Annotated in this window: 76 protein-coding genes and 3 pseudogenes; 53 read left to right on the top strand and 26 right to left on the bottom strand. The window is 70.5% G+C overall.

The window, feature by feature from the left end; all coding sequences use genetic code 11:
• From ABZW18_RS15995 to ABZW18_RS15940, 12 genes are all read left to right on the top strand, one after another.
• A partial coding sequence (locus ABZW18_RS15995; protein WP_356187621.1) for a phosphopantetheine-binding protein occupies nucleotides 1–758 on the top strand: 758 nt, incomplete at its 5' end.
• 380 nt (nucleotides 759–1138) lie between these two features.
• Entirely contained in the window at nucleotides 1139–1894 is a 756-nt protein-coding gene (locus ABZW18_RS15990) for an alpha/beta fold hydrolase (RefSeq protein WP_356187619.1), read from the top strand.
• Nucleotides 1895–2112: 218 nt separating this feature from the next.
• A complete protein-coding gene (locus ABZW18_RS15985; protein ID WP_356187617.1) occupies nucleotides 2113–5016 on the top strand; it encodes an AAA family ATPase in 2904 nt (967 codons plus the stop codon).
• A 23-nt stretch (nucleotides 5017–5039) separates the two neighbouring features.
• A complete protein-coding gene (locus tag ABZW18_RS15980) occupies nucleotides 5040–5642 on the top strand; it encodes a hypothetical protein (protein ID WP_356187615.1) in 603 nt (200 codons plus the stop codon).
• Nucleotides 5632–8469, top strand: coding sequence for an AAA family ATPase (locus ABZW18_RS15975; protein ID WP_356187613.1), 2838 nt, complete (start codon nucleotides 5632–5634; stop codon nucleotides 8467–8469). Before ABZW18_RS15980 ends, ABZW18_RS15975 begins: the two co-directional genes overlap by 11 nt.
• Nucleotides 8470–8895: 426 nt before the next feature.
• Nucleotides 8896–9543, top strand: coding sequence for a LuxR C-terminal-related transcriptional regulator (locus ABZW18_RS15970; RefSeq protein ID WP_356187633.1), 648 nt, complete (start codon nucleotides 8896–8898; stop codon nucleotides 9541–9543).
• A gap of 1013 nt (nucleotides 9544–10556) precedes the next feature.
• Nucleotides 10557–11381, top strand: a complete 825-nt coding sequence (locus ABZW18_RS15965; protein WP_356187611.1) for a HipA family kinase — start codon at nucleotides 10557–10559, stop codon at nucleotides 11379–11381.
• Nucleotides 11378–11773, top strand: coding sequence for a DUF3037 domain-containing protein (locus tag ABZW18_RS15960; protein WP_356187609.1), 396 nt, complete (start codon nucleotides 11378–11380; stop codon nucleotides 11771–11773). The genes ABZW18_RS15965 and ABZW18_RS15960 overlap by 4 nt, the downstream gene beginning before the upstream one ends.
• A gap of 135 nt (nucleotides 11774–11908) precedes the next feature.
• Nucleotides 11909–12670: a 3-oxoacyl-ACP reductase FabG gene (fabG, locus tag ABZW18_RS15955; protein ID WP_356187607.1), complete on the top strand. Its 762-nt coding sequence runs from the start codon at nucleotides 11909–11911 to the stop codon at nucleotides 12668–12670.
• 28 nt (nucleotides 12671–12698) lie between these two features.
• Complete coding sequence (locus ABZW18_RS15950; RefSeq protein WP_356187605.1) at nucleotides 12699–13460, top strand: SDR family oxidoreductase; 762 nt, start codon at nucleotides 12699–12701, stop codon at nucleotides 13458–13460.
• A gap of 159 nt (nucleotides 13461–13619) precedes the next feature.
• Nucleotides 13620–14288 carry a uracil-DNA glycosylase gene (gene ung / locus ABZW18_RS15945; RefSeq protein WP_356187631.1) on the top strand — a complete coding sequence of 223 codons (669 nt, stop codon included), beginning with the start codon at nucleotides 13620–13622 and terminating at the stop codon, nucleotides 14286–14288.
• A 114-nt stretch (nucleotides 14289–14402) separates the two neighbouring features.
• On the top strand, nucleotides 14403–14918 hold the full coding sequence (locus tag ABZW18_RS15940; protein ID WP_356187603.1) for a hypothetical protein: 516 nt from the start codon (nucleotides 14403–14405) through the stop codon (nucleotides 14916–14918).
• On the opposite strand, the gene ABZW18_RS15935 is transcribed toward ABZW18_RS15940, so the two are convergent.
• Nucleotides 14906–15322, bottom strand: coding sequence for a hypothetical protein (locus ABZW18_RS15935; RefSeq protein ID WP_356187601.1), 417 nt, complete (start codon nucleotides 15320–15322; stop codon nucleotides 14906–14908). The genes ABZW18_RS15940 and ABZW18_RS15935 overlap by 13 nt on opposite strands.
• Nucleotides 15323–15528: 206 nt before the next feature.
• On the opposite strand from ABZW18_RS15935, the gene ABZW18_RS15930 reads away from it, so the two are divergent.
• Nucleotides 15529–16434 (top strand): Gfo/Idh/MocA family oxidoreductase, encoded by a 906-nt coding sequence (locus tag ABZW18_RS15930; RefSeq protein ID WP_356187599.1) that lies wholly within the window; start codon nucleotides 15529–15531, stop codon nucleotides 16432–16434.
• On the opposite strand, the gene lnt is transcribed toward ABZW18_RS15930, so the two are convergent.
• Complete coding sequence (gene lnt, locus ABZW18_RS15925) at nucleotides 16358–17944, bottom strand: apolipoprotein N-acyltransferase (RefSeq protein ID WP_356187597.1); 1587 nt, start codon at nucleotides 17942–17944, stop codon at nucleotides 16358–16360. The two genes, ABZW18_RS15930 and lnt, sit on opposite strands and share 77 nt — an antisense overlap.
• A gap of 150 nt (nucleotides 17945–18094) precedes the next feature.
• On the bottom strand, nucleotides 18095–19150 hold the full coding sequence (locus ABZW18_RS15920) for a phosphatidylinositol-specific phospholipase C domain-containing protein (RefSeq protein WP_356187595.1): 1056 nt from the start codon (nucleotides 19148–19150) through the stop codon (nucleotides 18095–18097).
• Nucleotides 19151–19416: 266 nt separating this feature from the next.
• Here ABZW18_RS15920 and ABZW18_RS15915 point away from each other — a divergent pair, with 266 nt between their 5' ends.
• Entirely contained in the window at nucleotides 19417–20454 is a 1038-nt protein-coding gene (locus tag ABZW18_RS15915) for a class I SAM-dependent methyltransferase (RefSeq protein ID WP_356187593.1), read from the top strand.
• Between the two features lie 61 nt (nucleotides 20455–20515).
• Here the strand turns inward: ABZW18_RS15915 and ABZW18_RS15910 are convergent, their stop codons facing one another.
• Together ABZW18_RS15910 and ABZW18_RS15905 are read right to left on the bottom strand one after the other, a co-directional pair.
• The gene (locus ABZW18_RS15910) at nucleotides 20516–21034 is read right to left on the bottom strand and encodes a pyridoxamine 5'-phosphate oxidase family protein (RefSeq protein WP_356187591.1); all 519 of its coding nucleotides are present in this window, start codon (nucleotides 21032–21034) and stop codon (nucleotides 20516–20518) included.
• 83 nt (nucleotides 21035–21117) lie between these two features.
• Nucleotides 21118–21453, bottom strand: coding sequence for a MarR family transcriptional regulator (locus ABZW18_RS15905; RefSeq protein WP_356187589.1), 336 nt, complete (start codon nucleotides 21451–21453; stop codon nucleotides 21118–21120).
• Between the two features lie 169 nt (nucleotides 21454–21622).
• On the opposite strand from ABZW18_RS15905, the gene ABZW18_RS15900 reads away from it, so the two are divergent.
• Both ABZW18_RS15900 and ABZW18_RS15895 read left to right on the top strand, forming a co-directional pair.
• The gene (locus tag ABZW18_RS15900; RefSeq protein WP_356187587.1) at nucleotides 21623–22477 is read left to right on the top strand and encodes an ANTAR domain-containing protein; all 855 of its coding nucleotides are present in this window, start codon (nucleotides 21623–21625) and stop codon (nucleotides 22475–22477) included.
• On the top strand, nucleotides 22474–22866 hold the full coding sequence (locus tag ABZW18_RS15895; RefSeq protein WP_356187585.1) for a hypothetical protein: 393 nt from the start codon (nucleotides 22474–22476) through the stop codon (nucleotides 22864–22866). Before ABZW18_RS15900 ends, ABZW18_RS15895 begins: the two co-directional genes overlap by 4 nt.
• A gap of 30 nt (nucleotides 22867–22896) precedes the next feature.
• On the opposite strand, the gene hypE is transcribed toward ABZW18_RS15895, so the two are convergent.
• The 6 genes from hypE to hypA all read right to left on the bottom strand — a co-directional run bounded on the left by hypE (nucleotide 22897) and on the right by hypA (nucleotide 28986).
• Complete coding sequence (gene hypE, locus ABZW18_RS15890; RefSeq protein WP_356187629.1) at nucleotides 22897–23886, bottom strand: hydrogenase expression/formation protein HypE; 990 nt, start codon at nucleotides 23884–23886, stop codon at nucleotides 22897–22899.
• Nucleotides 23887–23989: 103 nt separating this feature from the next.
• Nucleotides 23990–25114, bottom strand: a complete 1125-nt coding sequence (hypD, locus tag ABZW18_RS15885; RefSeq protein ID WP_356187583.1) for a hydrogenase formation protein HypD — start codon at nucleotides 25112–25114, stop codon at nucleotides 23990–23992.
• On the bottom strand, nucleotides 25111–25437 hold the full coding sequence (locus ABZW18_RS15880; RefSeq protein WP_356187582.1) for a HypC/HybG/HupF family hydrogenase formation chaperone: 327 nt from the start codon (nucleotides 25435–25437) through the stop codon (nucleotides 25111–25113). Before ABZW18_RS15880 ends, hypD begins: the two co-directional genes overlap by 4 nt.
• A 44-nt stretch (nucleotides 25438–25481) precedes the next feature.
• A complete protein-coding gene (hypF, locus tag ABZW18_RS15875; protein ID WP_356187580.1) occupies nucleotides 25482–27854 on the bottom strand; it encodes a carbamoyltransferase HypF in 2373 nt (790 codons plus the stop codon).
• Nucleotides 27851–28591, bottom strand: coding sequence for a hydrogenase nickel incorporation protein HypB (gene hypB / locus ABZW18_RS15870; RefSeq protein ID WP_356187627.1), 741 nt, complete (start codon nucleotides 28589–28591; stop codon nucleotides 27851–27853). Before hypB ends, hypF begins: the two co-directional genes overlap by 4 nt.
• A complete protein-coding gene (gene hypA / locus ABZW18_RS15865; RefSeq protein WP_356187578.1) occupies nucleotides 28591–28986 on the bottom strand; it encodes a hydrogenase maturation nickel metallochaperone HypA in 396 nt (131 codons plus the stop codon). The genes hypB and hypA overlap by 1 nt, the downstream gene beginning before the upstream one ends.
• Nucleotides 28987–29144: 158 nt before the next feature.
• On the opposite strand from hypA, the gene ABZW18_RS15860 reads away from it, so the two are divergent.
• From ABZW18_RS15860 to ABZW18_RS15815, 10 genes are all read left to right on the top strand, one after another.
• Nucleotides 29145–30860 carry a hydrogenase maturation protein gene (locus ABZW18_RS15860; protein WP_356187576.1) on the top strand — a complete coding sequence of 572 codons (1716 nt, stop codon included), beginning with the start codon at nucleotides 29145–29147 and terminating at the stop codon, nucleotides 30858–30860.
• Nucleotides 30861–30976: 116 nt separating this feature from the next.
• Nucleotides 30977–32026 carry a hydrogenase expression protein HypE gene (locus ABZW18_RS15855; RefSeq protein ID WP_356187574.1) on the top strand — a complete coding sequence of 350 codons (1050 nt, stop codon included), beginning with the start codon at nucleotides 30977–30979 and terminating at the stop codon, nucleotides 32024–32026.
• A 22-nt stretch (nucleotides 32027–32048) separates the two neighbouring features.
• Nucleotides 32049–33836: a nickel-dependent hydrogenase large subunit gene (locus ABZW18_RS15850; RefSeq protein ID WP_356187572.1), complete on the top strand. Its 1788-nt coding sequence runs from the start codon at nucleotides 32049–32051 to the stop codon at nucleotides 33834–33836.
• An 11-nt stretch (nucleotides 33837–33847) separates the two neighbouring features.
• On the top strand, nucleotides 33848–34456 hold the full coding sequence (locus tag ABZW18_RS15845; protein WP_356187570.1) for a NifU family protein: 609 nt from the start codon (nucleotides 33848–33850) through the stop codon (nucleotides 34454–34456).
• A 5-nt stretch (nucleotides 34457–34461) separates the two neighbouring features.
• The gene (locus ABZW18_RS15840) at nucleotides 34462–35139 is read left to right on the top strand and encodes a DUF5947 family protein (RefSeq protein WP_356187567.1); all 678 of its coding nucleotides are present in this window, start codon (nucleotides 34462–34464) and stop codon (nucleotides 35137–35139) included.
• A complete protein-coding gene (locus ABZW18_RS15835) occupies nucleotides 35121–35330 on the top strand; it encodes a hypothetical protein (RefSeq protein WP_356187564.1) in 210 nt (69 codons plus the stop codon). The genes ABZW18_RS15840 and ABZW18_RS15835 overlap by 19 nt, the downstream gene beginning before the upstream one ends.
• The gene (locus ABZW18_RS15830; protein ID WP_356187561.1) at nucleotides 35327–36052 is read left to right on the top strand and encodes a DUF6084 family protein; all 726 of its coding nucleotides are present in this window, start codon (nucleotides 35327–35329) and stop codon (nucleotides 36050–36052) included. The genes ABZW18_RS15835 and ABZW18_RS15830 overlap by 4 nt, the downstream gene beginning before the upstream one ends.
• Nucleotides 36040–37083, top strand: a complete 1044-nt coding sequence (locus ABZW18_RS15825) for a hypothetical protein (protein WP_356187559.1) — start codon at nucleotides 36040–36042, stop codon at nucleotides 37081–37083. Before ABZW18_RS15830 ends, ABZW18_RS15825 begins: the two co-directional genes overlap by 13 nt.
• A complete protein-coding gene (locus tag ABZW18_RS15820) occupies nucleotides 37080–37931 on the top strand; it encodes a hydrogenase maturation protease (protein WP_356187557.1) in 852 nt (283 codons plus the stop codon). Before ABZW18_RS15825 ends, ABZW18_RS15820 begins: the two co-directional genes overlap by 4 nt.
• The gene (locus ABZW18_RS15815) at nucleotides 37928–38059 is read left to right on the top strand and encodes a hypothetical protein (protein ID WP_356187555.1); all 132 of its coding nucleotides are present in this window, start codon (nucleotides 37928–37930) and stop codon (nucleotides 38057–38059) included. Before ABZW18_RS15820 ends, ABZW18_RS15815 begins: the two co-directional genes overlap by 4 nt.
• On the opposite strand, the gene ABZW18_RS15810 is transcribed toward ABZW18_RS15815, so the two are convergent.
• The gene (locus ABZW18_RS15810) at nucleotides 38040–38966 is read right to left on the bottom strand and encodes a LysR family transcriptional regulator (protein WP_356187552.1); all 927 of its coding nucleotides are present in this window, start codon (nucleotides 38964–38966) and stop codon (nucleotides 38040–38042) included. The genes ABZW18_RS15815 and ABZW18_RS15810 overlap by 20 nt on opposite strands.
• Nucleotides 38967–39091: 125 nt before the next feature.
• Between ABZW18_RS15810 and ABZW18_RS15805 the strand changes: the two genes are divergently transcribed.
• On the top strand, nucleotides 39092–39949 hold the full coding sequence (locus tag ABZW18_RS15805; RefSeq protein ID WP_356187550.1) for an aldo/keto reductase: 858 nt from the start codon (nucleotides 39092–39094) through the stop codon (nucleotides 39947–39949).
• Between the two features lie 205 nt (nucleotides 39950–40154).
• Here the strand turns inward: ABZW18_RS15805 and ABZW18_RS15800 are convergent, their stop codons facing one another.
• Together ABZW18_RS15800 and ABZW18_RS15795 are read right to left on the bottom strand one after the other, a co-directional pair.
• Nucleotides 40155–41012, bottom strand: coding sequence for a YhjD/YihY/BrkB family envelope integrity protein (locus ABZW18_RS15800; protein WP_356187547.1), 858 nt, complete (start codon nucleotides 41010–41012; stop codon nucleotides 40155–40157).
• 95 nt (nucleotides 41013–41107) lie between these two features.
• Complete coding sequence (locus tag ABZW18_RS15795; RefSeq protein WP_356187545.1) at nucleotides 41108–41950, bottom strand: DMT family transporter; 843 nt, start codon at nucleotides 41948–41950, stop codon at nucleotides 41108–41110.
• Between the two features lie 133 nt (nucleotides 41951–42083).
• Here ABZW18_RS15795 and ABZW18_RS15790 point away from each other — a divergent pair.
• The 10 genes and pseudogenes from ABZW18_RS15790 to ABZW18_RS15745 form a co-directional block, all read left to right on the top strand.
• Nucleotides 42084–42191 (top strand): annotated as a pseudogene (locus ABZW18_RS15790) (transcriptional regulator); the annotation flags it as partial.
• 229 nt (nucleotides 42192–42420) lie between these two features.
• Nucleotides 42421–44247, top strand: coding sequence for a PKD domain-containing protein (locus tag ABZW18_RS15785; protein ID WP_356187542.1), 1827 nt, complete (start codon nucleotides 42421–42423; stop codon nucleotides 44245–44247).
• A gap of 101 nt (nucleotides 44248–44348) precedes the next feature.
• Nucleotides 44349–44565 (top strand): annotated as a pseudogene (locus tag ABZW18_RS15780) (ArsR family transcriptional regulator); the annotation flags it as partial.
• On the top strand, nucleotides 44562–45935 hold the full coding sequence (locus ABZW18_RS15775; RefSeq protein WP_356187541.1) for a 6-phospho-beta-glucosidase: 1374 nt from the start codon (nucleotides 44562–44564) through the stop codon (nucleotides 45933–45935). The pseudogene ABZW18_RS15780 and the gene ABZW18_RS15775, both read left to right, overlap by 4 nt.
• A gap of 183 nt (nucleotides 45936–46118) precedes the next feature.
• On the top strand, nucleotides 46119–46550 hold the full coding sequence (locus tag ABZW18_RS15770) for a YciI family protein (RefSeq protein ID WP_356187540.1): 432 nt from the start codon (nucleotides 46119–46121) through the stop codon (nucleotides 46548–46550).
• A 55-nt stretch (nucleotides 46551–46605) separates the two neighbouring features.
• Nucleotides 46606–47886, top strand: coding sequence for an RNA polymerase sigma factor (locus ABZW18_RS15765; protein ID WP_356187537.1), 1281 nt, complete (start codon nucleotides 46606–46608; stop codon nucleotides 47884–47886).
• A 316-nt stretch (nucleotides 47887–48202) separates the two neighbouring features.
• A complete protein-coding gene (locus ABZW18_RS15760) occupies nucleotides 48203–50635 on the top strand; it encodes a SpoIIE family protein phosphatase (RefSeq protein WP_356187534.1) in 2433 nt (810 codons plus the stop codon).
• Nucleotides 50636–50743: 108 nt separating this feature from the next.
• Nucleotides 50744–51865, top strand: a complete 1122-nt coding sequence (locus ABZW18_RS15755; protein ID WP_356187532.1) for an LLM class flavin-dependent oxidoreductase — start codon at nucleotides 50744–50746, stop codon at nucleotides 51863–51865.
• Between the two features lie 312 nt (nucleotides 51866–52177).
• Complete coding sequence (locus ABZW18_RS15750; RefSeq protein WP_356187529.1) at nucleotides 52178–53518, top strand: MFS transporter; 1341 nt, start codon at nucleotides 52178–52180, stop codon at nucleotides 53516–53518.
• A 31-nt stretch (nucleotides 53519–53549) separates the two neighbouring features.
• A complete protein-coding gene (locus ABZW18_RS15745; RefSeq protein WP_356187526.1) occupies nucleotides 53550–54722 on the top strand; it encodes an anhydro-N-acetylmuramic acid kinase in 1173 nt (390 codons plus the stop codon).
• Between the two features lie 234 nt (nucleotides 54723–54956).
• Here the strand turns inward: ABZW18_RS15745 and ABZW18_RS15740 are convergent, their stop codons facing one another.
• The 3 genes from ABZW18_RS15740 to ABZW18_RS15730 form a co-directional block, all read right to left on the bottom strand.
• The gene (locus tag ABZW18_RS15740) at nucleotides 54957–55643 is read right to left on the bottom strand and encodes a hypothetical protein (protein ID WP_356187522.1); all 687 of its coding nucleotides are present in this window, start codon (nucleotides 55641–55643) and stop codon (nucleotides 54957–54959) included.
• 168 nt (nucleotides 55644–55811) lie between these two features.
• On the bottom strand, nucleotides 55812–56078 hold the full coding sequence (locus tag ABZW18_RS15735) for a hypothetical protein (protein ID WP_356187520.1): 267 nt from the start codon (nucleotides 56076–56078) through the stop codon (nucleotides 55812–55814).
• A gap of 105 nt (nucleotides 56079–56183) precedes the next feature.
• The gene (locus tag ABZW18_RS15730; protein ID WP_356187517.1) at nucleotides 56184–56675 is read right to left on the bottom strand and encodes an Asp23/Gls24 family envelope stress response protein; all 492 of its coding nucleotides are present in this window, start codon (nucleotides 56673–56675) and stop codon (nucleotides 56184–56186) included.
• A 202-nt stretch (nucleotides 56676–56877) separates the two neighbouring features.
• Here ABZW18_RS15730 and ABZW18_RS15725 point away from each other — a divergent pair, with 202 nt between their 5' ends.
• The 3 genes from ABZW18_RS15725 to ABZW18_RS15715 are packed head-to-tail and all read left to right on the top strand — an operon-like array spanning nucleotide 56878 to nucleotide 58639.
• Complete coding sequence (locus ABZW18_RS15725; protein ID WP_356187515.1) at nucleotides 56878–57540, top strand: sigma-70 family RNA polymerase sigma factor; 663 nt, start codon at nucleotides 56878–56880, stop codon at nucleotides 57538–57540.
• Nucleotides 57531–58262 (top strand): hypothetical protein, encoded by a 732-nt coding sequence (locus ABZW18_RS15720; protein ID WP_356187512.1) that lies wholly within the window; start codon nucleotides 57531–57533, stop codon nucleotides 58260–58262. The genes ABZW18_RS15725 and ABZW18_RS15720 overlap by 10 nt, the downstream gene beginning before the upstream one ends.
• Entirely contained in the window at nucleotides 58259–58639 is a 381-nt protein-coding gene (locus ABZW18_RS15715) for a hypothetical protein (protein WP_356187510.1), read from the top strand. Before ABZW18_RS15720 ends, ABZW18_RS15715 begins: the two co-directional genes overlap by 4 nt.
• A 158-nt stretch (nucleotides 58640–58797) precedes the next feature.
• Here the strand turns inward: ABZW18_RS15715 and ABZW18_RS15710 are convergent, their stop codons facing one another.
• The gene (locus tag ABZW18_RS15710) at nucleotides 58798–60822 is read right to left on the bottom strand and encodes a CocE/NonD family hydrolase (protein ID WP_356187508.1); all 2025 of its coding nucleotides are present in this window, start codon (nucleotides 60820–60822) and stop codon (nucleotides 58798–58800) included.
• The gene (locus tag ABZW18_RS15705; RefSeq protein ID WP_356187506.1) at nucleotides 60810–62120 is read right to left on the bottom strand and encodes an ATP-grasp domain-containing protein; all 1311 of its coding nucleotides are present in this window, start codon (nucleotides 62118–62120) and stop codon (nucleotides 60810–60812) included. The genes ABZW18_RS15710 and ABZW18_RS15705 overlap by 13 nt, the downstream gene beginning before the upstream one ends.
• A gap of 395 nt (nucleotides 62121–62515) precedes the next feature.
• Here ABZW18_RS15705 and ABZW18_RS15700 point away from each other — a divergent pair.
• Nucleotides 62516–62911, top strand: a pseudogene (locus tag ABZW18_RS15700) (ATP-binding protein); the annotation flags it as partial.
• Between the two features lie 167 nt (nucleotides 62912–63078).
• On the opposite strand, the gene ABZW18_RS15695 reads toward ABZW18_RS15700, so the two are convergent.
• Nucleotides 63079–63453, bottom strand: a complete 375-nt coding sequence (locus tag ABZW18_RS15695; protein WP_356187504.1) for a hypothetical protein — start codon at nucleotides 63451–63453, stop codon at nucleotides 63079–63081.
• A gap of 327 nt (nucleotides 63454–63780) precedes the next feature.
• On the opposite strand from ABZW18_RS15695, the gene ABZW18_RS15690 reads away from it, so the two are divergent.
• Nucleotides 63781–64659 carry an endonuclease gene (locus ABZW18_RS15690; protein ID WP_356187501.1) on the top strand — a complete coding sequence of 293 codons (879 nt, stop codon included), beginning with the start codon at nucleotides 63781–63783 and terminating at the stop codon, nucleotides 64657–64659.
• 64 nt (nucleotides 64660–64723) lie between these two features.
• Here ABZW18_RS15690 and ABZW18_RS15685 read toward each other — a convergent pair whose 3' ends face one another.
• Nucleotides 64724–64987 carry a ketopantoate reductase C-terminal domain-containing protein gene (locus tag ABZW18_RS15685; RefSeq protein ID WP_356187498.1) on the bottom strand — a complete coding sequence of 88 codons (264 nt, stop codon included), beginning with the start codon at nucleotides 64985–64987 and terminating at the stop codon, nucleotides 64724–64726.
• Nucleotides 64988–65065: 78 nt separating this feature from the next.
• On the bottom strand, nucleotides 65066–65848 hold the full coding sequence (locus ABZW18_RS15680) for a type 1 glutamine amidotransferase domain-containing protein (RefSeq protein ID WP_356187496.1): 783 nt from the start codon (nucleotides 65846–65848) through the stop codon (nucleotides 65066–65068).
• Between the two features lie 113 nt (nucleotides 65849–65961).
• Between ABZW18_RS15680 and ABZW18_RS15675 the strand changes: the two genes are divergently transcribed.
• From ABZW18_RS15675 to ABZW18_RS15660, 4 genes are all read left to right on the top strand, one after another.
• Entirely contained in the window at nucleotides 65962–67002 is a 1041-nt protein-coding gene (locus tag ABZW18_RS15675) for an AraC family transcriptional regulator ligand-binding domain-containing protein (RefSeq protein WP_356187492.1), read from the top strand.
• Between the two features lie 282 nt (nucleotides 67003–67284).
• On the top strand, nucleotides 67285–68259 hold the full coding sequence (locus ABZW18_RS15670) for a YihY/virulence factor BrkB family protein (RefSeq protein ID WP_356187489.1): 975 nt from the start codon (nucleotides 67285–67287) through the stop codon (nucleotides 68257–68259).
• Between the two features lie 248 nt (nucleotides 68260–68507).
• Nucleotides 68508–69293: a PRC and DUF2382 domain-containing protein gene (locus ABZW18_RS15665; RefSeq protein WP_356187487.1), complete on the top strand. Its 786-nt coding sequence runs from the start codon at nucleotides 68508–68510 to the stop codon at nucleotides 69291–69293.
• Between the two features lie 516 nt (nucleotides 69294–69809).
• Entirely contained in the window at nucleotides 69810–70658 is an 849-nt protein-coding gene (locus ABZW18_RS15660) for an SRPBCC family protein (RefSeq protein ID WP_356187485.1), read from the top strand.
• Nucleotides 70659–70757: 99 nt separating this feature from the next.
• Here the strand turns inward: ABZW18_RS15660 and ABZW18_RS15655 are convergent, their stop codons facing one another.
• Nucleotides 70758–71084 (bottom strand): plasmid stabilization protein, encoded by a 327-nt coding sequence (locus ABZW18_RS15655; RefSeq protein ID WP_356187483.1) that lies wholly within the window; start codon nucleotides 71082–71084, stop codon nucleotides 70758–70760.
• 190 nt (nucleotides 71085–71274) lie between these two features.
• The gene (locus ABZW18_RS15650) at nucleotides 71275–71499 is read right to left on the bottom strand and encodes a DUF6480 family protein (protein ID WP_356187480.1); all 225 of its coding nucleotides are present in this window, start codon (nucleotides 71497–71499) and stop codon (nucleotides 71275–71277) included.
• A gap of 273 nt (nucleotides 71500–71772) precedes the next feature.
• Between ABZW18_RS15650 and ABZW18_RS15645 the strand changes: the two genes are divergently transcribed.
• The 3 genes from ABZW18_RS15645 to ABZW18_RS15635 all read left to right on the top strand — a co-directional run bounded on the left by ABZW18_RS15645 (nucleotide 71773) and on the right by ABZW18_RS15635 (nucleotide 74974).
• Nucleotides 71773–72957, top strand: coding sequence for a zinc-dependent alcohol dehydrogenase (locus tag ABZW18_RS15645; RefSeq protein WP_356187477.1), 1185 nt, complete (start codon nucleotides 71773–71775; stop codon nucleotides 72955–72957).
• Nucleotides 72958–73098: 141 nt separating this feature from the next.
• Nucleotides 73099–73728, top strand: coding sequence for a flavin reductase family protein (locus tag ABZW18_RS15640; RefSeq protein WP_356187474.1), 630 nt, complete (start codon nucleotides 73099–73101; stop codon nucleotides 73726–73728).
• Nucleotides 73729–73831: 103 nt separating this feature from the next.
• Nucleotides 73832–74974, top strand: coding sequence for a CapA family protein (locus ABZW18_RS15635; RefSeq protein ID WP_356187471.1), 1143 nt, complete (start codon nucleotides 73832–73834; stop codon nucleotides 74972–74974).
• Between the two features lie 3 nt (nucleotides 74975–74977).
• Here the strand turns inward: ABZW18_RS15635 and ABZW18_RS15630 are convergent, their stop codons facing one another.
• The gene (locus ABZW18_RS15630; protein ID WP_356187469.1) at nucleotides 74978–75853 is read right to left on the bottom strand and encodes an undecaprenyl-diphosphate phosphatase; all 876 of its coding nucleotides are present in this window, start codon (nucleotides 75851–75853) and stop codon (nucleotides 74978–74980) included.
• A 402-nt stretch (nucleotides 75854–76255) separates the two neighbouring features.
• Between ABZW18_RS15630 and ABZW18_RS15625 the strand changes: the two genes are divergently transcribed.
• On the top strand, nucleotides 76256–76915 hold the full coding sequence (locus ABZW18_RS15625) for a helix-turn-helix domain-containing protein (protein ID WP_356187466.1): 660 nt from the start codon (nucleotides 76256–76258) through the stop codon (nucleotides 76913–76915).
• Nucleotides 76916–77208: 293 nt separating this feature from the next.
• The gene (locus tag ABZW18_RS15620; RefSeq protein ID WP_356187463.1) at nucleotides 77209–77937 is read left to right on the top strand and encodes an SRPBCC domain-containing protein; all 729 of its coding nucleotides are present in this window, start codon (nucleotides 77209–77211) and stop codon (nucleotides 77935–77937) included.
• A gap of 148 nt (nucleotides 77938–78085) precedes the next feature.
• On the opposite strand, the gene ABZW18_RS15615 is transcribed toward ABZW18_RS15620, so the two are convergent.
• Nucleotides 78086–78808, bottom strand: coding sequence for a TVP38/TMEM64 family protein (locus ABZW18_RS15615; protein WP_356187625.1), 723 nt, complete (start codon nucleotides 78806–78808; stop codon nucleotides 78086–78088).
• Between the two features lie 133 nt (nucleotides 78809–78941).
• Here ABZW18_RS15615 and ABZW18_RS15610 point away from each other — a divergent pair, with 133 nt between their 5' ends.
• Entirely contained in the window at nucleotides 78942–79649 is a 708-nt protein-coding gene (locus ABZW18_RS15610; protein ID WP_356187623.1) for a DNA alkylation repair protein, read from the top strand.
• 347 nt (nucleotides 79650–79996) lie between these two features.
• Nucleotides 79997–81169 carry an elongation factor Tu gene (tuf, locus tag ABZW18_RS15605; RefSeq protein WP_356187460.1) on the top strand — a complete coding sequence of 391 codons (1173 nt, stop codon included), beginning with the start codon at nucleotides 79997–79999 and terminating at the stop codon, nucleotides 81167–81169.
• The last annotated feature ends 271 nt before the right edge of the window (nucleotides 81170–81440 follow it).

Raw genomic sequence — 81440 nt, 5'->3', positions numbered from 1 at the left:
CCGGGAGCGTGGCCGAGGCGGACATGCAGCGGCTGGCCCGCTCGGGAATGCCGCCGCTCTCCGTCGAGCAGGGAATCGCGCTGTTCGACGCGGCGGCCACCGGCTCGGAGGCGCTGGTGCTGCCCGTACGGCTGGATATGGCGGCCCTCCGGGCCCAGGACGAGATCCCGGCTCTGCTCCGCGGTCTGATCCGTACGCCGTCCAGGCGGACGGCGACGGCCGCTCCGCAGTCGGCCGGGTCGCTCGGACAGCGGCTGACCGGAATGACCGAGGAGGAGCGTAGCGACGTTCTTCTGACGCTGGTCCGCGATCAGGCGGCCGTGGTGCTCGGACATGCGGACGGGACGGCGGTCGGGGCCACGCGGCAGTTCCAGGAGCTGGGCTTCGACTCCCTGACGGCGGTGGACTTCAGGAACCGGCTGAACTCGGCCACCGGGCTGCGCCTGCCGGCGACCCTGCTGTTCGACTACCCGACTCCGGCCGCGGTCGTGGGCCATCTCCACTCCCGGCTGGTGACGGAGGAGATCAGCGGGGCCGGATCGGTGCTCGCCGTACTCGACCAGTTGGAGAAGACGATCACGGAAATGACGGTCGACGCACAGGAGTTCAAGCACGTCGCCGGACGAATCGACGTGCTGAGGACGAAGTGGGCCGCGTTGCGGCAGGAGTCGGCGAACGGCTCCGGCGAGTTCGACCTGGAGGCGGCGTCGGACGACGATGTGTTCGCGCTGCTCGACGACGAACTCGGTCTGTCCTGAACCGCGGAGGCTCCGGGAAGCGGTAGGTCCCGCCCCCCGGAGCCCCCGGCACGGCCGGGGCGTCGTAGGCGGTTCCCGCACTCACCTGTGGGTTCCGTCACCGATGCCCGCACGGAGACTAGGGAATTTCCCACTGTCCGTCCTAGTGAAATGGGGGTCGTCGGCCACCGGGCCGGCCGTGGCGGTCGGCGAGGCGGGCGATGCGAGTCGTCCTCCCGATCTGTTGGGGGAAGTACGCATGGAACGCTCGGTCGCGTCGGCGACGTCATGGCACTCGCGGTGTGCCACGTTCCATCATGTTCCGCTGTCACCGGCCCGGAGGCCCGGACCGCTGCGTGGTCCGGATTGCTTGGGGCCCACCCCTAGGAGGATGCAACACGATGACGATGTCCACCGAGGAGAGCCTTTGGGCGCGGTGCTTTCATCCAGCACCGGCCAGCTCGGAACAACTCTTCTGTTTCCCCCACGCGGGTGGCTCGGCGTCTTTCTACTTCCCGGTCTCCGCTCAGCTGTCGTCGGTGGCCGAGGTGTTCTCGGTGCAGTACCCCGGCCGTCAGGACCGGCGCAAGGAGATCAGCCCCGGCGATCTCGGGGTCTTGGCCGACCAGGTCTACGAGGCGTTGCGCAAGCAACTCCGGGCCCGGCCGACCACCTTCTTCGGGCACAGCATGGGCGCGACGCTCGCGTTCGAGGTCGCGCGGCGGTTCGAGGCCGACGGCGGTGAGCTCTCTCATCTGTTCGCCTCGGGCCGGCGCGCGCCGTCGCGCCACCGGGACGAGCGTGTGCACACGCGTACCGACGACGGCATCGTCGCGGAGCTGAGGCTGCTGTCCGGTACGAATACGGCGCTGCTCGGCGACGAGGAGATCCTGCGGATGATCCTCCCCGCGATCCGCAGTGACTATCAGGCCATCGAGACCTACCGCTGCGATCCAGCGACGACGGTCCGCGTCCCGATCTCCGCGCTGACCGGTGAGAACGACCCGAAGACCACGCTGGACGAGGCGGAGGACTGGCGTCGCCACACCACGGGAGCCTTTGACCAGAAGGTCTTCCCCGGCGGGCACTTCTTCCTGAGTTCACAGGCGCCGGCGGTGATCGCGCTCCTGCGGAAACATCTGTCCGCCGCGGCATAGGCAGCCGACCGCTCTGCGCGACCGGACCCCGGGCCACCAGCACCTGCCCGTGGTCCCCAAGTGCCAAAACGGGCCTCGTGGGCTTCGTGGGGTGCGGGATTTTGTGATCATGTAATCTCGCGCCCGTCGGTCGTGGAACGTTCACTGGTTTTGCGGGATGCGCGGGATATGCCGACGAGTCATTGCATCTGTTGTGTCCCCCGAGATGCGAGGAGACCATGATGCTGGAACAGGCCGACCTCTCCGGTTTATCCAGCGCTCTGGTCGGCCGCGCCGATGAGCTGCGGGTGCTGGCCCGCCATGCCGAGGCCGCGCGCGCCGGACGTGCGGGCCTGGTGATCCTGTCCGGCCCCGCGGGCATCGGGAAGACCAGCCTGCTGCGGGCGTTCCTCAAGAGCGACGCGTGCCGCAACACGGCCGTGCTGTACGGCACGTGCGGCGAAGGCGTCGCGGGCGCGGCATACAGCGGCGTGCGGGAGCTGTTCGGCTCGTTGGGGCTGAGCGGCGAGGAAGCGGGGAACTCTCCTCTCCTGCGGGGACTCGCCCGTCGCGCTCTGCCCGCGCTCACGGCCGGACAGTTCGACCAGGAGACATTGAGCGGTCCCGCCGCCTACCCGGTGCTGCACGGGCTGTACTGGCTCGCGGCCAATCTGATGGTGGACCGCCCGCTCGTTCTCGTACTGGACGATGTGCACTGGTGCGACGAACGCTCGCTGTGCTGGGTGGACTTCCTGCTGCGGCGCGCGGACGATCTGCCGCTGTTGGTGGTGCTCGCCCATCGCAGCGAGGCCGAGCCGGTCGCGCCCTCCGCGCTGGCGGACATCGCCGCGCAGCGCCGGCCCACCGTGATGAGGCTGGCGCCGCTCACCCACGCGGCCGTCGGCGAGATGGCCCGGCAGATCTTCCAGGTGCCCGTCGAGCCCACCTTCACCGAGTGCGCCGCCGCCGTCTCGGGCGGCAACCCTCTCACCCTCAGCCGGCTCCTGGGCGAACTGCGTGCCGAGGGTGTGCAGCCGGACGAGAAGGGCGTACGGAGAGTCGCCGAGGTGGGCGGCCAGGTCATCGCGTCCTCCGTGAGCGCGCTGCTGGACAGTCAGCCGCTCTGGGTACGTGAGGTGGCCAGGGCGATCGCGGTCCTCGGCGACGAGACCCCAGATCTGGTCGGCATGCTCGCCGATGTGCCCCCCGCGCTCGTCGCGGAAGGCGTCGTCGCGCTGCGGCGCGCCGAGGTGCTGGCGGCGGACCGCGCGGACCTGGTGCACGCCGTGGTGCGCTCGGCCGCACTCGAACCCATCGGTGCCGACGCGCTGGCCGGGCTGCGCACCCAAGCCGCCCTGCTGCTGAGTGACGCCGGCCGGCCGGCGGAGGAAGTCGCGGGCCGGCTCATGCTGTTGCCCGCCCTGACGCAGCCATGGATGCCGGCGGTGCTCCGTGACGCGGCCGTCCAGGCCGAGGGCCGTGGCGCTCCCGAGGCCGCCGTGCGCTATCTGCACCGGGCGCTGGAGGCGGAACCGGACAGCGTGCCGGTACGTCTCCAGATGGCGGCATCGCTCGCGGAGATCAATCCCGCGGAGGCCATCCGGCTGCTGGAAGAGGCGCTTCCGCTGGCCGATGACGTACGAGCCAGGGCGGTGGTCGCCGTACGGTACGGAATGGTCTGCCTGGCCGTTCAGCGGTCGCCCGAGGGCGTACGGGTCCTCGAAGGGGTCCTGGCGGAGCTGGAGGCCGAGCTGGGACCTGGCCCGGCCCCGGCCGACCGTGAACTGCGCACGCTCGTCGAGTCGGTCCTGCTGATCATCGGGGCGGACGAGAAGGCGACCATCTCCGCGACTCTGGACCGGGCCGCGCTGCTGGCCCCGCCTCCCGGCGATACGCCCGCCCAGCGCCAGATGCTCGCGATGATGACCGTACTGACCGCGATGGACGGCCGCTCGGCGGAACGGACGGTCGAACAGGCCCGTCGCGCGCTCACTTCGCCAGGGGCCGAGCCGGAGACGTGGCCGTTGCTCACCTCCTCCTTCGCGCTCAGCCTCGCCGACGAGGTCGACGAGGCGCTGGACGCGCTGGATCACATGCTCCAGTACAGCCAGGACAACGCCGCCGTCTGGACCTTCGTGCTCGCCCTGTCCACTCGCGCTCTGGTCCTGCACAGCGCGGGCGCGTTCCCGGACGCGCTGGCCGACGCGCAGACCTCGATCGAGATCATTGGTGAGGAGAGATGGGGTGACGGCGCCGCGCTGCCGCAGATCGCGTTCGCGACCATGCTGGTCGAGCGTGGCGAGGCCGAACGGGCCGAGGAAGTGCTCCGCGGTATCAAACGGGCCGGCCTGGACCGATTCGTCATCGCATACCACTGGAATCTGATGACGCGGGCCCGCGCCCGATGGGCGACCGGCGACCGGGATGCGTCTCTCGGCCTGTATCTCGAGTGCGGCCGGTCCCTGGAGGAGTCCCGGTGCAGCAACCCGGCCTTTCTGCCCTGGTGGTCCGAGGCGGCCTGCCTGCTCGCGGTCATGAACCGCGGCGACGAAGCCCGGGAGATGACCGAGTACGGCAGCGAGTTGGCCCAGCGGTGGGGCACGCCCCGCGCTCTCGGGCTCGCCGCGCTCGCCCGCGGAGTGATCGCCCCCGGCGGCGCGGGCATCGAGACGCTCACCGAATCGGTCGTCACCCTGGCGGGCTCACCCGCCAGAGCGGAACACGCCAAGGCCGAATTCTTCCTCGGCCGCGCCCTGCTGAAGACGGGCGACCAGCGTGGTGCCCGTGAGCATCTGCGCACCGCCACCGACCTCGCGCAGCGCTGCGGGGCGCTCGCGCTCGCCGGGGTCGCGCGCAGGTTGCTGGTCACCGCCGGCGGCAGGATGCGGAGGATGAGCGCCTCACCGCTCGACATACTGACCGGAATGGAACGCAGGGTGGCCTGCCTCGCCGCAGCGGGGGCCAGCAACCGCTCGATCGCGGAGACTCTGTTCGTCACGGTACGCACCATCGAAACACATCTGACCAACGTGTACCGGAAACTGGGCGTGAGTGGGCGTACCGAACTGGGCTCCATTCTGCGCACACCGGACATCCCCGATGGGCAACCCGGCTGGGTATCCGAATCACGTTGGCGACGCTGAAGCGGACGGGCGAGGCGGTGCGTGTGACTGGCCGGAACAACAATCGTCCCCAGGGCCGGGACCGGCTCAGCCTGCTGCCCACCTCCCCGGTCCCCACCGAGCAGTTCGTGCTGCGCGGACCGACCGAGCAGGGCGTCGCCACCGCGGTGGCGACGGTCCGCGGAGCACCGGGCGACCAGCGGTTCACCGCCACGGTCGCGGCGGCAACCGAGGGCGACCCCGCCGTGCTGTGCGATGTGAGCCGACTCCCCGACCAGGGCCGTGAGCCGGTCGCCGCGCGGCTGCCCGAGCTGCGTACCATCACCGCCGTCGGCGACCACGCGACGCGCTCGCTGAACGGTCTGCCCGCCGAGGCAATCGGGCTCCGCGGCATACCCGTCGAGCCGGCTGGCGGCGACGGTACGCGCGCCCACCGAGCGGCTGGAAAGGCCGACGAGGCCGGTGGCCCCCACCCTGCCCCGGGAGTGGACCACGCTCTCGGACGCCGAACAGTGCATGATCTCCGTGAGCAGGCGCACCGTGGAGCTGCGACTGAGCAATACCTACCGAAGCTCCGTATCACCGGGCGTAACGTACCGTGTGTGCTGATGCGGAACATAGGAGAACGGCCGAGCGATGCTTCTTGAGCGGGAGTCGGAACTGGCGCGGTTGGCAGCCGCGTTGAGCGCCGCGGACGAGGGCACCTCCTCGGTGATCCTGCTGTCGGGACCCCTCGGCATCGGAAGATCCGCCCTGCTGCGCGAGCTGCCCGGTGTCGTCTCCGGCCCGGACATACGCGTCTTGCGGGCGAACGCCGCCCCCATGGAGCGGGACTTCGCGTTCGGCGTGGTGCGGCAGCTGCTCGATAGTCTGCTGTCCGGCGCGACGGAGACGGACCGCAATCGGTGGGCGCGGCAGCCCGGCCGCGCCGCCCGGCTGATGTTCGGCACCGACGACCTGCCGGCAGGCCACCCGCCGGCCGGGGACATGTTCGCGGGCGACATGCCCGACGCCGACGGCGCCGGAGGCCCGGCCGGGGTCGCGTCCGAGGCGAGCCTGCACGGCCTGTGGTCGCTGCTGGCCGACATCAGTGAGAACACCCGGCTGCTGATCCTCGTGGACGACCTCCAGTGGGTGGACATCCCCTCCCTGCGCTGGCTCGCCTACCTGGCCGAACGACTGCGGGGACTGCGCGTCGTGCTCGTCTGTACGCTGCGCGACGGGGACCAGGGAGCCGGACACGCCCTGGTGCGCGAGATCGCCGCCGCCTCCACACAGATACTGCGACCCGCCCCGCTGTCGCCCGACGCCACCCGGGCCATGATTCGTGAACGGTGCGGCGCTGCCGGGCACGACGAGTACGTACGTGCCTGTCATGAAGTGACCGGCGGCAACCCGTTGTTCCTGATGTCGGTACTGCTGGGCATGGAGGCACGGGGGTACGCGCCGACCGCCGACTACGCCGACCGGGTGCGTACCCTGCGGCCCGCGCAGCTCCGGGAGCGGCTGGCGAGCTATCTGCGGACCCAGCCACGAGCGGTACGCGACGTGGCCGCGGCGATCGCCGCCTTCGGCGGCCATGGAGACCCCGCGCTCATCACGGAACTCGCCGGACTGGACGAGATCGGGTTCGGCGCCGCGCGGCGCGCGCTCCGCAAGGCGGGGCTGCTGGCCGACGCGCGCGAACCGCGCTTCACCCACCGCGTCGTACAGGACGCCATCGAATCCGCCATGTCCGTGGCCGAACGCAAGCGCTGGTACGCCGCCGCTGCGGACCTGCTGTACGGCAGCGGCCGTCCCGCCGAGCAGGTCGCCGCCCATTTGATGGCCGTCACCGGCTTCGGCCGCCCCTGGTCGGTCATGGTGCTGCGGGCCGCGGCCGACACCGCGTTGCGGCGTGGCGCGCCGGAGATTGCCGCCCGCTATCTGCGCCGCGCGCTGCTCGGCCACCGTGCCCAGGACGAGAGCCGGGCCGGACTGCTGGTCGAACTGGCCACTGCGGAGCGTGGCTTCGACCCCGAGGCGTGCCAACGCCATATCGTCCAGGCGATGCCGCTGCTGACCACGGCCAGGGACCGGGCGGCCGCCGTGTTGCGTATCCCGCCGCCCCTGCTCGGCGCGGTGCACCCCTCCACCGCCGAGCTGCTGCGCGGTGTCTCCGAGGAACTCGGCCCGTCCGCCGGACGGGACGGGCCGGCGCGTGAGATGGCCCTGCGGCTGGAAGCCCGGCTGAGGCACTTCGGGCACGAGAACCCGGGAGAGCTGGCCTCAGCGATGGAACGCCTGCGCGGGCTGGGGGAGGAGCCCCCGCTCGGCTCCGCGGCCGAACGCGAGCTGATGGCCGTGCTCCTCTTCTCCGGGATACTCACCGGTCGGCTCGCCGCGGCCGACGCGGCCCGTACGGCCGGCCGCATCCTGGAACGCGAACCGGCCACCTCGGCGGGCGCGAATACCGTGCTTCCGCTGGTCGTGGTCACCCTGTTCGCCGCCGAATCGGTACAGGACGTTGCCTCGTGGCTGTCGACCGAGCAGCAGACCCGATGGCAGAACGCGACCGGCCCCGACGGCGTACTCCTCTTCGCGCAACGGGCGTTCGTCCTTGTCTCGCAGGGCAGGCCGACCCTGGCACGTGAATATGTCGAGCGTGCCATGGCGCCGGCCGACGCGGACTGGAGCGAGGCATCCACGATGATCCTCTCCACGATAGCGCTCGAACTGCGTGACCCGGTGCTCAGCGAGCGGATCCTGGCCAGGGCCCGGTGGCGCCGGTCGGCGGGGCTGGCCCTCACGGCCTCGCTGCAGATTCTGCAGGCGTCGGTGGACGCCCAGCGGGGCCTGCGGGCCAAGGCTTTGGAGATTCTGCTCGCCTGCGGCCGTCAACTGGGCGTCTCCGGCTGGCGGAACTCGGCGCTCTTCCCCTGGCGTTCGCACGCCATCGGCGTCTACCAGCGACTCGGTGACTCCCATTCCGCGCTACGGCTCGCCGAGGAGGAACTCGCCTGGGCCACGGCGTGGGGAGCACCCGCCGGGCTCGGCCGCGCTCTGCGGCTGAAGGGCTGGCTCCAGGGCGCACAAGGTGTCCCTCTGCTGCGCGAAGCGGTCACCGTACTGCGCGGTTCGTCATTCGAGCTGGAACTCGCCAGGACTCTCGTGCTGTTGGGCCGGCAGCTGGGCAGCGGCGCCGAGGCCGAGGCGGCGCTGCGCGAGGCGGGCGTCCTCGCGGCGGCCTGCGGTGTTCCCTGGCTGGTCGAGCGGGCCGAGCGCGGCCGCGGCACGGCCTCGGCGCCGAAGACCGCGATCCTCACCCGCAGCGAGCGCAGGGTGATCACTCTGGTCGGCAGCGGGCTCACCAACCAGGAAATTGCGGATGAACTCGGCGTGAGTTCGCGGGCCGTTGAGAAACATCTAACGAATTCCTATCGGAAGCTTGGCATCTCGGGCCGGCATGAGCTGGCGGACGCTCTTCCCGCGTAGACTTTGACGCGTAACTGTTAACGGCATGCTACGTGACGATGCGTTATCTGTGTCGCTCGGTTCGGCCCCGGCTTGCCGCACGAACCTCAAGTCAACCTCAAGCAAGACCGAATTGCGCGGATGGCTAGCCAATCCGTCCCGCCCGGCATGCCGTGGTTTTCACGGGTCGGCACCTTCATTGCGGACCGAACCTCCCGTGGTTCGGACCACAGCTTTAGCCGTGTGAACAGGGTGCCTTGTTGACGGGCAACCTAAAAGCTAACTACTCTCAATTCGGTGAATGGATAACCCGCCAATGAGGGCACGTGAGGCCGGCTGCCGGTGTTATCCCACCCGCATAACGATGTTGAGTATTCACAATCGGGGGGGACCCGAAAGGATGGCGATCTCGTGGCGATTGCTGCACTCACAGATTCGGTGCAGGTCATAGCGAGCGACCTCAAACCCGACCAGAACGGGTACGGGCGCGCCCAGGAGTTCGACCAGCCGGGGCTGTGCATGGCCTTACTCGACCCGGCTCTGACCGTCCAGCAGGCGAACGAGGAGTTCTTCCGCCGGTTCGGCGACTCCTCGGCCGGCGTCTGCGGCCGTAGCTTCCGCGATCTGGTGCATCCCAGCGTTCAGCAGCCGCTGATGCGCCAGTTCTCCCGCCTGGTGGAGGGGAAGCGCCAGCGGTTCGCCTCGCACGTGGTGGCCGTGGGGCCGGAGGACTTCGCGTTCGCCGGGACGCTCACGGCCGCGGCCGTGAGCGGGGACACCCCCGACGTAGCCGCGATCCTGGTGCTCATGCGCTCCTCGGAGGGTTCCGAGGACGCGGGCGTCCTGACCCATCAGAAGAAGATCCTCACTGAGATCGACGCGCGCATTCTTGAGGGCATAGCTGCCGGTCTGTCCACGATCCCACTGGCCTCCCGGCTCTATCTGAGCCGGCAGGGCGTGGAGTACCACGTGACAGGTCTGCTCCGGAAGCTCAGGGTGCCCAACCGGGCTGCCCTGGTCTCCCGTGCCTACTCCATGGGTGTCCTCAACGTCGGCACCTGGCCGCCGAAGGTCGTCGAGGACTTCATCAAGTAACAGCGCGGGCAGGGCCGGCCGCCAACGGCCCTGTCCGCCGCGGTTGGTACCGCAGAAACTCGCCGGACCCGCGCCCTCGACCAGGGTGCCACGGGCCGGCGGTTTTCTGCGTTTTTGTCCGTCTTCCTTCTCCGGTCCGCTCATCGGCCCGCTCTTCCGCTCCGTATCCGTTGCGAGTCTTGTCGAGCCCGTTTTGCCGTCCCGGCTGCCTGTTTGCTGTGGCATTACGGAAGATGGTGCCGAGGGCGCGAGCCGTTGACCCCTGGCGAGCGGGCCCTATGGCGCGGTGATAGTGGACTTCGCATGCATGGGCTGTTTCGCATCGATGGTGTGCGAGAAAGGTATTGCTTCGTCTGTGCGCGCGTACCCGCGTCGTGGAGAGCGAGGAGGCAACAGTAATTGTGCCGTGCGGCGCATTTAGAAGGCTCCATGTCCGAATGAAATGGCCACCGTGTGGTTTTGGGTGCCGTTGCTTGTGGTTTTACTGCCCGATTCGACCGGTGCTTCCGGGTGGGGCGACGGCAGTCGGGATCCGGTCGGCCGATATTGACCTGAAGAGTGGCTGAGAACTGTGATGTGGCGAGTTGCGCAGCCCTGTCACGTTGCGGTAAAGCCTTTCCCCTTGCGTCGCTCTTCAATTCCTCCGGCCACCCCCGAAGACGGACCGACCGTGGCTGAGCCACGGTCGGTCCGGAAGAGAGCGCCCTACGAGGAGCGGACACAAGCGGTGAGGGGGCGGGCGATCAGACCGATCCTCAGCCGGCGGAAGCCTGGTGGAGACCGAGGGCCGGCGCGGTGGGCCCAAGGGGCGCCGACGAGGCGGTCAAGGGTGCTGCCTGCCGCGTTGATGCTGCCGGGGGCGCCGTCGCGCCATTGACGGGCTGCCGGGGAGTGAGGTCTCCAGCCGGACCTCCCCAGATTCTCCCCAGGTTGACCAGGGGTCCGACGGGAGGACGCGGGCGTTCTGGCCACGCCGTGGATCCTGAAGTTCAGCTACCGGATAGCCTGGGAAAATGCTTACAGAGGTCACAGCGACCCGCTATGTCACGCCCCTGCGTGAGGGCGGTTCGCTTCCGGGCATCGTCGAGGCCGACGATCTCGGCACCTACGTCATGAAGTTCACCGGCGCGGGCCAGGGCCGCAAGACCCTCGTCGCCGAGGTGATCTGCGGGCAGCTGGGCCGCCGGCTCGGGCTGCGGGTGCCCGATCTGGTGCAGATCCAGCTAGACCCGGTGATCGGACTGGGCGAACCCGATCAGGAGGTGCAGGAGCTGCTCAAGGCCAGCGGCGGCCTCAACCTCGGCATGGACTACCTCCCCGGCTCGCTCGGCTTCGACCCGCTCGCCTTCGAGGTGAGCCCCGGGGAGGCGGGCCGCGTGATCTGGTTCGACGCGCTGGTGGGCAATGTCGACCGCTCCTGGCGCAACCCCAACCTGCTGGTCTGGCACGGCCGTCTCTGGCTCATCGACCACGGCGCCACGATGATCTGGCATCACAACTGGCCGGCCGCCCGGGGCGCGGCGGAGAAACCGTACGACGCCTCCGACCACGTCCTGGCCTCCTTCGCGCCGGACCTGGAGGCGGCCGCCGCCGAGCTCGCGCCGCTTGTGACCGGGGAGCTCCTGGCGGAGGTCGCGGCCGATGTCCCCGACGAGTGGCTCGTGGAGGAGCCCGGCTTCGACAGCCCGGACGCCCTGCGCCGCGCCTATGCCGAGACACTGGCGGAACGGGCCGCGACGACGCTCAGCCGGATCGCCCTCGGCCCACGCCGCGCCGAGGAGCCTTCGCAGGCGCCGGACTGGCTGCGCGTCCGGGTCGACGGGAAGGCCGCCCGGTGACCGGCCTCCACCAGGGACGCGACGTCTTCGAGTACGCCCTGCTGCGCGTCGTCCCGCGGGTCGAGCGCGGAGAGCTCATCAACGCCGGCGTGGTCGTCTACTGCCGCGCGCGGTCCCGCGTGATCGCCCGTACGCACCTCGACGAGGCGCGGCTGCTGGCCCTGGACCCGGCGGCGGACGTGGCGGGCGTACGCGCCGCGCTGCGCGCCGTCGAGGGGGTGTGCCGCGGTGGGGAGGCGGCCGGGCAGGCCGCCGCGGACGACGCGGGACGGCGCTTCCGCTGGCTGATCGCGCCCCGCAGCACGGTGGTCCAGCCGGGGCCGGTGCACACCGGGCTGACCGCCGACCCGGAAGCCGAGGCGGAGCGGCTGTTCGACCTGCTCGTACGCTGAACAGCTCCACCGGGCGACGTGACATCCGCCGCCCGTCGCCATGGGCCGTTGACACCGGGTGCCAGGGCTTCTAGCGTTTCGTCGACCGACCTACTAAGCGGTTGCTCACTTCATTCGAGCCCGAGGAGAACCCGCATGCCCACCACCGAGCAGCGCATCGCCATCGTGACGGGCGGCGCCCGAGGTATCGGCGCCGCCACCGCAGTCCGGCTGGCCGAGGAAGGCCGCGCCGTCGCCGTACTCGACCTCGACGAGGCGGCTTGCAAGGAGACCGTGGAGAAGATCACGGCGGCGGGCGGCAAGGCTCTCGCCGTCGGCTGTGACGTCTCGGACTCGGCCCAGGTCGAGGCCGCGGTCGAGCGGGTCGCCGCCGAGCTGGGCGCACCCACGATCCTCGTCAACAACGCGGGGGTGCTGCGGGACAACCTTCTGTTCAAGATGAGCGACTCCGACTGGGACACCGTCATGAACGTGCATCTGCGGGGCGCGTTCCTGATGACGCGCGCCTGTCAGAAGCACATGGTGGACGCCAAGTTCGGCCGGGTCGTCAACCTCTCCAGCAGCTCGGCGCTCGGCAACCGCGGCCAGGTCAACTACTCCGCGGCCAAGGCCGGTCTGCAGGGCTTCACCAAGACCCTCGCCTTCGAGCTCGGCAAGTTCGGCATCACCGCCAACGCCGTGGCCCCCGGCTTCATCGTCACGGACATGACCGCGGCCACCGCCGCCCGGGTCGGCATGGGCTTCGAGGAGTTCCAGGCCGCCGCTGCCACCCAGATCCCGGTGCAGCGCGTGGGCCGGCCGGACGACATCGCGAACGCCATCGCCTTCTTCACGGGCGAGCAGGCCGGCTTCGTCTCCGGCCAGGTCATGTACGTCGCCGGCGGCCCCCTCAACTGACGCGCAACGGACAGAAAGCCGGACACACATGACTGCACAGACGCAGGACAGCGGAAAGGTCGCGCTCGTCACCGGAGCGAGCCGCGGCATCGGATACGGCATCGCCGAGGCGCTCGTCGCCCGCGGTGACCGCGTGGCCATCACGGGCCGCAACGAGGAGGCCCTCAAGGAGGCCGTCGAACAGCTCGGCGCGGACCGGGTGATCGGCATCGCGGGCAAGGCCCACGACGAGGCTCACCAGGCGGCCGCCGTCGAGGCCACCATGGCTGCCTTCGGCCGGGTCGACTACCTCGTCAACAACGCGGGCACGAACCCGGTCTTCGGACCGATCGCCGAACTCGACCTCGGAGTGGCCCGCAAGGTCTTCGAGACCAACGTCATCTCGGCCCTCGGCTTCGCCCAGCAGACCTGGAAGGCCTGGCAGAAGGAGAACGGCGGCGCGATCGTCAACATCGCGTCGGTCGCCGCGATCTCCGCCTCGCCCTTCATCGGCGCGTACGGCATGAGCAAGGCCGCCATGGTCAACCTCACGCTGCAGCTCGCCCATGAGCTGGCGCCGGGCGTACGGGTCAACTCCATCGCTCCGGCAGTGATCAAGACCAAGTTCGCCCAGGCGCTCTACGAGGGCCGCGAGGAGGAGGCCGCGGCCGCCTATCCGCTCGGCCGGCTCGGCATGCCCGAGGACATCGGCGGCGCGGCGGAGTTCCTGCTCTCCGACCGCTCCGGCTGGATCACCGGCCAGACGCTCGTCGTCGACGGCGGCATCTTCCTCAAGGCCGGCGTCCACTGAGGCCTGGCTGAGAGCCGGCCGTCCGGCGGCGAAGGGACCCGCTCGGGACAGCGGGGCTCCGGGGCGCCGCCGGGCGGCCTTTCGCTGCGTGTCAGTGGCCGCCGGTAGGTTCTGCGGAGAAGAACCGATCGCACACCGGAGGTTGTTGACGTGACCGACATGCTGCCCGAGTCCTGGCGGGGCGTCCTCGGAGGGGAGCCCGCCGAGCCCTACTTCAGGGAGCTCGTCGATTTCGTCGAGAAGGAGCGGGCCAACGGACCGGTCTACCCGCCGCGCGCGGAGGTCTTCGCGGCGCTGGAGGCGACCCCGTACGACCGGGTGAAGGTGCTGGTCCTCGGGCAGGACCCGTACCACGGCGAGGGGCAGGGGCACGGGCTGTGCTTCTCGGTGCGGCCGGGGGTGAAGACCCCGCCCTCGCTGCGGAACATCTACAAGGAGATGCACCAGGAGCTGGGCCACCCGGTGCCGGACAACGGCTATCTGATGCCCTGGGCCGAGCAGGGTGTGCTGCTGCTCAACGCCGTACTGACGGTCCGGGCCGGGGAGGCCAACTCCCACAAGGGCAAGGGGTGGGAGACCTTCACGGACGCTGTGATCCGCTCCGTCTCGGCCCGGCCGGACCCGGCGGTCTTCGTCCTGTGGGGTAATTACGCGAAGAAGAAGCTCCCCCTGATCGACACCGAACGGCACGCGGTGGTTCAAGGCGCGCACCCGTCGCCGCTGTCCGCGAAGAAGTTCTTCGGCAGCCGGCCGTTCACGCAGATCGACGCGGCCATCGCGGCGCAGGGCCACACCCCGGTGGACTGGCGGATCCCGGACCTCGGCTGACGGCGCCGGGCAGGCCCCGGCCGATTCGACCAGGTGGCTGAGCGCCGGGGCGCTTGTCGGTGTCTGCGGCTAGCGTCGACCGACAAGGCCGTAGTGATCAGCGCGGGAGGTCCGATGGCGGAGGAACTGCTGGGGGAGGCGTCGCCGGACGCCGTCATGACCAGGATCGGCCAAGCGATCATGCTCCACCGCGGCGGTGACCGGGAGGAGGCGCGGAACCGGTTCGCGGCGCTGTGGGAGGAGATCGGGGAGGACGGCGACGCGCTCCACCGCTGCACACTCGCGCACTACATGGCGGATACGCAGGACGACCCGGCGGATGAGCTGGCATGGGACGCCCGCGCGCTCCGCGCCGCGGACAGCCTCACCGACGACCGCGTCGCGGCCCACCACGAATCCCTCGCGGTGCGCGCCCTGTATCCGTCGCTCCACCTGAACCTGGCGGCGGACTACGTGAAGCTGTGCCGGCCAGAGGCGGCGCGGCGCGAGCTCGGGCGTGCCCGGGAGAGCGCCGGGGTGCTCGGCGACGACGACTACGCGGACGGTATCCGGGCGGCCATCGTGCGTCTGGAGCTGCGGCTGGGCGGGGAGCCGGGGAACTCCGCCCAGGCAGGTGATCACCTGCCGTAGACGTCGTGGCAGATCCGGGACGCCGGGCTGCCGGGCTCCCAGTGCCCGTACGTGTCGCCCAGGCGGCATACGTCCGGGGAGCGGGGTGCCGTGACGGGAGGCTTCAGCCGTGGTCCGGCGGGCCCGGCGGTCGGTGACTCGCGTACCGGCCCCGCGGGCCGTGGCCGGGCCGCCGCCGGCGGGGGAGCGGGCAGCGGGCTGCGTGCCTGGTGGGTGGGGTCGGGCTGGACGGTCTCCAGCCTTTCGCGGGGGGAGGGTTGGGCGATCTGCGGCCGGGCGGCGCCCGACGCGGCCGGCGGCGGCTTCGGACGCTCTCCGGGCGCGGGAGGCGGCCCGGCGACGGTGACGCAGCCCGCGAGGGCCGGGGAGACGAGGAGGACGGCGGCTGCCGCGAGTCGGTGCACCCGGCCAACTCTGCCGTCCCCGGGAACCATTGGCGGCCACCGCCGGAAGGCCACACCACAGGGGGGACGCCCGGGTCACCCCCCAGTGGCGCAGCCGATGCGCCCGGCGCGCATAAGCCCCCACGGCGCGAACCGGCAGGCCGCAGCAGCGCACGTATGCTGCCGGACCAGGGGTGCCCCACCGCACAGAACTGAGGTGACCGAAGGTGAAGGTCGGCTGCATCGGGCTCGGCGACATCGCTCAAAAGGGGTATCTGCCGGTCCTGGGTACCCAGCCCGGACTGGAACTCCACCTCCAGACCCGCGACCCGGCCACTCTCGACCGGGTCGCAGCCACCTACCGCATCCCCTCCGGCCGGCTCCATACCGACCTCGACCCGCTCCTGGCGGCCGGCCCGGACGCGGTCTTCGTGCACACCGCCACCGCCGCCCACGCCGAGATCGTCGGCCGCCTCCTGGACGCCGGGGTGCCGACCTACGTCGACAAGCCGATCGCGTACGACTACGCCGACAGCGCCCGGCTCGTACAGCTCGCCGAGGAGCGCGGGGTCAGCCTGGCCGTCGGCTTCAACCGCCGCTACGCACCCGGATACGCCCAGTGCCAGGAGCACCCCCGCGACCTGATCCTCATGCAGAAGAACCGCGTCGGTCTCGCCGAGGACCCGCGCACCCTCGTCCTCGACGACTTCATCCACGTCGTGGACACCCTCCGCTTCCTGGTGCCCGGCGCCGTCGAGCACATCGACGTCCGCGCCAGGGTGCGGGACGGGCTCATGCACCATGTCCTGCTGCAACTGTCCGGCGACGGCTTCACGGCCGTCGGGGTCATGAACCGGATGAGCGGCTCGACCGAGGAGATCCTCGAAGTCTCCGGCCAGGACACCAAGCGCCAGGTCCTCAACCTCGCCGAGGTGATCGACCACAAGGGCCAGCCGAGCGTGCGCCGCCGGGGCGACTGGGTCCCCGTCGCCCGGCAGCGCGGCATCGAGCAGATCACCCTCGCCTTCCTCGACGCCGTGAGGACCGGGAAGCGTCTCACCGCCCATGACGCGCTGCGGACCCACGAGCTGTGTGAACGGGTGGTGACGGAGGCCTTGGAGCAGGCCTCCTGAAGGCCCGTATGCCCTCGGCCGCGCTGAAGGCGGCGAGGGCGGCCAGCGCCCCGTACACCACCCAGTCGCCGAGCCGGACGTACGGACTCGTGCCGCCGCCCAGCGGTACGTCGTAAACCGCCGCTGTGCTGCTGTCGGTGCCCAGTCGGCCGCCCACCGCCTCGCCGCGGGGGCCCTGCACCGTGCTCACCCCGGTCAGCGTCGCGTGCACCATCGGGCGCCAGGTCTCGGCCGCCCGCAGCGCGGCCAGCGAGGCGTGCTGCTCCGGCGCCCAACTGTGCTGGAAGGTCGAAGTGGAGGACTGGGCGATCAGCACGCCGGTCCCGTCCCGCACCAGCCTGCGGCTCATATCGGGGAAAGCCGTCTCGAAGCAGATCAGCGGGCCGATGCGCAGCCCGCCCGAGTCCGGTATCTCCGTCACCACCGGCTCCGTGCCCCGCCTGCGGTCCTCGGCGGCGGCCTTCCCGACGGAGGTGGCCCAGCCCAGCAGGGACCGGAACGGGATGTACTCGCCGAACGGCACCAGCCGCATCTTGTCGTAGCGCTGCCCGGTCGGCCCGCCCGGGCCCACCAGCACCGAACTCTTGAAGATTCCGGGGCGGTCCGAGCCGCGCGCGTCCACGTTCACCAGCAGATCGGCGCCGACGCCCCGGGAGAGTGCCGTCAGCCGCCGCTCCAGGTCCGGACGGCGGCCGAGATCCGCACTGATGCTGCTCTCGCCCCAGACGACCAGATCCACCCCCCGCCCGGCGAGGCCCCGGGTCAGGGCCTCCTCGCGGTCGAAGCGCCGCTCCCAGCCGGCGGTCCCGCCTATGACCCCGGGCTGGACGAGAGCGATCCGCAGACTGCCCGTACGCTCCGGCAGCGGCGCCCACGCCCACGCGGCCCCGCCCGCGACGGCGACCGCCAGCATCCCGGCTATCGCGGCCGTACGGGCAGCGGCCACCGCGATCAGCACAGTGATCGCGGTGTTCACCACCACGATCAGGAAACTCACCAGCCACACCCCGCCCAGAGAGGCGAGGCGCAGCGCGGGCGTGACCTCCCACTGGCTCGCGCCGAGGAGCCCCCACGGCCCGCCCAGGTACTCCCAGGACCGCACCAGCTCGACCACCAGCCAGCCCGACGGCACCAGAACCAGCGACGCGGCCACGCGGAGCAGGCCCGGGGAGCCGCCCAGCAGCCGCCGCACCAGCAGCCCCCAGGGCGCCCACAGCAGCCCCATCAGCAGTGCCACCAGCACAGTGAAGACATGCAGGCTCGGCACCAGCCAGTGATGCGCCGCCAGGATGAAACCGGCTCCGCCCAGCCAGCCGTCGAACGAGGCCCGGCGGAAGGTCGGAGCCGAGCGGATCAGCAGCAGCCACGGCACCAGGGCGGCACAGACGAACCACCACAGCGACAGTTCGGGGAACGCCGTCGCAGGCAGCGCCCCCGCCGCAGCCGCCAGTACGCCGCGCTGCCACGGCGAGGCGAGGGCTCGCTGCCACCGGCCGACCGCCACCCGCATGCCGAGTCTCCCTCCGACTGGCCTATGGCCAGTGTGTTCGACCAGTGTGCGGGAGCGCGACGACCGGCGACAGACGGCGGCCGAGCCGGTGGGGCGCACCGGGCGCCGCTCGCTGCACCGGCCCGGCGAGCCGGTGCAGAACGGAGGGTCCTAGCCGCGGGGCAGCACGGTGGACAGGACTCCGGGCAGCGGGTACCAGTCGCTCGTCGCGAAGCTCGCGTGCTCGGCGGCGAGGGCGGAGAAACGGGCCCGGGCGTCGGCCTCCGGGGGGCGCACCGGGTCGATGGCGGGGGAGACGCCATGCGCGTCGGTCATGATCAGCAGGTAGTGGTGCTGGTCGTACCAGGCCGTATCGATGCCGCTGTCCGTCACATATCCCGACGCGTCGCCGTCGAAGACCACGAACCAGGGGCGGATCGCCGCCTCGCTGTAGCGGCCGCGCGGGTCCCCGCCGGCCGCGCCGTGGACGGCGGGGAAGGAGGTGGCCCGGGGGAGCGTGCCGGATGCGGCCAGATTCCGCAGATGGCCGGCGTACTCGCGGTCGGTCCACAGCGAGTCGAAGGGGTTTTTCTCCTCGACGGTGCCGGGGATCAGCTCGATGAGGAACTTGCCCGCGAGTGCCGAGCGGGCCGGCCAGCCTCCCGCCTGCACCGCCGCGTCGAGGGTGGCGTGGCCGCCGAGCAGATCGGCGGGGCGGAAGAGCGCGTCGCCGAGCTTGCCGCCGAGCAGGGCGTCGAACTCGTCGGGGCCCAGGCCGCCCTTGTCGTTGAAACCGTCCTTCATTTCTATCTTGAGCAGGACGGGGCGGTGGCCGGGGTTGGCGTCGTGCCATGCCCTGATGTCGGCGAGGCAGCCGTCCAGGCTCTGATTGCGCGACTTGGTGCGCAGTTCGGCCGGCGACGCCGCGTTCTCGCAGTTGTTGTCGCTGCCCAGCGGGTTGTTGTGCGAGACCCGCCACTTCTTGCTCAGCCCGTTCGTCCAGACATCGAGTTCCAGGAGCCCGGCTCCGGAATCCAGCGCGTCGGCGAAGTAGGGGTACTTGTCCTTCTCGTACGCATTGTGCACGCCCACCGCGGTGCTCCCCGAGTACGGGAGGTCTCCGGTGTCCGGTGTCCGGGCGCCCGCCGGCGCCGCCGGGACGAGAAGTGCCGCGGCCAGCAGGCCCACGGCCGCACCGGACGCACCGGAAGTGCGAAGTCTGCGCATGGTGATGCCACCTTCAGTTGGGGGGTGGTGAAAGTGGCAGCAGATTACGGGAGTTGGCGCTCCATCAGGCGACCCCGGGTGAAAGCGAAGGGGTCCGGCGTCGGTGTCCGGCACGTCGTCAAGACGACAGACAGGCGACAAAGCACTTGCCGGGATATGCCGGATAGATCGAACATGAGGGGGTGCAAGCCGTTCGCTGGACCGAAGACGAGGACACCCGATCCGCCAGATGGCAGTCCGGGAGCGGAGCGCCACCGCCGCGGCGCGTGGTGACCGCGGACGACCGGATGCGGGCCGACACCGCCTACCGCCTGGCCTGCGAGGGCACCGCCATCCTGTGGCGCGGCGACTTCCACAACGCGCGCCGGCTGCTGGAGGCGATGGGGCGGCGGGCGGATCGCGGGCGGCGCCGCGAGCCCTCGTCACCGGCCGAGGCATTCCACCTGCACCGTCAGGCACAGTCCCGGCGCGCTCGCACGCTGTCGATGCTGCTGGTGCCGGTCGAGCCCGGCTACCACATCCCGCTGCGCCGGGCCCCCGACGTACGACTGGCCTGCACGGAGGCGTACGGAGTGGCGGAAGGGCCGTTGGTGATACCGCTGCGCGAGCTGCTGGGCCTGATCGGCGCGCACGAGTGGCGCAGGAAGGGCGTGGCGGTCCCCGCGCTCGGCGGCGACCCCATCCACCCGCACTACGGCGTGTTCTCCCCGGTGCGCGGCGAATACGTGCGGCTGGTGGCCGAAGCCCCGTTGCCCGCGCGCACGTCGGCGTTCGACATCGGCACCGGTACGGGCGTCCTGGCCGCGGTCCTGGCGCGCCGCGGAGTGCGGCGGGTCGTCGCGACGGACCAGGACCCGCGCGCGCTGGCTTGCGCGCGCGAGAACCTGGCGCGGCTGGGGGCCGGCCGTACCGATGTCCTGGAGGCCGACCTCTTCCCGCCGGGGCGCGCAGCTCTCGTCGTCTGCAACCCGCCGTGGGTCCCGGCGCGGCCCGCCACGCCCCTCGAACACGCCGTCTACGACCCGGGCAGCCGCATGCTGCACGGCTTCCTGGCCGGCCTGACGGCACATCTGGAGCCGGGTGGCGAGGGCTGGTTGATCCTCTCCGACCTCGCCGAGCACCTCGGCCTGCGGACTCGCGCCGAGCTGCTCGAGGCCTTCGACAGAGCCGGGCTGGAGGTGGCCGGGCGGATGGACACCCGGCCGGTCCACCCGCGGGCCGCCGATGTCACCGATCCGCTGCACGCGGCCCGGGCGGCCGAAGTGACCTCGCTCTGGCGCCTCGTAGCCCGCTGGACGCCCTGAACTCCCGCACGCCCTGAACCCTTCAACGCCTGAGTGCACCGCACCCGCCGCACGCGGTCGCTCAGCTGTCCTCTTTGTTCTCTCGGTCCTCGCGCGGCGCGCTGTCATCGGTCCGGCGGCGGATGGTCCGCAGCGGACTTCCCGGCCGCCAGACCTGCACGACCAGATCCTCGCCCTCGACGCAGGTGCGGACCACTTCCGTCACCTCCACGCGGAAGAGGTGGAACGGCTCCGGAGGCTGCACCTCGTCGGCGAAGCGGGAGATCACCGCCGGGTCGGTCACTTCGACGGCGTGTCCGCCGACGCGGACGTCGCCGCCTTCCATGGTGGTGTCCGGCCCCGGATTCGCCTGGACCGAGAACCGCGGATCCCGCCGCAGATCCAGCGCCTTGCGCGACTGCGGCATCATGCCGAGCCACATCTCACCGAAGCGGAAGTCCACTTCGATGCCGGTGACCCGTGGGGCGCCGTCCCGGCGCAAGGTGGCGAGCACTTGGTGCTTGAACTGCTGGAAACGCTCCTGAACGGTCTTGGCGAAGTCGGACTCAGCGGCTTGGAAGCCTGCCCAAGGGGTCGTCATGGCTTCATGATTCCTGGTCAGACCCGACATCCTCTGTCGCCTTCTGCCTGAGGCGTGTCGAGACCGCCTGCGGCCCGCCGACCTCAGTGCGGCGACGCGGCTTCGCCCTTCGGACCGCTCTCCTGGACGAACAGCTCGATCAGGTCGCTGATGCGGCGGTCGGCCTCGGCCGGGTGCCGGAAACCGCTGTCCGTGTGAATCGTGTAGCGATTCCGGCGGCCGACCCGGGTACGCGTGAGGTAGCCGGACGCCTCGAGGTCGGCGACGATGGCCTGAGCGGCCCGCTCGGTGATGTTCGCGACGGCGGCGACGTCCCGCAGCCGGCTGTCGGGATGCCTGGCGAGCTCCAGCAGTACCCGGGCATGACTGGTGAGGAAGGTCCAGCTTCCGTCCTGGCGCGCGTCCCCGGCAGCACTCATGCTCCCAATCCTACGATCCGCAGTTCGTATGTCAGCCCTCGAAGCGGGCTGCATTCCGCGACTTTCCCCGATCAATGTTTAGCGAATAGATGTTCGTGTATTTGTTGACATGAGTTTTGAGCGGGCAGACGATCGGAGCAAGCATCCGAGTCAGGGGATGGACGTACTCATGACCGAGTACCGGGACTTTCCGCTCGATCGCGGGACCGGCCCGCCGGACGCCGGACTGGCCGGACTCGCGGAGCAGGCCGCCTCGTGCAACCCCGCCTGCTGCGGAGCCACCGCGACGGTCGTCGCCCGGGACGCCGGCCACGGCGAACCGCCGCCGACCGCCGTCACCCACCCGGACCTCGCACCGCTGGTCTCGGTGCAGTGGGAGTCGGGCGAGGGGCCCATACCGTCCGCCCTGGAGACCGGCCGCCCGGCTTCCGCGGAGGACCTGCTGCGCGACGAGCGCTGGCCCGGCTACCGCGCGAAGGCCCTGGACGCGGGTGTGCGGGCGAGTGTGACCGTGCCGTTCCGCCGCCAGGATCTGGCGGTGACGCTCACGGTCTACGGCTTCCGCCCCGGATTCCTGCGGGACGCGGCGCACGGGGCGACCGTACTCCTCGGCGACCTGGCCACCACCGGGCTGCTGCGCGACCGCCACTACCGAGAGGTGCTCGCCGAGGTCGACCAGCTCGACACCGCACTGCGCACCCGTCCCGTCGTCGATCAGGCCTGCGGCATCGTCATGTACGTGCTGCGGTGCGACGCGGACACCGCCATGACACTGCTGCGCCGCCTGTCGCAGCGCACCAACCGCAAGCTGTCCGACCTCGCCGAGGCCCTGGTCCGTACCCGAGGACACGGCCTCGAGGCGCAGCTCGCCCGCCTGGCCGAACAGCTCGGGCGGACGCCCGGCGCCGCGGCGGAACCGACACTCGGCCACGGACGCGCCGCCCGTCGCGCGGAGCACGGCGCTCTCTCCCAGCGTCGGTCCCCAGAGCCGGTCAGCCCGTTTCCGGAGGAGCACCTCTCATGACCACCCTGCAGCACTCGGCCCATGTCAGCGTCCACCTCACCGACTGTGCTCCAGAGGACGCGGACACGGTTTTCGAGCATTTGAGGGCAGCCTTCCCGGCGGTCGTCGACCGTGAGATCAGGGAGCACTGCGAGCGGCCTCCCGAGGTGGCCAATCCGATGGTCTGGATCGAGACCTACGACGTACGGACCCGGGCGGAGACGGCGGAACCGGTCGCTCTGGGCGGTGCGGTGACGGCCGATCTCTTCGGCAGCCACCGCTCCGTCCATGAGGTGAGGGCAGCCCTGAGACGTTCCTTCCGCGTCGAGGAGGAGGGCCATATCGTCCCCGGCGACCAGGAGGTGCAGGTCCGGCTCGAGCTCCGTCACCGGGCCACCGTGCCGTCCTGACCCGCCAGGAGGCGCGCGTGGGCGCGGGCTTCAGCAGATGCGGGGCAGCTGCTCGCCCAGTGGCAGGTCCACCACGCGCGTTCCTCCCAGCCCTGTGCGGGCCACGACCATGCCGGGGTGCTCGGCCACACACTCGCCGATGACGGCCGCACCCGTGCCCAGCGGATGCGTGCGCATCGCGGCGAGTACGCGGTCCGCGTGCTCGCGCGGTACGAAGGCCACCAGCCGGCCCTCGTTGGCCACGTACAGCGGGTCCAGACCGAGGAACCCGCAGGCGTTGACGACGGCCTCCGGCACCGGGACGCTGCGCTCGGTGAGCGCCACCCCGGTGCCGGAGGCGGAGGCGATCTCATGCAGCGCGGTGGCCAGGCCCCCGCGCGTGGGGTCGCGCAGTGCGTGCAGATCCGGGGTGGCCGTGAGCATGACCTCGACCAGGCCGCCCAGCGGCGCCGTGTCGCTGATCAGCTCCACGCCGAACTCGAGGCCTTCACGGACACTCATGATCGCCACGCCGTGCATGCCGATGGGGCCGCTGACGATCACCACATCGCCCGGTACGGCGCGTTGCGGGCGGATGTCGACACCCTCGGGGATCAGCCCGATCCCCGAGGTGTTGATGAAGACGCCGTCGCCGTGGCCCGCGTCGACCACCTTGGTGTCCCCGGTGACGACGCTGACGCCCGCCGTCGCGGCGGCGTCCCCGATCGCCTGCGCCACCTTCCCGACCACGGAGAGCTCGATGCCCTCCTCGAGGATGAACGCACAGGACAGGTACGCGGGCCTGGCGCCGCTCATGGCCAGGTCGTTGACCGTGCCGTTGACCGCCAGATCGCCGATGCTGCCGCCGGGGAAGAACAGCGGCCGCACCACGTAGGAGTCGGTCGAGAAGGCCAGCCGGGCGCCGCCCAGCGTCACAGCGGCCGAATCGGCCAGGCCGGACAGCGTCTCATTGCCGTAGGCGGGGGCGAAGAGATGCTCCACCAGCTCCGCCGACAGCGCCCCGCCGCCGCCGTGCCCCATGACCACCACCGGGGTGTCGCACAGCGGGAGCGGACACGACCAGGCGGTCGGGTCCGGGAGCGGGGCCGCGTCCGCGGCCGCCGGGAACGGGAGATCCGTCGTCTCAGCCAACGGGGGACGCCTCCTTCGGGGATACCGGCCGGTCCAGGCGCCGGTACAGGTAGTAGGCGGCGCAGGCGCCCTCGCTGGAGACCATCGTGGCGCCCAGCGGATTGCGCGGTGTGCAGGTCGTGCCGAAAGCGGCGCACTCGTGCGGCTTGATCAGGCCCTGGAGCACCTCGCCGCTGCGGCACGCCTCCGGCTCGCGGGTACCGGCGCCGGTGACCGCGAAGCGGTGCTCGGCGTCGTACTCCCGGTAGGCCGCGGACAGCCGCCAGCCGCTGTCCGGGATCGTGCCGATCCCGCGCCACGCCCGGTCGGTGACCTCGAAGACCTCCTCGAGCATGCGCAGCGCCGCCGGGTTGCCACCGGCCTGGACGGCCCGCGGATAGGCGTTGTCGACCCGGTGCTCCCCGCGCTCCAGCTGGTGGACCGTGCGGCGGATGCCCTCCAGGATGTCCAGTGGCTCGAAGCCCGTCACCACGATGGGGACCCGGAACCGCTCGGCGAGCTCCGGGTATTCGGCGATCCCCATCACGCTGCACACATGGCCGGCGGCCAGGAACGCCTGCACGCGGCACACCGGGGACCGCATGATCGCCTCGATGGCGGGCGGCACCCGCACATGCGAGACCAGCAGGCTGAAGTTCTCGATGCCCAGGCGCCGGGCCTGGTGGACGGCCATCGCGTTGGCCGGCGCGGTGGTCTCGAAGCCGATGGCGAAGAAGACCACCTGACGGCCGGGGTTCCGCTGCGCGATGTCCAGGGCGTCCAGCGGCGAGTACACCACCCGTACGTCCCCGCCGGCGCTCCTGACCCGGAACAGGTCGCGGTCGGAGCCGGGCACCCGCAGCATGTCCCCGAAGGAGCAGAAGATCACGTCGGGCCGGGAGGCGATCTCCAGCGCCTTGTCGATCATCTCCAGCGGTGTCACGCACACCGGGCAGCCGGGACCGTGGATCAACTCGATGGATTCGGGCAGGAGTTGGTCGATACCGTGCCGGATGATCGAGTGCGTCTGGCCGCCGCAGACCTCCATCATCGCCCACGGGCGGGTCACGGTGGCGTGGATGTCGTCCAGCAGCCGCCGTGCCAGTTCCGGGTCGTTGAACTCGTCGATGTACTTCACCGGGCACCCTCCTGTGCTGCCGTGGGCGCGGCGCTCCCGGGCCGGTCCGTCCCGGCCTCCGCCGCGGCGCGCTGCCATGCGTCGCCGAACTCCTCCTCCAGGAGCCCGAGGTGTTCGAACAGCTCCAGCGACGCCTTGGCCGATTCCTCATCCAGCCGTTGCAGTGCGAACCCGACATGGACGATCACGTAGTCGCCCATTCCCGCCTCCGGGACATAGGCGAGGCAGACGTCCTTCACCACCCCGCCGAAGTCGACCTGCGCCATGCGCGTGCCGTTGCGTTCCTCGATACCGACCACCTTGCCGGGCACTGCCAGGCACATGGGCTCTCCGTTCGTCGCTGGTCTCGTCGCTGGTCATTTCCGCGCTACGGGCCCGCGCCGCGTGCCGCCACGACCAACTGGCCGAGGGCGAGCCCGCCGTCGCCCGGCGGAGCCTGCCGGTGGCGCAGCACCGCGAAGCCGCTGCCGCCCAGCTGCTCGGTGCAGGCCTCCTCCAGCAGCGCGTTGGCGAACACCCCGCCGGACAGCGCGGCCGTGTACACCGCGCTCTCCCGGCGGTGGAGGCGGCAGACCGCCGCCACCGCGCCCGCGACCGCCCGGTGGAAACGCGCGGCGATCACGGCGCGCGAGATGCCGTGGCGCAGGTCGGTGACGATCGCGCGCAGTACGGGTGCGGGGTCGAGCAGCGTCGCCGACCTGCCGCTGCCGGGGACCGGCCGGCGCAGCGCGAAGGTGTATCCGGGCCCGCTGTCCGTCCACGCCGTCGCGGCGGCGGCCTCCAGTTCGATGGCGGCCTGTGCCTCGTACCCCGCCCGATGGCACACCCCGGTCAGTGAGGAGACGGCGTCGAAGAGCCGTCCCATGCTGGAGGTCGGCACGCAGGCGAGGCCGCGGTCCAGCTGCCGGCCGAGCAACTGCCGTTCTTCGCTCGAACAGGCGGCTACGCAGGGCAGGTCCGCGTCCCAGGCGATACCGGCGGTGCGCAGATGGGACAGGGCCATGCGGCAGGGGTTGGTGACCGCGGCGTCGGCGCCGGGCAGCGGGACATACGCCAGATGTGCCAGGCGGCGGTACCGGTCGTAGTCGGCCAGCAGTACTTCGCCGCCCCAGACCGCGGCGTCGTCGCCGTAGCCCGTTCCGTCGAAGGCGACGCCGATGACCGGCGCGTGGCCGTCCAGGCCGTTCTCCGCCATGGCCGAGGCGATATGCGCATGGTGGTGCTGCACCAGCCGCAGGGGGCGCCCGGCCGCGTGGCGGCTCGCCCAGTGCGCGGAGTGGTAGCCGGGGTGCCGGTCCGCCACCAGGACCCGGGGGGCGACGCCGGTCAGCGCGCGCATCCGCCGCTCGGTCCGCTCGAAGGCCCGTACGGTCTCCAGGTCCCCCATGTCCCCGATGTGCGGCGAGAACCACGCGCTGCGATCCTCGGCGAGGCAGAGCGTGTTCTTGAGGTCCCCGCCGACGGCGAGGGACGGCCGCACCGCGACCGGGAGTTCGATCGGGGAGGGGGCGTAGCCGCGGGACCGGCGCAGTACGGTCTCGCTCCCGTCGGGGCGCACGCGCACCACCGAGTCGTCGCAGGGCACTTCGATGGCCCGGTCGTGCCACAGCCAGGCGTCGGCCACGCCGGCCAGCCGCGTCAGCGCCTCGCGGTCGTCGGTCACGATGGGTTCGCCCGAGCGGTTGCCGCTGGTCATCACCAGCACCCTCGGTCCCGGCGGGTCCCCGGGCAACCCGAAGAGCAGCTGGTGCAGCGGGGTATAGGGCAGCATCACGCCCACATCCGGGCTGCCGGGGCAGACTTCGGCGGCCAGCGGGCCGGGCTGCCCGCCGGTGGCGGTGCGGCGGCGCAGCAGCACGATCGGCCGGAGCCGGCCGGCGAGGACGCTCCGTTCCGCCGGGCTGACCGGGGCGAGGCGCGTGGCGGTGGCGAGGTCGGCCGCCATGACCGCGAACGGCTTGCCGCCGCGGGCCTTGCGCTTGCGCAGGGTGGCGACGGCATCCGCGTCGGCCGCGTCACAGGCGAGGTGATAGCCGCCGATGCCCTTGACGGCCAGGATCGCCCCGGACGCGAGCATCCGGCGCGCCTGGGCGAGCGCCTGTTCGCCTTCGACCCGGGTCGCGCCGGTGCCGGGCGCCGGGGTGAGCCGCAGTTCCGGGCCGCAGGACGGGCAGGCCACCGGCTGTGCGTGGAAGCGCCGGTCGGCCGGGTCGGCGTACTCGTGAGCGCAGGCCGGGCACAGGGGGAAGGCGGCCATGGTCGTGGTCGCGCGGTCGTACGGCAGTGCGGTGGCGATGGTGAGGCGGGGACCGCAGTGGGTGCAGGTGATGAACGGGTGGCGGTGCCTGCGGTCCCGCGGATCCGCCAGCTCGCGCAGACAGTCCGCGCAGGTGGCGATGTCCGGCGGCAGCAGCGTACGGCCCTCGCCCTGCTCCGAGGGCCGGATGGTGAAACCCTCGGTGCCCAGGGCCGGCACCTCTTCGTAGCTGACGGAGGTGACCACTGCCGACGGCGGCGCCTGGTCGCCGACCCGTTGGCAGAACGCCTCGACGGAGCGGGGCTCGCCCTCGACTTCGGCGACGACACCGTCCGCGTTGTTGCCGACGCACCCCGACAGGGCCAGTCCGGAGGCGAGACGGTGGACGAAGGGCCGGAAGCCCACGCCCTGCACGACGCCTCGTACGAGGACTCTGCGCCGCAGCGGGGCCTGCTCCGGACCGTCCACCGGAGCGCCGGTCATGACGCCGGTTCGGATGCCGTCATGTGCTCATGGACGTGGCCGTGGGAGTGCGCTCCGGCGAGCGGTGGCCGGTGCGGCGGTGACCCGTCGCATGCGGCCAGGACGCGGTTCAGGACCGTCTCGACTCCCTGGCCGGTACGGGCCGAGGTCCGCAGTACCTCCACCCCGGGGTTGATCCGCCCGATGTTCGCGGCGAACTCCTTCTCGTCGAAGCCGACGGCTTCCGCGAGGTCGGTCTTGCTGAGGACGACCAGGTTCGCCAGTCCGAACGCGGTGGGGTACTTGACCGGCTTGTCCTCGCCCTCGGTGACGGACATGAGCACCACCCGCAGCGTCTCGCCCAGGTCGTAGGAGGCGGGGCAGACCAGGTTGCCCACGTTCTCCACGAACAGCACACGGGTGCCGTCGGGGAGCCAGCCGTCCAGATGGGCGCGGACCTGATCGGCCTCCAAGTGGCACAGCCCGCCCGTCAGCACCTGCTTCACGAGCGCCCCGGATCTGGCCAGCCGCACGGCGTCGTTCTCCGTGGCGAGGTCGGCGGTGATGGCCGCCACCGGGATTCCACGCTCGGTCGCCCAGGTCAGGAGGAGTTCCAGCAGCGCCGTCTTGCCGCTGCCCGGGCTGGACAGCAGGTTGACGGCGGTGACCCCGCGGTCCATAAGGTCCTCGCGCAGCGAGGCGGCCAGGCCGTCGTTCTTCGCCAGCACGGCCTGTTGCAGGTCGACAACTCGACACATCACGCGCTCTCTCCTTGTCGCACTTCCCGCGTGCCGGGGCACGCGGTGTCCGCCGGGAGCCGTACGCCGACCAGGTCGAGCTCGCGGCCGGTGAGCAGTTCCGTCGTCGTCCGCTCGCACTGCGGGCACCACAGCTGCGGCGGTGTGCCCACGGCGAACTCCAGCTCGCAGGAGGTGCAACGGGCCGATCCGGGCACGTCCTCGACGTCGAGTTCCGCGCCGTCGAGCATCGTGCCGGCGGTGGCGACCTCGAACGAGAAGCGCAGGGCGTCCGCCACCACCCCCGAGAGTTCCCCGATGCGCAGCCGCACCGACTCGACCGAGGAGGCGCCGTGATCACGGGCGGCTTTCTCGGCGCTCTCGACGACGGCGGCCGCGATGGACAGTTCATGCATGGGCCATCACCGTAGGCACCGCCCGCGGGCCCTCCGGCGGACCCGGCCCTGGCTGCCCGCGATTTCCCCCGGGCGGCGCAAGAGCGGGCGAGCCTGGGCCCCGGCCGGGGTCTCCTGAGCAAGCATCACCCTCCGAGAGAACCCGGCCAGGAGGCGCGATGCACATCCTGCTCGTCGCGAGCGCGTTCAACAGTCTGACGCAGCGGGTCCACGCCGAGCTGGCGGACCGTGGGCACACGGTGGCGATGGAGCCGGCACTCGGGGAGGCGTCGATCGTGGAGGCCGTACGGCGCCATGCGCCGCGGCTGGTCGTCGCGCCCATACTGACGACGGCGATCCCCGAGGACGTCTGGTCCGCCCACACCTGTCTGATCGTGCACCCCGGGCCGCCCGGGGACCGCGGTCCCTCGGCGCTCGACTGGGCGCTCCACGAAGGCGCCGAGCGGTGGGGGGTGACGGTGCTGCAGGCCGAGGCGGAGATGGACGCGGGGCCCGTCTGGGCGTCGGCGTCCTGCGCCGTACCGCCCGTCGGCAAGAGCGATCTGTACCGCGGCGAGGTCGCGGACGCCGCTGTGGAGGCGGTGCTGCTCGCCGTGGAGCGCTTCGCCTCGGGAACGTACGTTCCCCGTCCGCAGAACCCGGACGACGGCCGCGGGCAGCGCCGGTACTTCGGCCAGGACCTGCGCCGGATCGACTGGGCCTCGGATCCCACCGGAACCGTCCTGCGCAAGCTGCGCGCCGCTGATTCTCAGCCCGGGGTGCTGGACGCGTTCCTGGGCGGTGAGTGGTATCTGCACGGCGGCCATCCCGAGGACCGGCTGTGCGGCCGGCCCGGTGAGGTGCTGGCCACCCGGGCCGGCGCGATCTGCCGGGCGACCGCGGACGGCGCCGTGTGGATCGCCGAGCTGAGGCCCCGGCGGCGGCCGGGGGGCCCGAGAACGTATCGGCTGCCGGCCGTCTCGGCGCTCGGCGACCGGCTGCCGGACGTGCCCGAACTGACGCCGGAGCTGTGGCCCCCGGCCGGGCACCGCACCTGGGCCGATATCCGCTACGACGAGAACGGGCGGACCGGTTTTCTGCGCTTCTCCTTCCCCGGCGGGGCGATGAGCACGGGGCAGTGCCGACGGCTGCTGTCGGCGTACCGCTTCGCCTGCTCCCGGCCGACGGACGTGCTGGTCCTCGGCGGCACGCGGGACTTCTTCTCCAACGGCATCCATCTGGGCGTGATCGAGGCCGCCGCCGACCCCGCACAGGAGTCGTGGGCCAACATCCAGGCGATGAACGACCTCGTGGAGGCCGTGCTGACCACCACCGACCGGCTGGTCGTCGCCGCACTCGGAGGCAACGCCGCCGCCGGGGGAGTGATGCTCGCACTGGCGGCGGACGAGGTGTGGTGCAGGGCGGGTGCGGTCCTCAACCCGCACTACCGGCTGATGGGCCTGTACGGATCGGAGTACTGGACGTACACCCTGCCCCGCCGGGTGGGCGCCGCCGAAGCGGAGCGGCTGACGCGGGAGGCGCTGCCGGTGAGCTCCGCCGCTGCCCTGAAGGCCGGGCTCGTGGACCGCGTGCTGGCCTGCGGCCCCGGGGAATTCGCCGGGGACGTCGCCCGGCTGGCCGCCCGGCTGGCCTGCGAACCGCTGCTGCATGCACGGATCGGGGAGAAGAAGGCGGCGCGGGAACGCGACGAGGAGGTCAAGCCGCTGCGCGACTACCGGGCCGAGGAGCTGGTATGGATGCGCCGCGCCTTCTTCGGCCCGGAGGAGCCGTACCACGCGCTGCGGACCGCCTTCGTACGGAAGGAGCGCCCCTCCCCGACACCGGAGCGGATCGCCGAGCGGGCACCGGACCGGGCGTGTCCGAGTTGTGACTAAATGTGCATCATGTCAGCCTTCCTGGAGACGTGGTCATCGGACCGCGTTCCCACCCGTGGCCGCAGCCCTCGCCAGGGGCGCCTGCTCCTCACCCGGCCTGAAGGAAGGAATGCGCCATGAGTACCGACTCGCCCGCCCCCGGGGTCGAGGAGGTCCACATCCTCTGGACCTCGGAGGGGATGAGCTGCGACGGCGACACGGTCTCGATCACTGCCGCCTCGTTGCCCAGCCTCGAAGACGTACTGCTCGGCGCGATCCCCGGCCTCCCCAAGGTCCGTCTGCACAACAAGGTGCTGGCCTACGAGACCGGCGATGACTTCATGCGTGCCTTCCATCAGGCCGCCCGCGGCGAACTGGCCCCCTTCGTCTTCGTCGTCGAGGGCTCCATTCCGAACGAGCGGATCAACGGCGACGGCTACTGGACCTCGATGGGCAATGACCCGGACACCGGTGAGCCGATCACCTTCAACGACTGGATCGACCGGCTCGCGTCCAAGGCCTGGGCCGTGGTCGCCATCGGCACCTGTGCCGCGTACGGCGGCATCCACGCCATGGCGGGCAACCCCACCGGCTCCATGGGCCTCGCCGACTACCTGGGCTGGGACTTCCGCTCCGCGGGAGGGCTGCCCATCATCAACGTCCCCGGCTGCCCCGTCCAGCCCGACAACTTCATGGAGACCCTGCTCTGGGTGCTCCACCAGGCCGCGGGGCTCGCCCCGACGATCCCGCTGGACGAGCAGCTGCGCCCGACCTGGCTGTTCGGCAAGACCGTTCACGAGGGCTGCGACCGGGCCGCGTACTACGAGCAGGGCGACTTCGCCAAGGACTACAACTCGCCCAAGTGCCAGGTGAAGATCGGCTGCTGGGGCCCGGTGGTGAACTGCAACGTCACCAAGCGCGGCTGGATGGACGGCGTCGGCGGCTGCCCCAACGTCGGCGGTATCTGCATCGGCTGCACCATGCCCGGCTTCCCCGACAAGTTCATGCCGTTCATGGACGAGCCGCCGGGCGGCAGCGTGTCCTCCGTGGTGATGGGTGCGACCTACGGGCCGCTCATCCGCACGCTGCGCTCCATCACCAACCGCGCCGCGAACAGGGAACCCAAGTGGCGCCACAACCGGCCCGAGCTGACCAGCGGCTTCGCGCCGCGATGGTCCGGCCGCTGACGATGCGCGAAAGGACCGTCACGTGACGACGCGCCAGACCATCTCGCCCGAGCAGCGCACTCTCACCGAGGTGGCGTTCGACCCGATCACCAGGATCATCGGCAACCTGGGCATCTATACGAAGATCGACTTCGCGAACCGCGAAGTCGTCGAGTGCCGCAGCACCTCATCCATCTTCCGGGGCTACAGCGTCTTCATGAAAGGCAAGGACCCCCGGGACTCGCACTTCATCACCAGCCGTATCTGCGGCATCTGCGGGGACAACCACGCCACCTGCTCGGTGTACGCGCAGAACATGGCCTACGGCGTGAAGCCGCCGCCGCTGGCCGACTGGATCATCAACCTGGGCGAAGCCGCCGAGTTCATGTTCGACCACACGATCTTCCAGGACAACATGGTCTTCGTCGACTTCTGCGAACGCATGGTCAAGGAGACCAACCCAGGGGTGATGGAGCGCGCGGAACGGACCGCTGCCGGGCGGGGCCATCTGCACGGATACAAGACGCTGGCCGACATCATGCGCGCCTTCAACCCGTTCGAGGGCGAGATGTACAAAGAGGCCCTCGTGATGAGCCGTCTGACGCGCGAGATGTGCTGTCTGATGGAGGGTCGGCACGTGCACCCCTCCACGCTCTACCCGGGCGGGGTGGGCACCGTGGCCACGCCGCAGGTCTTCACCGACTACCTCGTGCGGCTGATGCGCTGCATCGACTTCATCAAGCGCGCGGTCGCGATGAACGACGACGTCTTCGACTTCTTCTACGAAGCCCTGCCCGGCTACGAGGAGGTCGGCCGGCGGCGCACCCTGCTCGCCTGCTGGGGCTGTTTCCAGAACCCCGACGTCGTGGACTACAGCTACCGGACGATGAACGACTGGGGCAAGGCCATGTTCGTCACCCCCGGCATCATCGTCGACGGTGAGCTGGTCACCTCCGATCTGGTCGACATCAATCTGGGGATGCGGATCCTGCTCGGCAGCTCGTACTACGAGGACTGGGCGGGGGAGGAGACATTCGTCGACAAGGACCCGCTCGGCAATCCCGTGGACCAGCGCCACCCCTGGAACCAGACCACCCTGCCCGTACCGCAGAAGCGCGATCTGGACGGCGGCAAGTACAGCTGGGTCGTCAGCCCTCGCTGGTACGACAAGCGCACGGATGACCATCTGCCTCTGGAGACCGGCGGAGGGCCGCTCGCGCGGCTGTGGGCCACCTCGCTCGCCGGCCTGGTCAACACCCCCTATGTCCGGTCCACCGGCCGGAGCGTGGAGATCGACCTCCCCAAGACGCCCGCCATGGCGGAGGCCCGGCTGGAGTGGAAGCCGCCGCCCTTCCCCAACACCTTGGAGCGCAACCGGGCGCGGATGTATTTCGTGGCCTACGCCGCCGGGATGGCCCTGCACTTCGTGGACCGTGCGCTGGAGGAGGTCCGGGCGGGACGGACCAAGGCGTTCCAGGACTTCGTGGTGCCGAAGGACGCCATCGGCGTGGGGTTCCACGAGGCCGTACGCGGCGTGCTGTCGCACCATGTGGTGATCAGGGACGGCAAGATCGCGAACTACCAGCCGTACCCGCCGACCCCGTGGAACGCCAGCCCCCGGGACTCCTTCGGCACCCCCGGCCCGTACGAGGACGCCGTCCAGGGCAGCCCGATCTTCGAGGAGAACGGCCCGGACAACTTCAAGGGCATCGACATCATGCGGACCGTGCGCAGCTTCGATCCCTGCCTGCCCTGCGGTGTGCACATGTATCTCGGCAACGGGCGCACGGTGCGACAAACCCACTCGCCGACCTTCGGCGCGGTTTCGTAGGGGCGGCCGCCATGCCATGGGAAGACGCGCAGGCGCGCGAACAGGTGGCCCGGGCCGAGGAGTTGCTCTCCGGCCTGGAGAAGTTGCCGGACAGCGCCGCCGCCGCACGGGCGCTGGAGACCGTCGAGGCGCTGGTCGACCTCTACGGCGACTGTCTCGCCCGCATCATGGGGCACCTCGCGGACGAGGCGGATGACGGCGCTCAGGGCGACGGTGCTCCGGGCGACGGCGCCGCGGGCGACGGGGGTGCGGCGCGGCGGATCGCGGACGACGAACTCGTCGGCCATCTGCTGCTGGTGCACGATCTCCACCCGGACCCGGTGGAGGCGCGGGTGCGCCGGGCGCTGGAGCTCATCCGCCCGTACCTCCAGTCGCAGGGAAGCGACGTGGAGTTGCTGGAGCTGTCGGACACGGCCGTACGGGTCCGGCTCCCGGCGGGCCGAGGCTGCTCGTCCTCGTCCGCGCCCCTCGAGGAAGCTGTCCGGGACAGCGTCCGCAGCGCCGCGCCCGAGATCGAACGGGTCGAGACCGAGACCACCCAGCCCGCGGCGCCGCAGACCCTCATCCCGGTCGACGCGCTGTTCAAAGGCCGTACGCTCACGGGCCACGGGACCGGGTGAGCGCCGTGACGGCATCCTTCGCCGCGTCCGGACTGCGGCGGCTCGCGCACCACCGGCCCCGCCCCGGTACGGCCGCGCAGCGCGACGGGGCCGCCCAGGAGCGCTGCGACCTGTGTGCGGAGACCCTCGTCCCGGAGCACCGGCACCTGCTGGACATCCGGGCGAACGAGGTCGCCTGCGCCTGCCGCGCCTGCTCCCTGCTGTTCGACCGGCGGGAGGCCGGAGGAGCGCACTACCGGCTGCTGTCCGGACGCAGACAGCGGCTCGACGGCTGCGACATCGACGACGCCGTGTGGGCCGGCCTCGGTGTCCCGGTCGACATGGCGTTCTTCGTACGGAGCGAGGCCTCCGGCGAGGTGTCCGTGGGGTACCCGAGCCCGCTGGGCGTCATGCGGTCCACGGTCGACGCGGAGAGCTGGCGCGCGGTGGAGGCCAGCGACCCGGCCCTGTCCACCCTCACCGACGACGTGGAGGCACTGCTGGTCAACCGGGCCGGAGAGGCCCGGGAACACTGGCTGGTCCCCCTCGACGACTGCTATCGCCTGGTCGCCGTGGTACGCGCACACTGGAAGGGACTGGGCGGCGGCCCCGACGTATGGCAGCAGGTCGAAGCCTTCTTCCACGAACTCTCCACCGACTTCCTTCCCAGGACCGAGGAGGCGTCATGGCCGACATCACGGTAGGAAAGCCCGACGTAGCGCCGGACAAGGCGGCCCATGTCGCGGGCGTCCGGCGCGGCAACCACCGGGGCCTGTACAAGCGACAGCCGGGACATCTGCCGGACGACCGCTCGACGGCACGCAGATCGACCGGGATCAACGCCAAGCAGCACAACCCGGTGCTGGCCGACATGCCGAACCTCTCCCCGGCGTGAGCGTGCGGGAGGTCCCGGCCTCGGAACACGCCATCCCCGACCTGACCTTCGCGGTCACCAGCGCGGAACCGGAACGGTTCGCGGCCGTTCCGACGCTGCGCTTCGGGCTGGAGATCAGCAGAACGGGCGGCGGCCCGATTCGCTCGGTGAGCCTGACGACGGCCATCAGGATCGACGTCGCCCGGCGCCGCTACGACCGCGGTGCCCAGCAGGCGCTGATCGAGCTGTTCGGGGAACCGGAACGCTGGGGCAGCACCATGCGGCCGCTCCCCTGGACGCAGACCACCCTGGTGGTCCCCCCGTTCGACGGCGGGACGACCGTCGATCTGCGGGTGCCGTGCACATGCGACACGGAACTGGCCGTCACCAAGTACCTGCGCGCCGTACGGGACGCGGATGTGCCGCTGGACTTCCTGTTCAGCGGCACCGTCTTCTTCGACGCCGCCGACGGGCGGCTGCGGACGGCCCAGATCTCCTGGGCCAAGGACACCACGTGGCAGCTGCCCGCCGGGCTGTGGCACGGACTGATCGACCGTTATTTCGCGGGGAGCCCGTGGCTGCGGCTGTCCAGGGACAGTTACGACCGGCTCGATGCGTACCGGGCGCGGCAGGTGCTGACCAGCTGGGACGACACCGTCGACAGCCTGCTCGAACAGGCGGGAAGCCGCAGCCGTGAAACCCCCACCACCGCTGAGACCGCCGGAGCACCATGGACGCCGTAGAGAAGATCGTGCGCACCTGCCTCTATGAGGGCTACCTGCTCTGGCCGTACCGCAGGTCCGCGCTGAAGAACGTCAAGCGCTGGACCTTCGGAGGGGTCTACCCGCAGGCGTGCGCCGCCGCGCTCGGTGAGCCGAGCCGGATGCAGACCCAGGTGCTGCTCGGCACCGCAGGCGATACGGAAGTGACGGTCCGGGTGCGGTTCCTGCACGTCGTCGAGCGCACGGTCCTCAAGGAGGGCCCCGACGGTCCCGAGCCGGTGGACGGGCTGACGGTCGACGGAGAGCGCTACCTCGCCTGGCAGGAGGCGACCGAACGCGACGTGCTCGTCCCCGTGACGCCGAACACGGTCCTCGACTGCGCCGCCCGCACGGCCGTCGACATCCCCGCGGGCGACGACCGCGAGCCGCTGGTCGACCGTACGGGCCTGCATGCCGGCACGCTCGTCCGCAGCTGGAAGGCGCTGACCGGCACCGTCGAGACCGACGCCGAGCGTGTCGCGGACGGCGTACTGCGGCTGACGGTGCGGATCGACAACACCACGCCGAGCCCGCTGCCGGCCGCCGGCGCGCGCAATGCCCGCGAGGACGCCTCCGCCTACGCGTTCGTCTCCACCCACACCGTGCTGCACAGCGACTCCGGGCGCTTCATCTCGCTCATCGACCCACCGGAGCACCTGCGATCGGCGGCCGAGGCCTGCGAGAACCAGGGCACCTGGCCCGTACTCGTGGGCTGCGCGGTCGCCCCGTGGGACGGCGGAACCGGTGCGCACACCATGCTCTCCTCGCCCGTCACCCTCTACGACTTCCCGGCCGTGGCCCCGGAGAGCCCGGGGGACCTCTTCGACGGCGGGGAGATCGACCAGTTGCTCATCCTCAGCGTCCTCAGCCTGACGGAGGAGGAGCAGGCGGAGGCCCGGGCCTGCGACCCGCGGGCGAGGGAGATCCTGGACCGCTGCGCGGCCCTTCGCCCCGACGAACTCCTCGCACTGCACGGCACCATCCGTGAGTTCCGGCCCAGGGAGGACGCGTGAGCGAGCGGACGCCGGACGGCGCCTCGACACCCAGGACCCGGACGGTGACCGTGGACGGGGTCGTGCTGCGCCGGGGCAGCCGGGTCCGGCTGCGGCCCTCCCGCAGCGCCGACATCTTCGATCTCGCACTGGCCGGCCGGAACGCCGAAGTGGACACCGTCGAGGAGGACTTCGAGGGCCGGATCCATGTCGCGGTCGTCCTGCAGGGCGACCCGGGCCGGGACTTCGGGGTGAGCGGGCAGATCGGCCATCGCTTCTTCTTCTCCCCGGAGGAAGTGGAGCCCGCCGGTACACAGCCGGAGAGCGGCCCGGGCCGGCCCCGGGTCCTGGTCGCCGGCATCGGCAATGTCTTCCTGGCCGATGACGCCTTCGGACCTGAGGTGATCGCCGCACTGCGCCACCGTCCGCTGCCCGACGGCGTGCACGTCGCGGACTTCGGCATCCGCGGCATGGACCTGGCCTACCGGCTGCTGGAGGGCTACGACGCCGCCCTGCTGGTGGACGCCGCCCCGCGGGGGCACCGGCCCGGCACCGTGTCCGTCATCGAGCCGGAGATCGCGGAACTGGACGGCGCCCCGGAGGCGCACGCCATGGACCCGGTCAAGGTCCTCGCGCTGGCAAGGCGGCTCGGCGACGGCCCGCTGCCACGCATCCTGATCGTCGGCTGCGAGCCGCTGGTGCGGATGAACGGCGACGAGCCCGACGTGGTCTTCGGGCTCAGTGCTCCCGTCCAGCAGGCGGTCGGCGAGGCTGTCCGGATGGTCGAGACCCTGGTGGGCGAGGTGCTGGACGGCGCGTCTGCCGCAGCGCGGGCCACTCGTGAGGGAGAGGAGGTGAGTCCTCGATGAGGAAGGGCATTTTCATCCCGGCGAGCGTGGTGCGCATCGCCGTGGGTGCACTGGCCGCGGCGGTGATCACCGCGATTGTGGCGGAAGCTCCGGAAGCCTGGCGGTACATCAAGATGGAGACGATGTGAGGCGGTCGGCTGCCGGACCGCCGCCGGCCGCGCCGCCCAGGTAGGAGAGCAGCTCCCGCGCGGCGGGGCCGACCCGGTCGGAACCGGGGACGGCCACCGAGACCTCCCACAGCGGTTCCGGAGATCCTGCCAGCCGGACCGCGACCAGTCCGGCCGCCTGTTCCTTGCGGGCGACCGGCTGTGGGACCACGGCGATGCCGAGGCCGTGGCCCACCAGCTCGATCAGGCTGTGCACATCGTTGACCTCCAGTGCCACCTGCCGCCGCGTACCGGCGGCGGCGAAGGCGCGGTCGGTCAGTCCCCGGGCGCCCCAGTCGGGGTGGAAGTCCACGAACTGCTCGCCACTCAGCTCGTCCCACTCCACCTTCTCCGCAGCCGCGAGCGGGTGCTCCGGATGGCACAGCAGCACCATCGGCTCGCTCGTGACCGGCAGCAGCCGTACGCCCTCCGGCGGCTTGCCGCAGAGAGCGACGAAGGCGAGATCGAGCCGGCCCGCATCCACCTCGTCGACCAGCTCCGCCGACCCAGCCTGGCGGAGCCTGACCTCCACATCCGGGTGCTCCGAGCGGAACCGGGCCAGCAGCGCGGGCACGTCCACCCCGGCGATGCACTGCTCGGTTCCTACGGAGAGGGTCCCCCGGAGCAGCCCCTGGACGGCCGCCACGGCGTCCTTGGCGGCGCGTACGCTGGCCAGCGCGCGGGACGCCTCGACCAGGAGCGCCCGGCCGGGACCGGTCAGTTCCACGCTGCGGGTGCTGCGCACGAAGAGCTGGGCGCCGAGCTCCCGCTCCAGGGCCCGTACCGACGCCGACAGCCCCGACTGCGAGACCAGCAGCCGCTCGGCCGCGCGGGTGAAGTGGCGCTCCTCCGCGACGGCGACGAAGTACTCCAGGTGCCGTAGTTCCATGATTCAGCAGCGTAGCTGCTGAATGCGTTCATTTTCTTCTATTGGACAGCTGGACCGTGGGACACGAGGCTGAATGCCGTGTGCGGAGCACCGGCACGCGCCACGGCTCGAGGAGAGGCAACAGCATGCAGACTCGCCGCATCGGTGACGTCGAGGTCAGCGCGATCGGGCTCGGGGGCATGCCCATGTCTGTCGAGGGACGCCCCGGCGAGGCGGGCTCGATCGCCACCATCCACGCCGCTCTGGACGCCGGCGTGACGCTCATCGACACGGCGGACGCCTACCGTTTGCGCGACGACGCAGAGGGCCACAACGAGTCCCTGATCGCCAAGGCGCTGGCCACGCACGCGCGCGGGCGCGAGGTGCTGGTCGCCACCAAGGGCGGCCACGTGCGCCCTGCCGACGGCTCCTGGGCCCTGGACGGCAGCCCTGAGCACCTCAAGCGGTCCTGTGAGGACTCCCTCGCACGGCTCGGCGTCGAGGCCATCGGGCTGTACCAGTTCCACCGCCCGGACCCGGACGTCCCGTACGCGGACTCCGTCGGAGCCCTCCGCGACCTCCTCGACGAGGGCAAGATCCGGATGGCCGGCATCTCCAACGCCGACCCCGGCCAGATCCGGCTGGCGAATGAGATCCTCGGCGGGCGGCTGGCCGCCGTGCAGAACCAGTTCGCACCCGCCTTCCGCTCCAGCGAGCCCGAGCTCGAACTCTGCGACGAACTCGGCATCGCCTTCCTGCCGTGGAGCCCGCTCGGCGGCATCGCGCAGGCGGGGAAGCTGGGCTCCGCCTACGCACCGTTCGCCCGCGTCGCCGAGGCGCACGGGGTCAGCCCGCAGCGGGTCTGCCTGGCGTGGATGCTGGCCAAGTCGCCGGTCGTCATCCCGATCCCCGGCTCAAGCCGGCCGGGGACCATCCAGGACTCCGCGGCTGCCTGCCACCTCGCCCTCGATGACGCGGACATCGCGCTGCTCGACGGGGTGTAGGGGCAGCCGGGCCCGTCAGGGCGCCGAGGTGTAGGTGTTGAGCCGGCCCACCGCCGACTGCGGCGCACCCCGGTCGTAGTGGTCCACAGCCAAGTGGTTGGGCTTCTTCCGGGCCGCGGGGGCGCAGAAGTTCTCGGTCCGGTTCAGCGGCCGGCGTCCCCGGGTCCTGGCGGCGAGTGCCCGGGGTGGGGTCAGGGCCCGGATGTCACTTCCGCCGCCGCAGTCTGTCCGCCACGCGGGGGAATTCCTCGTGGATCAGCCGGCCGACGAGGGCGCCGCCGAAGACGACGGTGCCGACGCCGACGAGCCAGGACTGGACGACGAGGACGGTTCCGAACGGGCCGTAGGTGACGGCGTTGGAGGCGATCAGCGGTGAGAACACCAGCTTGGAGAAGACTCTCAGCCCGATCAGCCCGATCACTGTCGACACCGCACCGGGCAGCAGGGCGACCCAGCCGATCCGCCCTCCCAGCAGCAGCCGCTGTGACCACCAGAAGAAGAGCACAGCGCTCAGCACCGCCACCAGCAGGCGGAAGGTGGTCTGAGCCGCCTGCCCGGGGCGGTCGGGCTCCAGCGTGCTGTGAGCCGATAGATAGAGGTAGCCGATCAGAGTGGCGAGCCATACGAGGTGCCGCCACATGGTGTGCCAGCGGGCGGCGGGGAGCTCCCACACCTTCTCGTAGCCGGTCTGCACCGACGAGCCGAACGTCAGCCCGAAGACGGCGAGGGCGGCGAGGCCGAATGCCGTGGTGGTCTCCAGCGCCTGCCGGGGCTTGGCGAAAAGCTGCTCGATCTCTTCCTGGGAGGCCTCCCTGGACACGCCGAGCCCGTCGCCCAGCCACCGGGCGAACCCCTGCCCGTTCGTCGGATCCGCTGCCGCGACCACGATCAGCAGTGGCACCAGGGTGAGGAACCCGAGTGCGGCGAAGCCCATCGAGCGGTTCGTGAGTTCCAACTCGTTGGCCCGCTTCCAGCCGCGCTTGGCGGTGGAACGGTGGAACGCGTGGTACAGCCGTCCGAGGAACGGCCCACGGCCCTCGGAGCCGGAAGACTTGTTGGCCATGGGGGTCGACTCCCTCCGTCGGGGTCATCGAGGCACGAGCGGACGGGTGCTGCCGGGACGGTGGTGGCGCTGCTCCTGCCGATGGCGGGCCGGCCCTAGGACGCCGTGGTCTGCTGTTCGGCTTCACCGAACCTCGCCAGAGCGAGCGCGCTCGCGATGGAGAGTACGAAACCCAGGACCGCCAGCGGTGCGTACCCGTGCCGGGTCGTGTCACCGAGCCAGGCGACACCGAAGAGAGCGGGTCCGACCGATTCACCGATCACCATGGCCGCCGTCGCCGCGGTGACGGAACCGGACTGCAGTGCGTCGATGAGGAAGATGAACCCGGTGATGCCGGAGATGGCCACCGCGTAGGCCGTGGGCTCGATGAGCAGCTCCACGGCGCCGAACCCCGGCAGCATGCGCACGGCGACGGCGACGATGCCGAAGCTCACCCCCGCGGCGAGGCCGAGTACGGCAGCCCGGTTGTGCCCGAGTACGTGCCCCACGGCCCAGCCGAGCAGGGCGAGTCCGATCGAGGCGAACAGCGTGCCCAGGCGGAGTGTTTCATCGCCGTCGCCCTTGCCCTCCCGGCCCGCCGCCACGGCCAGCAGCGCCAGTCCGCAGCACACCGTGGCCACCGCGGTCCACTCGATCCGCCGGAGCCGGATGTGCAGTACGCGGGCCGCGACGACCGCCGTCACCGCGAGCGACGAGGCGAGCGCCGCCTCGACGACGAACAGCGGCAGCGTGCGTAACGACACCAGTTCCGCGGCGAAGCCCAGCATGTCCAGCCCGATGCCCGCGACAAAGGGCCATCGCCGTACGGCCAGCAACAGCGTCCCCGCACCCGAGCCGGAGGACTCTTCGGCCGCCATGCGCGCGCCCATCGCCTGCAGCACCGTCGCAGTGCCCATGAACACGGCGGCGCAGAGCGCGAAGAACACTCCGAATCCCATAGGCAGACCGTAGAGCGATTCGTCCGACGCACGGTGGAGGCCAGCCGGGTGGGGGAGAGGGGGCGGCGGCGCGTTCGGGGCCGGGCCGCATACAGGTCAGCCGATGACCCGGATGGCGGGCACCCCGGATCCCATGAGCGATACTCCGGCGCGGCTGCTGCGTCTGCTGTCCCTGCTCCAGGCCCCGCGTGAATGGCCCGTCAGCGAGCCGGCCGAGCGCTTGCGGATCGGTCCGCGCACATCATGCGCGCGGCCGGCGACTCCCCTTGACGCGGCGGGCGTCGAGCGCGAGCGACCTCTGCTACTGCGAGTAAGTGGTCATCATCACTGCGGAATCGGCTGCTGAGGCGGGCTCATCCCTGAAACGCTGGTCCTCCGCCCCATTCGCGGGTGCCGCATCCGCAATTCCCGACGGGCGGAATGTCATGAGCAGGGCAATCATGGAGGCCGTTGTTGTGCGAAGAGCCCGGGTGCGTATCGGAGCGCGGCGGCGCGGGGACGGCCGGATCCCGGCGGGCCGTGGGCCGACGACGCGCGGCCGTACCGCGGGAAGGCTCCTCGCGCTGGCCGGCGGGCTGCTCGCGGCGCTGCTGACGGGGATCACGGGAATGACGGCGCTGTCCGGCTCCGCGGTCGCGCAGGGCTGGACGTACCCGCTCATCCTCGACGTGGATCTGACGCCCGGTCCGTCGTGCTCCGGCGCGGTTCGGGGGCGGGTGCAGGTCTATCACCCCGAAGGCGCGAAAACCGGGGCCGAGATCGAGTGGCGGGTGCGGGCGGGGAACGACCAGCTGGCCGACGGAAAGGCCGTCATGAAGGGCCCGGTCGCCGCCGCCGAGTTCAGCATCCCCCGTGAGAAGGTCCCCTCGGACGGCGCGGTCACCGTCGACGCCCGGGTGCTCCGCAGCGCCGCGCTCGGTGGGCCCGGCGACTTCGGCAAGCCCTGGCGGGACCGGATCGGCCACGGTTGCAATCCGGTTCGGGTGGCGGCGGTCGGTGACTCGGTCGTCTGGGGCCAGGGGCTCGAGCACGACCAGAAGTTCCCGTATCTCACCGGCGAACTCCTGGGCCGGGCGACCGGCCGGGGGCATCAGCACGTCGACTACTCCATCTCCGGTGCGGTGCTCGACGCGCCCGGTCTCCCGGACGGCAATGAGGACTCCGGCTGCCTGACGCGCCGGGAGAAGCAGGACCCGGACGGCGATGGGGAGATGGAGTTCGGCGAGGTCACCCAGCAGATGCCGGATGTCTTCTGCCAGCTCGAAACCGCGGGGGCGCAGGCACGGTCCGGTGGCTACGGTCTCGACGTGGTCGTCCTCAACGGATGCATCAACGACCTGGACCCCTTCCTCGGCATCGCCGTCGGTGTGACGCCGGGATCCGAGAACCTTCCCCAGGCGGTCCACCGGGAGTGCGCGGGCATCGGCGCCGCCCCGGACAATCCGGCGAAGGACGTCCCCTGGTTCAGCGGTGCCAAGGTCGGATACGGAGGGCGCGGCATCCGTGCGGCCATCGAGAAGGCGCACTCCCTCCCCGGCCGGCCGAAGGTGATCGTCGCCGACTTCTACTACGCCCTGAGCCGCGCGACGTCCCCGCTCCTGGCCAAGAGGTGCTCGGTACCGGGGCTGGACGGGCCCCGGCTGGCCAGGTGCAAGGGCGGGCTCGGCGAGGCCGCGGAGCGGTACGAGCAGTACACGCAGCTGGCCAACGAGGCGTACCGGGAAGCAGCCGAGACGGCGAACGAGGCCTCTTCCGACGGGGCTTACGCAGTCGCGGCCGACGGCCTGTTCACACTGGACAACGCGACGCTCGGCCGGGACTCCAAGGTCTGGGGAAGCCCGTTCGCCGATCCGCAGTACCCGCTGCGGAAGCTCGCCTGCCCGGCGCTCAGCGCAACCCCTGTCCAGTGCCTGACCGCTGCGGTCGCCCATCCCGATATCGACGGGGCCCGGCAGTACGCCGACAGCTTCCTGCTCAACCCGCGCGTCCGCGACTGGTTCGGACTCCCCTCCACCGGACCCGAGGTGTCGTTGACCGTGCGGGGCGGCGACCGGCCGGCGGGATCCGAGGTGGACTTCACCGCCACCCTGCCCGACGGATCGCCGCCGGAGGCCGGGTACCGCTACCACTGGTACTTCGGCGACGGTACGAAGCACGAGACCGACAAGCCGGTCAGCACCCACGTCTACCACCGTGAAGGCCCGTATCTGCCACGCCTGGTGGTGACCGGTGCGGCGGGACAACGGGTCCTGACCGAGGCCTCCATACCGGTCGTGGTGAAGGAACCCTCGGGGTGAGCGGCGCGGGGGAGCGGCCGGCGGGTGGGTCTGAGGGCGTTCAGCCGTGCGCCACCACATCGACATGCCCGGCCGCTGCTCCTGTGGGCAGTGTTGGCATCATGGATACGACGGTGGCCGAGGTCCCGGTCGGACGGACCGTGATCGCGTCGAGCGACCGGGGTGGTGCTCCTCGCGGACGCCGGCAAGTTCCCCGGCACCGGCGTGGCGCGGGTGTGCGGCCCGGAGGACACCGACGTACTGGTGACCAATCCCTCGGCGGACCCGGCGACCCGCGCCGCCTTCCGCGAGGCGGGCGTGGAGGTGGTCGAGGCATGAAGCTGACGATTCTGGGCGGCGGCGGATTCCGTGTCCCTCTGGTGTACGGCGCCCTGCTCGGCGACCGGGCCGAGGGCCGAGTCACCCGGGTGGTCCTCCACGACCTCGACGCCGGGCGGCTGTCGGCCATCCGGCGCGTGCTCGCCGAGCAGGCCGGCGGCCCGGCCGGCGGAACCCCGGCCCCGCCGGAGGCCGGGGGAGCCCCCGTGGTCACCGTCACCACCGACCTCGACGAGGCCCTGGAGGGCGCCGACTTCGTGTTCTCCGCGATCCGCGTCGGCGGGCTCGAGGGGCGCGCCGCCGATGAGCGCATCGCCCTGGCCGAGGGCGTACTCGGCCAGGAGACGGTCGGCGCCGGCGGCATCTCGTACGGTCTGCGCACGGTTCCGGTGGCCGTCGAGATCGCCCGGCGGGTCGCCGCCCGGGCACCGAACGCCTGGGTCATCAACTTCACCAACCCGGCGGGGCTCGTCACCGAGGCCATGTCCCGCCATCTCGGCGACCGCGTCATCGGCATCTGTGACTCGCCCGTCGGGCTGGGCCGCCGGGTCGCCCGCGCCCTCGGGGCCGACCCGGACGGGGTGTGGACCGACTATGTGGGCCTCAACCACCTCGGCTGGCTGCGCGGGCTGCATGTCGCCGGGCGCGATGAGCTGCCCCGGCTGCTGGCCGACTCCGAGGCCCTCGGCTCCTTCGAGGAGGGCAGGCTCTTCGGCGCGGACTGGCTTCAGTCGCTCGGTGCGATCCCCAACGAGTATCTGCACTACTACTACTTCACCAGGGAAGCGGTGCGGGCCGCCCGGGAGGCGCAGCAGACCCGCGGCGCGTTCCTGCGAGATCAGCAACAGCGCTTCTACGACGTGATGGACCGCGGTGAGGAGCCCGCACTGGCGGCCTGGGACCGCACCCGCGCGGAGCGCGAGGCCACCTATATGGCCGAGAACCGCGACGCGGCGGGCGTCGGCGAGCGCGACGCCCGCGATCTGGAGTCCGGGGGCTACGAGCAGGTCGCCCTCGCCCTGATGCGGGCCATCGCCAGGAACGAGCGCACCACCCTCATCCTCAACGTCCGCAACGGCACCACGCTGTCCGCGCTGGACGCCGACGCGGTCATCGAGGTGCCCTGCTTCGTGGACGCGGGCGGCGCCCACCCCGTCTCCGCCGCCCCGCTGCCCGACCACGCCACCGGCCTGGTCTGCGGCGTCAAGGCGGTCGAGCGGGAGGTGCTGGCCGCGGCCGAGAGCGGGTCGCCGGCTACGGCGGTGAAGGCCTTCGCCCTGCACCCGCTCGTCGACTCGGTGCAGGTCGCCCGGCGGCTCCTCGACGCCTACCGGAGCGAGCACGCCGGTCTCGCCTATCTGCGCCCCTGACCTTCCCGCCCTCTCGGGTGCCCCGAAGGCGGCCGAGGAGGGCCGGAAATTGTTCTGTCGGCGTGTCGATTTCGCGGCTTCTCGTTCGACGCGTAAGTAGAGGCTCGGTTCAGCCGGCCGGGAATCCCTCCGGCAGCGGGCCTTCGAACCGTCGAACCCGGAACGAGAAGGAGGCACACGACGATGCGATTCATGGTGCTGGTCAAAGCCAACGAGGACTCCGAGGCAGGCGTTCTCCCCAGCAAGGAGATGCTCGCCCGGATGGGGAAGTACAACGAGGACCTGCTCAAAGCAGGGGTGCTGCTCGCGGGCGAAGGGCTCCAGCCGAGCTCGAAGGGCGCGCGGATCAAGTTCTCCGGTGGCAAGCACACGGTGACCGACGGGCCCTTCACCGAGACGAAGGAGCTGATCGCCGGCTACTGGCTGCTCCAGGTGACATCGAGGGAAGAGGCGATCGAATGGGTCTCCCGCGCCCCGTTCGAGGACGGCGAGGAGATCGAGGTCCGCCAGGTCTTCGAGGTGTCGGACTTCCCTGCCGACATCTTTCCCCCCGAGGACGCCGCGCGTGAGCAGGAGATCCGCGACGAACTCCAGAGGAAGGCCGGGCAGCCGTGACACGGCGCGCCGTCGTTCCCCGGCGGCGCGGATGAAGCTGCCCTAGATTGGGCGGGTGACGGCTTCCGACACGCATCGCGCGATCGACGCGGTCTGGAGGATCGAATCGGCGAGGCTGATCGCCGGTCTCGCCCGGATGGTGCGCGACATCGGTCTCGCCGAGGATCTCGCACAGGACGCTCTGGTCGCCGCGCTGGAGCAGTGGCCGGAGTCGGGCGTCCCGCGCAACCCGGGCGCCTGGCTCATGGCCACTGCGAAACACCGTGCGATCGATGCCCTGCGCCGGAAAGCCCGGTTCGAGCGCAAGATCGAGGAGCTCGGCCATGAGGCCGAGCGGGAGACGCTCTCCCCGGACTTCGACGCCGCAGTCGAGGACGACATGGGCGACGACTTGCTGCGCCTGGTGTTCACGGCCTGCCATCCCGTGCTGTCCACCGAGGCTCGGGTCGCGCTCACACTCCGGCTGCTCTGCGGACTGAAGACCGAGGAGATCGCGCGGGCGTATCTCGTCCCGGAGCCGACCGTCGCCCAGCGCATCGTCAGGGCCAAGCGGACCCTCGCCGAGGCGCACGTCCCGTTCGAGGTCCCGCAGGGGGCCGAGCGCGAAGAGCGTCTGTCATCGGTGCTCGAAGTCCTCTACCTCGTGTTCAACGAGGGCTACGCGGCGACGTCCGGCGACGACTGGATGCGCCCCGGGCTCTGTGAGGAGGCGCTGCGCCTCGGTCGCGTCCTGGCCGAACTCGTACCCAAGGAGCCCGAGGTCCACGGCCTCGTCGCGCTGATGGAGATCCAGGCGTCCCGCTCGGCCGCCCGGACCGGCCCGTCGGGCGAGCCCGTCCTTCTGCTCGACCAGGACCGCGCACGCTGGGATCAGGTCCTCATCCACCGGGGTCTCGCGGCGCTCGAGCGTGCCGAGTCGCTCGGCGGCGCGCTCGGCCCGTACGTGCTGCAGGCGTCGATCGCCGCATGTCACGCCCGGGCGCGTACGCCCCAGGAGACGGACTGGGCGCGTATCGCGACGCTCTACGGGGCGCTCGCCGTCCTCGCGCCGTCCCCCGTCGTGGAGCTGAACCGCGCGGTCGCGCTGGCGATGGCGTACGGACCGGCCACGGGCCTCGAGCTCGTCGACGAGCTCACCTCGGAGCCGTCACTCAAGGGCTACCACCTCCTGCCGAGCGTGCGCGGCGACCTGCTGGCGAAGCTCGGCCGTCTCGACGAGGCGCAACAGGAGTTCGAGCGCGCGGCGTCGCTCACCCGTAACCGACGCGAACGCACGCTGCTCCTCGAGCGCGCCGCGGCGTGCGCGCGCGGCTCGGCGCCGCCGCGGACCGGGTGAGACGCGACCGCTCAGCGGAAGAGGGCCGTCAGCGGGTCCTCGCCCATGCGTGGCGGGAGGCCGCCGGGTCGAGGCCGGCCGGCGCCTCGCCGTCCCGCCCCGTCGGACGGGCTCCCGCAGGGCCGGCGCGGGGCGCCCACCTCCGCCGAGGCGGGGCGCCCCGCCGTCGGAGCCCGAGTACGGAGGTTGAATCTTCAGCTTCCCTGGGCTCCCCAGTGGCTCGGCCCCGCCCCCGGGAGCGAAGATGGACTGTGGGACGGCAGGAATCGGACGGCTGACCATGGGAACTCCCGATGCCGGGAACACAGTGGGGCCATTGGGTGCACCGCCAGTGGCCGCGGTGGTGCTGGACCAGGGCGGCACGATCGTCTCGTGGAGCCAGGCAGCCGAGGACATGCTGGGCTACTCGGCGCGGGAGGTGCTGGGCAGGCCCGGGGCGTTCCTGCTGTTCCAGGAGCAGGACGGCGCGGCGGTACGCGACGCCGTCGCGCGAAGTCCGACGGCCGCCGACCGGGAGGGCGTGCTCGGCGTCCGGCACCGTAACGGCCGCCGTCTCGATGTCGCGGCCCGCGTCTGTCCGACCACAGGTCCGGACGGAGAACCGCAATGGCTGCTGCTCGCCGTCGCCGCCGCGCGGACGCCCTGGTGGACGACGGAGCGCTCCCTGCTGGAACACCTGCCTGCCCAGACCCCGGTCGGCATGGCCGTGGTGGACACCGACCTGCGCTGCATCTGGCTCAATGACGCGCTGGTGCGCACCGGGGGACTGCCGCGTGAGCAGCGTCTCGGGCGGCGGTTGAGCGAGGTGCTGCCGGGGCTGCCCGCCGCGGACATCGAGGCCCAGATGCGCCAGGTCCTCGAGACCGGGCTGTCCGTGATCGACCTCGAGTACTGGGGCCACACGGCCGCGGCCCCGGTCCGGGACCGCGCCTACTCGATGTCGTTCTTCCGGCTCGGTGACTCGGCGGGCCGCGTTCTGGGCGTGGGATACCTGGTCATCGATGTCACCGACCGCCGGCAGGCCCGGCAGCGGCTGGCGCTGCTGAACGACGCGAGCGCGCGCATCAGCAACAGCCTGGACGTCATGCGCACCGCGCAGGAACTGGCCGAAGTCGCCGTGCCGCAGCTCGCCGACTTCGTCGTGGTCGATCTGCTGGTCTCCGTCGTGGCGGGTGACGAGCCCGCCCCGGGGCCGGTCGCCGAGCAGGTGCCGCTGATCCGCGGAGGGCAGCAGTCCGTACGCGAGGGCTGTCCTGAGGCCGTGTACGCAATCGGCGAAGCGGTCAGCTACCCCTCGTCAGCGCCGGTGATGCGCGCGTTGTACGGCGGAGGCTCCGCGCTCGAGGCGGTCTTCGGCGCGGGGCAATGGGCGGCGGCGGACCCCAAGCGGGCCGCGAGGATGCGGGAGTTCGGGATGCACTCGGCGATGGTCGTCCCCGTAGCGGCGCGCGGGGTGACGATGGGCGCGGCCTCGTTCTGGCGGTGGCAGGAGCCCGAGCCCTTCGAGCGCGACGATTTGATGCTGGCGGAGGAGTTCGTCGCACGGGCGGCCGTCTGCATCGACAACGCCCGCCGCTACACCCGCGAGCACCTCGCCGCGCTGGCGCTCCAGCGCAGCCTGCTCCCGCACGGGCTGCCCGAGCCGGCGGCGGCCGAGGTCGCCCACCGGTATCTGCCCGCGGACGAGCGGGGCGGAGTCGGCGGGGACTGGTTCGACGTGATACCGCTGTCCGGCTCGCGTGTGGCGCTCGCGGTCGGTGACGTCGTCGGGCACGGGCTGCACGCCGCGGCCGCCATGGGACGGCTGCGCGCGGCGGTACACACCCTGGCGAATCTGGACATGCCCCCGGACGAGGTGCTGGCTCATCTGGACGACCTGGCCATCAGGCTGTGCGAGGAGGAGAGCGCGAACGGGGAGGCCGCCGAGAGCGCGGTGCTGGGTGCGACCTGTCTGTACGCGGTGTACGACCCGGTGAGCCGGAAGTGCGGTCTTGCCCGGGCGGGCCATCCCGCGCCCGCGGTCGTCGCTCCGGACGGCACGGTGGACTTCCCGGAGCTGCCCGCGGGTCCGCCGCTCGGTCTGGGCGGTCTGCCGTTCGAGGCCGTCGACCTCGAGCTGGCCGAGGGCAGTCTGCTCGCGCTGTACACCAACGGCCTGCTCCAGGCGAAGGACGACGACTCGGGCCTCGCACTCGACCGCCTGTCCCGGGTGCTGGCCCGGAGGAGTTCCGGCCGGCCGGTGGAGGACATCTGCACAGCGGTGATCGACTCGATGCTGGCCGGCCGCCGCCCCGACGACGACGTCGCCCTCCTCATCGCCCGTACGCGCGCTCTCGGCGCAGAGCAGGTCGCCTCGTGGGAGTTCCCGGCGGATCCGGCCATCGTCTCCGACGCCCGTGCCCGGACGTCGCGGCAGCTGGCCGAATGGGGCCTGGACGACGCGGGATTCACCAGTGAGCTCGTGGTCAGCGAGCTGGTGACCAACGCGATCCGGTACGCCTCGGGTCCCATTCGGCTCCGGCTGATCCGCGATCACGCCCTGATCTGCGAGGTGTCGGACGGCAGCAGCACGTCCCCTCGCCTGCGGCATGCCAGGACGACGGACGAGGGCGGCAGGGGGCTCTTCCTGATCGCCCAGCTGACCCAGCGCTGGGGCACGCGCCACACGTCCGAGGGCAAGACCATCTGGGCCGAGCAGTATCTGACCGGTGCGCGGATGCCGAGCCGGATGGGACCGAGGCAGGGATGAACGGGTACTCAGCTCCGGTCCGGGGAACGGCGGAATGCGGAACAGGGGCGCCCGTCCCGATGTTCGGGACATAGTTGGCAACGAACCAATTCGAGAATGGTGAGCTGAATGCAGTTAGGGATCTTCACCATCGGTGACGTCACCGCCGATCCCACCACCGGCCGGACACCCAGCGAGCACGAGCGGATCAAGGAGATGGCCGCCATCGCGCTCAAGGCGGAGGAGGTCGGCCTCGACGTCTTCGCGACCGGCGAGCACCACAACCCGCCGTTCGTGCCGTCGTCGCCCACGACCCTGCTCGGCTACATCGCCGCACGGACCGAGCGGCTCATCCTCTCCACCTCCACAACGCTGATCACCACGAACGACCCGGTCAAGATCGCCGAGGACTTCGCGATGCTGCAGCACCTGGCCGACGGGCGGGTCGACGTGATGCTGGGGCGCGGCAACACCGCGCCGGTGTACCCGTGGTTCGGGCAGGACATCCGCCAGGGCATCCCGCTGGCCATCGAGAACTACGCCCTGCTGCATGAGCTGTGGCGCAAGGATGTCGTGGACTGGCAGGGCCGCTTCCGCACTCCTCTGGAGAGGTTCACCGCGACGCCCCGGCCCCTCGACGGCGTTCCGCCGTTCGTCTGGCACGGCTCGATCCGCAGCCCGGAGATCGCCGAGCAGGCCGCGTACTACGGCGACGGGTTCTTCGCGAACAACATCTTCTGGCCGAAGGAACACTTCATCCGGCTGATCGGCCTGTACCGGGAGCGCTTCGCCCACTACGGCCACGGCACTCCGCAGCAGGCCGTCGTCGGCCTCGGCGGCCAGCTGTTCATGCGGAAGAACTCGCAGGACGCGGTGCGCGAGTTCCGCCCCTACTTCGACAACTCGCCGGTGTACGGCCACGGCCCGTCGCTGGAGGAGGTCACCGACCGGACCCCGCTCACCGTGGGCAGCCCGCAGGAGGTCATCGACAAGACTCTGACCTTCCGGGACTTCTTCGGCGACTACCAGCGCCAGCTGTTCCTGATGGACCACTCCGGGCTGCCGCTGAAGACGGTGCTCGAGCAGCTCGACATGCTCGGCGAGGAGGTCGTCCCCGTGCTGCGCAAGGAGTTCGCCTCCGGCCGTCCGGCCCAGGTCCCGGACGGGCCCACGCATGCGGCGCTCGTAGCCCGCCGGGACGCCGAGGCCGACGCCGCGGCGGGCGGGACCCCGCCGGGGCCGGTCGCCTGACCCGTCGTCACCGCATCGGTCAGCCCCGCCCCGGTGCAGGGGGGGACAGCCGGAGGCGCGTTGTCGTCTCGTCGGTCTCAGCGGTCCGTCTCCGGCCGGACGGTAAGCCTCCGGTTCGTCCGTGGGGTTGGCGCTCCCGGCGTTCCGCCCTGCCGGTACGCCGACTCCGCCCGGCCGTCCGTCGTGTGGTGCGTGGCCGTTGAGCAGGGGTCGGGGCGGGTTGGCGAAAGTTATTGACAGACAGTGGAGGGGGTGGTGTAACTAACTTTCACCCATCCGCGCGGGCCTCGCGCGACGCCGAAAGGGCCGGCAATGACCACGTCCGTACATGGCCCCGCCCCGGAGACCGTCGGGTCGCCACGATCGCGCCGGGCACTGGTGGCGGGGTCCGTCGGCAACTTCATCGAGTGGTACGAGTTCGGCGTCTACGGCTACTTCGCGACGATCATCGCCGCCAACTTCTTCACCCCGGAGGGCGGAAGCGACGTCGAAGGGCTCATCAAGACGTACGCGTCCTTCGCACTCGCGTTCTTCTTCCGCCCGGTGGGAGCCACGATCTTCGGCCGGGTGGGCGACCGGATCGGCCGCCGGCCCACGCTGATTCTCGTCGTGCTGCTCATGACCGGCGCCACGACGCTGATCGGCCTGCTGCCGACGTACGCCACGATGGGCGCGGCCGCCCCGTGGCTCCTGACGCTGCTGCGCGCCCTGCAAGGCCTTTCGGCGGGAGGCGAGTTCGGCGGCGCCGTATCGATCATGACGGAGTTCGCACCCCCGGGACGGCGCGGCCTGTATGGGTCGTGGCAGTCCTTCACCGTGGCGCTCGGCCTGCTCGGAGGCGCCGGTATGGCAGCGCTGCTGGCCACGGTGCTGACCGAGACCGACCTCACCTCGTGGGGCTGGCGGGTGCCGTTCCTCCTGACCCTGCCCATGGGACTCGTCGCCCTGTGGCTGCGGCTGAGGCTGGAGGAGACACCCGCATTCCGGCGCACCCGTCAGGCCCCCTCGGACGCGCCCGCCGATCCGGCGACGCTCCGGGCGGTCCGACCCCGTACGGGCGAGGTGGCCAAAGCGATCGCGCTGGGCGCCGGGCGGATCATGGGCTGGTCAGCGGCGGGCTACACCTTCCTGGTGGTGATGCCCTCCTACCTCCAGGGCACCTTGAACGCGACCTTCCAGCAGGCGCTGGTCGCCACGGTCGCGGCCAACCTGGGCTTCGCCGCCGCCATCATCCCGGCGGGCATGCTCAGTGACCGGATCGGCAGACGTGCGGTGATGCTGGCCGGAGCGGCCCTGGCGGCCGTCCTCGCCTTCCCCCTGCTGAACCTCCTGCAGGATCCCGGCGCCGCGAACCCCGCCAAGGGGCTCGCGGTGTTCGCCGCCGGTGCCGTCGTCGGCCTGATGGCGGGCCCGGGCCCGGCGATGCTCGCCGAGATGTTCCCGACCAGCGCCCGCTACACGGGGCTCGGCCTGGCGTACTCGCTGTCCAACGCCGTCTTCTCGGGCTGTGCGGGGCTCATCATCACCGAACTGATCAAGCGGACCGGCGACGTGGACATCCCCGCGTACTACGTGGTCGTCACCTGCGCCGTCAGCGCCATGGCACTGCTCACTCTGCGCGGGGACGACCACCGTCGCTCGCTGCGCGACTGAGCCGTCCCCCAACGGACCAGGAGCGGTAACGATGCGGGTGATCGGGCTGATGTCGGGCACGTCCTACGATGCGGTCGACGCCGCGGCCGCCGACCTGACACTCGACGGGGACAGCCTGGTGCTGACTCCCTTGGGGCTGGTGAGCGACACCTACTCGGACGCACTACGGGCGGCGCTGGCTGCCGCACTGCCGCCCGCGGCCACCACGATGGAGGAGGTGTGCCGGCTCGACACCCGGGTCGGCCAGGCCTTCGCGTCACTCGCCCTACGGGCCGCCCGGGAGCTGTGCGACGACCGTGCCGATCTGATCACCTCGCACGGACAGACCGTCTACCACTGGACCGAGAACGGCCGGGTGCACGGGACCCTGCAGATCGGCACGCCCGCATGGATCGCGGAGGCAACCGGCTGCCCCGTCGTGTCCGACCTGCGCACCCGTGACGTCGCCGCCGGCGGCCAGGGCGCCCCCCTGGTGAGCATCGTCGACGTGCTGTGGCTGCGCGGACGGCCCGGCGTACCCGTCGCCCTGAATCTCGGTGGCATCGCCAACATCACTGCGGCCGGGGGGACGGACGGACCGGTCGCCTTCGACACCGGCCCGGCCAACGCCCTGATCGACGCGGCCGTCCGCGACCTCACCCAGGGCGGGATGGACTACGACGCGCAGGGCGCTCTGGCCGCCCGGGGAAGGGTCGACCCGACGTTGCTGCGACGGCTCCTCGACGAGCCGTACTACGCCAGGCCGGCGCCCAAGACGACGGGAAAGGAAGTGTTCCACCTGCCCTATCTGCGGGCCGCCCTGGCCGGATGCGGTCCGCTGCCGGCCGAGGACATCGTCGCCACGGTCACTCGGCTCACCGCCGTGACCGTCGCGGACGCGGCGCTTTCCGTCGGGGCGACCGAAGTCGTCGCATCGGGCGGCGGCACCCGCAATCCGACCCTGATGGCCATGCTGCGCACGGCACTTCAGGGGATCCCGCTGCGGACCTCCGACGAACTCGGCCTGCCGTCCGCCGCCAAGGAGGCCTACGCCTTCGCCGTGCTCGGGTATCTGACGGTCCACGGACTGGCCGGCACGGTACCGACGTGCACCGGAGCCCGACACCCCAGCATCCTGGGTTCGATCACCCCGGGTCGGCATGGTCTGACACTGCCGGTGCCGGGGGAGAACGCACCGTGCCGACTGGAGATCTTCCCGCGGTGAAATCGGCGGAGGACGCGTCGAAATCGGCGGGTTGGGTCGCATTCATCGCGGGGCACTTCCCTCGGCCCGCGTCCCATTGCGTGAGGTGGCCTGGGTGACGTCCTGGGTCGGGGCGAGTCGGCTGCGATCGCCAACTGGTCGTAACTCTGCACTCCGCGCTGCTTCGGACGGCGCCTTGGCCGGAAGCCGGGCGATGGCCCCACAGCGGTGCCGGGCGGAGTACGCGGTGAGCTGTCAGGGTGCCGGGGGAGCCGCCGAAGTCTGCGGCTGCCGCTCACCGTTGGTGTCGAACAGCTTCAGTGCGCCGTGGACGCTCTTCAGGTCCGCTGTCGCCCCACTCAGTTCGAGGGCGACTGCCACGGTCAAGTTGTCCCTGAGGAGCGGCTGTTGCACCTGCTCGATGAGTTCGAGCGCGCGCACTGCCCGCGCATCCGCCTCGGCGTCCTGGCGAAGGTCGCCAAGGACTTTGATCATCATCTTTCGTTCCTCTGCCCGGTTCCGGAAGAAGAAGAACGACAGGACTTGGGAGAAGATGCCCCCTGCCGTCACGACAATGGCCAGCGCCTGGTCGTCCGAAGCGTTCACGCCGACCCAGATCCCGCTGCCGATGACGACATAGCCCAGTACGGCTGCGATGAACGCCGCGAAGAAGCTGATGTCGGCGCGCCGGCCGACTTTCTTGTAGTAGCCCTCCAGCACTTTGGACAGGGCGGCCTGTGCCGGGCTGGCTGCCGGCGCTGTGGCTGGTGCCGGGGGTGGCTTGGACGGCTCGGCCGGGGAATCCCCGTCCTGCGGCGGGGTGGACTCGTTCTGAGTCCGGGCGCGCAAGCGGTTCATCGCCGCTTGCCATGCCTCGCCCGCGGAGCCGGACACGGCCGCGCTGGCGGCCGACGTCAGTACGGCAAGCGACACCGGATCCATCCATGCCCCCCTCAGATGCGATAAGCCGGACGTTAGCGCAGCAAAGTGCGGCTCGTGGCGGGAACCGTCGAGAGCTGTACGCGCCGCGCTTCCGGGGCGCCTGCTCATGCTTCACCGCGCGGGCTGCCCGAAGGGGCGGGAGGCTGTGCCGTCAGACAGGCTGTGCCGTCAACGCACCCGGTCCCGGGTAGGCCCGAAGTCACCCCGGGGGCGCCTCGCCTGCCCGCGAGGTCCTCCGAATTCGCTCCGGGAAGGCCTTGCCTCCTCCCGGCGGTGCACGAAGTCGGCGACGACGAGGTCGCCCTGCAGGACGCTGCCGATGAACAGCCCCAACGCGCCCAGGCCCGCCACCACAAGGAACGCCCCGAACCCCCCGAAGTAACCGGCGAAGCCGAGAGCCATGCCCGCCAGCAGGCTCACCGTCGCTGTGCTCATCTCAGACTCACTTTCACGTCGATCCTGCTCCTCCTGCTCTTCGTGCGCCGCGGCGTCCACGGTCCGCACCGGGGCCGCTTGGGCGGGCCCTTTCCGGCGCCGGGGTCACGTCACACGGCCTTCGGTCCCTCCCGTCTCGTCCTCCTCGTCGGGCAGATGGACGTCGTCGACGGCGATGTTCACCTCGACGACCTCCAGGCCGGTCATGCGCTCCACAGCCGAGATGACGTTGGAGCGCACATCCCCGGCGACGTCCACGATGGAGACGCCGTACTCGACGACGACGTCGAGGTCCACGGCTGCCTGGCGCTCGCCCACCTCGACCTTCACCCCGCGGGTGACGCCGGAGCGTCCGCCTCCGCCGGGGACCCGGTCGCGGACGGCCCCGATCGTCCGGGCCATCCCGGCGCCCAGGCTGTGGATGCCCGGTACCTCGCGTGTCGCCATCCCGGCGATCTTCTCCACCACGCTGTCCGCGATGGTGGTCCGCCCGCGGCTCTCGGGCGGGGTGCCTGTGCCCCTGCGGTCCTGCAGTTTCTTCCCGGCCTCGCCGGCACGGTCCTCGCCGGTGGTGGGGCGGGTGGTCGTGTCCGTCATGAGGATCTCCTGAGCAATACCTGCGGGCACCGGCGCAGTGCCCGTCAAAGGATTGGACACACCCCAGCCGCAATCCTCACGCCTTGAATGTGACAGGGGTCACATAAGCTGGGTGGGGATGCGTGCCTTGTACCAGCGGTTCGTCGACCGGCCTCCGCGGCGGGGAGCCGCAGGACGGTCCCAGGCAAGAAGCGAGCGGCCGATGCACAAGCGGGACGGACTCTCATCACCTCCGGAAGCGGTCGGCTGCCGGCACAGCGGGCGGTCTCCGACCCCGACCCCGCCGCCGGCCGCCGGAACGGCCGCGGGCCGGGACAGCCTCACCGAGCTGGAGGACCGGCTGCTGGCCGTCCGGGCCGGCGAGGGCGACGACGACGCGTTCGCCGTCCTGGTCCGCCGCCACGGCGCCTCGCTCCTCGCGCTGGCGCGTCACCTGCTGGGCAACCCCGCCGATGCCGAGGACGCCGTCCAGGACGCCTTCCTCAGCGCCTGGCGCCGTCTGCCCGAGTTCCGGGGCGACGCCGCGTTCCGCACCTGGATGTACCGGATCGTCACCAACCGCTGCCTCAACACCCTGCGCCGCCGTGCCCCCACCCTCCCCTTGGAAGCCGTCCCCGAGCCCGCCGCCCGTAATGCGGGCAGCGCACCCGAACGCGTGGCCGAGAGCGACGCCGCCACCACCGCTCTGGCGCAGGCGCTGAGCAAGCTGAGCGCGGACCAGCGCGCATGCTGGGTGCTGCGGGAGCTGCACGGCATGCACTATGAGGAGATCGCGCAGGTGATGGGCACCAGCGAACAGAGCGTACGCGGCAGACTCTTTCGGGCCCGGCGCTCTCTGACGAAGGAGATGGGCCCATGGCGCTAGACGACCCGCATACGGGGCCCTCCGGCAGCGAGCTGTCGAAGAGCACCAAGGCGGCTGACGCGCGTCAGGTCACCGACGCCGCGCTGCTCGCCGGCGACCAGCTGCTGCCCTGCGGCCGTCCGCTCAGCCGCGCCTGGGAGCAGGCCCGCGACTCCGCCCCCCGTACGGACCCGCACACCGCCGGCTGCCCCTACTGCAGGCAGGCCGTCGAAGGACTGGCGGCCCTGGACGAGGCCACCAGCGCCCTGCGAGCCCAGGAACGGCCCAGCGGGCAGACCCTCGCGGACCGGGTGATGCGCGCGGTCCGCGCCGAGGTGCGGCTCGGCCGGATGCTGCCGCTGGACGACCCCGCGCAGGACCTGCGGATCGCCGAGACCGCAGCCGCGAGAGTCCTGCGCCGGGCCGCCGACACCGTCTCCGGCGCACGCGCCGCCAGCTGCCGCATGACCCCCACCGACGACGGCACGGCGGTGCACATCTCCCTCACCCTGGCCGCCGCGCTCGACCGGCCCCTGCCGGACCTGGCCGACCAGGTGCGCCGAGCGGTCCTCCATGCCGCACACCGGGTACTCGGCCTGGCCGTCACCGGTGTCGACCTGGAGATCGTGGATGTACTGGAGCCACTCCAGCCGCCCGACCCCGGCGAAGCCGATGACCAGGAAGCCGGTGTGCGGGTAGCCGGTGACCAGGAAGCCGATGTGCAGGAAGGCGAAGACCGATGACCCTCATCACTGCGGTGGACATCCATCACGCCGCCGCCCGCGCGGCCCTGGCGGTCCCCGGCGTGGCCGGGCTGCAGCCCAGCCTCGGTCACCGACTGGCCGACGCCGCCGTCCACGCCCAGCAGACCGTGGGCATCCCGGCCACACCCCCCGAGGCCGGCATCCGGGCCGAACGCACACCCGAGGCCCCCGGGTGGCACGTGGAGGTGCGCTGCATCCTGCACGAGGAACGCCGCGTTCTGGACGCCGCCCGGGAAGTACGCGAGCAGGTCCGCTCCGCGGTCACCGCCCACCTGGACCGGCACGGCACTCCGGAACCCGTCACGATCCTGGTGACCGTCACCCAGACGATGAGCCGCACACCGCAAGGCTCCTGAGCGGGGACACGCGGAGACGGCCGAGGACCAGAGCCATCGAACCTGGTCCTCGGTCGTACGTGCGAGAAATCGCCCCGGTGCCGCCAGTACCCGCAGCGGCGCATGCTCGGGGGTCTCCGAACGGCAGCCGGGCCGCCGTCCTGGAGAGTTCCGCCGCCCTAGACGTGGTCGCGGGGAATGGTCTCGTTCCAGTTGCGGGAGAACACCCGCTGGGAACCGTCGTATCCGTCGAGCGTCGCGTGGAGCAGGAACTCCGTCTCCGTGGAGCGCAGTACGGTGCTGGTCACCGTACGGACATCCCAGTCGGCACGGCTGAACGTCATCGTCCACGTCGACTCGCCGCGCACCGATGCGAAGTCGTCGGCCACCGAGTCGTAGCGCTCGTAGGCACGCCGGCCCACGTCGAGGTCGATCCCGTCGAAGTGCACCGTCCCCGCGTCCTTGACGATCTCCAGCGCCGAGTTGTACCCGATGAGGTCGCGGGAGACCGTCCACCGCTGGTCGGGAGGGGTGACCCGAGTGGTCGGAATCGGTTCCGCGCCCTCGGGCTCGCCGAACGGGCGACCGTTGTTCTCGTCGGATTCGGCGACCGGGCGGACCGGCAGCGTCAGGGTGCTGGAACCCGAGTACACGCTCAACAGCACGGGCTTCGGCGGTGGCCAGGCGAGCGGCCAGTAGGAGGTCGACAGGGACAGACGCATCCGGTGCCCGGGCGGGAACACCTGTGCCACGCCGTTGAGTTGCACACTGGCGCGGTACCGCCGGCCCGGTACGAGTGCTTCCGGCTCGTCGCGGCCGTCCCGGTGGGTGAGGTTCAGCAGGCCGTAGCTGACTCGGGTGGCGCGGCCGTCCGGCGCCACGTCGGACAGACGTGCGGCCACCATCGCGACGGGTTCGCTCACCGCGAGATCGAGCTCCACGGTCGGCGAGCCGAGGATCTCCACCCGCTCGGTGAGCACGTCGCTGTCGAAGACCAGCGACCCACCGTCTTCCTCGCGCTGGTCGTAGGGCAGGTCGGGCGGAGCGTTGTACGAGGCCCACTTGCCGGCGAACTGTCCGACCGACAGGGGCGACTGGACGGTCATCTCCGCCTCGTCCACCGTGTCGCCGGGAGCGCCCATCCGATGCTTGCTCAAGGGACGGGACACCTGCTTGACGTGCGGGGACGGCCACGCCGGCTCTCCCACCCAGCGTCCGGGCCGCTCCTCGTAGGACGTGGAGGGCGGCACGCTCTCCTGCATCCAGGTCTGCAGCATGGGGCCGTCCATCACGCTGTTGTCGGCGTTCTTGAGCCAGTGGTCCCACCAGCGCACGACCTCTTGCAGGTAGCCGATGGCCGGACCTGGCTCTCCGAGGTGCGGGAACTTGTGCGACCACGGGCCGATGAGCCCCTTGCGGGGTACGTCCAGGTGCTCCAGCAGCCGCGTCACCGCATTCGAATATCCGTCCGCCCAACCGCTGGAGGCGAGCACCGGACACCGCACGTCCTGGTAGTTCTCGCAGACCGAGGCGTGCCGCCAGTAGTCGTCACGCCGCTGGTGGCGCAGCCACTCCGCGACCCAGGGGCCGCTGTTCTCCAGCCGCTCGTGCCACATCTCCCGCCAGCGTGTTCCCACCAGCGCGGGGTCCGGCGGGCAGGTGGCGTAGGCGAACATGGTGCCGGCCTCGGCCAGGTTGTCGGACAGCAGGCAGCCGCCCATGTAGTGCATGTCGTCGGCGTAGCGGTCGTCGGTGAACGACGCGATGACGATCGCCTGGAGGCTCGGCGGACGGCGGGCGGCGACCTGGAGCGCGCTGAAGGCGCCCCAGGAGATCCCCATCATCCCGGTCCGGCCGTTGCACCACGGCTGTTCGGCGATCCAGGCGAGCACATCCTCGGCGTCGCTCTGTTCCTGCTCGAGGTACTCGTCGGCGAGTACGCCCTCGGATTCGCCGGTGCCGCGCAGGTCGACTCGCAGACACGCGTATCCGTGTCCCGCGATGTACGGGTGGTGGAGGGAATCGCGAACGGAGGACAGATCGCGCTTGCGGTACGGGATGTACTCCAGCACCGCCGGCACGGGTTCACCGTCCGAGGACGTCGGGCGCCAGATACGGGCGGACAGGCGGGTGCCGTCGGAGACGGGGATCCAGACGTGCTCCTCTTCCTTGGTCTCACACGGCAGATTGGTCACGAAGCGCATATCCGGCTGTGCTCCTCTCGCGGCGCTGTGTCGTCGAACGCGAAGCGCAAGGACTCCACGCAGCGGTCGTACTTCGCGAGCAGTTCCGCCTCACTGTCCGCACCGATGAAGATGTGGGCGAGTTCGTAGCTGTAGCTGTCCTGCCCCGGCATGTCGGAGAGCCGCTGCCCTTCCTCGGGCACCACCTCGATCCTCACTCCGGGGATCTCCGCTTGAAGGCTGTCGATTTCCTCCTGAGTCGGCCTCCGCTCCACCACGCCGTCCTCGAACCGCCGGTAGTACCACTTTGCGGCCACCTCGTAGGGCCCTTGGGCATCCGGCAATTGCGGGTCGCGGCCGAGCGCGAGGCTGAGCATGCAGTGGTGGTTGGGAACACCGTCGACGTACTCAAACATCTCTGCATGTGACTGCGAATGCCGAGGATTGATCTCCAAGAGGTTGATCGCGCCGGTATCCGCATCGTAGAAGTACTCGATGCTGAACGTCGCCGAATCCATGCCTATCTGGGTGATCACGCGTTCGGAGATGTCCTTGAGCCGTCGCACCACCGTCTCGGGCAGGGTGGCGGGGTACTGGTGGCGCAGGAAAGTGGAACTGTCGGGATAGTTGATGGAGTCCAGGACCCCGTACACGGTGGGCTCGCCGTCGAAAACGTGGCCTTCGACCGCGACCTGTGCACCCGTGAGCGATTCCTCGGCCAGGCATGCCTGACCACCCACCGCGGCGATCTCCGGGGGAAGGTCCAGCCGGTCGAGAATGTACTCGAACGGCCTGCCGACCCGGGTGATGCCTTCCCGGATCTCGGCCAGCGCCTTCCGGAACTCCTCCTCGTTCGCCACGCCGAAGGCCAATTCGGAGGAGAACGACTTGACCGGCTTGAGCCACATCGGGAAACGCAGGTTCTCCGGAACCTCCGGTTCACCCTCGAGATCCACCAGCGCGAACCGCGGATGCTCGTCGATGACCTTCTGCTGCTCCAGCCGGCTCCAGTACTTGTGTTCGCACTTGACGACCGACTCCAGGCTCGAGCTGCGCAACCCGTAGCGCTCGCACAGAATCGGAACGATCGTGCTCACCGGAAAGTCCCAGTAGCCGACGATGCCATCGATGTTTCCGTCGAATGCGTCCAACTGCGCCTCTGCCTTGCTGATCAGATCTGCCACATCGATCTCGCCGATTTGCAGCTCCTCGACGTCCAGCAAGGGGTGAAATCGGTAGGCCGCTACGAGGGGCACACGCCGCAACGTGTCCAGGTTCTCCTCGTCCAGCCCGATAACGAAGATGTTTGCTTGGCTCACTGTCGTCTCCCGCGTCGTTGTCCCTTTGCGAAACTGCGGGTACCCCTGCTCGGCGAGCCAATGTGTCCGCGAGTGGTCCGATGACGGCTCGGGTCGCGGAAACGCTCGAAACTCTTACGAAAGTCGGCTACTTGACTTCTCGTCCGTTGCGTCCCGTCACATCCTTCCCGCCCGGCATAGCGCCGGACAGTATGCGACGGCGGTGTCGGACCTCACTGAAGCCGCTGCGCGGACTCGGCACGCCCCTCGGTGACATGAGTGGTCCCGCGCCGTATGTCGCGGTGCAGAGCGCTCTGGACGGCATGCTCCCCGACGGCGGCCTTACCCCATGAAGTCGCACTTCATGGACGGACTACCCGACGAGGCGATCCAGCGGCCGCTCGACGCCGATGCCGCGGCTGCGCCGGTTCGCCGCGGACGCCAGCCATGAGCTGCGCACCCCGGTCGCCTCGATCCGCGGACACGCCGAGCTGGCTCTGCGCCATCCCGGTATCCACACCCCGCCGGGCACCGCGGTCACCGTGGGGCTGGACGAACGGGACGGCGAGGTGGAGATCCTCGTCGAGGACGACGGACCCGGTGTGCCCGAAGAGCTGCGGTCGGAGATCTTCGACCGCTTCGTACGCTCCGACGGCGGGCGCTCGAGGGGTGCGGGCGGCACCGGGCTGGGCCTGGCCAGTACGCAGGCAGTGGCCTCGGGGCACCGCGGCCGTGTCGAACTGGACAGCCGTCCGGGCAGCACGGTCTTCCGGGTGAGCCTGCCGCGGCAGCGTGGTCCGCGGGAGGGCTGACCGGTCCGGTTGATGCGTCAATCAGTGGAGAGAGCCGTCGACGCTCCGGCGTGTTCCGCGACCATGCGTATACGGATCTTCTCGATCCCATGCGTCCGACGGCTGCACGGTGCAACTGACGAGCGGTGAGACCGTCGACGCCGCTTCTCCTCCTCGCCCACCCGCGCCTACCCGCGCGCGTCGTCGGCGACGTTGCGGGCCCACAGGACGAGGGGCACCTGCAGGGGGAGGCGTGCGCAGGCCGCCGCCCTGAGGGGAGCGGGACGGTGGCGCCAGTCGTAGGCCATACGGACGTTCGCCGGAAACACCGCCGCGAAGAAGCCCGCAGCGGCGAGTGCGCTCACCCGGCGGGTCCGGGGCACCGCTATCCCCGCCGCCAGGGCGAGCTCGGCGGCACCGCTGAGATGCGTCCACGTACGGGTCTTGCCCGGCAACGACCTGGGCACGATCGCGTCGAACGGCTCGGGTGCCACGAAGTGCGCGACGCCGGCGCCGGCCAGCAGGCCTACGAGCAACCGGGCGGACCGAGGAGCGGCAGCCAAGGAGGGCCTCCGTGTGAGGTCGAGCGAGGGAGAGCGGCTCCATATTACCCATCGGTAAAGGAGGCGGACCAGGGCCTGCTGGAAACTGCGGTGAGTGATCCTCGCGGAGGTTGTTCACTCCGGAACCGACGGCGGGTACGGGCCCCCGCCGGGCACGACCGCCGCGCCCGCTTCCATCGCGCCGACACAGAATCACTCCATGGTGTTCACACAGTGCGGTTTGTCTCCGTGGAAAGCTCCCTTGATGGCATAGCCATGCCAAGTCGCGCCGACAGCGCAGGAACTCACCTGCGTGCGACGCTCGTTCAGGGAGAGGACACCCCCCACATGCCCGTCCCTCGCGTACGCCGCTGCAAACACCTGCCTCTGATAGCCGCCTGCGCGGTGCTCGCCGGCATCACCGCGCAGGCCCCCGCCACCGCCACCCCGTCACCCGGCCCCACCGCCGGTACGCAGTCCGCCGCGGCTGCCGCTGACAGCCGGTACGGCAGCTACGACTACAGCAGCTACTACGGCAGCTACGACGACACGTACTACAAGGACGCGGTCGGCAAGACAGGTCCGGCACTCAAGGACGCCCTGCACTCCATCATCAAAGAACAGACCCAACTGTCCTACGACGACGTCTGGGACGCCCTGCAGACCACCGATGAGGACCCCGACAACCCGGCCAACGTCATCCTGCTGTACACCGGCCGCTCCCAGAGCAAGTCCGCCCATGGCAGCGGCCCGGACGACTGGAACCGCGAGCACGTCTGGGCCAAGTCCCACGGTGACTTCGGCACCGCGACCGGGCCCGGCACCGACATCCACCATCTGCGGCCCACCGACGTGTCGGTGAACAGCACCCGTGGCAGCAAGGACTTCGACAACGGCGGCGGCGAGGTCGAGGAAGCGCCCGGCAATCGCACCGACGACGATTCCTTCGAGCCCCGCGACGCCGTGAAGGGCGACGTCGCCCGAATGATCCTCTACATGGCCGTCCGGTACAGCGGCGACGACAGCTTCGCCGACCTGGAGCCCAACGACCAGGTGAACAACGGCAGCAAGCCCTTCATCGGCAGGCTCTCGGTGCTGAAGGAGTGGAGCACCCAGGACCCGCCGGACACCTTCGAGCAGAAGCGCAACCAGGTCATCTACGACCGGTTCCAGCACAATCGCAACCCGTTCATCGACCACCCCGAATGGGTCGAAGAGATCTGGTGAAACGTTTGAGCGGAGCGTCCGCCCCGGTCTTCTCCGGGGCGGGCCCCGCCGGGTCCGGTGGCCGTCAGCCTCGGAACGCGGCCAGGTCCCGCCACAGTTCGTCCCCCGGCCAGGTGCGCCGCCCGGTGGCACCGGAGGCCTCGGCCTGCCGAATCAGCTGGACCAGGCGGGCGTTGACGGGTGCGGTGACGCCATGACGTCCGGCCATGGCGACGATCTCCCCCTGCGACGCGTCGGTCTCCGTACGGCGCCCGCGTGGAAGGTCCTCCCACATCGAGGAGCGCGCCGATGCTCCCGGCTCCGCGGGGGGCGTGTGTCCGGTCCTCATGCCTCGTTCGCCGTGCGCCTCTGAGCCGTATGCCGCCTTGATGCCGCGCGAGGCGGTTCCATGCCGCTCGGTGCCGCGTCAGTGTCGGGGCCGGCCGGAGTCCCCGGCCCGCGACCGGCGGTCCTGGACCAGTGCCAGGTACTGCATGGCCAGCCGGTGGCAGTCACCGGGCCAGCGGGCCGATACATAGTTGCCGTCCTGGACCGTGAACCCGCGCCGCGGTCGCCGGGCGGTGTCACGGCGGGGCAGCGGGGGACCGGATACGAAGTCCGACGGGTCGGCGAGAGCGGCGAGGACCTCGCTCTGGACGGTTCGGCGATAGGTCCGGTAGTAGTCGCCCAGCCAGAACCGGGTGAGGTTCCATGCCGTCAGCTCCAGTGACCTGGTCAGAGCCGTGGTGCGTTTCCCGTGCAGAACCGACAGGCCGGTGGCGGGGTCCTTCGCCCGGGCGGCCAGGAGCACGCCGTGGCACACGGCGCCGACCGGCAGGTCGTTGACCATCGCGTGGGCGACCAGCCGCTGGGCACGCGTGTTCTCCAGCATGGTGCGCATGCCCGGAGCGTGGCCGCCGGGAACGAACAGCCCGGTCAGGGTGTCGTGGTCCACCTCCGCGTAGGACAGCGGAGCCTGGAAGAGCGGATCCTCCGTCATGCGCCGGTAGGCGGCGAGCGGACCCTCACGGGTCATGAGCCACGGCGAGAGCCAGGAGAATCCCCGGTCGGTGAGCCTCGGGTCGGCCAATGCCGTACGTCCGTCGGGGGTCGCGAACCGCACGTGGACACCCGCGTCGCGCAGTGCCGCCCAGGGTACGCCCGCCTCGGTCGGGTCGTAGTCGGAGCTCGGCAGCAGAAAGACGATCACGAGCGGTCTCCTCCATGGGTTGGGGAGACGATAAACGGCGGTGGCCGGGGCCGTCATTGACTCTGCCGGTCACCCCGTTGACGCTGTGGGCCACACCCCGTTGACTGACCGCCATGCCGATATCCGACACCCCCACGGTGGCTGCCTGCTACGCGAACGCCGTGATCAGTCTCGGCAGTTTCCCGGCAGCGGCAGCCTCCGGCAGCGGTGGCGACCCGGGGTCCCCGCGGCCGGACACCGGCACCTGGGCCGATCCCGGCGAGCGGCTTCCCTTCTCCGAAGTCAGAAGAGTGTGGGAGCAGGTGCTCGGCCCGAACGAGCCTCCCCACACCGGACTGCGCATCGGGAACGCACTGCAACCGACCGCGCTGCACGTCCTCGGACACATCGTTCTCACCTGCGCCAGCCTGGCCGAAGCCGCCGCCCAAGCCGTCCGGTACCTCCCGCTGGTCAGCGAGGCCGGTTCGCTGGGTCTGGAGCGCGGTGGTCACCGTTCGCACCTGTCCTACCATCCAGCTGTCCCGGACGGGGCGATGCACCCGCAGCAGGTCGAAGCAGTGGTCGCCGCCGTCGTCACCGCGGCCCGTTGGATCACCGGCAGTGCGTGGGCCCCGGCCGCCGTCTCGTTCGCACATCCCCGGATCGGGGATCTGGCGCCCTATACGCGGGTGTTGCGCTGCCCCGTAGCCTTCGAAGCGGGCCGTAACGCCGTTACCGTGACCAACACCGACCTGGATCTGGTGCGAGCTCCGGCCGACCCCGAACTGGCCGAGCTGCACCGCCGGTACGCCGAACGCCTTCTGTCAGGGCTCACCGGCCCGGCCACCGTACGGCAGCAGGTGCTGTGCTGGCTGGACCGTGCCCCGCTGGACCGGCTCGGACCGGAGGACGTGCAGGAGGCACTGAACCTGAGCCAGCGCACACTGCGCCGTCTCCTGCGCGAAGAGGGGACGTCCTGGAGCGCTCTCCTGGACGCAACGCGGCACGACCACGCCCGCCGCATGCTGGCCACCACGGACCTCACCCTGGAACGCATCGCCCGCGCTCTGGGGCTGAGCGGGGCGCCCGCGTTCGTCCGCGCCTTCACCCGCTGGGAGGGCACAACGCCCGGTACCTACCGTCGGCGGCACACACACGACGCCGTCGTCTCCTGAGGCCGGCCCCTCCCATTGAGGCGTAATGCGCCGCGTGAGGATCGCGGCTGCTGTGTGTCCAATGCTTGGACGGACGCTGCGCCGGGTGTCCGCACGGATCGCAAACGCGGCCGGCGAAGCGCGCGGGCCCCGCGGCCCCGCCCAGCCATGAACGGACGCCGCCCCCCGCCGTACAGGCCGCCCCCGCCGCACAGGTTGGGTTCCTCCCTTACCGAGCCGTGCCCGGGGCGCGGCCGGCAGGAGGGGCCGGGGCAGCCCGAAATACATCTGGAGGTGATGACCATGGAGCCACTCAAGAATCGGCCCGGCGACGCTGCCGCCGCCGGGCCGGACGCCCAAGCCCCGGTCGAGAAGCCGACGGACCTGTCCAAGCAGTCCTGGAGGGGGGTGCTGAAGCGGACCGTGAAGGAGTTCAAGGCCGACAATCTGACCGACTGGGCGGCTGCCCTGACCTACTATGCAGTGCTGTCGATCTTCCCCGCCCTCGTGGCCTTGATATCCATACTCGGGCTGCTGGGCAGATCGACCGTCAGGCCGCTGATCGACAATGTGGGCAGCCTGGCACCAGGGTCCGTCCGCAACATCCTGAACAGCATGCTGGAGCAGCTCCAGAGCAGCCAGGGAAAAGCGGGAATCGCACTGATCATCGGGATCGTGGTGGCTCTGTGGTCGGCTTCCGGATACATCGCGGCCTTCATGCGCGCCTCCAACGCCGTCTATGACATCGGCGAAGGGCGGCCCGTATGGAAGACCCTGCCCACCCGTTTCGCCATCACGGTCGTGGTCATCGTCCTGCTGGCCGCCATCGCGGTGGGGGTGGTGTTCACCGGATCCCTGGCCAGGAGGACGGGGGAGATCCTGGGAGTGGGCGACACGGCCCTCACGGTGTGGAGCATCGCCAAGTGGCCTGTGCTCATCATCCTCTTCAGCCTGATCATCGCGTTGCTGTACTGGGCGGCCCCGAACGTCAAACGCGGCTTCCGCTGGGTCACCCCCGGCAGCATCCTCGCCGTGATCATCTGGATCATCGCCTCCGCCGCCTTCGCCGTGTACGTGGCCAACTTCAGCAGCTACGACAAGACCTACGGCAGCCTCGCCGCGGTCATCGTGTTCCTGGTCTGGCTATGGATCTCCAATATCGCCATCCTGCTCGGCCTGGAGTTCAACGCCGAACTCGAACGCGGACGCGCCATCGAGAGCGGCCACCCATCCGGGCAAGAGCCCTATGCCGAGCCCCGCGACACCCGCAAACTCTGACCCCGCACCCCGCACCCCGCACCCCGCACCCCGCACCCCGCACCCCGCACCCTCCGACCGTGAGCCCTACGCGCCCGGCCGGTGAAAGCGAAGGCACCATGCCCGTCGACGCAAGCCGTTGGCAGCGGCGGCAGGCCCGTCGGATCGCCTCATGGGGCTCCCCGTGGCCCAAGGTTCCCACTCTTGACTATCCATCAATTCAACGTCGACTACGCGACGTTGCAGCCAGGCAGAAGCGGAGGACGAAAATGATCACGCGAGAGCAGATCCCCGCCGTCCTGGACCACCCGGTCTACGACGCGGACGGCATCAAGGTCGGTGACGCCAAGCACGTCTTTCTGGACGATGCCACTGGCCGGCCCGAGTGGGTCAGCGTGAAAACCGGCCTGTTCGGCATGAGGGAGTCGTTCGTGCCCATCCACGACGCGACCATGGTCGAGGATCACATGGAGGTCCCCTACCCCAAGGACAAGGTCAAGGACGCGCCGAACATCGACATCGACGCCGGCGGCCACCTGTCGGAAGACGAGGAACACCGCCTGTACGACTACTACCGCATCGAGTGGGACGCCGCCTGGCAGGAGGCCAATCAGCCGGGAGAAGGCGGCTGGGCCCACCCCGGCAGCAAGGAGACCCAAGGCACCTCTGCCGACGATGCGATGACGCGGTCGGAGGAGAAGATGCACGTCGGCACCGAACGCCGCGAGGTCGGCCGAGCACGGCTGCGCAAGTACGTGATCACCGAGGAGCAGCAGGTGACCGTTCCGGTGCGCAAGGAGGAAGTCCGAGTCGAGCGGGAGCCGATCACCGATGCCAACCGCGACGCGGCCACATCGGGTCCTGATATTTCCGAGGCCGAGCACGAGGTGACCCTGCACGAGGAGCGGCCCGTGGTGGAAACCCGGGCCGAGCCCGTGGAGCGGGTTCGCCTGACGACCGACGAACACACCGAGGAAGAAACCGTGAGGGGCAAGGTTCGCAAGGAGCGTATCGAGGCCGAGGCCCCCGACGAGGACGACACCCCTCGCCGCTGATCATGACCCCGACGGCCCACCACGAGAGCGATGGACCTGTCTGCTTGGGCGGAGATTCCGTGGCCGGCCGGGGGCGCGGGCGCGCGGGCGATTTCCGGGATGGAAACTGCGCTAACGACGCTCCCCGGCCGGTGAGCTGGAATCGGGGCGTTCGGTGTTGTCCGCCGTGGCGAGCCGCGGTGTGTGGCCTCCCTGACCGGCGCCGTACGGCCGCGCACGCGCGCCCTGCAAGACGCCCGGACGAGTGAGCAAGAAGAGGAGGACGAGGCTGAAGCAGAAGAGGCCGAAGAGGCCGAAGAGGGCGAGGAGGAAGCAGCAGAAAAGGACGAAGAGCCGGAGCCCCCGAGGCAATCACGGCCAAGGGGGAGCGCCCCCAAGAAGACCTCGGCGAAGAAGACTTCGGCGAAGAAGGCAGCAGCACATAAGGCGCCCGCGGAGAGGGCCACTGGCAAGAAGACAGCGGCCAAGAAGACTGCGGCGAGGACCGCGCGAAGCGGAAGGCGGAGGTGACCTGCCATGGCGAAGACGAAGCGGGACGACGACTTCAAGGACGGAGGAAATTCCCCGCTCGACCAATTGCGTGGAGAACTGGGCAACTATGTCGGAGCGCGAGCCCAGCGACTGGTGGGCTCGGCCGGTGGCAAACTGACGGGTCTTGCCGACCGACTCAATGACAGTGACGGCGGCGGAGGAGCGCTGGGCATCGGCAAGGGTGTCCTGGGCGGAGAATCGCCCATGAAGGCTCTTCTGGCGGAGAAGGCCAAAGGAGCCAAGGACAAGGTCGTCGGCGGCGTCAAGGATTCCTTCGGCGGAGGCGAAAGGAAATCCGGCGACACAAAGGTCACCAACATTGTCGAAGTGATCGACATCGGTCTGCCGCTGCGTACCGTCTACGACCACTGGACACAGTTCGAGGAGTTCAGCTCCTTCACCAAAGGCGTGACCAGCGTCAAGATGTCGGACGAGATCGAATCGGACTGGAAGCTCAAAGTCGCCTTTTCCAACCGCAGTTGGAAGGCAACCGTGCAGGAGCAGGTGCCCGATGAGCGTATTGTCTGGACGTCCGAAGGGGCCCAGGCCTCCACCCAGGGCGCCATCAGTTTTCACGAGCTGACCCCGGACCTGACACGCGTCGTCGCCGTGATCGAGTACTACCCTTCCGGCTTCTTCGAGAAGACAGGCAACCTCTGGCGGGCTCAGGGCCGCCGACTCCGCTTGGACCTCAAGCACTTCCAGCGCTACGTAACGCTGACCGACGAGGAGGTGGAGGGCTGGCGCGGCGAGATCCGTGATGGCGAAGTCGTTCGCAGCCACGAAGAAGGCCTCGAGGACGAAGAATCGGAAGAGGACTACGACAAGGAATAGGCCCCCAAGTCTGGTAGTCCTTGATCTCTCGTGCGGTGGTCACCGCCACCGTGCCGCCCGCCCTGGTCCTACGAGACGGGGCGGGCGATGCGTGGTCGTTCAGCGACCGAGGGCCTTGGCCAGTTGCTCCTTGTTCATGTTGGAGCGGCCTTCGACGCCGCGCTGTTTGGCCTCGTTGTAGAGCTGGTCACGCGTGGGGCCCTTGGCGCCGCTGTGGGAGTGTTCGCCGCCCCGCTGAGGCGCGGACTTCTTGTCACGGGTCGATGTCTTGCTGGCCGACTTGGCCTCTCCTGAGCGTGCGCGTTCCTTGTTCACCGTGCGGGAGGCGATTTCCTTGGCCCGCCCGGTGGACGCTCCGCGCTTCTCCGCGCCTTCCTTGATGTGTTCGTACTGTCGTTCACGCTTACGGCTGGAACCTGCGGGCATCGCTTCGAGCCTTCCTCGTCTTCCGTGTTCTCTTCCTGTCCGTCCCACTGAGCGGGTGGTCCGAGTCAGTCAGGACGTGCCATCCGCTCTACGGCTCGGGTCCCCCCGATTCGCTCGCTCTAACGAGGTGGCTCCGTCTGATTCGCTCCGTACACAGTCGTCATGCTCTCCGTACAAAACGGAGGCCGACTCAGCGGGTGAACCAGCCCACGATGAGGCAGACGGCGAAGAGTACGACCACGATCATCAGAATGGTGAGCGGGCCTTTGGTCCAGCCCTTGGCCGGGTTGTACGTTTCCCGGGGTCCTGTGCCCGAGAGCCCGCCCTCGGCGGGTGGCGTCTCGCCGGGAGGGACGCCACCGGACTCGACGCCCGGCCGGGGAGGGAACCCCGGCTCCGGATACTTGTCGTTCATAACTGCCGAGTACGTAACCGTCGTGAGTTCACACCTCGAAACACGAAAAAATCGGATATCGCATCCGGTCTGCAGGGATTGACCCTCGACCCGCGGCTTCGCCGTCATCCTGAGCTCAACGGCTCCGGCACCGGCACTCGGCCGGGAGCAGCCACTGCCGTCGGCCCTCCGCTCTGCGCGCAGCCGCCGACTGCCGCATCGTGGAAATCGGGCCCGCCGGGACTCGCCTCCTGCGCGGCTCGCCCCTGGGGAACGTACGCGTAAGGAGCGACGATGAAGGCCTTGACCTGGCACGGAAAGCGTGATGTGCGGGTTGATACGGTTCCCGACCCGACGATCACCGACCCGACCGACATCATCGTGCGCATCACCTCCACGGGAATCTGCGGCTCGGACCTGCACCTGTACGAGGTGCTCGGCCCCTATCTCGATCCCGGCGACATCCTTGGTCACGAGCCGATGGGTATCGTCGAGGAGATCGGCCCCGAGGTCACGGCGGTATCGGTCGGGGACCGGGTGGTCGTCCCGTTCAACGTCTCCTGCGGTACCTGCTGGATGTGCGGCCAGGGCCTCCATTCGCAGTGCGAAACCACGCAGGTCAAGGACCGTGGAATGGGCGCCTCCCTGTTCGGATTCTCCAAGCTCTACGGCCAGGTGCCCGGCGGACAGGCCGAGTTTCTTCGGGTGCCATTCAGCAACACGCTGCCCGTCAAGGTTCCACACGGCCCGCCGGACCAGCGGTTCGTCTACCTCTCCGACGTCCTGCCCACCGCCTGGCAGTCCGTCACCTACGCCGACATCCCGCCGGGCGGAAGCGTCACGGTGCTGGGCCTCGGCCCGATCGGCGACATGGCCGCCCGTATCGCCCTGCACCAGGGGGCAAGCAAGGTGATCGGTGTCGACCTCGTCCCGGAACGTCTCGCCCGGGCACGCGGCCGGGGCGTGCACACCATCGATCTGAAGGAGCACGGCAAGGACGTCGGCGAGGAAATCCGCCACCTTACCGACGGGCGCGGCTCCGACGCCGTGGTCGAGGCGGTCGGCATGGAAGCGCACGGCGCTTCGCTGGCCAAGGCGGCCCAGCAGTTCGCCGGCCTGCTGCCCGACGCGCTCGGCGAGAAGGTGATGGGCCGGGCCGGGGTGGACAGCATGGCGGCTTTCAACACGGCTGTCGACGCCGTCCGTCGCGGCGGCACGATCTCCCTCATCGGGGTCTACGGAGGAGCCGTCGACCCCGTGCCGATGCTCACCCTGTTCGATAAACAGATCCAGCTGCGCATGGGCCAGGCCAACGTCAAACGGTGGGTCGACGACATCCTGCCGCTTCTCGATGACGAGGATGTCCTTGGTGTGGATGGCTTCGCCACGCACACTCTGCCCCTCGAAGAAGGCCCCCAGGCCTACAAGACCTTCCAGGCCAAACAGGACGGCATGATCAAAACCGTTCTGACGCCCTGATCAGCTCTGCCGCGACGGAGACCGAATCCGCTTCGCGCGCCACACCTGCACACCGACGCACCGGCCGGTCCGATGCTCGCGGTACCGGTGCCCCTGGCTCCTCCGTAAGCTCCGCTGCCGCGCACCTGGATACTGCTCACCATGCGCACTGACTTCGATCCCGCTGCCGTGTCCCGCAACGAGTTCTACCGGCTGCTGACCGCGGTGGTGGTCCCGCGCCCCATCGCCTGGGTGTCGACGGTCGGCCCATCCGGTGACTCGGCGAACCTCGCCCCGCACTCGTTCTTCTCGATCTCCTGCGTCGCACCGCCGATCGTGCAGTTCACATCCGTCGGCCGGAAGGACTCCCTGCGCAATATCGAGGACACCGGCGAATTCGTGGTCAACCTCGCACCCGAGCAGCTTTTCGAACAGATCAATGCCACGGCGACGGACTTCCCGCCCGATGTCAGCGAGTTCGAAGCGGTCGGAGTCGACCCGGAGCCGAGTCTGCGGGTCAAGCCGCCGCGGGTCGCCGCCTCACCCGTGGCCTTGGAGTGCGAGCTGCACAGCACGCTGTGCCTCGGCGACTCCACCGTGGTCTTCGGCCGGGTCCTGCACGCGGTCGTCTCCGATGCCGTGCTCGTCGACGGGCACCCCGAGGTGACGAAGCTGCGCCCGCTCAGCAGGCTCGGGAAGGACGAGTGGGGCGCGCTCGGTGACGTACGGGAGATCTCCCGCATCCGCTACGCCGACTGGGAGGACGGAACCACCGGCGGCGCGTCCGGCTGAAAGCCGTTACTCCCGTCGGCCCAGTCGCGAGCCCTCCCGGCAGGCGGCTCTCCGGGCCTCGGTACACGCTGCGAAGAGGTGTACCGAGGCGACGGAGACGGACATGCGGATCGCACGGCGGACGAAACTGGTGGTCAGCGGGCTGATACTCGGCGCGGTCGCGGCCTGCTCGGCTCAGGGCGCGATACAGCGGGGGTCCGCGCCGCCGTCCGGCACTCAAGAGGCCGCGCGTGCCGACGGGGCCGACGTGCGGCCCTTCACGGTCGTGGCCACCGGCGATGTGATCCCCTACCCCTCGATCATCAGGCAGGCGCGGAACGACGCGGGCGGCTCCGGATACGACTTCAGCCGCATCCTCGCCGGGATCAGACCCGTCGTTGAACGGGCCGACCTGGCGATATGTCATATGGAGACGCCGTACGGGCCGCCGGAGGGGCCGTTCACCGGCTATCCGATGTTCCAGTCCCCGCCGGAGGTGGCCCGCGCGCTGCGTACCACCGGCTACGACAGCTGCTCGACCGCCTCGAACCACACCCTCGACGCCGGTGCCGCAGGCCTGGGACGCACCCTCGACGCGCTCGACGCGGCGGGTGTGCGGCACGCCGGCTCGGCCCGCAGCGCCGCGGAGGCCGTACGTCCCGCCCGGATGCGTGCCGGTGGTGCGGACGTCGCCCACCTCGCGTACACGTACGGCACCAACGGCGTGCCACTGCCCGAGGGCAAGCCGTGGGCGGTGAACCTCCTCGATCCGGACCGCGTGACAGCCGACGCCCGCGCCGCTCGCCGAGCCGGGGCGGATGTGGTGCTGGTCAGCCTGCACTGGGGCACCGAGTGGCAGCAGGCACCCGACGCGCAGCAGCTGGACCTCGCCCGAAGGCTCACCGCGGCCCGCACCGGCGGGCATCCCGACATCGATCTGCTCATCGGCACGCACAACCATGTGCCGCAGCCGTACGAGAAGGTCAACGGCACCTGGGTGGTGTACGGGCTCGGAGACCAGGTGGCGAGCTTCGTGCCGGGCCTGTACCGGGGCAACGACGGCTCGATGGCGCGCTTCACCTTCGCCCCGAAGGGGGACCGCTGGACGGTGTCCAAGGCGGAGTTCCTGGTCGGCCACTCGGACACCGGCCCGCCGTTCCGGGTGGTCACCGCTACGGAGAAACGGTTCCCCGATGTACGGGACCGGGTACGCGAAGCCGTCCTGAGCCGGGGTGCGGCGCAGGACGGCCTGACGGAGGGGAAGTGACGGTCAGCCCGCGGACTCGGCCGCATGCGGGCTCAGCACACCCGCGCCGATCAGCACGAAGAGCAGGATGCCCAGCAGGATCCGGTAGATCACGAACGGCATGAAGCTCTTGGTCGAGATGTACTTCATGAACCATGCGATGACCGCGTAGCCCACGACGAAGGCGATGATGGTCGCGAAGATCGTCGGTCCCCAGGAGATGTGTCCCGCCGAACCCGCGTCCTTGAGCTCGTACGCCCCGGAGGCCAGCACCGCCGGGATCGCCAGCAGGAAGGAGTAGCGGGCGGCCGCCTCCCGGGTGTAGCCCATCAGCAGACCGCCGCTGATCGTCGCGCCCGACCGGGAGACGCCGGGGATCAGCGCCATGGCCTGGCAGACGCCGTAGATCAGACCGTCGCGCACACCCAGCTCGGCCAGCGTCTTGCGCTCCCGCATCGCGCGGTGCCTGGCGCCGGTCTCGTCCCGGGCGGCCAGCCGGTCGGCGACACCGAGCACGATGCCCATGACGATCAGCGTGGTGGCGATCAGCCGCAGATCGCGGAACGGGCCCTCGATCTGGTCCTTGAGCGTCACGCCCAGCACACCGATCGGAATCGAACCGACGATCACCAGCCAGCCCAGCTGGGCGTCGTGGTCACCGCGCATCTCCTTGTTGAACAGAGACCTTGCCCAGGCGGAGATGATCCGCGCGATGTCCTTGCGGAAGTAGATCAGCACGGCGGTCTCCGTGCCGATCTGGGTGATCGCCGTGAAGGCCGCTCCCGGGTCGTGCCAGTCCGCGAACGCCGCGGTCAGCCGCAGGTGCGCACTGGAGGAGATCGGCAGGAACTCGGTCAGCCCCTGGACGAGGCCGAGGACGAATGATTCGAACCAAGACATGAAAGCTACGCCATCCAAGTGACGGTCATGGTCCGACCGGCGAACTCGCGGGTCGGACGCCGGGTATGAACTGCCTGGCGAGGTGCACGTTCGGTCATGTGGATGGAGTTGTGGCCGTACTCATGCTGACCTCTGCTGACTTGGCTGACGACGTGTCAGATTCTCTGGGTGGCTTGCGGAGCGCTGGCAAGTGGTGATCGCGCGCCGGACGTCAGGCAGCGTAGCGCCCCCGGAAGTGCGGCCGACGACCAGCCCCACCGCGCCTGCGGCTGCCGGGTTCCGGCTCCCGCCACCGCGCGTCGAAGGGAGTCCGTGTCCAGCCGGCCCCGGGCTCGGCCGCGCGGAGCAACCGACAAGTAAATAGGACTGGACAAAAAAAGTTGTCGGTGGGAGGGTGGATTCATGTTGGACGTGACAGTGATCGAGGACCCGGCGGCAGCCGAAGCCTCGTTGGATCCGATCAGGGTGCGGCTGCTCGCCGAGCTCGCCGAGCCGGCGTCGGCCGCCATGCTGGCGGCCAGGGTCGGCCTGCCCCGGCAGAAGGTGAACTACCACCTCAAGGCGCTGGAGCGGCATGGCCTGGTCGAGCTGGTCGGCGAGCGCAGGAAGGGCAACATGACCGAGCGGCTGATGCGGGCCACGGCGGCTTCGTACGTCATCTCGCCGCTCGCCCTGGCCGCTGTGCAGCCCGACCCCAGCCGCTCCCGGGACCAGCTCTCGGCGCGCTGGCTGCTCGCGCTCGCCGCCCGCCTGGTGCGCGATGTCGGCACCCTCGTCACCGGAGCCGCGAAGGCCCGTAAGCCGCTCGCGACGTACGCGCTGGACGGCGAGGTGCGGTTTGCCTCAGCGGTCGACCGGGCCGCCTTCATCGAGGAGCTGACGCGTGGTGTCGGCGCGCTGATCAGCAAGTATCACGACGCGTCGGCCGAGGGTGGACGGGACCACCGTGTCGTCGTCGCCGTCCACCCCTCCGTCAAAGCCGAGGCCACCGCGGCCCGGCAAGCCGCGATCGCCCCTGGGCAACCGGCCCCCGAGCGACCCGCCCCCGAGGAACTGTCATGAGGTCGGCAACACCGCCGAGTACGTCGTCTCGACGACGTCGGCAAGGCCGAGTGGAACAACTCGACGGTGCTCAGCGGGAACCTCGCGCCAGAGGTCACCGCGCTCAAGCAGCGGTCCGGCGCCGCACGTCGTCGGCGCTGGCAAGCGCCTCTTCCAGGACGGGCTCGACCGGAAGCCGCTCACACTCACCGGCTCCCAGGTGTTCAGCACCGGAGTCCGTTACCTCACCTACCGGCCGGCCGGGCGCTGGAGAAGTGCCAGCGGACACGAACCGTACGAGAGAGGGAAGCACCATGTCGAAGGAATTCGAGATCATCCGCGAGTTCGAGGTCGAGGCGACTCCCGAACAGGTCTGGGAGGCGATCACCACCGGCACGGCGGGATGGCTCTGGCCGATGGAGTACGAGCCGAGGGAGGGCGGCGCCGCTCCGTTCGGTGGCACCGTGACCGCCTGGGACCCGCCGCGACACCTCACCGGGCGCGTCGAGAACGTGGAGGGAGTGTCCGAACAGACGCTCAATCAGCTGGATCACGTCATCGAACCCCGTGAAGGGGGCCGTGCATGGGTGCGTTATGTGCACAGCGGCATCCTCGTGGAGGACTGGGACAACCAGTACGACGGCGCCAACAAGCACACCGACTTCTACCTGCACACCCTCCGGCAGTACCTGGAGCACTTCCCGGGACGCGCCGCGACGTACGCCGCGGCCGAAGGCCCCGCCGCCTCCAACCGGGACGGCGCCTTCGAGGTGGTCCGGCGCGGGCTCGGACTCGCCGACGACGTGTCGGAAGGCGCCACCGTACGCGTCGAACTCCCGGGACTCGCCCCGGTGGACGCCGTCGTCGACTACCGCAACGCCTACTTCATCGGACTGCGCACCGACGACGCCCTCTACCGCTTCTTCGGCAGGAACGCCTTCGGCGCACCGGTCGGCATCTCCGTGCACCAATTCGGCACTGACGCCGATCAGAAGCAGACCGAGCGCGTCTGGCAGGACTGGCTCAACCGTCTGTTCGCCTGAGCGTGCTGCTCTGTCCCGGACACCGCGGCCGTCCGTTGCAGAGAGCGGACTCTCCGTCGAAATGCGACAGCCGGCCTGTGGAGGTGGCGACGAAAGGCGCCGCCTCGGCAGTGCGACCCTGAGGGTTGCTCTGCCGGTCAGCCGACGGTCAGCTGCCCTCGCGCAGCCGACCGCGCTTGCGCCAGGCGACGACCAGGCCGGCGAGCCCCGTCACGGCGATGAAACCCATGGCGATCAGGAACGTCGGCGAGGTCGGAGCCGACGCCTGGCTGCCCGCGAGGGTGTACGCGGCGGTGTTCGGCACGCACCCGAGGCCCGTGGCAAGCAGGAACGGCATCCAGCCCATGCGTGACACGGCGGCGCAGTAGTTGGCCGCGGCGAACGGAACACCCGGGAAGAGCCGCACCGCCAGCATCGAACGGAAACCGTGCCTGCTGAGCTGCCGGTCCGCCGCGGCCGACCAGCGCCCGCGCAGCAACGGCCGTAGCGCGTCCTGACCGAGCAGCCGCCCGAGGCCGAAGGCGACCCCCGCGCCGAGCACCGTGCCCGCGATGGCCGCGGCGAGTCCGAACTGGGAGCCGAACAGCGCTCCCGCAGCGAGATTCAGGATGGGCCGCGGCACCAGCGCCGCCGTACACAGCCCGTAGGCCACGGCGAAGAGCACCACAGCCGTACCGCCCGGGACCTGCGGAGGCCGGCCCTCGGCGAGCAGTCGCTGCGGCTCGAACAGCGCCACGGTTGTCCCGGCTCCGGCGAGCAGGACGACGAGCAGGGCGAGCCGGGACCACGGGGACAGCAGCGCCTGGGTGCAGCGCGCGGTGAGGCCCGGGGACGCGGGCACGGGCGCGGGCTGCGGGGCGGGGTCGAGCATCCGGGGAGAGTAGCCGACGTAGGTGTCCGATCGCCGTAATGTTGGGCTCATGCGACCGATCTCACCGGAGCCGGAGCCGGTGGGGGAGCCGGAGGCCGAGCCGGAGCGGGCGACCGAGCCCCGGCCGGAGAGGATGGGGGCCGAGGGCCGCGAGATCATCGAGAGCGACGTCGCGGGGACCGTGCTGCGGCGGCTCACCTCCGCTTACCCGCGGGCCGCCGATCCGGTACGAGCCGCGGAGGCCGCCGCCTATATGAAGGGCATCGCCCCCTTCCTCGGTATCCGGACGGCCGAGCGCCGTGGCCTGTCCCGTAGGGTCCTCGCCGGCACTCCGCGCCCCGCCGAGGCGGACTGCGCCGCCATCGCGCTGCGCTGCTGGGAGCTTCCCGAGCGTGAGTACCACTACTTCGCGGTCGACTATCTGCGCCGCCACGCGGTGCGCTGCTCGTCCGGGTTCCTGCCCGTGGCCCGCCACCTGGTGGCCACCAAATCCTGGTGGGACACCGTGGACGCGCTCGCAGCGCATGTGGTCGGCCCGCTCGTGGCCGCCGATCCGAAGCTCACCTCGGCGATGGACGAGTGGATCGCCGACGACGATCTGTGGATCGCCCGCACCGCCCTGCTGCACCAACTGCGCTTCAAAGGCGCCACGGACGCCGACCGGCTTTTCTCCTACTGCCTGCGCCGGGCCGGGCACCCGGATTTCTTCATCCGGAAGGCCATCGGCTGGGCGCTGCGCGAGTACGCGAAGACCGACCCCGAGGCCGTCCGCTCCTTCGTCGAATCCGCCCGCGACCGGCTCGCCCCGCTCTCCGTCCGCGAGGCACTGAAGAACCTCTGATGCCGGGCTCCTGAACTGCGGCTGCGTACAAAACCGTTGGACTCGTCGGTTGCCGGGCCGCAATGATGGGCTCATGTTCCGGCACGCCTTCCTCGCGCTCCCGTCCGCAGTCGCGGACGCGCCGAAGGCTGCCGTTTCCTCGGACATCGCCGCAGCCGCAGCCGTAGCAGCCGCAGCCGTAGCCGTAGCAGCCGATGCGGCAGCTGCCGCAGCGACTGTCGGCGGCGCTCGAAGCTGACCCTTCCCGGATCGTCCGGCGGACCCCACAGGGGGAGGGTCGGTCAGGCCCAGGGGTCCCCACATCACCCGCTGTTGACGCGACGCAGCGGACTCCCGAGGAAGAAACCATGTCCAAGCAGGCATACGTGCGCACCAAGCCGCACCTCAACATCGGCACCATGGGCCACGTCGACCACGGCAAGACCACCCTGACCGCCGCCATCACCAAGGTCCTCAGCTCGCGCGGCTGGGGCGCGTTCGTACCGTTCGACCGGATCGACCGGGCGCCCGAGGAGGCGGCGCGCGGGATCACGATCAACATCGCGCACGTCGAGTACGAGACCGACACCCGGCACTACGCGCATGTCGACATGCCCGGTCACGCCGACTACGTCAAGAACATGGTCACCGGCGCGGCCCAGCTGGACGGTGCGATCCTCGTCGTCTCCGCGCTCGACGGTGTGATGCCGCAGACCGCCGAACATGTGCTGCTGGCCCGGCAGGTCGGTGTCGACCACATCGTCGTCGCCCTCAACAAGGCCGACGCGGGCGACCCGGAGCTGACGGATCTCGTCGAACTCGAGGTCCGCGAGCTGCTCTCCGCGCACGGATACGCGGGCGACACCCTGCCGGTCGTACGGGTGTCGGGCCTGCGGGCCCTGGACGGCGACCCGCGCTGGACCGGCGCGATCGAGGCGCTGCTCGACGCCGTCGACACGTACGTACCGATGCCGGTGCGCTACACCGACGCGCCGTTCCTCCTGCCCGTGGAGAACGTCCTCACCATCACCGGGCGCGGGACCGTCGTCACCGGCGCAGTCGAGCGCGGCGCCGTACGGGTCGGCGACCGGGTGGAGGTGCTCGGAGCAGGTGTCGAGACGGTGGTCACCGGTCTGGAGACCTTCGGCAAGCCGATGGAGTCCGCCGAGGCGGGCGACAACGTCGCACTCCTGCTGCGTGGAGTGCAGCGCGACGCCGTACGGCGCGGGCACGTCGTGGCCGCACCCGGCAGTGTGGTGCCACGGCGGCGCTTCACGGCACGGGTGTACGTACTGTCCTCCGCCGAGGGCGGGCGCACCACGCCCGTCGCCACCGGCTACCGGCCGCAGTTCTACATCCGTACGGCGGATGTGGTCGGTGACATCGACCTCGGCGAAGTGGCGGTCGCGCGTCCCGGTGACACCGTCACGATGACGGTCGAGCTGGGGCGGGACGTGCCGGTCGAAGCGGGACTCGGCTTCGCGATCCGGGAGGGCGGCCGCACGGTGGGCGCCGGAACGGTGGTCGCTGTTACGGGTTAGGCCCGCATGTTCGCATATGGCACTTCGGTCAAACCGGGTGCTTGTCAAGCTCGGATCGATTGATCGGATCCAGGCTCCGCGCCCCCTCATTGTGCTCAATGAGCGAGCGCAATGAGGGGCGCGGAACTGGTCGGATGCGATCGCTGAGCCCGGCGGGGGGGTCATCCTGGCGGTCGGCCGGCGGGATGTGCGAAAGGCAGGACCAGGGGACGAGGTCGGGGTGTTGGAGCACGTGTGCGCCAACACCCCGGCTCCGGATGTGCGGTCTTCG

Source organism: Streptomyces sp. NPDC004647 (assembly GCF_040609575.1).
Classification (GTDB): Bacteria; Actinomycetota; Actinomycetes; order Streptomycetales; family Streptomycetaceae; genus Streptomyces.
Note: the sequence above shows the minus strand (reverse complement) of the source record. Positions and strands in the feature narration are given on the sequence as shown.

Excerpts from the sequence above, each read along its gene's own strand:
- ABZW18_RS15990 (WP_356187619.1), top strand. The coding sequence starts at position 1,139 with ATGACGATGTCCACCGAGGAGAGCCTTTGGGCGCGGTGCTTTCATCCA.
- ABZW18_RS15985 (WP_356187617.1), top strand. The coding sequence starts at position 2,113 with ATGATGCTGGAACAGGCCGACCTCTCCGGTTTATCCAGCGCTCTGGTC.
- ABZW18_RS15975 (WP_356187613.1), top strand. The coding sequence starts at position 5,632 with ATGCTTCTTGAGCGGGAGTCGGAACTGGCGCGGTTGGCAGCCGCGTTG.
- ABZW18_RS15965 (WP_356187611.1), top strand. The coding sequence starts at position 10,557 with ATGCTTACAGAGGTCACAGCGACCCGCTATGTCACGCCCCTGCGTGAG.
- fabG (WP_356187607.1), top strand. The coding sequence starts at position 11,909 with ATGCCCACCACCGAGCAGCGCATCGCCATCGTGACGGGCGGCGCCCGA.
- ABZW18_RS15950 (WP_356187605.1), top strand. The coding sequence starts at position 12,699 with ATGACTGCACAGACGCAGGACAGCGGAAAGGTCGCGCTCGTCACCGGA.
- ung (WP_356187631.1), top strand. The coding sequence starts at position 13,620 with ATGCTGCCCGAGTCCTGGCGGGGCGTCCTCGGAGGGGAGCCCGCCGAG.
- ABZW18_RS15940 (WP_356187603.1), top strand. The coding sequence starts at position 14,403 with ATGGCGGAGGAACTGCTGGGGGAGGCGTCGCCGGACGCCGTCATGACC.
- lnt (WP_356187597.1), bottom strand. The coding sequence starts at position 17,944 with ATGCGGGTGGCGGTCGGCCGGTGGCAGCGAGCCCTCGCCTCGCCGTGG.
- ABZW18_RS15920 (WP_356187595.1), bottom strand. The coding sequence starts at position 19,150 with ATGCGCAGACTTCGCACTTCCGGTGCGTCCGGTGCGGCCGTGGGCCTG.
- ABZW18_RS15910 (WP_356187591.1), bottom strand. The coding sequence starts at position 21,034 with ATGACGACCCCTTGGGCAGGCTTCCAAGCCGCTGAGTCCGACTTCGCC.
- ABZW18_RS15905 (WP_356187589.1), bottom strand. The coding sequence starts at position 21,453 with ATGAGTGCTGCCGGGGACGCGCGCCAGGACGGAAGCTGGACCTTCCTC.
- ABZW18_RS15900 (WP_356187587.1), top strand. The coding sequence starts at position 21,623 with ATGACCGAGTACCGGGACTTTCCGCTCGATCGCGGGACCGGCCCGCCG.
- ABZW18_RS15895 (WP_356187585.1), top strand. The coding sequence starts at position 22,474 with ATGACCACCCTGCAGCACTCGGCCCATGTCAGCGTCCACCTCACCGAC.
- hypE (WP_356187629.1), bottom strand. The coding sequence starts at position 23,886 with ATGGGGCACGGCGGCGGCGGGGCGCTGTCGGCGGAGCTGGTGGAGCAT.
- ABZW18_RS15880 (WP_356187582.1), bottom strand. The coding sequence starts at position 25,437 with ATGTGCCTGGCAGTGCCCGGCAAGGTGGTCGGTATCGAGGAACGCAAC.
- hypF (WP_356187580.1), bottom strand. The coding sequence starts at position 27,854 with ATGACCGGCGCTCCGGTGGACGGTCCGGAGCAGGCCCCGCTGCGGCGC.
- hypB (WP_356187627.1), bottom strand. The coding sequence starts at position 28,591 with ATGTGTCGAGTTGTCGACCTGCAACAGGCCGTGCTGGCGAAGAACGAC.
- hypA (WP_356187578.1), bottom strand. The coding sequence starts at position 28,986 with ATGCATGAACTGTCCATCGCGGCCGCCGTCGTCGAGAGCGCCGAGAAA.
- ABZW18_RS15860 (WP_356187576.1), top strand. The coding sequence starts at position 29,145 with ATGCACATCCTGCTCGTCGCGAGCGCGTTCAACAGTCTGACGCAGCGG.
- ABZW18_RS15855 (WP_356187574.1), top strand. The coding sequence starts at position 30,977 with ATGAGTACCGACTCGCCCGCCCCCGGGGTCGAGGAGGTCCACATCCTC.
- ABZW18_RS15845 (WP_356187570.1), top strand. The coding sequence starts at position 33,848 with ATGCCATGGGAAGACGCGCAGGCGCGCGAACAGGTGGCCCGGGCCGAG.
- ABZW18_RS15835 (WP_356187564.1), top strand. The coding sequence starts at position 35,121 with ATGGCCGACATCACGGTAGGAAAGCCCGACGTAGCGCCGGACAAGGCG.
- ABZW18_RS15825 (WP_356187559.1), top strand. The coding sequence starts at position 36,040 with ATGGACGCCGTAGAGAAGATCGTGCGCACCTGCCTCTATGAGGGCTAC.
- ABZW18_RS15815 (WP_356187555.1), top strand. The coding sequence starts at position 37,928 with ATGAGGAAGGGCATTTTCATCCCGGCGAGCGTGGTGCGCATCGCCGTG.
- ABZW18_RS15810 (WP_356187552.1), bottom strand. The coding sequence starts at position 38,966 with ATGGAACTACGGCACCTGGAGTACTTCGTCGCCGTCGCGGAGGAGCGC.
- ABZW18_RS15805 (WP_356187550.1), top strand. The coding sequence starts at position 39,092 with ATGCAGACTCGCCGCATCGGTGACGTCGAGGTCAGCGCGATCGGGCTC.
- ABZW18_RS15800 (WP_356187547.1), bottom strand. The coding sequence starts at position 41,012 with ATGGCCAACAAGTCTTCCGGCTCCGAGGGCCGTGGGCCGTTCCTCGGA.
- ABZW18_RS15795 (WP_356187545.1), bottom strand. The coding sequence starts at position 41,950 with ATGGGATTCGGAGTGTTCTTCGCGCTCTGCGCCGCCGTGTTCATGGGC.
- ABZW18_RS15775 (WP_356187541.1), top strand. The coding sequence starts at position 44,562 with ATGAAGCTGACGATTCTGGGCGGCGGCGGATTCCGTGTCCCTCTGGTG.
- ABZW18_RS15770 (WP_356187540.1), top strand. The coding sequence starts at position 46,119 with ATGCGATTCATGGTGCTGGTCAAAGCCAACGAGGACTCCGAGGCAGGC.
- ABZW18_RS15755 (WP_356187532.1), top strand. The coding sequence starts at position 50,744 with ATGCAGTTAGGGATCTTCACCATCGGTGACGTCACCGCCGATCCCACC.
- ABZW18_RS15750 (WP_356187529.1), top strand. The coding sequence starts at position 52,178 with ATGACCACGTCCGTACATGGCCCCGCCCCGGAGACCGTCGGGTCGCCA.
- ABZW18_RS15745 (WP_356187526.1), top strand. The coding sequence starts at position 53,550 with ATGCGGGTGATCGGGCTGATGTCGGGCACGTCCTACGATGCGGTCGAC.
- ABZW18_RS15740 (WP_356187522.1), bottom strand. The coding sequence starts at position 55,643 with ATGGATCCGGTGTCGCTTGCCGTACTGACGTCGGCCGCCAGCGCGGCC.
- ABZW18_RS15735 (WP_356187520.1), bottom strand. The coding sequence starts at position 56,078 with ATGAGCACAGCGACGGTGAGCCTGCTGGCGGGCATGGCTCTCGGCTTC.
- ABZW18_RS15730 (WP_356187517.1), bottom strand. The coding sequence starts at position 56,675 with ATGACGGACACGACCACCCGCCCCACCACCGGCGAGGACCGTGCCGGC.
- ABZW18_RS15725 (WP_356187515.1), top strand. The coding sequence starts at position 56,878 with ATGCACAAGCGGGACGGACTCTCATCACCTCCGGAAGCGGTCGGCTGC.
- ABZW18_RS15720 (WP_356187512.1), top strand. The coding sequence starts at position 57,531 with ATGGCGCTAGACGACCCGCATACGGGGCCCTCCGGCAGCGAGCTGTCG.
- ABZW18_RS15715 (WP_356187510.1), top strand. The coding sequence starts at position 58,259 with ATGACCCTCATCACTGCGGTGGACATCCATCACGCCGCCGCCCGCGCG.
- ABZW18_RS15710 (WP_356187508.1), bottom strand. The coding sequence starts at position 60,822 with ATGCGCTTCGTGACCAATCTGCCGTGTGAGACCAAGGAAGAGGAGCAC.
- ABZW18_RS15690 (WP_356187501.1), top strand. The coding sequence starts at position 63,781 with ATGCCCGTCCCTCGCGTACGCCGCTGCAAACACCTGCCTCTGATAGCC.
- ABZW18_RS15685 (WP_356187498.1), bottom strand. The coding sequence starts at position 64,987 with ATGAGGACCGGACACACGCCCCCCGCGGAGCCGGGAGCATCGGCGCGC.
- ABZW18_RS15675 (WP_356187492.1), top strand. The coding sequence starts at position 65,962 with ATGCCGATATCCGACACCCCCACGGTGGCTGCCTGCTACGCGAACGCC.
- ABZW18_RS15670 (WP_356187489.1), top strand. The coding sequence starts at position 67,285 with ATGGAGCCACTCAAGAATCGGCCCGGCGACGCTGCCGCCGCCGGGCCG.
- ABZW18_RS15665 (WP_356187487.1), top strand. The coding sequence starts at position 68,508 with ATGATCACGCGAGAGCAGATCCCCGCCGTCCTGGACCACCCGGTCTAC.
- ABZW18_RS15660 (WP_356187485.1), top strand. The coding sequence starts at position 69,810 with ATGGCGAAGACGAAGCGGGACGACGACTTCAAGGACGGAGGAAATTCC.
- ABZW18_RS15655 (WP_356187483.1), bottom strand. The coding sequence starts at position 71,084 with ATGCCCGCAGGTTCCAGCCGTAAGCGTGAACGACAGTACGAACACATC.
- ABZW18_RS15650 (WP_356187480.1), bottom strand. The coding sequence starts at position 71,499 with ATGAACGACAAGTATCCGGAGCCGGGGTTCCCTCCCCGGCCGGGCGTC.
- ABZW18_RS15645 (WP_356187477.1), top strand. The coding sequence starts at position 71,773 with ATGAAGGCCTTGACCTGGCACGGAAAGCGTGATGTGCGGGTTGATACG.
- ABZW18_RS15640 (WP_356187474.1), top strand. The coding sequence starts at position 73,099 with ATGCGCACTGACTTCGATCCCGCTGCCGTGTCCCGCAACGAGTTCTAC.
- ABZW18_RS15635 (WP_356187471.1), top strand. The coding sequence starts at position 73,832 with ATGCGGATCGCACGGCGGACGAAACTGGTGGTCAGCGGGCTGATACTC.
- ABZW18_RS15630 (WP_356187469.1), bottom strand. The coding sequence starts at position 75,853 with ATGTCTTGGTTCGAATCATTCGTCCTCGGCCTCGTCCAGGGGCTGACC.
- ABZW18_RS15625 (WP_356187466.1), top strand. The coding sequence starts at position 76,256 with ATGTTGGACGTGACAGTGATCGAGGACCCGGCGGCAGCCGAAGCCTCG.
- ABZW18_RS15620 (WP_356187463.1), top strand. The coding sequence starts at position 77,209 with ATGTCGAAGGAATTCGAGATCATCCGCGAGTTCGAGGTCGAGGCGACT.
- ABZW18_RS15615 (WP_356187625.1), bottom strand. The coding sequence starts at position 78,808 with ATGCTCGACCCCGCCCCGCAGCCCGCGCCCGTGCCCGCGTCCCCGGGC.
- ABZW18_RS15610 (WP_356187623.1), top strand. The coding sequence starts at position 78,942 with ATGGGGGCCGAGGGCCGCGAGATCATCGAGAGCGACGTCGCGGGGACC.
- tuf (WP_356187460.1), top strand. The coding sequence starts at position 79,997 with ATGTCCAAGCAGGCATACGTGCGCACCAAGCCGCACCTCAACATCGGC.